The sequence below is a fragment of the Blastococcus carthaginiensis genome (assembly GCF_030731085.1).
Taxonomy (GTDB): Bacteria; Actinomycetota; Actinomycetes; order Mycobacteriales; family Geodermatophilaceae; genus Blastococcus; species Blastococcus carthaginiensis.
In genome coordinates this window covers 1-112,829 of record NZ_JASNFN010000012.1, presented here as the reverse complement: position 1 = coordinate 112,829, position 112,829 = coordinate 1, and the positions used below count along the sequence as shown (strand labels likewise).

108 protein-coding genes, 1 tRNA gene and 1 pseudogene (1 of these 110 running past the window's edge) are annotated in these 112,829 nt (G+C 74.0%); 44 read left to right on the top strand and 66 right to left on the bottom strand.

The genetic code is table 11. The features are described 5' to 3' along the window. The 5 genes from ftsR to QOZ88_RS11980 form a co-directional block, all read left to right on the top strand. Positions 1-15 carry the 3' portion of a transcriptional regulator FtsR gene (gene ftsR / locus QOZ88_RS12000; protein ID WP_305999993.1) on the top strand. Its footprint begins 720 nt before the window's first position, so only the last 15 of its 735 coding nucleotides appear in the window; its start codon lies beyond the left edge, outside the window; its stop codon occupies positions 13-15. Positions 16-131: 116 nt separating this feature from the next. Continuing rightward, positions 132-623, top strand: coding sequence for a bifunctional nuclease family protein (locus QOZ88_RS11995; protein WP_305999992.1), 492 nt, complete (start codon positions 132-134; stop codon positions 621-623). Positions 624-824: 201 nt separating this feature from the next. Next, on the top strand, positions 825-1,400 hold the full coding sequence (locus tag QOZ88_RS11990) for a MerR family transcriptional regulator (protein ID WP_091932649.1): 576 nt from the start codon (positions 825-827) through the stop codon (positions 1,398-1,400). Positions 1,401-1,587: 187 nt separating this feature from the next. After that, positions 1,588-4,620: an aminomethyl-transferring glycine dehydrogenase gene (gcvP, locus tag QOZ88_RS11985; RefSeq protein WP_305999991.1), complete on the top strand. Its 3,033-nt coding sequence runs from the start codon at positions 1,588-1,590 to the stop codon at positions 4,618-4,620. An 84-nt stretch (positions 4,621-4,704) separates the two neighbouring features. Continuing rightward, positions 4,705-5,286 (top strand): DinB family protein, encoded by a 582-nt coding sequence (locus QOZ88_RS11980; protein ID WP_305999990.1) that lies wholly within the window; start codon positions 4,705-4,707, stop codon positions 5,284-5,286. 4 nt (positions 5,287-5,290) lie between these two features. Here the strand turns inward: QOZ88_RS11980 and QOZ88_RS11975 are convergent, their stop codons facing one another. Next, positions 5,291-5,494 (bottom strand): DUF5999 family protein, encoded by a 204-nt coding sequence (locus tag QOZ88_RS11975; protein ID WP_305999989.1) that lies wholly within the window; start codon positions 5,492-5,494, stop codon positions 5,291-5,293. A gap of 210 nt (positions 5,495-5,704) precedes the next feature. Next, positions 5,705-6,667, bottom strand: coding sequence for a type I pantothenate kinase (coaA, locus tag QOZ88_RS11970; RefSeq protein WP_306000052.1), 963 nt, complete (start codon positions 6,665-6,667; stop codon positions 5,705-5,707). Between the two features lie 113 nt (positions 6,668-6,780). Here coaA and QOZ88_RS11965 point away from each other — a divergent pair, with 113 nt between their 5' ends. Continuing rightward, on the top strand, positions 6,781-7,593 hold the full coding sequence (locus QOZ88_RS11965) for a GNAT family N-acetyltransferase (RefSeq protein ID WP_305999988.1): 813 nt from the start codon (positions 6,781-6,783) through the stop codon (positions 7,591-7,593). Positions 7,594-7,607: 14 nt separating this feature from the next. Here the strand turns inward: QOZ88_RS11965 and QOZ88_RS11960 are convergent, their stop codons facing one another. After that, complete coding sequence (locus tag QOZ88_RS11960) at positions 7,608-8,483, bottom strand: serine hydrolase (protein ID WP_305999987.1); 876 nt, start codon at positions 8,481-8,483, stop codon at positions 7,608-7,610. Positions 8,484-8,639: 156 nt separating this feature from the next. Next, positions 8,640-9,185, bottom strand: a complete 546-nt coding sequence (locus QOZ88_RS11955) for a YbhB/YbcL family Raf kinase inhibitor-like protein (protein ID WP_305999986.1) — start codon at positions 9,183-9,185, stop codon at positions 8,640-8,642. 156 nt (positions 9,186-9,341) lie between these two features. Here QOZ88_RS11955 and QOZ88_RS11950 point away from each other — a divergent pair, with 156 nt between their 5' ends. Together QOZ88_RS11950 and QOZ88_RS11945 are read left to right on the top strand one after the other, a co-directional pair. Continuing rightward, a complete protein-coding gene (locus QOZ88_RS11950) occupies positions 9,342-10,085 on the top strand; it encodes an HAD family hydrolase (protein WP_305999985.1) in 744 nt (247 codons plus the stop codon). Further along, on the top strand, positions 10,082-12,442 hold the full coding sequence (locus tag QOZ88_RS11945; protein ID WP_305999984.1) for a glycoside hydrolase family 65 protein: 2,361 nt from the start codon (positions 10,082-10,084) through the stop codon (positions 12,440-12,442). Before QOZ88_RS11950 ends, QOZ88_RS11945 begins: the two co-directional genes overlap by 4 nt. 143 nt (positions 12,443-12,585) lie before the next feature. On the opposite strand, the gene QOZ88_RS11940 is transcribed toward QOZ88_RS11945, so the two are convergent. Beyond that, a complete protein-coding gene (locus QOZ88_RS11940; RefSeq protein WP_305999983.1) occupies positions 12,586-13,302 on the bottom strand; it encodes a M50 family metallopeptidase in 717 nt (238 codons plus the stop codon). A 258-nt stretch (positions 13,303-13,560) separates the two neighbouring features. On the opposite strand from QOZ88_RS11940, the pseudogene QOZ88_RS11935 reads away from it, so the two are divergent. After that, a pseudogene (locus QOZ88_RS11935) lies at positions 13,561-14,202 on the top strand (LysE family translocator). A 4-nt stretch (positions 14,203-14,206) separates the two neighbouring features. Here QOZ88_RS11935 and QOZ88_RS11930 read toward each other — a convergent pair. The 3 genes from QOZ88_RS11930 to QOZ88_RS11920 all read right to left on the bottom strand — a co-directional run bounded on the left by QOZ88_RS11930 (position 14,207) and on the right by QOZ88_RS11920 (position 15,276). Then, entirely contained in the window at positions 14,207-14,401 is a 195-nt protein-coding gene (locus QOZ88_RS11930) for a hypothetical protein (RefSeq protein WP_305999982.1), read from the bottom strand. A 73-nt stretch (positions 14,402-14,474) separates the two neighbouring features. After that, positions 14,475-14,639, bottom strand: a complete 165-nt coding sequence (locus QOZ88_RS11925) for a VOC family protein (protein ID WP_305999981.1) — start codon at positions 14,637-14,639, stop codon at positions 14,475-14,477. A gap of 46 nt (positions 14,640-14,685) precedes the next feature. Continuing rightward, positions 14,686-15,276: a hypothetical protein gene (locus QOZ88_RS11920; RefSeq protein WP_305999980.1), complete on the bottom strand. Its 591-nt coding sequence runs from the start codon at positions 15,274-15,276 to the stop codon at positions 14,686-14,688. 50 nt (positions 15,277-15,326) lie between these two features. On the opposite strand from QOZ88_RS11920, the gene QOZ88_RS11915 reads away from it, so the two are divergent. Further along, positions 15,327-16,415: a DNA glycosylase AlkZ-like family protein gene (locus tag QOZ88_RS11915; RefSeq protein WP_305999979.1), complete on the top strand. Its 1,089-nt coding sequence runs from the start codon at positions 15,327-15,329 to the stop codon at positions 16,413-16,415. 2 nt (positions 16,416-16,417) lie between these two features. Here QOZ88_RS11915 and QOZ88_RS11910 read toward each other — a convergent pair whose 3' ends face one another. Next, the gene (locus QOZ88_RS11910) at positions 16,418-16,720 is read right to left on the bottom strand and encodes a transcriptional regulator (protein WP_305999978.1); all 303 of its coding nucleotides are present in this window, start codon (positions 16,718-16,720) and stop codon (positions 16,418-16,420) included. Further along, positions 16,710-17,153: a hypothetical protein gene (locus tag QOZ88_RS11905; RefSeq protein WP_305999977.1), complete on the bottom strand. Its 444-nt coding sequence runs from the start codon at positions 17,151-17,153 to the stop codon at positions 16,710-16,712. Before QOZ88_RS11905 ends, QOZ88_RS11910 begins: the two co-directional genes overlap by 11 nt. A gap of 115 nt (positions 17,154-17,268) precedes the next feature. Between QOZ88_RS11905 and QOZ88_RS11900 the strand changes: the two genes are divergently transcribed. Both QOZ88_RS11900 and QOZ88_RS11895 read left to right on the top strand, forming a co-directional pair. After that, complete coding sequence (locus tag QOZ88_RS11900) at positions 17,269-17,517, top strand: type II toxin-antitoxin system Phd/YefM family antitoxin (RefSeq protein ID WP_305999976.1); 249 nt, start codon at positions 17,269-17,271, stop codon at positions 17,515-17,517. Between the two features lie 489 nt (positions 17,518-18,006). Then, positions 18,007-18,234, top strand: a complete 228-nt coding sequence (locus QOZ88_RS11895; protein ID WP_305999975.1) for a hypothetical protein — start codon at positions 18,007-18,009, stop codon at positions 18,232-18,234. A gap of 10 nt (positions 18,235-18,244) precedes the next feature. On the opposite strand, the gene QOZ88_RS11890 is transcribed toward QOZ88_RS11895, so the two are convergent. After that, on the bottom strand, positions 18,245-18,652 hold the full coding sequence (locus QOZ88_RS11890; RefSeq protein WP_305999974.1) for a hypothetical protein: 408 nt from the start codon (positions 18,650-18,652) through the stop codon (positions 18,245-18,247). Positions 18,653-19,147: 495 nt separating this feature from the next. Here QOZ88_RS11890 and QOZ88_RS11885 point away from each other — a divergent pair, with 495 nt between their 5' ends. From QOZ88_RS11885 to QOZ88_RS11870, 4 genes are all read left to right on the top strand, one after another. Beyond that, complete coding sequence (locus QOZ88_RS11885) at positions 19,148-19,927, top strand: glycerophosphodiester phosphodiesterase (RefSeq protein ID WP_305999973.1); 780 nt, start codon at positions 19,148-19,150, stop codon at positions 19,925-19,927. Positions 19,928-20,198: 271 nt separating this feature from the next. Then, positions 20,199-21,554 (top strand): MFS transporter, encoded by a 1,356-nt coding sequence (locus QOZ88_RS11880; RefSeq protein ID WP_305999972.1) that lies wholly within the window; start codon positions 20,199-20,201, stop codon positions 21,552-21,554. Next, a complete protein-coding gene (locus tag QOZ88_RS11875; RefSeq protein WP_305999971.1) occupies positions 21,551-22,288 on the top strand; it encodes a thymidine kinase in 738 nt (245 codons plus the stop codon). The genes QOZ88_RS11880 and QOZ88_RS11875 overlap by 4 nt, the downstream gene beginning before the upstream one ends. Positions 22,289-22,479: 191 nt before the next feature. Then, complete coding sequence (locus QOZ88_RS11870) at positions 22,480-22,824, top strand: RNA polymerase-binding protein RbpA (protein ID WP_305999970.1); 345 nt, start codon at positions 22,480-22,482, stop codon at positions 22,822-22,824. 140 nt (positions 22,825-22,964) lie between these two features. On the opposite strand, the gene QOZ88_RS11865 is transcribed toward QOZ88_RS11870, so the two are convergent. The 4 genes from QOZ88_RS11865 to QOZ88_RS11850 form a co-directional block, all read right to left on the bottom strand. Next, positions 22,965-23,471, bottom strand: coding sequence for an FxsA family protein (locus QOZ88_RS11865; RefSeq protein ID WP_091932536.1), 507 nt, complete (start codon positions 23,469-23,471; stop codon positions 22,965-22,967). Positions 23,472-23,534: 63 nt separating this feature from the next. Beyond that, positions 23,535-24,308, bottom strand: a complete 774-nt coding sequence (locus tag QOZ88_RS11860; protein WP_305999969.1) for a polyprenol monophosphomannose synthase — start codon at positions 24,306-24,308, stop codon at positions 23,535-23,537. Then, on the bottom strand, positions 24,305-25,942 hold the full coding sequence (gene lnt, locus QOZ88_RS11855; protein ID WP_305999968.1) for an apolipoprotein N-acyltransferase: 1,638 nt from the start codon (positions 25,940-25,942) through the stop codon (positions 24,305-24,307). The genes QOZ88_RS11860 and lnt overlap by 4 nt, the downstream gene beginning before the upstream one ends. 510 nt (positions 25,943-26,452) lie before the next feature. Further along, the gene (locus tag QOZ88_RS11850; RefSeq protein WP_305999967.1) at positions 26,453-27,964 is read right to left on the bottom strand and encodes an amidohydrolase; all 1,512 of its coding nucleotides are present in this window, start codon (positions 27,962-27,964) and stop codon (positions 26,453-26,455) included. A 119-nt stretch (positions 27,965-28,083) separates the two neighbouring features. On the opposite strand from QOZ88_RS11850, the gene QOZ88_RS11845 reads away from it, so the two are divergent. Beyond that, positions 28,084-28,611: a GNAT family N-acetyltransferase gene (locus tag QOZ88_RS11845; RefSeq protein WP_305999966.1), complete on the top strand. Its 528-nt coding sequence runs from the start codon at positions 28,084-28,086 to the stop codon at positions 28,609-28,611. 9 nt (positions 28,612-28,620) lie between these two features. Here QOZ88_RS11845 and QOZ88_RS11840 read toward each other — a convergent pair whose 3' ends face one another. Continuing rightward, positions 28,621-29,478 carry a lysophospholipid acyltransferase family protein gene (locus QOZ88_RS11840; protein WP_305999965.1) on the bottom strand — a complete coding sequence of 286 codons (858 nt, stop codon included), beginning with the start codon at positions 29,476-29,478 and terminating at the stop codon, positions 28,621-28,623. A gap of 9 nt (positions 29,479-29,487) precedes the next feature. After that, positions 29,488-30,657 (bottom strand): carboxylate-amine ligase, encoded by a 1,170-nt coding sequence (locus tag QOZ88_RS11835; protein WP_306000051.1) that lies wholly within the window; start codon positions 30,655-30,657, stop codon positions 29,488-29,490. 174 nt (positions 30,658-30,831) lie between these two features. Between QOZ88_RS11835 and QOZ88_RS11830 the strand changes: the two genes are divergently transcribed. After that, entirely contained in the window at positions 30,832-31,677 is an 846-nt protein-coding gene (locus QOZ88_RS11830) for a hypothetical protein (RefSeq protein WP_305999964.1), read from the top strand. A 10-nt stretch (positions 31,678-31,687) separates the two neighbouring features. Here the strand turns inward: QOZ88_RS11830 and QOZ88_RS11825 are convergent, their stop codons facing one another. From QOZ88_RS11825 to QOZ88_RS11815, 3 genes are read right to left on the bottom strand one after another with little or no spacing between them, the layout of a single operon-like run. Beyond that, on the bottom strand, positions 31,688-33,823 hold the full coding sequence (locus QOZ88_RS11825; RefSeq protein WP_305999963.1) for an intein-containing Rv2578c family radical SAM protein: 2,136 nt from the start codon (positions 33,821-33,823) through the stop codon (positions 31,688-31,690). A gap of 40 nt (positions 33,824-33,863) precedes the next feature. Next, a complete protein-coding gene (locus tag QOZ88_RS11820; protein ID WP_091932492.1) occupies positions 33,864-34,331 on the bottom strand; it encodes an Lrp/AsnC family transcriptional regulator in 468 nt (155 codons plus the stop codon). Next, complete coding sequence (locus QOZ88_RS11815) at positions 34,306-35,421, bottom strand: M24 family metallopeptidase (RefSeq protein WP_305999962.1); 1,116 nt, start codon at positions 35,419-35,421, stop codon at positions 34,306-34,308. The genes QOZ88_RS11820 and QOZ88_RS11815 overlap by 26 nt, the downstream gene beginning before the upstream one ends. A 172-nt stretch (positions 35,422-35,593) precedes the next feature. Here QOZ88_RS11815 and QOZ88_RS11810 point away from each other — a divergent pair, with 172 nt between their 5' ends. Continuing rightward, positions 35,594-36,511, top strand: coding sequence for a 5'-3' exonuclease (locus QOZ88_RS11810; RefSeq protein ID WP_306000050.1), 918 nt, complete (start codon positions 35,594-35,596; stop codon positions 36,509-36,511). A 7-nt stretch (positions 36,512-36,518) separates the two neighbouring features. Here the strand turns inward: QOZ88_RS11810 and QOZ88_RS11805 are convergent, their stop codons facing one another. From QOZ88_RS11805 to QOZ88_RS11770, 8 genes are all read right to left on the bottom strand, one after another. Then, positions 36,519-36,986, bottom strand: a complete 468-nt coding sequence (locus QOZ88_RS11805) for a DUF4333 domain-containing protein (RefSeq protein ID WP_305999961.1) — start codon at positions 36,984-36,986, stop codon at positions 36,519-36,521. A gap of 274 nt (positions 36,987-37,260) precedes the next feature. Continuing rightward, positions 37,261-40,098, bottom strand: a complete 2,838-nt coding sequence (locus QOZ88_RS11800) for a DEAD/DEAH box helicase (RefSeq protein ID WP_305999960.1) — start codon at positions 40,096-40,098, stop codon at positions 37,261-37,263. 107 nt (positions 40,099-40,205) lie between these two features. Then, complete coding sequence (locus QOZ88_RS11795; protein WP_305999959.1) at positions 40,206-41,108, bottom strand: diacylglycerol kinase family protein; 903 nt, start codon at positions 41,106-41,108, stop codon at positions 40,206-40,208. 5 nt (positions 41,109-41,113) lie between these two features. Then, the gene (tatC, locus tag QOZ88_RS11790) at positions 41,114-41,965 is read right to left on the bottom strand and encodes a twin-arginine translocase subunit TatC (RefSeq protein ID WP_305999958.1); all 852 of its coding nucleotides are present in this window, start codon (positions 41,963-41,965) and stop codon (positions 41,114-41,116) included. Between the two features lie 88 nt (positions 41,966-42,053). Next, positions 42,054-42,383: a Sec-independent protein translocase subunit TatA gene (gene tatA, locus QOZ88_RS11785; RefSeq protein ID WP_305999957.1), complete on the bottom strand. Its 330-nt coding sequence runs from the start codon at positions 42,381-42,383 to the stop codon at positions 42,054-42,056. Between the two features lie 111 nt (positions 42,384-42,494). Beyond that, on the bottom strand, positions 42,495-42,701 hold the full coding sequence (locus QOZ88_RS11780) for a hypothetical protein (protein ID WP_305999956.1): 207 nt from the start codon (positions 42,699-42,701) through the stop codon (positions 42,495-42,497). Between the two features lie 9 nt (positions 42,702-42,710). Further along, positions 42,711-43,694, bottom strand: coding sequence for a helix-turn-helix transcriptional regulator (locus tag QOZ88_RS11775; protein ID WP_305999955.1), 984 nt, complete (start codon positions 43,692-43,694; stop codon positions 42,711-42,713). Continuing rightward, positions 43,691-44,683 (bottom strand): helix-turn-helix transcriptional regulator, encoded by a 993-nt coding sequence (locus QOZ88_RS11770; RefSeq protein WP_305999954.1) that lies wholly within the window; start codon positions 44,681-44,683, stop codon positions 43,691-43,693. The genes QOZ88_RS11775 and QOZ88_RS11770 overlap by 4 nt, the downstream gene beginning before the upstream one ends. 76 nt (positions 44,684-44,759) lie before the next feature. Here QOZ88_RS11770 and QOZ88_RS11765 point away from each other — a divergent pair, with 76 nt between their 5' ends. After that, positions 44,760-45,917 (top strand): DUF3866 family protein, encoded by a 1,158-nt coding sequence (locus QOZ88_RS11765; protein ID WP_305999953.1) that lies wholly within the window; start codon positions 44,760-44,762, stop codon positions 45,915-45,917. A 104-nt stretch (positions 45,918-46,021) separates the two neighbouring features. Here the strand turns inward: QOZ88_RS11765 and pafA are convergent, their stop codons facing one another. The 7 genes from pafA to dop form a co-directional block, all read right to left on the bottom strand. Then, positions 46,022-47,380, bottom strand: coding sequence for a Pup--protein ligase (gene pafA, locus QOZ88_RS11760; RefSeq protein WP_305999952.1), 1,359 nt, complete (start codon positions 47,378-47,380; stop codon positions 46,022-46,024). A gap of 55 nt (positions 47,381-47,435) precedes the next feature. Beyond that, entirely contained in the window at positions 47,436-47,651 is a 216-nt protein-coding gene (locus QOZ88_RS11755) for a hypothetical protein (RefSeq protein WP_305999951.1), read from the bottom strand. A gap of 28 nt (positions 47,652-47,679) precedes the next feature. Beyond that, positions 47,680-48,543, bottom strand: a complete 864-nt coding sequence (gene prcA, locus QOZ88_RS11750; RefSeq protein WP_305999950.1) for a proteasome subunit alpha — start codon at positions 48,541-48,543, stop codon at positions 47,680-47,682. 3 nt (positions 48,544-48,546) lie between these two features. Beyond that, on the bottom strand, positions 48,547-49,404 hold the full coding sequence (prcB, locus tag QOZ88_RS11745) for a proteasome subunit beta (protein ID WP_305999949.1): 858 nt from the start codon (positions 49,402-49,404) through the stop codon (positions 48,547-48,549). A 99-nt stretch (positions 49,405-49,503) separates the two neighbouring features. Next, on the bottom strand, positions 49,504-50,163 hold the full coding sequence (locus QOZ88_RS11740) for an endonuclease VII domain-containing protein (RefSeq protein WP_305999948.1): 660 nt from the start codon (positions 50,161-50,163) through the stop codon (positions 49,504-49,506). Between the two features lie 23 nt (positions 50,164-50,186). Then, positions 50,187-50,396: a ubiquitin-like protein Pup gene (locus QOZ88_RS11735; RefSeq protein ID WP_305999947.1), complete on the bottom strand. Its 210-nt coding sequence runs from the start codon at positions 50,394-50,396 to the stop codon at positions 50,187-50,189. A 116-nt stretch (positions 50,397-50,512) separates the two neighbouring features. Next, on the bottom strand, positions 50,513-52,018 hold the full coding sequence (dop, locus tag QOZ88_RS11730) for a depupylase/deamidase Dop (RefSeq protein WP_305999946.1): 1,506 nt from the start codon (positions 52,016-52,018) through the stop codon (positions 50,513-50,515). Between the two features lie 359 nt (positions 52,019-52,377). On the opposite strand from dop, the gene QOZ88_RS11725 reads away from it, so the two are divergent. Further along, positions 52,378-52,983 carry a LysM peptidoglycan-binding domain-containing protein gene (locus QOZ88_RS11725; protein WP_305999945.1) on the top strand — a complete coding sequence of 202 codons (606 nt, stop codon included), beginning with the start codon at positions 52,378-52,380 and terminating at the stop codon, positions 52,981-52,983. Positions 52,984-53,168: 185 nt separating this feature from the next. Here QOZ88_RS11725 and arc read toward each other — a convergent pair whose 3' ends face one another. The 3 genes from arc to QOZ88_RS11710 form a co-directional block, all read right to left on the bottom strand. Continuing rightward, positions 53,169-54,944, bottom strand: a complete 1,776-nt coding sequence (gene arc / locus QOZ88_RS11720) for a proteasome ATPase (RefSeq protein WP_305999944.1) — start codon at positions 54,942-54,944, stop codon at positions 53,169-53,171. A 199-nt stretch (positions 54,945-55,143) separates the two neighbouring features. Further along, positions 55,144-57,471, bottom strand: a complete 2,328-nt coding sequence (locus tag QOZ88_RS11715) for a transketolase-like TK C-terminal-containing protein (RefSeq protein WP_305999943.1) — start codon at positions 57,469-57,471, stop codon at positions 55,144-55,146. 142 nt (positions 57,472-57,613) lie between these two features. Then, complete coding sequence (locus QOZ88_RS11710; protein WP_305999942.1) at positions 57,614-58,552, bottom strand: tRNA (adenine-N1)-methyltransferase; 939 nt, start codon at positions 58,550-58,552, stop codon at positions 57,614-57,616. Positions 58,553-58,647: 95 nt separating this feature from the next. On the opposite strand from QOZ88_RS11710, the gene QOZ88_RS11705 reads away from it, so the two are divergent. Continuing rightward, positions 58,648-59,595 (top strand): RecB family exonuclease, encoded by a 948-nt coding sequence (locus tag QOZ88_RS11705; protein WP_305999941.1) that lies wholly within the window; start codon positions 58,648-58,650, stop codon positions 59,593-59,595. Between the two features lie 58 nt (positions 59,596-59,653). Here the strand turns inward: QOZ88_RS11705 and QOZ88_RS11700 are convergent, their stop codons facing one another. Beyond that, complete coding sequence (locus tag QOZ88_RS11700; protein WP_305999940.1) at positions 59,654-60,358, bottom strand: HAD family hydrolase; 705 nt, start codon at positions 60,356-60,358, stop codon at positions 59,654-59,656. A 345-nt stretch (positions 60,359-60,703) separates the two neighbouring features. On the opposite strand from QOZ88_RS11700, the gene QOZ88_RS11695 reads away from it, so the two are divergent. Further along, positions 60,704-61,690, top strand: coding sequence for a GGDEF domain-containing protein (locus tag QOZ88_RS11695; protein WP_305999939.1), 987 nt, complete (start codon positions 60,704-60,706; stop codon positions 61,688-61,690). 31 nt (positions 61,691-61,721) lie between these two features. On the opposite strand, the gene QOZ88_RS11690 is transcribed toward QOZ88_RS11695, so the two are convergent. After that, positions 61,722-62,444, bottom strand: a complete 723-nt coding sequence (locus QOZ88_RS11690) for a class F sortase (RefSeq protein ID WP_305999938.1) — start codon at positions 62,442-62,444, stop codon at positions 61,722-61,724. Positions 62,445-62,523: 79 nt separating this feature from the next. After that, entirely contained in the window at positions 62,524-63,294 is a 771-nt protein-coding gene (locus QOZ88_RS11685; protein WP_091935559.1) for a hypothetical protein, read from the bottom strand. A gap of 283 nt (positions 63,295-63,577) precedes the next feature. Here QOZ88_RS11685 and QOZ88_RS11680 point away from each other — a divergent pair, with 283 nt between their 5' ends. Then, a complete protein-coding gene (locus tag QOZ88_RS11680) occupies positions 63,578-64,168 on the top strand; it encodes a copper resistance CopC family protein (protein WP_305999937.1) in 591 nt (196 codons plus the stop codon). Further along, positions 64,165-65,535, top strand: coding sequence for a copper resistance D family protein (locus tag QOZ88_RS11675; RefSeq protein ID WP_305999936.1), 1,371 nt, complete (start codon positions 64,165-64,167; stop codon positions 65,533-65,535). Before QOZ88_RS11680 ends, QOZ88_RS11675 begins: the two co-directional genes overlap by 4 nt. A 68-nt stretch (positions 65,536-65,603) precedes the next feature. On the opposite strand, the gene metH is transcribed toward QOZ88_RS11675, so the two are convergent. Further along, a complete protein-coding gene (gene metH / locus QOZ88_RS11670) occupies positions 65,604-69,404 on the bottom strand; it encodes a methionine synthase (protein ID WP_305999935.1) in 3,801 nt (1,266 codons plus the stop codon). 214 nt (positions 69,405-69,618) lie between these two features. On the opposite strand from metH, the gene QOZ88_RS11665 reads away from it, so the two are divergent. The 3 genes from QOZ88_RS11665 (at position 69,619) to QOZ88_RS11655 (ending at position 72,764) form a co-directional block, all read left to right on the top strand. Next, on the top strand, positions 69,619-70,488 hold the full coding sequence (locus tag QOZ88_RS11665; RefSeq protein WP_305999934.1) for a PAC2 family protein: 870 nt from the start codon (positions 69,619-69,621) through the stop codon (positions 70,486-70,488). A gap of 104 nt (positions 70,489-70,592) precedes the next feature. Further along, on the top strand, positions 70,593-70,814 hold the full coding sequence (locus QOZ88_RS11660) for a tautomerase family protein (protein ID WP_091935547.1): 222 nt from the start codon (positions 70,593-70,595) through the stop codon (positions 70,812-70,814). A gap of 111 nt (positions 70,815-70,925) precedes the next feature. Further along, positions 70,926-72,764: a BTAD domain-containing putative transcriptional regulator gene (locus tag QOZ88_RS11655; protein WP_305999933.1), complete on the top strand. Its 1,839-nt coding sequence runs from the start codon at positions 70,926-70,928 to the stop codon at positions 72,762-72,764. A 132-nt stretch (positions 72,765-72,896) separates the two neighbouring features. Here the strand turns inward: QOZ88_RS11655 and QOZ88_RS11650 are convergent, their stop codons facing one another. Then, positions 72,897-73,940 (bottom strand): HD domain-containing protein, encoded by a 1,044-nt coding sequence (locus QOZ88_RS11650; RefSeq protein WP_305999932.1) that lies wholly within the window; start codon positions 73,938-73,940, stop codon positions 72,897-72,899. Continuing rightward, positions 73,940-75,190, bottom strand: coding sequence for a cysteine--1-D-myo-inosityl 2-amino-2-deoxy-alpha-D-glucopyranoside ligase (gene mshC / locus QOZ88_RS11645; protein ID WP_305999931.1), 1,251 nt, complete (start codon positions 75,188-75,190; stop codon positions 73,940-73,942). The genes QOZ88_RS11650 and mshC overlap by 1 nt, the downstream gene beginning before the upstream one ends. A 106-nt stretch (positions 75,191-75,296) precedes the next feature. On the opposite strand from mshC, the gene QOZ88_RS11640 reads away from it, so the two are divergent. After that, on the top strand, positions 75,297-76,013 hold the full coding sequence (locus QOZ88_RS11640; protein WP_305999930.1) for a maleylpyruvate isomerase family mycothiol-dependent enzyme: 717 nt from the start codon (positions 75,297-75,299) through the stop codon (positions 76,011-76,013). A gap of 37 nt (positions 76,014-76,050) precedes the next feature. Here QOZ88_RS11640 and QOZ88_RS11635 read toward each other — a convergent pair whose 3' ends face one another. The 5 genes from QOZ88_RS11635 to QOZ88_RS11615 form a co-directional block, all read right to left on the bottom strand. Further along, positions 76,051-76,326 (bottom strand): hypothetical protein, encoded by a 276-nt coding sequence (locus tag QOZ88_RS11635; RefSeq protein ID WP_139206344.1) that lies wholly within the window; start codon positions 76,324-76,326, stop codon positions 76,051-76,053. A gap of 56 nt (positions 76,327-76,382) precedes the next feature. Next, complete coding sequence (locus tag QOZ88_RS11630) at positions 76,383-76,769, bottom strand: VOC family protein (RefSeq protein ID WP_305999929.1); 387 nt, start codon at positions 76,767-76,769, stop codon at positions 76,383-76,385. A gap of 241 nt (positions 76,770-77,010) precedes the next feature. Next, positions 77,011-77,790, bottom strand: a complete 780-nt coding sequence (locus QOZ88_RS11625; RefSeq protein WP_305999928.1) for an SCO1664 family protein — start codon at positions 77,788-77,790, stop codon at positions 77,011-77,013. Next, positions 77,760-78,311: a DUF3090 family protein gene (locus tag QOZ88_RS11620; protein WP_305999927.1), complete on the bottom strand. Its 552-nt coding sequence runs from the start codon at positions 78,309-78,311 to the stop codon at positions 77,760-77,762. Before QOZ88_RS11620 ends, QOZ88_RS11625 begins: the two co-directional genes overlap by 31 nt. Before the next feature lie 82 nt (positions 78,312-78,393). Beyond that, positions 78,394-79,089, bottom strand: a complete 696-nt coding sequence (locus tag QOZ88_RS11615) for a histidine phosphatase family protein (protein ID WP_305999926.1) — start codon at positions 79,087-79,089, stop codon at positions 78,394-78,396. Between the two features lie 183 nt (positions 79,090-79,272). Between QOZ88_RS11615 and QOZ88_RS11610 the strand changes: the two genes are divergently transcribed. Continuing rightward, positions 79,273-80,838, top strand: coding sequence for an AMIN-like domain-containing (lipo)protein (locus tag QOZ88_RS11610; protein WP_305999925.1), 1,566 nt, complete (start codon positions 79,273-79,275; stop codon positions 80,836-80,838). Positions 80,839-80,980: 142 nt separating this feature from the next. Here the strand turns inward: QOZ88_RS11610 and QOZ88_RS11605 are convergent, their stop codons facing one another. Then, complete coding sequence (locus QOZ88_RS11605) at positions 80,981-81,847, bottom strand: undecaprenyl-diphosphate phosphatase (RefSeq protein ID WP_305999924.1); 867 nt, start codon at positions 81,845-81,847, stop codon at positions 80,981-80,983. 161 nt (positions 81,848-82,008) lie between these two features. Here QOZ88_RS11605 and QOZ88_RS11600 point away from each other — a divergent pair, with 161 nt between their 5' ends. Next, positions 82,009-82,989 carry an aldo/keto reductase gene (locus tag QOZ88_RS11600; protein ID WP_091935516.1) on the top strand — a complete coding sequence of 327 codons (981 nt, stop codon included), beginning with the start codon at positions 82,009-82,011 and terminating at the stop codon, positions 82,987-82,989. Further along, positions 82,986-84,956, top strand: a complete 1,971-nt coding sequence (locus QOZ88_RS11595) for an AAA family ATPase (protein ID WP_305999923.1) — start codon at positions 82,986-82,988, stop codon at positions 84,954-84,956. Before QOZ88_RS11600 ends, QOZ88_RS11595 begins: the two co-directional genes overlap by 4 nt. Here QOZ88_RS11595 and QOZ88_RS11590 read toward each other — a convergent pair. From QOZ88_RS11590 to QOZ88_RS11580, 3 genes are all read right to left on the bottom strand, one after another. Then, a complete protein-coding gene (locus tag QOZ88_RS11590; RefSeq protein WP_305999922.1) occupies positions 84,953-85,750 on the bottom strand; it encodes a DUF2470 domain-containing protein in 798 nt (265 codons plus the stop codon). The two genes, QOZ88_RS11595 and QOZ88_RS11590, sit on opposite strands and share 4 nt — an antisense overlap. Positions 85,751-85,832: 82 nt before the next feature. Next, a complete protein-coding gene (locus tag QOZ88_RS11585; RefSeq protein ID WP_305999921.1) occupies positions 85,833-86,177 on the bottom strand; it encodes a hypothetical protein in 345 nt (114 codons plus the stop codon). Between the two features lie 414 nt (positions 86,178-86,591). Continuing rightward, positions 86,592-86,864, bottom strand: a complete 273-nt coding sequence (locus QOZ88_RS11580; protein ID WP_305999920.1) for a hypothetical protein — start codon at positions 86,862-86,864, stop codon at positions 86,592-86,594. Positions 86,865-86,997: 133 nt separating this feature from the next. Here QOZ88_RS11580 and QOZ88_RS11575 point away from each other — a divergent pair, with 133 nt between their 5' ends. Next, positions 86,998-87,201, top strand: coding sequence for a DUF5703 family protein (locus QOZ88_RS11575; RefSeq protein ID WP_091934805.1), 204 nt, complete (start codon positions 86,998-87,000; stop codon positions 87,199-87,201). 13 nt (positions 87,202-87,214) lie between these two features. Here QOZ88_RS11575 and QOZ88_RS11570 read toward each other — a convergent pair whose 3' ends face one another. After that, positions 87,215-88,036, bottom strand: a complete 822-nt coding sequence (locus tag QOZ88_RS11570) for a pentapeptide repeat-containing protein (protein WP_305999919.1) — start codon at positions 88,034-88,036, stop codon at positions 87,215-87,217. Between the two features lie 81 nt (positions 88,037-88,117). Next, entirely contained in the window at positions 88,118-89,029 is a 912-nt protein-coding gene (locus QOZ88_RS11565; RefSeq protein WP_305999918.1) for an NADPH:quinone oxidoreductase family protein, read from the bottom strand. 166 nt (positions 89,030-89,195) lie between these two features. Between QOZ88_RS11565 and QOZ88_RS11560 the strand changes: the two genes are divergently transcribed. Then, complete coding sequence (locus tag QOZ88_RS11560; protein ID WP_091934798.1) at positions 89,196-89,759, top strand: class I SAM-dependent methyltransferase; 564 nt, start codon at positions 89,196-89,198, stop codon at positions 89,757-89,759. A gap of 3 nt (positions 89,760-89,762) precedes the next feature. On the opposite strand, the gene QOZ88_RS11555 is transcribed toward QOZ88_RS11560, so the two are convergent. Next, entirely contained in the window at positions 89,763-90,572 is an 810-nt protein-coding gene (locus tag QOZ88_RS11555) for an SDR family oxidoreductase (RefSeq protein ID WP_305999917.1), read from the bottom strand. Positions 90,573-90,636: 64 nt separating this feature from the next. Further along, a complete protein-coding gene (locus tag QOZ88_RS11550) occupies positions 90,637-91,962 on the bottom strand; it encodes a M20/M25/M40 family metallo-hydrolase (RefSeq protein WP_305999916.1) in 1,326 nt (441 codons plus the stop codon). A gap of 90 nt (positions 91,963-92,052) precedes the next feature. On the opposite strand from QOZ88_RS11550, the gene QOZ88_RS11545 reads away from it, so the two are divergent. Then, positions 92,053-93,090, top strand: a complete 1,038-nt coding sequence (locus QOZ88_RS11545) for a GGDEF domain-containing protein (protein ID WP_305999915.1) — start codon at positions 92,053-92,055, stop codon at positions 93,088-93,090. Positions 93,091-93,158: 68 nt separating this feature from the next. Then, positions 93,159-93,246, top strand: a tRNA-Leu gene (locus QOZ88_RS11540). 275 nt (positions 93,247-93,521) lie between these two features. Here QOZ88_RS11540 and QOZ88_RS11535 read toward each other — a convergent pair. Continuing rightward, positions 93,522-94,631 carry an alpha/beta hydrolase fold domain-containing protein gene (locus tag QOZ88_RS11535; protein ID WP_305999914.1) on the bottom strand — a complete coding sequence of 370 codons (1,110 nt, stop codon included), beginning with the start codon at positions 94,629-94,631 and terminating at the stop codon, positions 93,522-93,524. A gap of 82 nt (positions 94,632-94,713) precedes the next feature. Here QOZ88_RS11535 and QOZ88_RS11530 point away from each other — a divergent pair, with 82 nt between their 5' ends. Beyond that, positions 94,714-95,322 (top strand): QsdR family transcriptional regulator, encoded by a 609-nt coding sequence (locus tag QOZ88_RS11530; protein ID WP_305999913.1) that lies wholly within the window; start codon positions 94,714-94,716, stop codon positions 95,320-95,322. Positions 95,323-95,670: 348 nt separating this feature from the next. Here the strand turns inward: QOZ88_RS11530 and QOZ88_RS11525 are convergent, their stop codons facing one another. Next, on the bottom strand, positions 95,671-96,078 hold the full coding sequence (locus QOZ88_RS11525) for a type II toxin-antitoxin system VapC family toxin (protein ID WP_305999912.1): 408 nt from the start codon (positions 96,076-96,078) through the stop codon (positions 95,671-95,673). Between the two features lie 4 nt (positions 96,079-96,082). Then, positions 96,083-96,316, bottom strand: a complete 234-nt coding sequence (locus QOZ88_RS11520; RefSeq protein ID WP_305999911.1) for an AbrB/MazE/SpoVT family DNA-binding domain-containing protein — start codon at positions 96,314-96,316, stop codon at positions 96,083-96,085. Positions 96,317-96,413: 97 nt separating this feature from the next. Here QOZ88_RS11520 and QOZ88_RS11515 point away from each other — a divergent pair, with 97 nt between their 5' ends. After that, the gene (locus QOZ88_RS11515; protein ID WP_305999910.1) at positions 96,414-99,179 is read left to right on the top strand and encodes an SEC-C domain-containing protein; all 2,766 of its coding nucleotides are present in this window, start codon (positions 96,414-96,416) and stop codon (positions 99,177-99,179) included. 444 nt (positions 99,180-99,623) lie between these two features. Here QOZ88_RS11515 and QOZ88_RS11510 read toward each other — a convergent pair whose 3' ends face one another. Beyond that, complete coding sequence (locus QOZ88_RS11510; RefSeq protein WP_305999909.1) at positions 99,624-102,500, bottom strand: BTAD domain-containing putative transcriptional regulator; 2,877 nt, start codon at positions 102,498-102,500, stop codon at positions 99,624-99,626. A gap of 88 nt (positions 102,501-102,588) precedes the next feature. Here QOZ88_RS11510 and QOZ88_RS11505 point away from each other — a divergent pair, with 88 nt between their 5' ends. Continuing rightward, positions 102,589-103,662, top strand: coding sequence for a class I SAM-dependent methyltransferase (locus QOZ88_RS11505; RefSeq protein ID WP_305999908.1), 1,074 nt, complete (start codon positions 102,589-102,591; stop codon positions 103,660-103,662). Between the two features lie 159 nt (positions 103,663-103,821). Here QOZ88_RS11505 and QOZ88_RS11500 read toward each other — a convergent pair whose 3' ends face one another. From QOZ88_RS11500 to QOZ88_RS11490, 3 genes are all read right to left on the bottom strand, one after another. Further along, positions 103,822-104,238 carry a PIN domain-containing protein gene (locus QOZ88_RS11500; protein WP_305999907.1) on the bottom strand — a complete coding sequence of 139 codons (417 nt, stop codon included), beginning with the start codon at positions 104,236-104,238 and terminating at the stop codon, positions 103,822-103,824. Beyond that, positions 104,235-104,441 carry a DUF2191 domain-containing protein gene (locus tag QOZ88_RS11495; protein WP_091929622.1) on the bottom strand — a complete coding sequence of 69 codons (207 nt, stop codon included), beginning with the start codon at positions 104,439-104,441 and terminating at the stop codon, positions 104,235-104,237. Before QOZ88_RS11495 ends, QOZ88_RS11500 begins: the two co-directional genes overlap by 4 nt. A 436-nt stretch (positions 104,442-104,877) precedes the next feature. After that, entirely contained in the window at positions 104,878-105,549 is a 672-nt protein-coding gene (locus QOZ88_RS11490; protein ID WP_305999906.1) for a hypothetical protein, read from the bottom strand. 151 nt (positions 105,550-105,700) lie between these two features. Here QOZ88_RS11490 and QOZ88_RS11485 point away from each other — a divergent pair, with 151 nt between their 5' ends. The 3 genes from QOZ88_RS11485 (at position 105,701) to QOZ88_RS11475 (ending at position 109,622) form a co-directional block, all read left to right on the top strand. Beyond that, positions 105,701-106,837, top strand: a complete 1,137-nt coding sequence (locus QOZ88_RS11485; RefSeq protein WP_305999905.1) for a sensor histidine kinase — start codon at positions 105,701-105,703, stop codon at positions 106,835-106,837. Then, positions 106,834-107,496: a response regulator transcription factor gene (locus tag QOZ88_RS11480; protein ID WP_305999904.1), complete on the top strand. Its 663-nt coding sequence runs from the start codon at positions 106,834-106,836 to the stop codon at positions 107,494-107,496. Before QOZ88_RS11485 ends, QOZ88_RS11480 begins: the two co-directional genes overlap by 4 nt. A gap of 830 nt (positions 107,497-108,326) precedes the next feature. Beyond that, complete coding sequence (locus QOZ88_RS11475; RefSeq protein ID WP_305999903.1) at positions 108,327-109,622, top strand: acyl-CoA dehydrogenase family protein; 1,296 nt, start codon at positions 108,327-108,329, stop codon at positions 109,620-109,622. Positions 109,623-110,047: 425 nt separating this feature from the next. Here QOZ88_RS11475 and QOZ88_RS11470 read toward each other — a convergent pair whose 3' ends face one another. Together QOZ88_RS11470 and QOZ88_RS11465 are read right to left on the bottom strand one after the other, a co-directional pair. Then, positions 110,048-110,308 (bottom strand): hypothetical protein, encoded by a 261-nt coding sequence (locus QOZ88_RS11470; RefSeq protein ID WP_305999902.1) that lies wholly within the window; start codon positions 110,306-110,308, stop codon positions 110,048-110,050. Next, the gene (locus QOZ88_RS11465; RefSeq protein ID WP_305999901.1) at positions 110,289-110,681 is read right to left on the bottom strand and encodes a hypothetical protein; all 393 of its coding nucleotides are present in this window, start codon (positions 110,679-110,681) and stop codon (positions 110,289-110,291) included. Before QOZ88_RS11465 ends, QOZ88_RS11470 begins: the two co-directional genes overlap by 20 nt. A 276-nt stretch (positions 110,682-110,957) precedes the next feature. Between QOZ88_RS11465 and QOZ88_RS11460 the strand changes: the two genes are divergently transcribed. Beyond that, positions 110,958-111,218, top strand: coding sequence for a hypothetical protein (locus QOZ88_RS11460; RefSeq protein ID WP_305999900.1), 261 nt, complete (start codon positions 110,958-110,960; stop codon positions 111,216-111,218). A 116-nt stretch (positions 111,219-111,334) separates the two neighbouring features. Further along, complete coding sequence (locus QOZ88_RS11455) at positions 111,335-112,828, top strand: RNA-guided endonuclease InsQ/TnpB family protein (RefSeq protein WP_305999899.1); 1,494 nt, start codon at positions 111,335-111,337, stop codon at positions 112,826-112,828. The last annotated feature ends 1 nt before the right edge of the window (position 112,829 follow it).

Here is a 112,829-nt window from a genome sequence, read left to right as displayed (position 1 = left end):
CTCCTCCGTCCCTGAGCGGGCGTACCGTGGACGCGTCGCCGTCCGGCCCCGCCCGGCGGGTCGACGAGTCACCGGCCGCCTGACCACACCGTCCCGCCCGAACCCCGGGCCGCAGCCGAGGGAGCCGCACCGTGCAGGAGCTTCGAGTCGTCGGCGTCCGCGTCGAACTGCCCGGCAACCAGCCGATCCTTCTGCTGAAGGAGACGCAGGGGGAGCGCTACCTGCCGATCTGGATCGGCGCCGTCGAGGCGGCCGCCATCGCGTTCGAGCAGCAGGGCGTGCGCCCGGCCCGCCCGATGACCCACGACCTGCTCCGCGAGGTGGTGCGCACCCTGGGCGCCGAGCTGGAGGCGGTCAACATCACCGAGATGCGCGACGGCATCTACATCGCCGAGCTCGTGTTCGGCGACGACCGCATCGTCAGCGCCCGGCCCTCGGACGCGGTGGCGCTGGCCGTGCGCACCGGGGCGCCGATCTTCGGCGCCGACGACCTGCTCGACGAGGTGGGCATCGAGATCCCCGACGAGCAGGAGGACGAGGTGGAGAAGTTCCGCGAGTTCCTCGACCAGATCTCGCCGGAGGACTTCGGGGCCGGTTCCGGCTCCGGGGGCGGCCCCGCCTGAGCCCCATCGGGTACCTATCGGCAGCCGCGTCGCATCCGTCACCCGAAATGGGGCTGGTGTGGCGACACGCCGCCCCGCTCAGTTGACCGGCCTCCGAGCCCGGCTTACCGTCGGCGAACGACAACGGTGTGACACCTGAGGCCACGGGTGCCGATCCGTCTACCTGCCGCAACCGAGGCGGGACTGAGGAGGACGCTGGACGTGAGCGACCAGGGCAACGGCTCGCAAGGTCAGCTGTTCAGCGACGCCGCCGTCGGGGCGCCGCAGTACGACGAGGTGGACACCGACCTCGTCGGCTACCGCGGCCCCACCGCCTGCGCCGCTGCCGGCATCACCTACCGCCAGCTGGACTACTGGGCGCGCACCGGCCTGGTCTCGCCGTCCGTGCGCAGCGCCACCGGTTCGGGCACCCAGCGGCTGTACTCCTTCCGCGACATCCTCGTGCTCAAGGTCGTCAAGCGGCTCCTGGACACCGGCGTCTCGCTGCAGAACATCCGCAAGGCCGTCGACCACCTCCGCCAGCGCGGCGTGAAGGAGCTGGCCAACGTCACGCTCTTCTCCGACGGCGCGACCGTGTACGAGTGCACCTCCGCCGAGGAGGTCGTCGACCTGCTCGCCGGTGGCCAGGGCGTCTTCGGCATCGCCGTCTCCGGCGCGCTGCGGGAGCTCTCCGGCGAGCTGGCGGAGCTGCCCGCGGAGCGGATCGACGGCGGGCAGGTCGTCCCGTCCGACGACGAGCTGTCGATGCGTCGCCGGCGCCGCGCGCAGACCGCCTGATCTGCAGTCCTCCGGACTGCACCGCGGCCAGGTGCCGTCCTCCTGACGCGTTGAGCCGCTGCGTCGGCCCTGCCCGGACCCCTCCGGGGCCCACTCGGGCCGACACTGCCACGGTGTGTCCCGTCCCTCCTCGGGGGGCACTCCGGGCCCCCGCTCGTCGGGGACCGTCGCTGGTACCGTCCGAGCAGTGACCGACCGCGCTGCCGCGTCCACCGGGAAGACCACCGCACCGTTCGCCGGGCCGTTGCCCTCGCTGAACGCCCTCGACCCCGCCGGCTCCTTCGCCGGCCGGCACATCGGTCCCCGGCCGGACGACACCGCGGCGATGCTCGCCGTCGTCGGGCACCCGTCGCTGGAGTCGCTCGTCGACGCCTGCGTCCCCGAGGGGGTGCGCGACCGGGCGCCGCTGGAGCTGCCGCCCGCGGAGAGCGAGGCCGCCGTCCTCGCGCTGCTGCGCGAGCGCGCCGCGGCCAACGAGGTGTTCACCTCGATGATCGGCCTGGGCTACTCCGGCACGGTGACCCCGCCGGTCATCCAGCGCACGGTCCTGGAGAACCCCGCCTGGTACACCGCCTACACGCCGTACCAGCCCGAGATCAGCCAGGGCCGGCTCGAGGCCCTGATCAACTTCCAGACGACGGTCGCCGACCTCACCGGCCTCCCGGTCGCCGGCGCCTCGATGCTGGACGAGGCGACCGCGGCCGCCGAGGCGATGACGCTGGTGCGGCGGGCCGGTCGCGCGAAGACGGACGCGGTGTTCGTCGTCGACGCCGACACGCTGCCGCAGACCCTGGACGTGCTGCAGACCCGCGCCGAGCCCCTGGGTATCCGGCTGCACGTCGCCGACCTGTCGGCCGGATGGCCCACCGACCTCCCGGAGGCCGGCGCGTTCGGCGTGCTGCTGTCCTACCCGGGCGCCAGCGGCGCGGTCCGCGACCACCGCGCGCTCGCCGCCGCCGCGCACGAGGCCGGGGCCGCCGTGGTCGTCGCGGCCGACCTGCTCGCGCTCACCCTGCTGGAGGCGCCGGGGGAGTGGGGCGCGGACGTCGCCTGCGGCACCACCCAGCGCTTCGGCGTCCCCATGGGCTACGGCGGCCCGCACGCCGGCTACCTCGCGGTGCGGGAGGGGCTGGCCCGTCAGCTCCCCGGCCGGCTGGTCGGGGTGTCGGTGGACGCCGACGGCGACGTCGCCTACCGGCTGGCGCTGCAGACCCGCGAGCAGCACATCCGCCGCGAGAAGGCGACCAGCAACATCTGCACCGCGCAGGTGCTGCTCGCCGTCATCGCCGGCGCCTACGCCGTCTACCACGGCCCGGAGGGGCTGACCGCCATCGCGGCCCGCGTGCACCGCGGTGCGACGGTGCTGGCCGGCTGGCTCCGCGCCGGCGGGCTGGAGATCGTGCACGAGCACTTCTTCGACACCCTCCACGTGTCGGTGCCCGGGCGGGCCGGCGAGGTCGTGGCCGCGGCGGCGCAGCGGCGGATCAACCTGCGCCTGGTCGACGCCGACACCGTCGGCGTCGCCTGCGACGAGACGACGACGCCGGCGGTCCTGCGGGCGGTCGCGGAGTCCTTCGAGGTGGCCGTCGACCACGCGGCCCTCGACGACGCCGGCGCGGACGCGCTCCCGGACGGGCTCCGCCGCCGGACGCCGTTCCTCGCCCACCCGGTCTTCTCCGCGCACCGCTCGGAGACGGCGATGCTGCGCTACCTGCGCTCGCTCAGCGACAAGGACCTGGCGCTGGACCGCACGATGATCCCGCTGGGCTCCTGCACGATGAAGCTCAACGCGGCCACCGAGATGGCGGCGATCACCTGGCCCGAGTTCGCGCACCTGCACCCCTTCGCCCCGGCCGAGCAGGCCCGGGGCTACCGGCGGCTGATCGACGAGCTGTGCGCGGGGCTGGCGGAGATCACCGGCTATGCGGCGGTGAGCGTGCAGCCCAACGCCGGGTCGCAGGGCGAGTTCGCCGGCCTGCTGGCGATCCGGGGCTATCACCGCTCCCGTGGGGACGAGCAGCGCGACGTGTGCCTGATCCCGAGTTCCGCCCACGGCACCAACGCGGCCAGTGCTGTCATGGCCGGCATGCGGGTGGTCGTGGTGGCCTGCGACGAGGCCGGGAACGTCGACGTCGCCGACCTGCACGCCAAGGTCGACCAGCACGCCGACCGGCTGGCCGCGATCATGCTCACCTACCCGTCGACGCACGGGGTCTTCGAGGTCGCCGTCGAGGAGATCTGCGCGGCCGTCCACGATGCCGGCGGCCAGGTGTACGTCGACGGCGCCAACCTCAACGCGCTGGTGGGGCTGGCCAAGCCGGGCCGGTTCGGCTCGGACGTCAGCCACCTGAACCTGCACAAGACCTTCTGCATCCCGCACGGCGGCGGCGGCCCGGGCGTGGGCCCGATCGGCGTCCGCGAGCACCTGGTGCCGTTCCTGCCCGGCCACCCGCTGGTCGAGACCGGGGGGCAGGGACCGGCCGTATCGGCGGCGCCCTTCGGCTCGGCTGGGATCCTCCCGATCAGCTGGGCGTACCTGCGGCTCATGGGTCCCGACGGCCTGCTCCGGGCGACCGAGCACGCCATCCTCGCGGCCAACTACGTGGCGGCCCGGCTGAAGGACCACTACCCGGTGCTCTACACCGGCGCGACCGGCCTGGTGGCCCACGAGTGCATCCTCGACGTCCGCCCGCTGACCAGGGCCACCGGCATCACCAACGACGACATCGCCAAGCGGCTCATCGACTTCGGCTTCCACGCCCCGACGATGAGTTTCCCGGTGGCGGGGACGCTCATGGTCGAGCCGACCGAGAGCGAGGACAAGGCCGAGCTGGACCGGTTCGTCGAGGCGATGGTGACCATCCGCGCCGAGATCGAGAAGGTCGCGACGGGGGAGTACGACCGCACCGACAACCCGCTGCGCAACGCACCGCACACCCTCGCCATGCTCGCGGGGGAGTGGGACCGGCCGTACCCGCGGACGGAGGCGGTCTACCCGGTGCGGGCCCTGCAGGGGCGCAGCTACCTCAGCCCGGTGCGGCGCATCGACCAGGCCTACGGCGACCGGAACCTCGTCTGCTCGTGCCCCTCGCCGGAGGCGTTCGAGGAGCACGACTTCAGCGCGCACCCGCCGGCGGAGGACGGGTCGGTGCCCGGCCGCGGCCAGGGCCACCCCGACGACCTCGGGACCACGGCCGACGTGGTCGGCGCCCGGGCGTAGCCGAGGCCCCCCTCCCGGGGCCCGCGGGCTCGCGGCGGGCCTCGGGACGGGCCCCTGTCGGCCCCCGGTGGCAGGGTGACGGCCGTGGATGCGAAGACCTCGCTGCGGCACGCCCTCCAGACCGGCCGCGAGGCGCTGCTCTGGAAGCTCGAGGGCCTGACCGGGTACGACGTCCGGCGGCCGATGACGCCGACCGGGACCAACCTGCTGGGGCTGGTGAAGCACCTGTCCTACGTCGAGATGGGTTACTTCGGCCCGACGTTCGGCCGCCCGGTCCCCGAGGTGGAGCCGTGGCTGGCCGACGACCTCGAGCCCAACGCCGACATGTGGGCCACGGCCGGGGAGTCCCGGGACGACGTGCTGGCGCTGTACCGCCGGGCGTGGGCGGTCACCGACGCGACGGTCGCGGAGCTCCCGCTCGACGCGCCGGGGGAGGTGTCCTGGTGGCACCCCGACCGGCGGGCGGTGACCCTGCACCAGGTCCTCGTGCACGTCGTCGCCGAGACGCACCGGCACGCGGGCCACGCCGACGTCGTGCGGGAGATGGTCGACGGGGCGGCCGGCCTCCGGTCGGGCGGCGGCAACCTGCCGGAGGTGGACGCGGCCTGGTGGTCGGGCTACCGGGACCGGCTCGAGCAGGTGGCCCGGGACGCCGCCGGCCGCTGAGCCGTCAGGCCTCGACGAGCTCGGGGGCCAGCCAGACGTGGTGGTCGGGGACGGCCTGGCCGTCGGGGAGCAGTTCGCCGTCGTCGTCGAAGAGGACGACGCCGTTGCAGAGGAGGCGCCAGCCCTGCTCGGGGTGGCTGCTGACGACGGCGGCGAGGTCACGCGCCTCGCTGGCGGCGTCGGGGCAGGGCGATACGTGGTGGCACATGGCGGTTCCTCTTCGTTCGTCATCCACGACGGCCGGTTCGAGTTACGTACCGTGCTCGTCTGACTACTGGATTCGGCAAGTGTGCGCGCCGGCTGAAGCGTCGAGGGGTGAGCTGGGTCACCAAGTCACCCGGAGGAGTCGGCAGGTCCTGCCATGCCGGCCGGGGGTGCCAGGCATCGGCGCAGGTCGGCCTCGGCGTGTCCGGCCCGGCTAGAGCTTGCGGAGCAGGACCCTTCGCACCGAGTGGTCGGCGGATTTCTGCAGCACCAGCCGGGCCCGCGACCGGGTGGGGGCGATGTTGTCCCGCAGGTTCGGGCCGTTCACCGCCGACCAGATGTCCAGCGCGGTCTCCCGGGCCTGGTCGTCGGTCAGCGCGGCGAAGCGGTGGAAGTACGCCGTGGTGTCCTGGAACGCCGTGCGGCGCAGCGCCAGGAACCGCTCGACGTACCAGCGCTGGATGTCGGCCTCCGCCGCGTCGACGTAGACCGAGAAGTCGAAGAAGTCCGACAGGAAGATGTCCGGGGCGGCGCCGTCGCTGCGCCGGCCCGCCTGCAGCACGTTGAGCCCCTCGAGCACGAGGATGTCCGGCCGGTCCACCGCCTGCACCCGGCCGGGCACGATGTCGTAGGACTGGTGGTCGTACACCGGCGCGAACACCTCCTCGCGACCGGACTTCACGTCCGCCAGGAAGCGCAGCAGCGCCCGCCGGTCGTAGCTCTCCGGGAAGCCCTTGCGGCCCAGCAGGCCGCGCTCCTCCAGCACGGCGTTGGGCAGCAGGAAGCCGTCGGTGGTCACCAGGTCGACGCGCGGGACCCCGGGGGTGGCCGCGAGCAGCGTCTGCAGCAGGCGTGCCGTGGTGCTCTTGCCGACGGCGACGCTGCCGGCGACGGCGATGACGAACGGCACCTTGGCGGTCGTGTCCCCGAGGAACTCGCTCTGCGCGGCCCACAGCCGGCGGCTGGCCGTCACGTGCAGGCTCAGCAGGCGGGCCAGCGGCAGGTAGACGGTGGCGACCTCGTCGAGGTCGATGCGGTCGCCGAGGGAGGCCAGCTCCTCCAGCTCCGCCGCGTCGAGGGGCAGGCTCGAGCCGGCCGCGAGCGCCCGCCACGAGTCGCGGTCGAACACCGCGTAGGGCGAGATGGAGCCACGTGTCCCAGCCGTCACGGGCCCCATGGTGCCGTCCACCTCGGGGGAGGGCTGCGCGCGGGTCACCCGGGCGGGTGTCCGGCGGGGATGCCGCGGGCGGGCGGCGGCCCGCCGGGGCGCAGCCGGTCTAGTGTTCTCCCGTGCCTTCCCGCCCGGGGCTGCTCGAGTGCATCGAGCGCTACTTCGCCGTCGCACCGCAGCCGGATGCGCGGATCCAGGTCGCCGGGGCGCTGGACGTCCCGATCGCCGATCCCGCCTGGCCCTACCCGGCCCGGCCCCGGCGCGGCGGCGAGCGGGTGACCGCCGACGACGTCCGCGCGGCGATCGCGCTGCAGAGGGCGGCCGGTCTGCCGGCGGCGCTGGAGTGGATCCCCGAGTGCTCGCCCGAGGTGGCGGTCGCCGTCCGCGCCGCCGGGCTGACGGTCGAGGAGCTGCCGCTGCTGGTGGCCGACGACGATCCCGTCGACGTCGTCCTCCCGGCCGGGGTCCGGCTCTTCCTCGTCGGCGCCGACGACCCGGAGCTGCCGCACTACCAGCACGTGGCCGCGCTGGCCTTCGCCCATCCCGGCGGGGCCGACGACGTGCTCGAGGTGCCGCCGGAGCAGTCGGCCGAGGCGCTGCGGCGCACGGCGGTCCTGCGGGAGCGGATCGCCGAGGGGCGCACGGTCATGATGGTCGCGATGGAGCACGGCAAGCCGGTGGCGGTCGGCTCGCACCAGCCCGTCGACGTCGAGGGCGCCGAGGTCAGCGAGGTCGTCGGGGTGGCGACGCTGCCGCGGCTGCGCGGTCGCGGGCTGGGAGCCGGCCTCGCCTCCGCGCTGACCGCGCACGCCCGGGAGAGCGCGGACCTGGTGTTCCTGGCCGCGGGCGACGACGACGTGGCCCGGGTGTACGAGCGCATCGGCTTCGCCTGGATCGCGACCACCGCCGTCGCCGAGCTGCCGGAGGGCTGAACCCGGCCGCCGCCTCACCTGTCGCGGGGGACCGTCGTCCCGGCGGCCACGGCGGCGCCCGCCGCCGTGAGGGCCGCGCGGGCCGCGTCGTAGCCCACCGACCGCGGGACCTCGCTGAGCAGCACGACCACCGAGGCGCCGGTCACCGCGACCGAGTGCAGGTGCCGCTGCCCGTCGACGCAGCACATCCACCCCTGCTTGACCGCGGCCTCCGCCGGCAGCGTGCCGAAGAGCCCGAACTGCTGGACGAAGCCGTCGGCGGCCACGGGGGTCGCTTCACGCATCCAGCCGAGCAGGGTCGCCGCGTCCTCCGGGTGGGCGACGACGGGTAGCCGGGCGAGGAACCGGGCCAGGTCGTGGGCCGTCGTGACAGCCTGACCCCACTGCCCGGGGATGCGCGCCGGCGGCGGTCCGGTGCCCGCCAGGTCGTAGCGCTCGGCCACGTCCCGCACCATCTGCCCCCCGCCGTACCGCACCCACAGCGTGGACGCGGCCGGGTCGTCGGAGCGGCGGATCATCTCGCGCAGCAGGTCGCGGTCGCCCTCCGTGAGGGCGATGGAGCCGGCGCGGGCCCGGGTGAGGATGTCCTCGGCCATGAACAGCTTGACCATGGACGCGGTCGGGAAGGGCCGGTCGGCCACCGGGCCGTTGTCGGAGCCGTACGCGAGCCTGCGCAGCAGACGCGCCTCGGCGGCGCGGACGCTGCCCTCGGTGATGCGGCTCTGCCGGCGGTCGACGACGACCGCCAGCGTGCCGGCCGACCCGTACGCCTGCACCGCGTCGGCCACGAGCGCGGCCGGCGGTGCACCGCCGGCCGCGGCACGCCCGGGGCGGAAGGCCTCCAGGGCGAGCAGCTGCACGACCGTGAGCACGGCCGTGATCAGCAACACCGCCAGAGCACCGGATCGGTGTCGGGCAACCGGATGGGACACGCCCCGACTCATTCCCCGTCCGGGCGAGGATTCACCGCGGCCGCTGCGTCCTCGCGGCACACCGGGGTGGCCGTACCGCTGCGCAACCGGACGGCCGCGCAGCGGTGGCGCCGGCTACTGCTGCTCGTAGGTGGCCACCAGCGTGGCCCGGGCGAGGGTGTGCGAGAACAGGTTGAAGCCCAGCACCGCGGGGGTGGTGGAGGCGTCGACGTCGAGCCGGTCGGTGTCGACGGCGTGCACCACCACGAAGTAGCGGTGCGGGCCGTGGCCCGGCGGGGGAGCGGCGCCGACGAACCCGGCGAAGCCGCCGTCGTTGCGCAGCTGCACCGCGCCCTCGGGCAGCTGCGGGGCGTCCTTGTCACCCGCACCGCCGGGCAGCTCGGTCACCGACGCCGGGATGTTCGCCACCGCCCAGTGCCAGAAGCCGCTGGCGGTCGGGGCGTCCGGGTCGTAGACGGTCACGGCGAAGCTGCGGGTGCCCTCGGGGAAGCCGGACCAGGACAGCTGCGGTGAGCGGTCCTCGCCGCCCGCGCCCATGACACCGCTCACGTGCGGCATCGGCATCGGCTGCCCGTCGGAGACGTCGCTGCTGGTCACGGTGAAGCCCGGCACCTGCGGCAGGAAGTCGTAGGGGTTGGGCGGGGTGGGCCGGTCGGCCATGGTGGTCCTCTCCCTCGATGGCGTGGCGTGGCTGGTCGGGGCCGCCGGAGCGTCCCCGTCGGACCCTAGGCAGCGCGGCGGCGCGGCGCCCGTCGGAACCCGGCGCCGGCGCACTCCCGAGGCGTGCGGGATGCCCGGCGCCGGTAGCGTCGCGGCGTGTCCACCTCCCGATCGGTCGGCCTCCCCGATGGCGTCCGGGCCTGCCTGTTCGACCTCGACGGCGTCCTCACGCGCACCGCCACGGTGCACATGGCGGCCTGGAAGCGGACCTTTGACGCGTTCCTGCGGGCACGCGATCCCGCGGCCCCGGAGTTCACGCAGGACGACTACAACCGGCACGTCGACGGCAAGCCGCGGGCCGACGGCGTGCGCGATTTCCTCGCCAGCCGGGGAATCGTGCTGCCCGAGGGCGAGCACGGCGACCCGGCGGACGCGGAGACCGTGCAGGGGGTGGCCACCCGCAAGAACGACCTGGTCCAGCGTGAGCTCGACGAGCACGGCGTCGAGGTGTACGAGGGCTCGGTGCGCTACCTGCGGGCGGTGAAGGAGGCGGGGTTCGCCACCGCGGTGGTGACCGCCTCGGCCAACGGCGAGCAGGTGGTGGCCGCAGGCGGGTTCGCCGACCTGATCGACACGCGGGTCGACGGCGTCGTCGCCCGGCAGCAGGGGCTGGCCGGCAAGCCGTCGCCCGACACCTTCCTCGCCGGGGCCCACGCCCTCGGGGTGACGCCGCAGGAGGCCGTGGTGTTCGAGGACGCCCTGGCCGGGGTGTCCGCCGGCCGGGCGGGCGGCTTCGCCTTCGTCGTCGGCGTGGACCGCGTCGGCCACGCCGACGGTCTGCGGGAGGCCGGGGCCGACGTGGTCGTCACCGACCTGGCCGAGCTGCTGGACCGGTCGTGACGGAGGGGCGGGCGGTCTTCCCGGTCGAGCCCTGGGCGCTCACCGAGGTCGGGCTGGACCACGACAGCCTCGGCGTGCACGAGTCGGTGTTCGCCCTCGCCAACGGGCACCTGGGCATGCGCGGCTCGCTGGAGGAGGGCGAACCGGTCGTCATCCCCGGCACGTACCTCAACGGCTTCTTCGAGGAGCGGCCGCTGCCCTACGCCGAGGCCGGCTACGGGTTCCCCGAGATGGGGCAGACCGTCGTCAACGTGACCGACGGCAAGCTGATCCGGCTCCTGGTGCGGGATTCGCCGCTGGACCTCAACTACGGCGAGATCATCGACCACCGGCGCTCCCTGGACCTGCGCGCCGGCGTCCTCCGCCGGTCGACCGAGTGGCGTTCGCCCAGCGGCCGGACCGTGCGGGTGACCAGCACGCGCCTGGTGTCGCTGGCGCGGCGGTCGATCGCCGCGATCGAGTACCAGGTGGAGGTCACCGACGACCTCGGCGACCTCTACGTCGCCCTCCAGTCCGACCTGCTGGCCAACGAGGACGGCGCTCCCGACGGCGACCGCGATCCGCGCGGCGCCGCCGCGCTGGCCCGTCCGCTGGAGTGCGAGCTCGCCGCCGGTCGCGGCCGGCGCGCGGTGCTGGTGCACCGCACGAAGCGCAGCCGGCTGCGCCTGGCGGCCGGCATGGACCACGTCATCGACATCCCCGACAGCTCCACCGAGGACATCGAAGCCGCGGGTGACCTGGCCCGGTACACCCTGGCAGCGCGCATCCCGCCCGGCGGGTCATTGAAGATCATCAAGTTCCTCGCCTACGGCTGGTCGTCGCGGCGCTCCAGCCCGGCGCTCCGCGACCAGGTGGAGGCGGCGCTGGCGACGGCCAAGCTCGCCGGCTTCGAGCGCCTGCTGCGGGAGCAGCGGGAGCTGCTGGCCCAGCACTGGGACGAGGCCGACGTCGAGATCCAGGGGGACGACGAGCTGCAGCAGGCCGTCCGGGTCGGCTTGTTCCACGTCCTGCAGGCCGGGCTCCGCGCCGAGCGGCAGGCCATCCCGGCCAAGGGGCTGACCGGCCCGGGCTACGACGGGCACACCTTCTGGGACACCGAGACCTACGTGCTGCCGGTGCTCACCTACACCGCGCCGCACGCCGCGCGGGACGCGCTCATCTGGCGGCACACCACGCTCGGACTGGCCCGGGAGCGGGCCCACGTGCTCGGCCTGCGCGGGGCCGCGTTCCCCTGGCGGACGATCCGGGGGGAGGAGACCTCGGGCTACTGGCCGGCGGGCACCGCGGCCTTCCACATCAACGCCGACATCGCCGACGCCGTCGTCCGCTACTTCGACGCCACCCTGGACGACGCATTCGACCGCGACTACGGGGCCGAGCTGCTGATCGAGACCGCCCGGTTGTGGGCGTCGCTGGGGCACTTCGACGCCGAGCACGGTTTCCGGATCGACGGCGTGACCGGGCCGGACGAGTACACGGCCGTGGTGGACAACAACGTGTACACGAACCTCATGGCGCAGCGGAACCTCCGCGAGGCCGCCGCCGCGGTGGCCCGGCAGCCCCTGGTGGCCGGGCGGCTCGCGGTGACCGACGAGGAGGTGGAGGAGTGGCTGCGGGCGGCGTCGCTGATGGCGGTGCCCTACGACACCCGGCACGGGGTGCACATGCAGTCCGACGGTTTCACCCACCACGAGGACTGGGACTTCGCGGCGACACCCGACGAGCGCTACCCGCTGCTGCTGCACTACCCCTACTTCGACCTGTACCGGAAGCAGGTGGTCAAGCAGGCGGACCTGGTGATGGCCCTGCACCTGCGGGGTGACGCGTTCACCCTCGAGGAGAAGATCGCCGACTTCGCCTACTACGAGCAGCGCACCACCCGCGACTCCTCGCTCTCGGCGATCCAGCAGGCGGTCGTCGCCGCCGAGACCGGTCACCTCGAGCTCGCCCACCAGTACTGGGCCGAGGCGGCGCTCACGGACATCCAGAACCTGCACCACAACTCCGGCCACGGCCTGCACATCGCCTCGCTGGCCGGTGGGTGGACCGTCGCAGTCGCCGGCTTCGGCGGGCTGCGCGACCACGGCGGTGAGCTCACCTTCGCGCCGCGCCTGCCCCGACGGATCAGCCGGCTGCGCTTCCGGGTGGTGTACCGCGGCCGCAAGCTCACCGTCACCGTGGAGCGGGACCGGGCCACCTACCGCCTGGTGGACGGCGATCCGCTGGACATCCGGCACCACGGCCGGCAGGTGCGCATCGACCACGATGACGTGGTGCTCGAGCTGCCGCCGCCCCCCGACGTCGCCCCGGTGCACCAGCCGCACGGGCGGAAGCCGCGGCGGCGCTCCCGCGGCTGAACGCCACGTCCACCCCCGGCGGGCGGTGGGCGAGCCCCGCGATCCCGACCCTGTGCGGTCGCGACCGTGCCCACGGGTCCGGCCGCATCGCGCCCGGCGCAGCAGCCGTTTCGTATAACCGTTATCCCCAACATCCAAGCGATTCAGTCGATGGTGGCGTCGAACAGGAACGTCGCCCCCAGAACCAGGGCACCGACGTCGACGACCAGGAAGGCGCCCACCCAGAACAGGGCGGGGAACGGGGTGAGCCGGGCCAGTTGGTCGGCGTCGGAGTCCCGGGCGCCCCGCCGCCGGCGGGCGCGCTGCAGCTCGAGCACGGCGCGCGGCGCAGCCAGGAGCAGGAACCAGGTGGCGACGGCGGCGAAGACAGCCTGGCCGATCGGCGGGAGCCACCAGGTCGCGGCGAAGACGACGGCGCCGGTGACGAGCACCGACCACAGCCCGTACCAGTTGCGGATCTGCACCAGCAGCAGCGCGAGGAGCAGCAGCAGCGCCCAGAGCAACCCGACGGCGTGCCCGGCGGCGAGCAGGGCGGCTGCGCCGAGCCCGAAGAGCGCGGGACCGGTGTAGCCCGCACCGCACGTGAGCACCATGCCGAGCCCCGTCGGGCGTCCGGCGGAGACGGTCAGGCCGGAGGTGTCCGAGTGCAGCCGGATGCCGGAGAGCCGCCGCCCGGCCGCCAGCGCCACGAGTCCGTGCGCGCCCTCGTGGGCGATCGTCACCACGTTGCGGGCCGGCCGCCACAGCGCGGGGGAGAGGACCACCAGCGCGGCGACGGCGGCGGTGCCGAGCAGCGCCGCCGTCGGGAGGTCCGGCACCGTCGCCGTCACGCGGGCCCAGAAGCGGCCGAGGACCTCCACGCCCGGCAGTCAACCGCATGGACCTGGTAGCAACGGGGAGCGGCCGGGGTGTCGGCCGAGGCAGGGCTCACACCGCCGCGGGGGACGCGCCGTCACCGCAGGATCCTGGAGGCATGACGACGCGCACCGCCCCGGTGGGAGCAGGCGGCAGTGGTGGCTGCAGGGCCGGCGCTGGCGGGACCGCTGACCCACCGCACCACCCGGGTGCCCGGCAGAATCACGTCGACGTCCTGACCGGCGCGCTGCCACCATCGCGGCGTGGACCTGCTGGTGTCGCTGCCTGCCTTCCTGCTCGCGGTGCTGCTGATCTCGGCCACGCCCGGCCCCGCCATGGCGCTCGTCTTCCGGCGAGCCGCTCTGCGCGGGTGGCGCGCCTCCGTGCCGACCGTCCTCGGGCTCGAGCTCGGGATCTACGTCTGGGCGCTGGCCGCAGGTGCCGGTCTGGCGGCGTTGGTGGCGGCGTCGGAGGCGGCCTACCTCGTCCTGCGCGTGGTGGGTGCTGCCGTCCTGCTGTACCTGGGTGGGCGGGCGCTCTGGGCGGCGTGGCGGGACAGGGGCGCGCTCCCACCCGAGGTGCCGGCGCGCGCGGCCGGCCGCCGGGGCTGGTAGACCGCCTTCGGCGAGGGCTTGCTCGTGCAGCTGGCGAACCCGAAGGCCGCCGTCTTCATGCTGGCGTTCTACCCGCAGTTCGTGCCCGCCGACGGCCCGGTGTTCGCGACGACGGCCTTGCTCGCGCTGCTGCAGGTCACGGTGGAGACCGGGCTCTACCTCGGCCTGGCCGCCGCGGTGGCCAGGGCGGGCACGTGGTTCCGCCGTCCCCGGGTCCGGCGGCGGTTGGAGGCGGCCAGCGGCACGGTGCTGGTGGTCCTGGGGCTGCGGGTCGCCGTCTCCAGCCGCTGAGCTGTCAGTTCCCCGGTTTGACCGCCTTGCCCCGCTCCTGCTCCGCGTCGTCGGCCTCGTAGGCGCCGGGGATCGCCTGCGCGGCGCCGCCGTCGTCCGTGCCCGGCGTGAGCGGCCGGTCGGTCAGGTTCGCGGGGCCGGGGGAGGGGGTGCCACCTGGTTCGCGCTGCTCGTCGGTGTCGGGACGGGCCTCGGTCACGGAGTCCTCCAGCGGCTCGGGTGCACGGTCCGCGGACGCCTACCCCGTGCCGGGCGCTGGGGAACCCGCTGCGTCACAGCTGCTGCGTCAGGTTCACGGCGTTGCCGTCGGGACCGGTGACGTGCACGACGCGCTGGCCCCACGGCATGTCGTTCGACCCGTGCGGGGCCGCACCGCCGAGCGTGGCGACGCGGGGGAGGACCACGTCGACGTCGGGCACCTCGATGCTCAGCAGCACCCGGCCCGGTGCAGGGTGGACGGCCCGCGCCCGGGGAACTGAGCGGTCACCCCTCGGGGGTGAACAGCCAGCGGGCGAACGCCGCCTCCTCGTGCAGCTCCGTGCGCCACAGCACCGACAGGCGGAAGGCCCCGGGGGCGACGACGAGCAGCGGGCTCGCGTCGGTGGCCGTGTCGTCCTCGAGGGCGGCGGAGTGCGGCGTCGGGCCGGGCGACTCGGGCAGCAGGAAGGCGCCGTCCTCCCCGGTGCCGTCGAGCGCCGCGCTGATGAACGCGAACCGGCCGCTGGGCACGGCGACGACGTCGCCGGTCTGGTCGTCGGTCGCGGGGAACGCGAGCGCGGTGTCGAGGGCGGTCCGGTAGTCGTCGGCGGCCGCCTGGACGACGGCGATGCCGCCGTCGTCGGCGCGGAAGACCTCCAGCCAGCCCTCGTCGCCGACCTCGGGGTCGGTGAGCACCAGCGCCGCGGTGCCACCGTCCAGCGGGATGCCGGTCAGCTGGTAGCCCAGCTGGGGGACCAGGGCCTCGTACGCCTGCTCGCTCATGCCCCGCCAGGCCGGGAGCAGATCGCCGTCCAGGGCGAGGAACGGTTCGCCGTTGGTCCAGCAGCGGCCGACGTGGGTCCAGGTGCGGTGCATGGTCCGATCATCGCCCCCGCGCGCATGCCGCCGCCGCTACGGTTCGGCAGATGTCGGCGCACAGGCTGGACCGGGACGAAGCGCGGGCGATCGCCGTGCGCGCCCAATGGCTGGGCCGCCACCGCCCGGAGAACCTGCTGGCGACCGTCCGGCACCTGATGCTCCTCCAGGTCGACCCCACAGCGGCCGTCGCACCCAGCGCCGACCTGGTGGCCTGGAGCCGGCTCGGGAGCAGCTACCACCCGGAGCAGCTGACCCGGGCACTCGAGGACCGCAGCCTGGTGGAGCACAACGCGCTGGTCCGGCCGATGGAGGACATCGCGCTGTTGCTGGCGGGCATGGCCCGCTGGCCCAGTCGGGAGGCGCCGCGTGAGTGGCTCCGGGCCAACGAGTCGTTCCGGCGCGACGTCGTCGAGCGACTGCGCTCGTCGGGGCCGCTGCTCTCCCGCGAGATCCCCGACACGAGCTCGGTGCCGTGGGCCTCCACGGGCTGGACCGACGACCGCAATGTCACTCAGATGCTCGAGTTCCTCATGATGCGCGGCGAGGTCGCGATCGCGGGGCGGCGCGGTCGGCAGCGCCTGTGGGACGTCGCAGACCGGGTCTACCCGCCCGGGATGCCGGTCGTCCCGGAGGACGAGGCCCGGCGCATCCGCGCCGAGCGGCGCCTGCGGGCACTGGGCATCGCGCGCGAGAAGGGCGCCTCGGTGCCGGGCGAGCCGGTGGACGTGGGGGACACGGGGGAGCCGGCGGTGGTCGAGGGGGTCCCGGGCACGTGGCGGGTCGACCCCAACGCCCTCGGCCGCCCGTTCCTGGGCAGAACCGCGTTGCTCTCCCCGTTCGACCGCCTCGTGCACGACCGCGTGCGCACACAGGAGATCTTCGGCTTCGAGTACGTGCTGGAGATGTACAAGCCGAAGGCCCGCCGACGCTGGGGCTACTTCGCACTCCCGGTGCTGCACCACGACAAGCTCGTCGGGAAACTGGACGCGGTCGCTGACCGGTCGGCCGGGCGGTTCGTGGTGAACGAGCTCCACGAGGACGTCCCGCTCACCGCTTCGGCCAGGGACGAGGTCCGTGCCGAGATCGAGGCCCTCGCCGGCTGGCTCGGGTTGGCCGTGACCGACCGTGCCTCCTGAGGTCAGGCACCGTCGGCGGCGACGATCTCCTGCAGCGCGCGCACGTGGCCACGGTAGGCATGCTTTCCCTCGGCGGTCAGGGCGAGCCAGAGCCGGCTGCGGGCATCGCGGACGCCCTTTTCCTGTGTGACGTAACCGGCGTCGACGAGCTGGGACAGCTGCTTGCTGAGCGCTGACTTCGAGAGGCCGAGCTTCTCCTGCAGTGCACCGAACTCGACCTTCTGGGCGGCGCTGAGCATCGCGCAGATGCGCAGCCGGTGAGGGGCGTGGATGACCTCGTCGAAGGCGGGGGCGTCAGCGGGCATGCCCGAACTCGCGAACGTAGCGCTCGCCGGTGACGAGCACGGTGGTCGCGGTGACCGCCGCGCACGGGAACCAGATCCACCAGGCGTCGGTGGTGGCCTCGACCAGCCAGCCGATCCCAAAGGTCCCCAGGATGACGGTCAGGTACGCGGCCATGTCGCCCACCTTCACCGAGGCGCCGGAGACGCCGTCGGCGTTGAACCAGTAGCGGTGGGCGAGCAGGGCCATGAGCACCACCAGCGGGAGCACCACGATGCCGGCGGTCCTCGGAGGCAGCAGTTGCGCGAGGGTGACCCCCGCGACGACGGCGGCTCCCACGAGGAAGAACCACCGCGGGATCGGCGGGTACCGGACGGCGTCCTCGTCCCTCGCGAGCTGGGCGAGAGCGTCCCGGGCCTCCTGGGGAGACGGCGTCCGATCGCTTGGCGTTTCCATGCTGGAAACAGTAGGACAGAGTTTCCTAGGAGGCAACGCTCGCGAGTGGGCCGGTGTGGCCGCGCGCCCGGGCGCCATCCTCGCCTTAGTCCGACTTGGCCAGGATGCTCAACTCGTGACGAGGACCGTGAACGTGCATGAAGCGAAGACGCACCTGTCCCGGCTGCTGGAAGCGGTCGAGGCGGGGGAGGACGTCGTCATCGCTCGCGCCGGCAAGCCGGTCGCCCGATTGGTGCCGGCCCTCAGGCGAACCGAGCGCCGGACCCCTGGGGCATGGCGGGGGCGCGGGTTCACCGCGCGAGAGCTCGTCCTCGTGTCGGCGGATCGACGCTTCGTCGACTACGGCATCCGGGTGCTCGGGTAGGAGGCGCTCGTCAGCCATTAGTTGACATAACGTCGATTATCGGCGCTACGGATGGGGTTCCCGGAAGGGGTTCGCAGCCGGTTCGCATCACCCCGGACCGCCCCGGTCAGCGCGCGTGCTGGTCGTGGCGTTGTCGCGGCCCCCTCCGTGTCCGGTGCCATCGTGCGGCGCCGGTCTTCGTCGCGGCGGTGTGCCGGACGGGCCGTGACAACGACGCCGGTAGCCGCCGGGCCGGTGCGGGTCCACGGGACGTCGATCGGTCTCGACCGGTCGCCGACTCCCGCATGAGTTGATCTTGATATCGAGCCTCGCCGGTCGCCCGTGACGGCTCGCGCCCCTCGTCGCGGCGTGCACCAGGCCCTGGGAGCCGTTCCGGTCGCCGCTCCCCCCATCCGCCCACACCACCGTCATTGCGTCACCGTGACGGAACGACGGTGGTGTGGGGTCGTTCGACGGGCGGCTGCCTGGGTGCCTTCGTAGGCTCGTCCCATGAGAACCCGACGACCGCTCGCCGCTCTGCTGACCTCGCTGGCGCTGTTCGGCGGAGGCGCCACGATGACCGGCTGCCAGGCGGCCGGGGACGATCAGAACGACGGCAGCACCGACGAGGTCGTCGACACGTTGAGCCCGGAGGAGGCCGACCGCGAGAACTTTCCGGACACCAGCGACCCGGAGGTCGACCAGAACACCGACGAGGACACGCAGGAGCCGGACTGAGCCGGATCCGTCAGCTGGAGCGTTCGTTGACCCAGAGCCGATCCAGCCGGCCCGTCGAGCGGACGAGGTCGGCCAGCGAACGCTCCAGCTCGGCCTTGGTCGGCCGTTCCTGCAGCAGCGTCTGCACGTCCTCGAGGGCGCAGCGCAACTGGTAGAGCCGGTCCTGCAGGCCGTCCAGCTCGGCCCGGGAGACGAGCACCACGTCGCCGGGCAGCCCGGCCTTCGCCGTCGCGGAGCGCTGCTCGTAGGCGCGCTGGCGGCAGGCCTGGCCGCAGTACAGCCGCGGCCGGCCGACCGAACCCTGCTGAGGGAGGACCCGGCGGCACCAGCCGCACCGCCGCTCCTCACCGCTCCCCCGGCTGGGGAGCGGCGCGACGGGGAGGGACGCCGTGCTGCCGGACGCGTGCTGCTGTGCCACGCCTGCGCACGGTAGACGTCCCCGCCGACAGTCTCAGGAGAAGACACGCCAGGACGCCACGCGGAAGCAGGCCGGCCGGATAGCCCAGTACGGCAACACCTGGGCGGTCCTGTGGGACATGACCACTGGGTCGAGACCCTGACGCACAGGCCCTCCTGACGATGTCGGTGAGATGGGTCTGCTGGTCAGTCGGCGCGAGCCCCCGTCACCGGCCGACGATGTGCGCTGACAGTCCGCTTCTGACCGCTCGGAAGTGGGCGTCATCGCACATCATCGGATGCTCGACCGTGCCGGGCGGCCCGCTCCGACCACACTCGTCTCGCGAGGGGGCGCGCAGGTCAGAAGGCTGGTTCGAGCGTCGACGCGGTGCGGAAGTCCCACATCTCTGCCCACGTGAGTTGCCGCACAGGGCGGGGCGTCGGGGGCACCCGGTCGGGCGCGGTTGCGCCGGCAGGGCCTCGCGGGGCGCCGGGAGGCTCCTACTAGCGTGGACGCGTGCCCGCCGCGCGCTTCGCCTTCCTGGATGCGCCGACACCGTTGGCCATGGCCCACCGCGGCGGGGCGATCGAGCACCTGGAGAACACCATGCCGGCCTTCGAGGCCTGCGTGGAGCTGGGGTACCGCTACCTGGAGACCGACGTGCAGGTGACGGCCGACGGCGTCCTCGTCGCCTTCCACGACCCCACCCTGGAACGGGTCACCGGCCAGAGCGGCCGGCTCGACGCCCTCGCGTGGGCGCAGGTCTCCGAGGCCCGGATCGGCGGCCGCGAGCCCATCGTCCGCCTGGAGGACCTGCTCGGGGCGTGGCCCGACGTCCGGTTCAACCTCGACATCAAGGCCGCCGGGGTGCTGGCCCCGCTCGTGCGGCTCGTGCGGCGCATGCAGGTCCTCGACCGCATCTGCCTGGGCTCGTTCTCCGACGCCCGCATCGCGGCCGCCCGGCGGCTGTTCGGCCCGGCGGTCTGCACCTCGCTGGGCCCCCGCGGTGTCGCGGCGCTGCGGTTGTCGTCCTACTCCCCCCGCGCCGCAGGCCTGGTGCGGATCTCGGCCGGCTGCGCGCAGGTGCCCCTGCAGCTCGGCGGGCGCGCGCTGGTCGACGAGCGCTTCCTCGCGGCGGCGCACGCGCGTGGGCTGCAGGTGCACGTGTGGACCGTCGACGACCCGGTCGAGGCCGAGGCGATGCTGGACCTCGGGGTGGACGGCATCATGACCGACCGGCCGGCGATGCTGCGCGGGCTGCTCGAGAAGCGCGGCCAGTGGGCGCCCCCGGCGTGAGCCGGCTCCGCGACCGGTGGTCCCGCAGGCCGCCGCTGCCGGCCGCCGATCTCTCCTCGACGGGTTCCCTTTCGAGGGCAGTCGCTCTCTGCCCCGGCCAGCGGGGCACGGAGCGACTGCGCGCCGACCAGGTGCCCGACCCCGCGGGCCGATGGCTCCGGCAGCAGAGCCGCAGCCGGCGCGTGCCCGGGAGGCGTCGTCCCGGCGGACACCCCGTGGCCGCTCGGGGCCGGTGCTGGACCGGGGCCAACCTGCCTGGGAGCCTGCCGCGGTGAGCACCGCCGTCCCCGCCGCCGACCCGTCGGTGCCGCCGGCCGACCGCGCGCTCTCGCGCGAGCGCTTCGGCTGGTACTCCTACGACTGGGCGATGTCGGTCTTCAACACCTCGGTGACGACCGTCTTCCTCGGCCCCTACCTGACCGCGATCGCACGCGACGCCGCCGGTCCGGACGAGCGGCTGTCGTTCCTCGGCCTGTCGATCGCGGCCGGGAGCTGGTTCTCCTACGTCCTGTCCGCGTCGGTCGTGCTGCAGGTGCTGGTGCTGCCGCTGACCGGTGCCGTCGCCGACCGCACCGGTCGCAAGCGGGAGATGCTCGCGGGCTTCGCGATCCTCGGCGCGCTCGCCACGACTGCCCTGTTCTTCGCCGGCGACGGCCGGTGGCTGATGGGCGCGCTCCTGTTCGTCCTGGCCAACATCAGCTTTGGGGCGGCCACCGTCGTCTACTACTCGTGGCTGCCCGACCTGGCCGGACCGGACGAGCGCGACAAGGTCTCCAGCCGGGGCTGGGCGTTCGGGTACGTCGGCGGGGCCCTGCTGCTCGCCGTCCACCTGGGGCTGGTCGTGGCGGCCGAGGACCTCGGGCTGACCACCGGCGAGGCGGTGCGCATCGCCCTGGCCACCGCCGGCCTGTGGTGGGGCGCCTTCACGCTGTTCTCGGTGTCCCGGTTGCGCAACCGGCCGGTGGCCGCCTCCGCGGTGCGGTCGGGCAGCAGCTTCCGGCAGCTGGTCACCACCTTCCGCGAGATGCGCGCCTTCCCGCTGACGCTGTGGTTCCTCGGCGCCTACCTGCTCTTCAACGACGGCGTGCAGACGGTGATCTCGCTGTCGGCCACGTACGCCACCGAGGAGCTCGAGCTGGCCCAGGACGTGCTCACCGGCGCGATCCTGATGGTGCAGGTCGTCGCGATCTTCGGCGCGCTGGGGCTCGGGCGGATGGCGGGCCGCTACGGGGCCAAGCGGGTCGTCCTGGGCGCGCTGGTGGCCTGGATCGGCGTCCTGCTGGCCGCCTTCTTCCTGCAGTCGGGCGCGGTCGCGCAGTTCTACGCGCTGGCCGCCGTCATCGGCCTGGTCCAGGGCGGCACCCAGGCGCTCTCCCGCTCGCTGTTCAGCCAGCTGATCCCGGCGGGCAAGGAGGCCGAGTACTACGGCTTCTACGAGATCAGCGACCGCGGCACCAGCTGGCTGGGCCCGCTCGCCTTCGGGCTCACCTACCAGCTCACCGGGTCCTACCGGCTCGCGATCGTCAGCCTGGTGGTCTTCTTCGTCGCCGGCTTCGTCGCGCTCGCGGCACTACCGATGCGCCGCGCCGTCCTCGCCGCCGGCAACACACCGCCGGAGGAGCTGTGACCTCATCCCTCGGGGGCGCCGCTCCCCCGCTGCCGAGCGCGGTCCCCGCCTCCGGCGACCGGCGCCGGCACCCGGCACCGGCGCACCTGCGGTTCTTCCACGGGCCCATGGACTGCGGGAAGTCCACCCTCGCGCTGCAGGTCGACCACAACCACAGCCGGCAGGGCCGGCACGGGCTGCTGGTCACCCAGGGCGACCGCTCCGCGTCGCCGCGGATCACCTCCCGGGTCGGGCTCTGCCGAGCGGCGATCCAGACCGACGCCGCCACCGACCTCCGGCTGCTGGTGCGCGACCGGTGGGCCGACGGCCACCGCGTCGACTACCTCATCGTGGACGAGGCGCAGTTCCTCTCCCGGGCGCAGGTGGACCAGCTGGCCGAGCTCGTCGACGAGTCGCACGTCGACGTCTACGCCTTCGGGTTGACGACCGACTTCCGCACCCGGCTGTTCCCCGGCACCCAGCGGCTGCTGGAGCTCGCCGACGACGTGCAGCGCATTCAGGTGGAGGTGCTCTGCTGGTGCGGCCTGCCCGGGCAGCTCAACGCGCGCGTCGTCGACGGGGTCATGGTCCGCTCCGGCGAGACCGTCGTCGTGGCCGACACCGCCCCCGCGGAGCTCCCCGGCGAGAGTGCCGGCGCCCCCGCCGTCCGGTACCAGGTGCTCTGCCGGCGGCACTACGTGCGCGGCGAACTGGGCCCCACCGCAGCCGGGCCGGGGCAGCTGGCCCTGCCCTGAGCGGCGTCCCTCACCCGTGCGAGGGGCGCCCGCGGCGCAGATCCCACCCCATGCGATGATGAGCAGCCGATTCGGCGGAATCTCTCCGCCTTTTCCGTCGTTCATCTCTCTGACTCCCCGGTTGCCTGGGTACTGCCCTGGCCACCGGACGTCGAGTCCCGACCGACACGAGCACGAGAGGACGGTGTGCCATGGGTGAGCGTTCCCTGCGCGGCAGCCGACTGGGCAGCGTCAGCTACGAGACCGAGCGGAACACCGCGCCCATCGAGCGGCAGTACGCCGAGTACCGGTGCCCCTCGGGCCACCTGTTCACGGTGCCCTTCGCCGACGATGCGGAGCTCCCCGACACCTGGGAGTGCAAGTTCGACGGCTCCGCGGCGAAGCTGGTCGGTGGCAGCGAGCCGGCGCCCAAGAAGGTGAAGCCCCCGCGCACGCACTGGGACATGCTGCTCGAGCGGCGCAGCGTCGAGGACCTCGAGGAGGTCCTCGCCGAGCGCCGCGAGGGGCGCCGGGTGCGGCGCACGCGCCCAAGCTGACGACGGACCCGCCTCCCGAGGCGGGCGGTACCACCGTCTTCCGGACGGCCCCGGTGGAGAGATCCACCGGGGCCGTCCGTCGTCGGTGGGTGCAGGGCCCGGCGCACCGGCCTGCGGTACTACCCGGGGCGGTGGTTCGCTCAGGGCCGCCGGTCGGGGTCCCGGAGCACCTCGCCCTCGATGACGAGCGGCTCGGCGGGCCGGTAGGCATCGGTCGCGTCCACCGGCGCGGTGCGGGTGCTGCCCACCCGCACCGGTCCGCGCAGGTGCTCGGGCAGCCGGGCGAGGACCACCCGCCGGAGCGCGCCGCGCACCAGGCCGCGCGTGCCCGGCAGCAGGCACAGCAGCCCGATGAGGTCGCCGAGGAACCCCGGCAGGACCATGAGCAGCCCGCCGACGGCGACGAGCCCGGCGTTCCCGAGCTCGCGGCCTGCGGCCTCGCGCGAGCGCGCCCGCTGCCGCAGGTCGGCCAGCGTGCGCCGCCCCTGGCTGGCCAGCAGCACCCAGCCCAGCACGCTGGTGACCAGGGTGGCGACGATCGTCCACCCGAGGCCGATCCAGGCGGCGACCAGGACGAAGACCACCAGCTCCGCCAGCGCGGTCAGCCCCACCACCGTGCGCAGTCTCCGACGCACCACGTCAGCCACGTCGCCTCCTCCCTCTCGGTCGTCGCCTCGCCGCTCCCCCGCCGGCCGGGGCCGGGCGGGGCGCTACCGTCCGGCCGGGTCGGCCGGGCGGGTCACCGGCGGGCGCGCACGGCCCGGCAGCCAGTCGGCCAGCCGGTCCTGCACGCCCCACACGGTCACGCGGGCCCACGCCTCTCCAACGATCGAGCCGCTCATCTTGCTCCGGCCGAAGGCGCGTTCGGTGAACGTGATGGGCACCTCGGTGACGCGGGCCCCCGCCCGGAGCGCCCGCCAGGCCCAGTCGACCTGGAAGCAGTACCCCTCGCTGGCCACCTCGTCGAAGGGCAGCCGGTCGATCAGCTCGGCCCGGGCGGCCCGGAAACCGCTGGTGGCGTCGCGCAGCGGCAGCCGCAGCACCCAGCGCGTGTAGCGGTTGCCCACGCGCGAGAGCAGCAGCCGGTGCGCCGGCCAGTCCTCGACCCGGCCGCCGTCGACGTAGCGCGAGCCCAGGACCAGGTCGGCGTCGGCCAGGGCGGCGAGCAGGTCGGGCAGCTGCTCGGGCGGGTGCGACCCGTCGGCGTCCATCTCGACCAGCACGTCGTAGCCGTGCTCGCGGGCCCAGCGGAAACCGGCCACGTAGGCGCGGCCGAGCCCGGCCTTCGCGCTGCGGTGCAGCACGTGGACGCGCGGGTCCGCGGCAGCCCGCTCGTCGGCGATCGCGCCGGTGCCGTCGGGCGAGGCGTCGTCGACCACCAGGGCGTGCGCCTCCGGGACGCTGGCGTGCAGGCGGTCCAGGACCCGGGCCAGGTTCTCGGCCTCGTTGTAGGTGGGGATGACCACCAGGACGCGCCCGGTCACGCCCGGGTCGCCCTGCGCCGCCGGAGGACCGCCTGCAGCACCGCACCCAGGCCGAGGGCGGTGAGCAGCGCCTCCGGCACCACGCCGAGGCGCTGGGCGATCGTGCGGTCGTCGCGCAGGGCGATCTCCTCCACGAACACCGCCGGCTCGAAGAGCTCGGAGGAGCGGACGACGGTGCCGTCCGGGGCCACCACGGCCGAGATGCCGCTGGTGGCGGCCACGGCGACGGTGCGCCCGAACTCGACCGCGCGCACCCGGCTCATCGCCAGCTGCTGGGCGCTCTCGTCGGTGTGGCCGAAGGTGGCGTTGTTGGTCTGGACGACGAGCATGCCGGCGCCGCCGTCGACCACGTCGCGCACGAGGCCGTCGTAGACCACCTCGAAGCAGATCAGGTCCCCGAGGCGGATCCCGGCCACGTCGAGCACCCCGGCCTCGTCGCCCGCGGCGAAGTCGCGGCGCACGAGGTCGACCTTCTCGCTGAAGAGCCGGAAGAAGTCGCGGGCGGGCACGTACTCGGCGAAGGGCACCGGGTGGCGCTTCACGTAGGTCTGCCCGGGCCCCTCCTCCGGGGACCAGACGATCGCGGTGTTGCTGATGAACTCGCCCGGTCCGTCGACGACCGCGCCGACGAGCACCGGCGCGCCGACGGCGTCGGCCGCCCGCTGGATCTGCGCCGCGGCGTCGGCGTTGCGGTAGGGGTCGATGTCCGAGCTGTTCTCCGGCCACAGGACGACGTCCGGGCGCGGCTGCCGGCCCGCCGCCACCTCGTCGGCGAGCCGCAGCGTCTGCTGGACGTGGTTGTCCAGCACCGCCCGGCGCTGGGCGTTGAAGTCGAGGCCGGCGCGAGGCACGTCGCCCTGGATGACGGCGACGGTGGTGGTGGGGCCGCGCGCGGTGAGGGACTCCCCCGGCAGCGGCACCCAGGCCAGCGCGCCGACGAGCGGGACGGCCAGCACCCCGGCCAGCGCGGCCGAGATCCTGCGCGACCTGCGGGCGCGGGTGCGTGCGGTGACGGCGGCCAGCAACGCGGCGGCCAGCAGGGTGCCGGTGAGGGCGACGGCGAACCCGACCAGGGGGACGCCGCCGTACGCGGCGAACGCCAGGAAGGGACCCTCGGTCTGGGAGAAGCCGAGCCGCCCCCAGGGGAAGCCCCCGAAGGGGAACCGGCCCCGCACGGCCTCGACGGCCACCCACAGGGCGGCCGCCCACAGCGGCCAGGCGGGGAGCCGGGAGGTGAGCGCGGTGAGCCCGCCGAGGGCGGCCAGGTACAGCGCCTGGCTGACGGCGAGCGCCAGCCACGGGAAGGCCCCGACGTAGACGCCGGTCCATGACAGCAGCGGCACGAAGAACGTGAGGCCGGTGACGAGGCCGAGCCAGAGGCCCGCGCGCATGCGGCAGCCGTGGACGGCGACGGCCAGGGCGGCCGGGCCCAGCACGGCCAGCGCGATCAGGTCGTACCCCGGGAAGGCGAGGAACATGGCCAGCCCGCCGGCGGCGGCCAGGAGGGTGCGCCACGGTGCACGGGACCAGCGGGGGCCGCGTCCGGTCGACGGCGGCGCGGCCGGACCGGCACCACCGTGGCCGGCCGTCCGCGGGAGCGTCCCGGTCCCCGGCCCGCCAACGCCTGCGGGCACCCAGCGCCTCCCCGGTGCAGCCGCCCTGCGCGGGCGGGACCTCCCCGCACCGTTCGGGCGGGGTCCGGACCGCGGTGTCCACGCGGTCCCGACCCAGCATCCCATCCCGGCGGCGCAGGCGAGCGCGGCTGTCGCCGCACCACCCCTCCGAGCCGCCGGACCCCTTTCCCGGACGCGCCGGCGGTCGCCCCCCGCGGACGGCGCACCTTCGGGCCGGGCGGCCGGTCGCTGGGTGCGAGCGGCGCGACCGTTGTCTGATGGCGCGGGTCCACGCGGGCTCCGCCGGGGTACCCGCCCGCGGTCTCCGGCCGGCCCGCCCGCCCTCGGCGGCCCGGGTGCGCTCCGGGAGGGAGCGACGGCCGTGAGGACGGACGCGCCTGCCGGGGGACGTGCGTGCGGTGCTCCCGGTCAGGAACTGCAGGGACTGTAAGAAGTGCGGGGCCGCGTTTCGAGACCCTGAGCACCTCCGGGTCGCAGTGTGATCGGATCGTTACTGATCGTCGCGTGTCCTCATGGCGCCTCCACGACCTGCCCGTCGACGACCAGCTCCGCGCACCCCGGTCGGGCGCGCGCCGCCAGCACGTCGGACAGCCCCTGGTCGGTGGCCCACAGGGCGAGGTCCGCCGGCGCCCCCACGGCCAGCGGCCCGGCCGGGTGCTCGGCCCGGACGGCGACCCAGCCGCCGTGCGTGGCGGCGTCGAAGGCATCGAAGGGCCGCAGCCCGGACTCCCGGTTCCGGTGGTCGACGGCGGCGTGCACCGCACCCCAGGGGTCCAGCGGGGTGACCGGCGCATCGCTCCCCAGGGCCAGGACGACCTCGGCGTCGGCGAGATCGGCCAGCGGGTTGGTGGCCAGCGCCCGCTCGACGCCGAGCCGTTCGGCGTACATCCCCGAGTCCCCGCCCCACGCCGCGTCGAAGGCCGGCTGCACGCTGGCGACCATCCGCCACGCCCGCATCCGCCCGATGACCGCCGCGGTGGGCATCTCCAGGTGCTCGAGCCGGTGGCGGCAGGCCCGGACGGCGGCGAACCCCAGCTCCGCGACGACCACGCCCACGGCGTCCAGGACCTGCTCGACGGCGGCGTCACCGATGACGTGGAAGCCGGCCTGGATCCCGGCCGCGGTGCAGGCGCGCACGTGCTCGACGAGCGCGGCCGAGTCGAACCGCAGCGCGCCGGAGGTGTGGGGCCGGTCGCTGTAGGGAGCGCTCAGCGCGGCGGTGTGCGAGCCGAGGGCGCCGTCGCAGAACAGGTCGCCCCCGGCACCCGCGAGCCCGAGCTCGCGCACGAGGTCCAGCCCCCCGCGCTCGGAGAGCTCACCCCAGTACCCCACGACGCGGGGCCCCGGGACCTCGGCGGCCAGGGCCAGCAGCTGCCGGAGGTCATCGGCCGAGGAGACCTCCGGGCCGGCCATCTCGTGCAGGCTCCCGATCCCCAGGGCGGCGGCGGTCCGGCGCGTGGCGTGCTGGGCGGCAGCCCGTTGCACGGCCCCGACCGCCCCGTACGCGGCCTGGCGGGCGGCGTGGTGGGCGTCCAGGCGCAGCCGCCCGTCGGGCGAGAAGCCGGGCAGCGCGGCGATGCCGGGCACGAGGTCGAGCAGCGCGGTGGAGACCGTGGCCGAGTGGACGTCGACGCGGGCCAGGTAGACGGGCCGGCCGGCGACCACGGCGTCGACGTCGGCTCGCGTGGGCCCCCGCCCCTCGGGCCAGCCGGTCTCGTCCCACCCGGTGCCCAGGACGATGCCGGCGGGAGCCGCCGCGACGTGGTCGCCCAGGGAGGCCATCGCCTCAGCAAGGCTCAGGCTCGAGTGGAGGTCGAGACCGGTCAGGGCAAGGCCGGTCGCCGTCGCGTGCACGTGCGCGTCCACGAACGCGGGGGTGAGGAGCGCCCCCTCCCCCGCGACCACCCGGTCCGCCCGGGGCGCGTCCGCCGCGGCGCCGGTCCAGGCGATCCGGCCGCCCACCACGTGCAGCGCACGGCCGGGCCGGTCACCCACCCGCACATCGGTGAGCAGCAGGCTCACGTCGGTTCCTCTCTCCTCGCCGTCGCCTGCCGGGACGGCTGGCCGACGAGTAGGAGACCACGACCGTGTCCGGCGGGATCCGGGTGGCCGGGTGCGCCGGCCGGCGGTAGGCAGGGGCGATGGGTGGCGACGGGGCGGAGCTGCGGACCGGACGGTTGCGCCTCCGCCCGTGGACCACGGGCCCGGCGGACCTCGCCCGGCTGTGCGACCTCTACGGCCGCGAGGAGGTGACCCGCTGGCTGGGCGGGACACCGTCGGTCCCGCCGGCGGAGCTCGTCGAGCGCTGGGCGGAGGTGCACCGGCGGGACGGGCGGTTCCTGTGCTGGGCGATCGAGCGGCCCGACGGCGTCCCGGCGGGCACGGTGCTGCTCAAGCCGCTGCCCGACGGCGTGGGCGAGGTGGAGGTGGGCTGGCACCTGCACCCCGACTCGTGGGGGCACGGCTACGCCACCGAGGCGGCGCGGGCAGTCATCGAGCGCGCCTTCACGCTCGGCCTCCCCGAGGTGTACGCCGTCGTCCGGCCCGGCAACGAGCCGTCGATCGCGGTGTGCCGGCGCCTGGGCATGACGCCGCTGGGGCGGCTGCGCCGCTGGTACGACGTCGAGCTGGAGGCGTTCCGCCTCATGGCGCCGGTGGTGGTGGAGTGAGCCGGCCGGTCAGCGGCGGAGCAGCCCGGTGAGCCGGGCGATCGGCGACTTCTTCCTCTGCTTGACCTCACGGCCGGCGGCGCGGACCGTGTCGGCGGCGGCCGCCTCCGACGGCGTCGGCGCAGCGCCCCCGAGGTGGGCAGGGAGCCACCAGCGGTCGTCGTTCCCGGTGGGCCGGTCGGGGTAGCTGCGCTGCGCCTCGTCGAGCAGCGCCTCCATGGCGGCGCGGGTGCGGCCCAGCACCGCGGCGATCTGCTCGCCGGGCTCGGCCAGGATCGGCTCGCCGAGGACCACCGTCACCGGGATCCCGCGGCGCAGCTCCACCTTGTGGTTCTTCGTGGCCACGCGGTGCCCGCCCCAGACGGCGGCCGGGATGATCGGCACCCCGGAGTCGATGGCCATGCGGGCGGCCCCGGCCTTGAGGTCCTTCACCGTGAAGCTGGTGCTGATGGTCGCCTCGGGGAAGACGCCGACGACCTCACCGTCCTTGAGAGCACGGACGGCGGCCTCGAACGCCGCCGAGCCCGCCTTCCGGTCGACCGGGATGTGCTTCATGGCCCGCATGAAGCGGCCGGCGAACCAGTGCTCGAACACCGGTGACTTCGCCATGAACCGCACCAGCCGGTGCTGCGGGAGCGCCGCGAGGCCGAGGAACGTGAAGTCGAAGAAGCTCACGTGGTTGCTGCAGATGATCGCGCCGCCAGTGGTCGGCACGTGCTCCGCACCGCGGACGTCGAACCGGAAGCGGAGCAGGCGGAAGACCACCAGCGCCAGCCGGATGATGGTGCGGTAGGGCCTGTCCCGGGGGTCGGGCGAGGGCCCGAACAGCCCGGGACGGCCGACGTCGCGCCAGTTCGCGGTGTACATGGCGGGAATCTAACGGCTGGCCACGGCGGCCGCCCGGGGGGTCGCCTCCCCCGTGGTGGCCTCGACCGCCGCCCGGACGACGGCGGCGAGGTCCCCGGTCTCCCGGTGCACCTGCCGCTGCAGGTCCGCCCCGGTGCCTCGGGCCAGGAGGGCGGCCACCCCGTCGCCCACCAGCCGTTCGTCCCCCGCCTCGGCCAGTGCGGGGCGGACGTGGTCAAGCAGGTCGGCGAGGACGTCGGCCGCCGGAGCCGGCCGACCGGTGCGCGGGTGCACCAGCTCGCCGGCGAGCCCGGAGCGGGAGGCGCGCCAGCCGGCGAGGCGGAGCACCTCGGCCGGCATCTCGGGGACCGCTCCCCCGGCCCGGGCGTCCCGGGCGGCGGTCTCGACCAGGCCGCGCACCAGCCCGGTGAGCGTGACGACGTCCTCGACGCGCAGCAGCACGTCGGCGGTGCGGACCTCGACGGTGGGCCAGTTCGCGGACAGGCGGGCGTCGAAGTACACCATCCCGTCGTCCAGGACGGTCCGCGTCGCCAGCACCGCCGCGACGAGCCGGTGGTACTCCCCCGCGTCGCGGAACGGTCCGGCGGGGCCCGCGGAGGGCCACCGGTGCCAGACCTGCGACCGGAAGCTCGCGTAGGAGGTGTCCAGGCCCTGCCAGAACGGCGAGTTGGCGCTGAGCGCCGTCAGCACGGGCAACCAGACACGGATGCGGTTCAGCACCGCGACGCCTTCCTCGTCGTCGGTCACCGACACGTGCACGTGGCAGCCGCAGGTGAGGACCTCCTCGGCGGTCCGCCCGAACGCCTCGTGCAGCCGCCCGTACCGCTCCCCCTCCGTGGGGACCGGCGCCACGTCGACCGGTGAGGTGGCGAGCGCGGCGACGCGGGAACCCACGGCGGAGGCCGCCGCGTCGGCCCGGGACCGCCAGTGCCGCAGCTGGGCGCCGACCTCGGCCAGCGTGGTGCACACCGGCGTCCCGAGCTCGAGCTGCTGTGCCTTCAGCTCGGGCACCAGGTGGGCGGTCTCCGGGACGTCGACGTCGCTGCCCTGCTCCTCGAGATCGTGCTGGTGGACGTCCTCCCCCTCGCCTCGCCGCGCCGCGATCAGCAGGGTCTCCGGCGCCCGGGCGACGGGGATGCCGTCCGCATCGACCACCAGCAGTTCCTCTTCGACACCCATCGTCCGCACGGCTCCATGATCCGGAGGGTGGTCGCCCGTCGCAGGGTCGACGACCGACCTCACTTTCCCGTGGTCGTTGTTGCTATGGCGCCCGGAGGGCGTCGCAGGTTTGGTTCGGCAGGTGACCACGAAGTATTTGTGTATATTTGTTGGGGATAACGGTAGTGTTCGACCATGCCTCGTGCGTGGCAGCAGCCGCTGCCCGACATGCCCGCCCCGCCACCGGCGCGCGCCTGGGCGCGGCTGCGACCACCGCCGGGGTACGAGGACCAGTGGCGCCGTCTGGCCGACGCCGCGCTGGAACTGGACCGGGGCCCCGACGAGCTGGCGGCCGAGGGGCTCGACGAGCTGGCCGCCGCACGGGGCTGGAAGCCGGCCACCGTCGCGCTGTACAGCAAGGTCGCCCGGTACGGCGGGCTGGCGCTGCCGCTGCCCGTCACGCCCGAGCCGGATCCGCCGCAGCTCGACCTCCGCCCACTCACCCGCATCCGGGCCGAGGACCCCGAGCACCTGCGGTCGGTGGCCTGGTGCTCGCTCGCCCTGGGCTGGCCTGCCCCGGTGGGGACGTTCCGCTCCCTGCGGCGGGACCAGGTGCGGGCGACCGCACGCCGCCTGCTGATCACGACCGACGACGGCGAGTGGGCCGTGGCCGGCGCGGTCACGGCGTGGCACGCCTGGGAAGCGACGCGGGCGGCGTTCCCGGCGCTGGCCGCGAGCCCGTGGGTGCTGCCGGCGCTGCGCCGCGGCCCCGGCCTGGACTCGCGCGTCGGGGGACGGCTGTCCAACCAGGCGCTGCAGGCCACCTTCACCAAGCACGTGCGCTCGACCGTGGGCTACCTCCGGGCGACGGTCACGCCGTCCCGGAGGGAAGCGGTGGAGGAGCTCGCCGCCGCCTACCGGCTGCTCTCGTACGACAGCTACCGCCGGCTGGCGCTGGCGGCCGGCGCCCCGCCGGTCGGGGCCCGGGGCGTCGTCCGTGCCGCCCGGGTCGCCGCCCGGTCGGCGCGGGCCGGCGGCTGACGGCGCCGGCTCACAGGAGGGTCAGCTGCTCGGCCGGGGCGGTCGTCGCACCCGTGGCCGGCGTGCCCGGCGTGCGCGACGGCAGGCTGCCGGTGGGGAAGCCCACCTCCTCGTCGCCCGGCACACCGGTGACCTCCACTTGGCGCGCCGCGCCGCCGGACCGCCGGTCCAACCCGTGCCGGGCCAGCAGGGGTGCCACCTGCCGGGCAAGCCAGGTGCGGTACTCCGCCGGCACGTAGGCGCGGCGGGCGTAGAGCCGCTCGTACCGCGCCACCAGCTCCGGGTGGGCGCGGCCCAGCCAGGCCATGAACCACTCCCGGGCCCCCGGCCGCAGGTGCAGCGGGATGACGGTCACCCCCGTCGCGCCCGCCGCCGCGATCGCCCCCAGGGCGGCGTCCAGGTGCTTCGGGGAGTCGGTGAGGCCGGGCAGGACGGGCGCGAGAAAGACGCCGCAGGAAAGCCCGGCGTCGGCGAGGGCGCGGACCAGCTCCAGCCGCGCCCGCGGGGTGGGGACGCCGGGCTCGAGGGCCGCGTGCAGGTCGTCGTCCCAGATGGCGATCGAGACGCCCAGCCCCACCGGGACGTCGCGGGCCGCCGCCGCGAGCAGCGGCACGTCGCGCCGCAGCAGCGTGCCTTTCGTCAGGATCGAGAACGGCGTACCCGACCCGGCGAGAGCGTCGATGACGCCGGGCATGAGCCGGTAGCGGCCCTCCGCGCGCTGGTACGGGTCGGTGTTCGTGCCGAGGGCCACGTGCTCCCGCTGCCACGACGGCCGGGCCAGCTCGCGCCGCAGCACCTCGACCAGGTTGGTCTTCACCACGACCTGCGTGTCGAAGTCCCGGCCGGAGTCCAGCTCCAGCCACTCGTGCGTCCGGCGGGCGAAGCAGTTGTGGCTCACCACGCCGTTGGCGATGAAGTCACCGGTGCCCGTGGTGATGTCGTACATCGGCACCTCGAGGCCGATGTCCTCCACGCTGACCACCCGCAGATCGACCTTGCTCTTGATCGCGGTGCCCTGCAGTCGGCACTTCCTGCGGATGGCGGGATCGACCAGGTGGATGAACCGCAGGTGCTCCTTCAGCCCGCCGCGCAGACGGACGGTGCGCACCCGGTTGGGTCGTCCTGGGTCCTCCAGGATGCTGTCGAAGTCGTGTGCGGCGAATGCCGCGCTGGTCCGGGTGAGCATCTCGTCGTCCGCATTGCTCACGCGCACGATGTGCTGGCTCCGACTCCCCTCCGCATCGAAGATGCCGGCGAGGAAGCCGCGGCTCCACTCGGCCGACGGATCGGTGGGCCAGCGCACCAGAGCCCGAATGTCAGCAACGGCTTGACCTCGCGAAGCGCGTACTCCGTGCATGGCCCGGCGTCTCTCCGACGCCGGCGTGAAGGCGAAGAATGCAGTAGCGATGCCCTCCTGCTCCAGGTACCCCTGGGTGCGGAGGAGCGCGTCGAGGTCGATCAGCGCCAGCCGGAACCGGTGGGCGAGGCCTGGTCGTCCGTTCGCCCGCCGATACGCGTACGTCCCGAGCATCGCATCCCCGCGGATCATCCCCGTGAGGTATCCGCGCCGGTACTCAGCGGTCTCCTTGGGCGTCGCGGCGGTGAGGCCGAAGCCGAGCATCTCATCGTTGGGGGTGAGGTGCGGACGCTGGCCGATTCCCGAGCCCGTGCCGGTGACATGTTTCCAACTGCGTCCGGTGAGGAACCGGTGGTCACCGCTCGCCACCAAGGTGGTGCCGTCGGCGAGGGTGACACGGTAGGCCGGTTTGACCGTCGACCAGTGCGCGAGCACCTCGGTCTCCACGTAGAAGCGGTACCGGCCACGCTTCTCCGTCCCGACGATCCGCTCGCCGACCGTGAGATCCGCGATCCGCACCTGGCGACCGTCCGCCATCAGGACGAGTGTGTCTCCCCCCAGGCAGTACACGCACGAATGGGAGCAGCCCCGGTAGGGGTTGATGCTCCACGGGAAGGGCATCGCCGACTCCCCCGGCACGCGGTTCAGCGCGCTCTTCGACCGCACCTCGTGGAAGGTCAGCCCCGGGTACTCCGGCACCTGCACGCTGCGCAGCAGGCCCCGGATGCTGGGCATGCCGGGCAGCGCCCCGGGCTCGTCGAGGTCCAGCCGCTGTGCGTCCCACCGCATGCCCCCATCCGAACACACGTTCGAACGGGTGTCCACCCGGTCAGATCGGCGGCCGCGCCTCGTAGGACGTCGAGAGCACGACCGTCGTGCGCGTGGTGACGTTCGCGGCGGACCGGATCTCCTTGAGCAGGTTCTCCAGCGCGTCCGGCGAGGCCACCCGCACCTTGAGGATGTAGCTCTCGACCCCCGCCACGGCGTGGCACTCCTCGATGGCGTCGAGGTGCGCCAGCAGCGTGGGCGCGTCGTCGGTCTGCGCGTCGGTCGGGGTGATCGACACGAACGCCGTCAGCGGCAGCCCGATCTGGGTGGCGTCCAGCGTCGCCCGGTAGCCGGTGATCAGGCCGCGCTGCTCGAGCCGGCGCACCCGCTGGTGCACGGCCGAGACCGACAGCCCCACCCGCTCGGCGAGATCGGTGAAGCTCGCCCGCCCGTCCCGCGCCAGCGCCGCCATGAGCGCCCGGTCGACGTCGACGGCGCCGGGCTCAGCCGGGGAGTTCGACGAGCCCACGGGGACCGTTGTTCAGGACGCGGACGCCGTCGTCGGTGCAGACGACGATGTCCTCGATGCGGGCGCCGTGGCGGCCGGGCAGGTAGATGCCGGGCTCCACGGAGAAGGCCATGCCGGGCTCGAGCGGGAGCCGGTTGCCGGCCACGATGTAGGGCGCCTCGTGGGTGTCCAGCCCGATGCCGTGCCCGGTGCGGTGGATGAAGTACCCGCCCCAGCCGGCGTCGGCGATGACCGTGCGGGCGGTGGCGTCGATCTCCTCGGCGGGGACCCCCGGGCGCACCGCTGCGGTCGCCGCCTGCTGCGCGGCGTGCAGCACGGCGTACCACTCGGCCACCTCGGCGTCCGGGCTGCCGCCGACGACGTAGGTGCGGGTGCAGTCGGAGCGGTAGCCCGTGGCGGTCTCGCCACCGATGTCGACGACGACGAGGTCACCGGCCTCGACGACGCGGTCGGAGAGCTCGTGGTGCGGGCTGGCCCCGTTCGGGCCGGACCCCACGATGGTGAAGTCGACGGCGACGTGCCCCTCGGCCAGGATCGCCGCGGCGACGTCGGCGCCCACCTCGGCCTCGGTGCGGCCGACGGTGAGCCACTCCCCCATGCGCGCGTGCACCCGGTCGATCGCCGCGCCCGCCAGGGCCAGCTCCTCGACCTCGGCCGGCGTCTTCACCATTCGCAGCTGGTCGACGACCGGCGACGCCAGCTCCAGCACCGCGCCGGGCAGGGCGCGCTGGACACCGAGGGCGTGCTCGGCCCAGGTGCGGGAGCCGACGGCGACGCGGCCGGGCGCGGCGCCCAGGCGGCCGACGGCGGCACCGGCCAGGACGGCGAACGCGTCGTCGGTCTCGTCCCACGCGAGGACCTCGAGCCCGAGCGCGCCCGCGGGGGCGGCGTCGACCATCGGCGCCTCCAGCCGCGGCACCACCAGGAACGGCTCGCCGCGTCGCGGCACCGCGAGGGCGGTCAGCCGTTCCATCGCGTGGGCGGCGTACCCGCACAGGTAGCGCAGGTCGGCGCCCGGGGTGAGCACGAGCAGGTCGACCCCCAGCTCGCCGGCGACCGCGCGTGCGGCGTGCAGCCGGTCGAGTGTCACGAGCGGGCCGGATCCGGGTTCTGGCGCGTTTCCCACCGCCGCAGAGTAGCCAGGCGGGACGGGGGTGCTCCCGAATCGTTGCCGGACCGCTACCGTCCGCGGACGTGGGCGAGCGCACGAGGGACGAGCGGACGACGGCACCCGGCGCCGGGGGTGCGCGGGCGTGACCACGATGCTGCTGGACGCCGCGTCGCTGTACTTCCGGGCCTTCTACGGCGTGCCCACGAGCGTCACCACGCCGGACGGCCGGCCGATCAACGCCGTCCGCGGGTTCCTCGACATGACGGCGCGACTGGTGACCGCCCACGGCCCCGACCGGTTGGTCGCCTGCTGGGACGACGACTGGCGGCCGGCCTTCCGCGTCGAGGCGCTGCCCTCCTACAAGGCGCACCGCCTGGCGCCCGACGGCGGCGAGGAGACCCCCGACGAGCTGGGCCCGCAGGTGCCGGTGCTGGTCGAGGTGCTGGCCGCCGCGGGGATCGCCCGCGTGGGCGCCCCGGGCTACGAGGCCGACGACGTGATCGGCACGCTCGCCACCCGGGCTCGGGGACCCGTCGACGTCGTCACCGGCGACCGCGACCTCTTCCAGCTCGTCGACGACGCCCGCGGGGTGCGCATCCTCTACACCGCCCGCGGCATCTCCGATCTGGAGTACCTCGACGAGGCCGCCGTGGCCGCGAAGTACGGCATCCCCGGCCGGGCCTACGCCGACTTCGCGGTGCTGCGCGGGGACCCGAGCGACGGGCTGCCGGGCGTCGCCGGGGTGGGCGCGAAGACCGCGGCGGCGCTGATCAACGAGTACGGCGACCTGGCCGGCATCCGGGCCGCCGTGGCGCGGACCGTCGTCCCGGCGCCGCCGCTGACCGCCGCGGTGCTGAAGAAGATGCACGCGGCCGCGGACTACCTCGACGCCGCGCCGGTGGTCGTCGCCGTGGCGCGCGACGTCGACCTGCCCGCCGTGGAGGGGACGCTCCCCCGCTCCCCCGCCGATCCGGAGGCGCTGGCCGCGCTCGCCGAGCGGCACGGCCTGCAGTCCTCGGTCGGGCGCCTGGGCGCGGCGCTGGGCTGGCCGGCCGACGTGCTGGGCTGAGGCCGGCTCAGGGCTCGCTCCACGTGTAGCGGGCGTCGTCGGCGTCGGTGATCTCGATCCGCAGGGTGACCTGCTCGTCGTCGGCCGTGACGCCGCTGCACTCGTAGCTGGCGCCCGGCTCCACGCGCATCTCCTGGTCGCAGTCCAGGTCGACGGCGACGCCCTCGCGCTGCTCGAACTGCTCGGCGACGTCGCGCTCGACGGCCGACCGGGAGAGGACGGTCGGACCGGTCGTCGTCGCGAGGACCGCCACCCCGGCGACCGCCGCGAGGACGAGGGCGGCGAGCAGCAGGACCAGACCGGTGCGACGCACCCCTCCCGACGGCTGCCGGGGCGGTGGCCCGTACCCCTGGGGCCCGTAGCCGGACGGACCGTACCCGTGGGTCCCGGTGCCGGGGGCGCCGTAGCCGGGCACGCCGTGGCCCCGCACGCCGTGGCCCGGCACGCCGTGCGGCGCGGGCGCGGGGTAGGGCACGGGACGCGTCTCCTGCGGCGCGGGGCCGCCGTGGGGCGCCTGCCGGCCCGGCTGCGGCGGATGCCCGTACGGGGGCTGAGCGGAGGGCGGAGGCCACCCCGGCTGCCCGTACGGGGGCTGAGCGGAGGACCCGGGCCCCTCCTGCGGCCGGTCGCCGTGCGGCGGGTGGGTCATCGTCGCTCCCGGGTCGGTGGGGTGCCCCGTCGGGGCCGATCGAATTCTGCCGCACCCGCCGGCGCACCGGACGGCGGCGCGACCGTCGTCGACCCGCCGGTCAGCCGCCGACGGCGACGGCGACGACCCCGCGCCGCACGTGGTCCACCGCGGCCCGCGCGGTGCGCGCCACCGGGTCGTCGGCGACCTTGCCGAGCTGGTCGAGGAGGTCCAGCAGCTGCCGCGCCCAGCGGACGAAGTCGCCGCCGGAGAGCTCCGTGCCGGCCTGCTCGGCCCCGGCCAGCACCCGGTCCAGGCTCTGGCCGTCGGCCCAGCGGTAGGCGGCCCAGGCGAACCCCAGGTCCAGGTCGCGGCCCGCGGGCACGCCGTGGTCGAGCTCGACGTCCTGCAGACGGGAGCGGATGCCGCGCATGGCGCCGATGGCGGCGCCCACCTTGCCCGCCGGCACCGCGGGCAGCCCCGGGGTGTCGCGCCGCGCCTCGAAGACCAGCGTGGAGGCCGCGGCCGCCAGCTCGGCCGGGTCCAGGCCGCGCCACACGCCGGCGCGCAGGCACTCGGCGACGAGCAGGTCGGCCTCCGACCAGATGCGCGCCAGCCGCCGTCCGTCGTCGGTCACCACCGCCACGTCGTCGACGGCACCCACGACCTCGGTGTCGGCCGGCACCAGCGGCGCCGCCTCGGGCACCAGGTAGCCCAGCTCCTCGAGCACGTCGCAGGTCCGGTCGAACTGGCGGCTGAGCGAGCCGGTGCGCTCGGCCATCGTGCGCTGCAGCGACTCCGCCTCGTGCACCGCGCGCAGCCAGCGCTCGGCCACCCGCACCCGCTCCTCGCGGTCGGGCAGCTGGTGGACCGGGTGGTGGCGCAGCGCCTGCCGCAGATCGGCCAGCACCGGGTCGTCCGCCGCCGCGGAGCGCCCCTTCTTCACCCGGCGCGCACCGAGGTCGTGCTCCATCCGGGCGTTGCGCAGGGTCGAGGCGAGGTCGCGGCGCGCGTGCGGGCTGCGGTGGTTGAAGTTCTTGGGCACCCGCACCCGCGCCAGCGCCTGCACCGGCATCGGGAAGTCCACCGAGCCCAGCCGGCCCGCCCACTTGTCCTCGGTCAGCACCAGCGGCCGCGGCTCGGCCAGGTCGGTGATGCCGGGGTCGAGGACGACGGCCAGCCCCTGCCGCCGGCCCGTCGGCACGCGGATCACGTCGCCGGGACGCAGCGCGGCGAGCGCATCCGCGGCTTCCATCCGGCGCTTGGCCTGCGAGTCCCGGGAGAGCTCCTTCTCCCGCTCGGAGATCTCCCGCCGCAGCTGCGCGTAGGCGCCGACGTCGCCCCGGTCGGAGTGCATCTGCGCGGCGAACTGTTCGGCGTCCCGCTCGTGACGAGCGGCCGCCCGGGCCAGCCCGACGACCGAGCGATCGGCCTGGAACTGCGCGAACGAGCTGGCCAGAAGCTCGCGGGCCCGGGCGCGGCCGAACGAGCCGACCAGGTTGACCGCCATGTTGTAGCTCGGCCGGAACGACGAGCGCAGCGGGTAGGTGCGGGTGCTGGCCAGCCCGGCGACGACGCTCGGGTCCATGCCGGGTGCCCAGACGACGACGGCGTGCCCCTCGACGTCGATGCCGCGCCGCCCGGCCCGGCCGGTGAGCTGCGTGTACTCCCCCGGCGTGACGTCGACGTGCGCCTCGCCGTTCCACTTCACCAGCCGCTCCAGGACGACGGTGCGGGCCGGCATGTTGATGCCCAGGGCGAGGGTCTCGGTGGCGAAGACGGCCTTGACCAGGCCGCGCACGAAGCACTCCTCGACGGTCTCCTTGAAGGCGGGGACCAGCCCCGCGTGGTGGGCGGCCAACCCGGCGAGCAGCCCCTCGCGCCACTCCCAGAAGCCGAGGACCTGCAGGTCCTCCTCGGGCAGCGAGCCGGTGCACTCGTCGATGACGGCCGCGATCTCGGCGCGCTCGGCCTCGTCGGTGAGCCGGAGCCCGCTCAGCAGGCACTGGTGGACGGCGGCGTCGCAGCCGTTGCGGCTGAACACGAAGGTGATCGCCGGAAGCAGCCCCGCCCGGTCGAGGCGCTCGACGACGTCGGACCGCGCCGGGGGCCGGTGCCGGGGCCGGTGGTGGCCCTCCCGGCGGCCGGAGCCGCCCCACGTGTCGAGCCGGCGCTCGTGCTCCCGCACGAAGCGGACCAGCTCGGGGTCGACGACGGAGGCCCCGCGCTCCCGCGTGGACAGCTGTCGCGGCCCCTCACCCTGCTCCCCCGCGTGCGCGGCGGGGCGCAGGGAGAACAGGTCGAACACCCGGTTGCCGACCAGCATGTGCTGCCAGAGCGGGATCGGGCGGACCTCGCTGACCACCACCTTCGTGTCCCCGCGCACGGTCACCAGCCAGTCGCCGAACTCCTCGGCGTTGCTCACCGTCGCCGAGAGCGAGACGAGGGTGACCGACTGCGGCAGGTGGATGATCACCTCCTCCCACACGGCGCCGCGGAACCGGTCGGCGAGGTAGTGCACCTCGTCCATCACCACGTAGCCGAGGCCGTGGATCGCCGACGACTCCGCGTACAGCATGTTGCGCAGCACCTCCGTGGTCATCACGACCACCGGGGCGTCGCCGTTCACGGCGTTGTCGCCGGTCAGCAGGCCGACCCGGTCGGCGCCGTAGCGCTCGACCAGGTCGTTGTACTTCTGGTTCGACAGCGCCTTGATCGGCGTCGTGTAGAAGGCCTTGCGCCCCTCGGCGAGAGCCTTGTGCACGGCGAACTCGCCCACCACGGTCTTGCCGGCGCCGGTCGGCGCGCAGACCAGGACGCCGGAGCCGTCCTCCAGCGCCTCGCACGCCTCCACCTGGAACGGGTCCAGGGAGAAACCCAGCTCGGCGGCGAAGTCGGCCAGCGTCGGGTGGGAGGTCCGCCGCCGGGCAGCGGCGTACCGCTCAGCGGGGCTGGACATGCCTCCACGTTAGGCGCGCACCCTGGCGACGGCTCGCCACCACGGTCGTCGTCCCTCACCGCCGCGCGTCCTCCCGCACGTCCGGCGGTGAGGGGGACACCGCACGATCAGATCAGCTGATCGTCGCGGGGCCCCGCGCCGGCCACCCGGACGGCGGCGGGCACGCAGTCGACGACGACGGGTAGCGGCGCGAGGAGCTCGCCGTCGGCATAGGTGCTGAGCCCGGCGCAGGACAGCTCCACGCGGGACGCCCGGTGCACGGTCACGGCGGGGTGCTCCACGTGGGTGCCGTCGGCCAGCCGGGGGCGGGTGCGCACCAGCTCGCGGCGCGACACCGGCCCCACCACGGTGACGTCGAAGAGACCGTCCGCGCAGTCGGCGCCCGGGCACATCCGCAGGCCGCCGCCGTACCAGGCGGTGTTGCCGACGGCGACCATGGTGGCGGGCAGCGTCCGGGCCACGCCGTCCAGCGACAGCGTCACCTCGTAGGGGCGCAGCCGGGCCAGCTCGGCCAGCACGGCGACGTCGTAGCGCCGGCGGCCGCGGGGCCAGCGCAGCCGGTTGGCGCGGTCGGTGACGGCGGAGTCGAACCCGCAGCACAGGACGGTGGCCCACCAGCGGCCGGCGGTGCGGCCCGCGTCGAGCGCCCGTACGCGGCCGGCCAGCAGATCGCCGGCTGCGGCGCGGGCAGCCGCCACGGGGTCGGCCGGCACGTCCAGCGCCAGGGCGAGGTCGTTGCCGGTGCCGGCCGGGATCACGGCGAGCGGCACCGCCGTCCCCGCGACCGCCTGCAGCCCGGCGTGCGCGGCGCCGTCGCCGCCGACCACCACCACTGCCCCGGCACCGTCCGCGATCGCCTCCGCAGCCTGGCGCTCGGCGTCGGGCCGGGTGGTCGCGTCCAGCACCCGGGTGGCCACCCCCTTCTCGCGGAGCGTGTCGAGGACCGCCCGGGACACGGTGCGGGCCCGGCCCCGCCCGGCGGCCGGGCTGACCAGGACCGCGGCCTCCACCGCCGTCAGCCGCGGGCCGACGGCGCGCGCTCGGCCGGTTCGTCCAGTTCCGACGGGCGGGCGTCCAGCGGCGAGGCGACGTCGTCGTCCAGGTCGTGGAAGTGCTCCGCGGCGGCGCGGCGGGCCCGGCGCCGGTCGACGACGCGGGCGAGCTGGATGGCCAGCTCGAACAGCACGATCATCGGCCCGGCCATCAACAGCATGGTGAACGGATCCTGCGTGGGCGTGACGAAGGCGGCGAAGACGATGGTGAGGAAGAAGATCCACCGGCGGCTCTTCGACAGCACCTCGTAGCTGAGCACCCCCGCCAGGTTCAACGCGACGGCGATGAGCGGCACCTCGAAGCTGACGCCGAACGCGACCAGCAGCGACAGCACGAAGCCGATGTAGTCCTGCGCGGTGAGCGCCACGACGACGCCGTCGCCCGCGAGGCTCAGCAGCAGCTCCAGGCCCGCCGACAGCGACACGTAGGCGAGCACGGCGCCCAGGGCGAACAGGATCGACGAGACGGCGACGAAGCCGACGCCGTAGCGCTTCTCCTTGCGCTTGAGACCGGGCGTGATGAACGCCCAGAGCTGGTACAGCCAGAACGGCGCCGAGAGCACCACCCCGGCCAGGAACGCGACCTTGAGGCGGATGAAGACACCGCCGAACACGTTCGTGATCAGCAACCCGCAGCCACCGGCGTCGTCCCCGCCGTACCGGAGCTCCTCGGGCAGCCCGCAGTACGGGGCGCGGATGAACTCGCCCAGGCCGTGGCCGTACCACCAGAAGGAGATGGCGGTGGCCACCAGGATGGCCAGCCCCGCCTTGAGGATGCGGTTGCGCAACTCGGTCAGGTGCGCGATCAGGCTCATCGTGGCCTGCGCGTCGCGGGGTGTCCGCCGACGCCGTCGCGCGCCACGGGTCGCCTCGCTCACCGCCGTCCCCCCGGGTGCGGTGCGGTCAGCGGGTGCGGTCGGCGGCGCCGGCCTGGTCGGCCTGCGCCCGCAGCTCCGCGGCCCTGAGCTCGGCCTGCCGCGCCTCCTCCTGCAGCTGCGCGCCGTGGTCGTCCGGGGCGGGCGACGCGGGGGCGACGATCTCCCCGCGCACCGGCGTGGTGCGCGCGGCGTCCTTGGTGCGGACGTCGTCCTCCTTCATGCCCTTCATCTCGCCCTTGAAGATGCGCAGCGAGCGGCCGAGCGACCGGGAGGCGTCGGGCAGCTTCTTGTAACCGAAGAGCAGCAGGATGGCCAGGATGATCAGGCCGATCTCCAGCGGGCCGAGTCCGGCCATGGCGCGTCCTCCAGAGGTGTGGTTGCTGGGGCGATGCTACGCCGCGGACCGCCGATTCTCAGAGGGCTGCGCACGGGACGTCGGCCGCCCGCAGCCTTGTTCGCCGGCCGTTCAGCCCGCCGACGCCCGGGCGTCGCGCAGCCGCGCGGCCCGGTCGGCGGAGTCCTGGAGCCCGGCACGCACCGGCGCCACGTCGGCCTCGGCCGCGGTCAGCTCGCGCGCCAGCCGCCCGACGGCGCCGAGCACCCCGTGCACGAGCACCCCCAGGACGGCGAACGCCAGGACGACGACGACACCGAGGACGATCCAGAACAGCACGACGGCACCCTAGCCCGCGTCGCCGGGCACGACCCGGTAGCGGGCCAGGGCGGCCCGGGCCTCGGCGGCGACCTGCGCCCCGATCTCGGCCGGCTCCTCCACCACCGCGTTGCCACCCAGAAGGGCGACCAGCCGCCGCGCCCAGGCCAGGTCCGCGGTGCGGACCGTGACGGCCAGCCCGCCGGGCGGGTCGTCGACCGGGGTGACGTCCTCGGTCGGGTAGTAGTCGGCGACCCACCGCGCGGCGCGGGCCAGCCGCAGCCGCACCGCGGGGGTGTCGGGCCCGGGCTGGTAGAGGCCGTCGTCGATGCTCCGGCTCGTCGCCTGGGGCGGTGCGGCGGCCGGCTCGTCCAGCACCGTGGCCTCGTCCACCCGGTCCAGCCGGAACAGCCGGACGCCCTCGGCCCGGCGGCACCAGGCCTCCAGGTACCAGCGGCCGTCGACGTAGAGCAGCTGCATCGGGTCGACGGTGCGCTCGGTGCGCTCGTCGCGGGCCGGCACGTAGTAGTGCAGGTGCACCGCCCGCCCCTCCTGCAGGGCGCGGCGGGCGAGCGCCAGGGTCTCCTCCCGGGCGTCGACGCTCACGGCCAGCGGCGCCGTCCTCGCCGCGGCGTCCCCGGTGGCCGCCGACACCTTGGCCAGCGCCCGGCTCACCGCCTCCCGCTCGGCCAGGCCCGGCAGCTCCAGCAGCGTGCGCAGCGCCACGACGAGCGCGACGGCCTCGTCGGTGGTCAGCCGCAGCGGCCGCACCATCCCGGCGCTGAACGTGACCCGGACCCGGTCGCCCTCGAAGGCGACGTCGATCAGGTCGCCCGGGCCGTAGCCGGGCAACCCGCACATCCACAGCAGCTCCAGGTCGCGCTGCAGCTGCCGCTCCGGCACGCCGAAGTCGCGCGCGGCCTCGGCCAGCGCCACCCCCTCGGGGCGCGCGGTCAGGTACGGGACGAGGGCCAGCAGCCGGGTCATCCGGTCGGTGGTGCCGCTCGCGGTCACGCCGGCACCTCCAGCGCGGCCAGGCGGGTCAGCCGGGCCACCACGGCGTCCCGCATCGACGTCGGTGCCTCCACGACGACGTCGGCGCCGTGCGCGGCGATCTGGTCGGCCAGCGCCCACGGCTCGGTGGTGCGCAGCTGCAGGCGGTCCTCCACCTGGCCGCTGCCGTCGTCGGCCGGCCCGAGCGAGGTGGCGTGCCGGCGCAGCCCCACGGCGGTGCCGGGACGGGCCCGCACCACCACCAGGTGCTCCTCCCCCTGCCCCTGCTGCCGGGCGACGACCTGGGTCAGGTCGAGGTCGGCCGGCGGCTCGAACGCCCCGGCCGGGCCGACGGCCTTCGGCATGCCGACGACGCGGGAGAGCCGGAACACCCGTGGCGCCTGGCGGTCCAGGTCGTGGCCGACCAGGTACCAGCGCCCGTGCCAGGCGACGACGCCCCACGGCTGCACGTCGCGGCGGACGGCGGTGTCCTCGTCGGGGCGCTGGTAGTCGAACTGCAGCCGGCGCCGGTCGCGCGCCGCGGCGTAGCAGGGCTCGAAGGCGGCCTCGCCGCGGTCCAGCCGGGGCTTGATCGGCAGCGAGCGGGCGGAGTCGACGTCGACCCCGGCGGCGCGGAGCTTCACCAGGGCGCTCTGCGCGGCGCCGGCCAGCTGCGCGGACTCCCACAGGCGCAGGGCCAGGCCCACGGCGGCCGCCTCCTCGCCGGTCAGGTGGATCTCGGGCAGCTCGTAGTCGGCCCGGGCGATGCGGTAGCCGTCCTCGGTGTCGAAGACGCTGGTGCGACCGGTCTCCAGCGGGACGCCCATCTCGCGCAGCTCGGCCTTGTCGCGCTCGAACATGCGCTTGAACGCCTCGTCGGCCCGATCGGTGCCGTCGTCGGCCTCGTAGCCCGGCACGGTGGCGCGGATGCGCGCCGCCGTCACGTACTGCCGGGTGCTCAGCAGCGCGATGACCAGGTTGACCAGTCGTTCCGCCCGCTTGGCCGCCATGGTCCTCAGGCTAGTCAGCCCGCCGCCGGCCCGTCGTCGCCCGGCCGCGAACCGGCCCGCTGGATAGCCTGCCGGTATGACCAGTGCTGCTCCTCCCGCGCCCGCGTCCCGGATCCGCTGGCGGCGCGGGCGGGTCACCGCGACCGGCCGTTCCTGGCGCGACGCGCTGGAGCTGACCGCCGAGGTGGCCGGCGAGGGCGAGCTGCGCGCGCTGGCCTACCCCTCGCTGGTGGGCGTGCCCGAGGTGGGCGACGACGTGCTGCTCAACACGACCGCGCTGGCGCAGGGGCTGGGCACCGGTGGGTACGCGCTCGTGGTCGCCGTCCCCGACCGGCTGCCGCCGGACCCGGAGGGCCCCGGGCACCTGGTGAAGGCGCGGTACACGCCGCTGCAGGTGATGGTGCAGGGCGTCGACGAGCAGGAGACCGAACACCACGCGACGATCGCCGACGCCGAGGACCTCGGCGGGATGCCGGTCGTCGTGGCCGACCTCCACTCGGCGCTGCCGGCGGTCCTGATCGGGATGCTCGCCACCGATCCCGACCTGAAGGTCGCCTACGTGATGACCGACGGCGGCGCGCTGCCCGCGGCGTTCTCCCGCACGGTGGGTGCGCTCAAGAGCTCGCTGGCCGGCGTGGTGACCGTGGGCCAGGCCTACGGGGGTGACCTGGAGGCGGTCACCCTGCACACCGGCCTGCTGGCGGCGCGGCACGTGCTGGGCGCGGACCTGGCGATCGTCACCCAGGGGCCCGGCAACCTCGGCACGGGCACGCCGTGGGGCTTCTCGGGCGTGGCCGCGGGTGAGGCGTGCAACGCCGTGAGCGTGCTGGGCGGGGTGCCCGTCGGTGCGCTGCGCATCTCCGACGCCGATCCCCGCCCGCGGCACCGCGGGGTCTCCCATCACTCGCTCACCGCGTTCGGGCGGGTGGCGCTGGGCGGGGTGACGCTGGTGGCGCCGCGCGGGCTCTCCTCCGAGCTCGGTGGGCAGGTCGACGAGGATCTGGCGAGCCAGCCCGAGCGCAACACCATCGTGTGGGTGGACACCGACGGGCTGGACACGGCGCTGGGGCTCTCGCCCGTGCCGCTGAGCACGATGGGCCGCGGCTACCCGGAGGAGCGCGCCTACTTCCTCGCGGCCGCCGCGGCCGGCCGCTACGCCGCCCTCCAGGTGCCGGTGGACCCCGAGACGGTGCTTGCGGCCGCGAAGACGGAAGGGACCGCCCCCGGCGAGTGAGGTCGCGCCGAGTGGGGCCCGGAGGGTCCCGCGCAGGCGCGAAGCAGCGGCTCAGATCAGGCCGGCACGGCACGTGGCCGCGGTGCGGTCCGGAGGACCGCAGATCACATAGACGCGATGAGCTTCTCGACCCGCTCGTCGACGGACTTGAACGGGTCCTTGCACAGCACGGTGCGCTGGGCCTGGTCGTTGAGCTTGAGGTGCACCCAGTCGACGGTGAAGTCGCGCCGCTTCTCCTGGGCCTTGCGGATGAACTCGCCGCGGAGACGGGCGCGGGTGGTCTGCGGGGGCACGTTCTTGGCCTCGAAGATGCGCGGCTCGTGGGCCACCCGGTCGACCTGCCCGTTGCGCTCGAGCAGGTAGTACAGCCCGCGGGTGCGGCTGATGTCGTGGTACGCGAGGTCCATCTGGGCGATGCGCGGGGAGGACAGCGGGAGGTCGCGCTTGGCGCGGTAGCGCTCGAGCAGGCTGTACTTGATCGCCCAGTCGATCTCGCGGTCGATCAGGCTCAGGTCCTCGCTGTCGACGGCCTTGAGCACCCGCCCCCACAGCTCGAGCATCTGCCGGTGGACCGGGGTGCAGCCCTCGCGGTCGACGAACTCCATGGCCCGGCTGTGGTACTCCGACTGGATCTCCAGCGCCGACATCTCGCGGCCGCCGGCCAGCCGCACCTTCCGGCGTCCGGTCATGTCGTGGCTGATCTCGCGGATGGCCCGGATCGGGTTCTCCAGGGTCATGTCGCGGATGGGTGTGCCCGCCTCGATCATGCGCAGCACCAGGTCGGTCATGGTGACCTTAAGCAGCGTCGTCGTCTCGCTCATGTTCGAGTCGCCGACGATCACGTGCAGGCGGCGGTAGCGCTCGGCGTCGGCGTGCGGCTCGTCGCGGGTGTTGATGATCGGCCGGGACCGGGTGGTGGCGCTGGAGACGCCCTCCCAGATGTGCTCGGCGCGCTGGCTGACGCAGTAGAGGGCGCCGCGCGGGGTCTGCAGCACCTTGCCGGCGCCGACGACGATCTGCCGGCTCACCAGGAACGGGATCAGGACGTCGGCGAGGCGGCCGAACTCCCCGTGCCGGCCGACGAGGTAGTTCTCGTGGCAGCCGTAGCTGTTGCCCGCGGAGTCGGTGTTGTTCTTGAACAGGTAGATGTCGCCGGTGACGCCCTCCTCGGCCAGGCGCTGCTCGGCGTCGACCAGCAGCCCTTCGAGGATCCGCTCCCCCGCCTTGTCGTGGACGACGAGCTCGCCGAGGTCGTCGCACTCGGCGGTGGCGTACTCGGGGTGGCTGCCGACGTCGAGGTAGAGCCGGGAGCCGTTGCGCAGGAACACGTTGGAGCTGCGGCCCCACGACACGACGCGCCGGAACAGGTACCGGGCGACCTCGTCCGGCGAGAGCCGCCGCTGCCCCTTGAAGGTGCACGTGACGCCGTACTCGGTCTCGATCCCGAAGATCCGTCGTTCCACGCTTCGAGACTAGGCGCCGGGGGCGACAGGGGCCCGCCGCCGGACCGCGGGGCCGCTACCGCTTCGCGTCGAGCCGTTGCAGCAGGTCGTCGAAGGCGCTCTCGATCTCGTCGTGTCCGTTCTGCTGAGCCCGCTGCCTGCCGTGGATCAGTGCCGCGCGGTTGACCTCGGAGAAGTCGCCGTACGGGAAGTGGTAGCGCTCGTCGACGTCACCGTCGTCGGTCATCTTCTTCGCCTGGGCGAGGGCGTCGTCGGGGTCGTGGTCCGGCATGTCCGCTCCCCTGCCCCGCGGGCGACGTTCACCCGTCGGACTGCGGGTGCCCCTCGCCGGTGTCGGTGGTGCCGCCGGCGGTGTCGGGCGCGGCCGGGTCGCCGAGCCCGGCGGGCGTGCCTGGCGCGGGGTGGCTGGGCACGTGGCCCGAAGGAGGCGTCTCCGTCTCCCCGGTCTGGCCGTCGCCGAGCAGGGTGTGCAGCGCGGCTCCCACGACCCGGCGGAAGGCCCGCTTGGGCCGCCGGCGGTCGAGGACGGCGACCTCCATCTGCTGGGCGGTCAGCCGCGTGGGACCGCCGTCCCCGGCTCCGGCGGTGGCCGGGCTGACCGCCGAGAGCGCGTCGACACCGACCCGGAGCGCGTCGGCCAGGCCCATGCCGGGGTGGAAGTTCTCGCGCAGGTGGGCGGTGACGGCGTCGGCCTGCCCGCCCATCACGACGAAGTCGGGCTCGTCGACGACGGAGCCGTCGAAGGTGAGCCGGTACAGCTGGTCGCGCTCGGGGGTCTCCCCCACCTCGGCGACGCAGAGCTCGACCTCGTAGGGCTTCATCTGCTCGGTGAAGATCGCGCCGAGGGTCTGCGCGTAGGCGTTGGCGATGACCCGGCCGGTGACGTCCCGCCGGTTGTAGGAGTAACCGCGCACGTCGGCGAGGCGGACACCGGCGACCCGCAGGCTCTCGAACTCGCTGTAGCGGCCCACGGCGGCGAAGCCGATCCGGTCGTAGATCTCGCCGACCTTGTGCAGCGTGGAGCTGGGGTTCTCGGCGATGAAGAGGACGCCATCGGCGTAGGTGACGACGGCGACGCTGCGACCGCGGGAGATGCCCTTGCGGGCGTACTCCGACCGGTCGCGCATGACCTGCTCGGCGGAGGCGTAGTACGGCATCGTCATGGCTCAGGCCTCCCGCGTCGTGTTCTGACGCTCGGCGGCCGCGCGCTCGGAGACGATGGCATCGGCGACGGCGGCGATCTCGGTGTCGGTCAGCCGGATCGCGCCCTCGGCGTCCACCCGGTAGACGATCGGGTACAGCCGCCGCACCGGGTCCGGGCCGCCGGTGGCCGAGTCGTCGTCGGCGGCGTCGTAGAGTGCCTCGACCACGGTGCGGGTGGCCGCTGCGGCGTCCAGGCCCTGGCGCCACGTCTTCTTGAGGCTGTTGCGGGCGAACAGCGAGCCGGAGCCGACTGCCGAGTAGCCGCGCTCCTCGTAGTTCCCGCCGGTGACGTCGTAGCTGAAGATGCGGCCCGGGAGCTCGCCGGGCGCGGCGTCGAGGTCGAAGCCGGCGAACAGCGGGACGACGGCCAGGCCCTGCAGCGCCGCGCCGAGGTTGCCGCGGATCATCTGGGCCAGCCGGTTGGCCTTGCCGTCGAGGCTCATCGTGAGCCCCTCGATCTTCTCGTAGTGCTCGAGTTCGACCTGGTAGAGCTTCACCATCTCGATGGCGATGCCCGCGGCGCCGGCGATGCCGATGACGCTGTAGGAGTCGGCCGGGTAGACCTTCTCGATGTCGCGGCTGGAGATCAGGTTGCCCATGGTGGCCCGGCGGTCGCCGCCCATGAGAACGCCGCCGTCGTAGCTGGCCGCGACGATCGTGGTGCCGTGCGGGGCGATGTCACCCACGGGCAGCTGCGGGACCGGCCGGCGCCCCGGCAGCAGGTCGGGCGCGGACGCGGCCAGGAAGTCGGTGAACGAGGAACCCACCCGGTCCAGGTAGGCGGGCGGGAACCCGCTCCGGCCAGCTGACGACTCGTTCACCCATCCGCCTCTCCCGCCTGCCTGTGCCGGCGTGCACCGCTGCTCTGCCGGGCACCGCGCCGTGCTGATCGGACGCGGTTCCGGACGTCGTCAGCGACCCTACCGGCGGCCACTGACGTCGGCTTGGCCGTCCGGGTCGTCGGCGCCGGCAGCCTGGAGCACGGCGATCGCCTGCTGCTGCATGTGGTGCTCCACGTAGAAGGCGGCCATGCGCAGCAGCCACGGATCGTCGCGGAACTGGCCCAGGCCGCCGTTGCAGTTGAAGCACAGCAGCGCCCGCACGGCACCGGTCGCGTGGTCGTGGTCCACGTGCTGGGCCGGCGCCGTCCGGCAGATGGCGCACACGCCGTTCTGCTCCTCGAGCATGGCATCCGCTTCTGCGGCGGTGATGCCGTAACGCCGCTTGAGGTGATAGGTCCGCGAACCGCCCAGCTTCTCCATCGAGCGTTTGCCTCGCGCGTTGTGGCAGGGCTTGCAGTATGGCGCCCGCCCGGACGGCTGGCCGGCATTGCGGACGAAGTCGTCGACTGGCTTGACCACCTCGCAGTCCGGGCACCATTTGGCCCCCTCCGGCACGTCGACCTCACGGCGGTGGCGGCGCTTCGGCGGCCCTTGACGGGCGTCCTTGGACGCCAGGAGTCGGCGCCTCGCGTGCACCTTGCAGTAGAAACTGAGGCCGTCCGCCCTCCGGCGGTCACGCGAAAACTCGGCGACCGGCCTCAGTTCACCGCAATCCCGGCAGAACTTTTCGTCGACCATTCGGCATTCCTAGAAGGAATGGCCTATTGGCCCCCTTTTTGTACATAAGAGCGAACAAATTCTTCGGAATTCTCTTCCAATACGTCGTCGATCTCGTCGAGGAGCGAGTCGACGTCCTCGGACATCTCCTTGTGGCGCTCGGCCACCTCAGAGTCGACCGAGGCCTCGATCTCCTCGTTCTCCTCGCGCGACCGCGTCGCCTTCTGCTGCCCGCCGGTGTCCCTGGTGGCCATGCTGCCCTCCGGTCCGTCAAGTGGCTGGTGCTGGTCAGGAAACTACCCGCAGCCACCGACATCCGGCGTCCGCCGACCGGGTGCGGTGGATGCGCCCCGCCCCTGTGGACGACCGGTCAGGGGCCGGTGATCGTGTCGACGAGCTCCTGGGCCGTCGCCGAGGCCTCGAACAGCGCGCCCACGTGCTCCCGCGTGCCGCGCAGCGGCTCCATCGTCGGGATGCGCACCAGGTTCTCCCGGCCCAGGTCGAAGACCACCGAGTCCCAGGAGGCTGCGGCGATCTGGGCAGGGAACCGGCGCAGGCACTCGCCGCGGAAGAACGCGCGGGTGTCCGAGGGCGGCGCCAGCATCGCGCGGACCACCTCCTCGTCGGTGAGCAGGCGCTTCATGGCGCCGCGCGCGACCAGCCGGTTGTACAGCCCCTTGTCCGGCCGCACGTCGGAGTACTGCAGGTCCACCAGCTGGAGCCGCGAATCGCTCCACTGCAGGCCGTCGCGCGAGCGGTAGCCCTCCAGCAGGCGAAGCTTCGCCGGCCAGTCCAGCCGGTCGGCCAGGCGCATCGGGTCGGCCTCGAGGTCGTCGAGCACCGCGGCCCACTGTCGCAGGACGTCGTCGGTCTGCTCGTCGCGCTCCCCGCGGGTCTCGACGAAGCGCTCGGCCCGCTCCAGGTACAGCCGCTGCACCTGGATCGCGGTCAGCCGCCGGCCGTCGCGCAGCCGCACCCGGTGGGTCAGCGAGGGATCGTGGCTCACCGCCTGCAGCTCGGCCACCGGCTCCTCGATGGCCAGGTCCGGCGGCAGCGCCCGCGCCTCGATCATGGCCAGCACGAGCGACGTCGTCCCGACCTTGAGGTAGGTCGACAGCTCGGCGAGGTTCGCGTCCCCGATGATCACGTGCAGGCGGCGGTACTCGTCGGGGTTGGCGTGCGGCTCGTCGCGGGTGTTGATGATCGGCCGCTTCAGCGTCGTCTCCAGGCCCACCTCGACCTCGAAGAAGTCGGCGCGCTGCGAGAGCTGGAAGCCCGGCGTCCGGCTCTCCACCCCGATCCCGACCTTGCCCGCCCCCGCGAACACCTGGCGGGTGACGAAGAACGGCACGAGCCCGCGGATGATGTCGATGAACGGCGTCCGCCGGTCCATCAGGTAGTTCTCGTGGGCGCCGTAGGACGCGCCCTTGCCGTCGGTGTTGTTCTTGTACAGCTGGATGGGGTGCGTGCCGGGGATCTGCGCGGCCCGCCGGGCGGCCTCGGCCATGACCCGCTCCCCCGCCTTGTCCCACAGGACGATGTCGCGCGGGGTGGTGACCTCCGGCGTCGAGTACTCCGGGTGCGCGTGGTCGACGTAGAGCCGGGCGCCGTTGGTCAGGATGACGTTGGCCATCCCGGAGTCCTCGTCCAGGTCGTTGTGGTCCAGGGCCTGCGCCGGAGTCAGGTCGAACCCGCGGGCGTCGCGCAGCGGCGACTCCTCCTCGAAGTCCCACCGGGGACGGCGGGGCGTCGGCGCCTCGGCCACCGCCCAGGCGTTCACCACCAGGCTGGACAGCGTCGTCGGGTTGGCCCCCGGCTGCCGCGGCACCGAGATGCCGTACTCGACCTCGGTGCCCATGACCCGCCGCACGCTCATGGCCCAACCCTAGGCGGCGGCCGTCGCCGGGACCGGCGCAGGCATCGAGCCGCCGTCGGCACCCGAGCGGCGCCGGCATCGAGCCGCCGTCGGCACCCGACCGGCGCAGGCATCGAGCCGGCGCCCTGGCACATGCCGGAACCGTTCCGTAGCCTCGGTCGTGCCCCGGCCGCACCGAGTGGTCATCGGGGACGTGCGCGGATCCCGGCCGTCGAGCCGGTCCGCCGCAGATTCAGGACGCGCCGCGCGCCCTCCTCCGCCCAGCGGCCGCGCCTCCTCCGTCGATCCGGCTCCGTGGGTGGAGCGCGCCGTCCCTCCGCGGGTCCGGCCGTCCGGGCGCCCGCCGTTCTGAGAGGACCATGACGAACCGCAGCACCCCCCGCCCGTCCACCCGCTCCTTCCGCCGCGGCGCCGCAGGCCTCGCCGTGGCCGGCGCCGCGCTGGTCGCCCCGTTCCTCGGCACCGGCACCGCCGCGGCCGCCGACGGCGCGACCTGGGACCGCCTCGCGCAGTGCGAGAGCAGCGGCAACTGGGCGATCAACACCGGCAACGGCTACTACGGCGGCCTGCAGTTCTACCAGCCCACCTGGGAGGCGTTCGGCGGCCTGGAGTACGCCGCGCGAGCCGACCTGGCGACGCGCGAGCAGCAGATCGCGGTCGCCGAGAAGACCCTCGCGGCGCAGGGCTGGGGCGCCTGGCCGGCGTGCTCGGCGAAGCTGGGGCTCACCGAGGCCGACAAGGCGGGCAGCGCCGCGGCTCCGGCGCCTGCTGCGGCCCCGGCACCCACTCCCGCGCCCGCCCCTGCCGACGCCGGGCAGCAGTACACCGTGCAGGCGGGCGACACGCTGTCGCGGATCGCGGCGTCCGCCGGGCTGGACTGGCGCGCCGTGTACGACGCCAACCGCGGGGTCATCGGCGCCGACCCGGGCCTGATCTACCCCGGCCAGGTGATCCGCCTGGGCTGACCGCCGGCCGAGCGGCGCCCGGGTTTCGGCCCGCCACCGCCGTCCTGGCTCAGCGCACGGGGTCCTGGCTCACCGCCGGTCGTGAGCCAGGACCCTTGATGACCAGGTGACCTGATCACCAGGGAGCCCCGGACAGACGGACGGCCCGGCCACCGCGCAGGTGGCCGGGCCGTCCGTCTGCGCGGCTACAGGTACTGGCCGGTGTTGGTCGCCGTGTCGATGGCGCGACCGGCCTCGTTGCCCTTCCCGCTGATGAGGGTGCGGATGTAGACGATCCGCTCGCCCTTCTTGCCCGAGATCCGCGCCCAGTCGTCGGGGTTGGTCGTGTTGGGCAGGTCCTCGTTCTCCTTGAACTCGTCGAGGCACGCCTGCATGAGGTGGCCGACGCGGAGCCCGCCGGTGCCGGTCTCCAGCCGCTCCTTGATCGCCATCTTCTTCGCGCGGTCGACGATGTTCTGCAGCATGGCGCCGGAGTTGAAGTCCTTGAAGTAGAGGACCTCCTTGTCACCGTTGGCGTAGGTGACCTCGAGGAAGCGGTTCTCCTCGCTCTCGGTGTACATCCGCTCGACGGTGCGCTGGATCATCCCGGCGATCGTCGACTCCCGGTTGCCGCCGTGCTCGGCGAGGTCGTCGGCGTGCAGGGGCAGTTCGGGCACCAGGTACTTGCTGAAGATGTCGCGGGCGGCCTCGGCGTCGGGCCGCTCGATCTTGATCTTCACGTCGAGCCGACCGGGGCGCAGGATCGCCGGGTCGATCATGTCCTCCCGGTTGGAGGCGCCGATGACGATGACGTTCTCCAGCCCCTCGACGCCGTCGATCTCGCTGAGCAGCTGCGGCACGATCGTCGACTCGACGTCGGAGGACACCCCCGACCCACGGGTGCGGAAGATCGAGTCCATCTCGTCGAAGAACACGATGACCGGCGTGCCCTCGCTGGCCTTCTCGCGGGCCCGCTGGAACACCAGGCGGATGTGCCGCTCGGTCTCCCCGACGTACTTGTTGAGGAGCTCGGGGCCCTTGATGTTCAGGAAGTAGGACTTCGCCTGGTTGACGCCCTCGCCCTTCACCGCGGCGACCTTCTTGGCCAGCGAGTTGGCCACCGCCTTGGCGATGAGCGTCTTGCCGCAGCCGGGTGGGCCGTAGAGCAGGATCCCCTTCGGCGGGCGGAGCTGGAACTCGCGGAACAGCTCGGCGTGCAGGAATGGCAGCTCGACGGCGTCGCGGATCTGCTCGATCTGCCGGGAGAGGCCACCGATGTCCGCGTAGTCGATGTCGGGGACCTCCTCGAGGACGAGCTCCTCGACCTCGCTCTTGGGGATCCGCTCGTAGACGTAACCCGACCGGCTCTCCAGCAGCAGCGAGTCGCCCGCGCGCAGCGGCTGGCCGGCCAGCGAGTCGGCGAGGTAGACGACGCGCTCCTCGTCGGTGTGCCCGATGACCAGCGCGCGCGGCGTGACGCCGTCGACCGGCTCGAGCAGCTCCTTGAGCATGACGACGTCGCCCTGGCGCTCGAAGTCGCGCGCCTCGACGACGTTCATCGCCTCGTTGAGCATGACCTCCTGGCCGGTGCGCAGGCCCTCGACCTCGACGTTCGGCGAGACGGAGACCCGCAGCTTGCGGCCGCCGGTGAAGACGTCGACCGTGCCGTCCTCGTAGGAGGTGAGGAAGACGCCGTAGCCCGACGGGGGCTGACCGAGCCGGTCGACCTCCTCCTTGAGCGTGACCAGCTGCTCGCGGGCGTCCCGCAGGGTGCCGGCCAGCTTGTCGTTGCGCTCGGACAGGAAGGCGGCACGGCCCTCTGCCTCCGCAATCCGCTCCTCCAGCGCGCGCACCTGGCGCGGGCTGTCGGCCACCTTGCGGCGGAGCAGGCCGATCTCTTCCTCGAGGTAGGAGATCTGGCTGAGCAGCGAGGCCACGTCACGCTCACGCCGCGCCTTCAGCTCGTCAGGACCCAGGCCCATCACGCACCTCCGCACTGTCGGGGGAGCCAGGACGCAAATCTATACACGCGGACGGACAGTTCGCCGTGGGCTCGCGGAGGTCGCGACGGGCTGCTAGAGGCACCGGCGGAGCACCGCCTGCGACTCCTCCGCAGCGGATCGCGGGACCCGCGGCGGTCGCTCCCGGCCCACCACGCAGGACGTCGGCGGGCACGGCCACCTAGTCGACGAGGTCGAGCGCGGCGCCGACCAGCGAGCCGACGTCGAGTCCGTGGTACCGGTACACGCTGTCCAGGTCACCGCTCTGCCCGAACCGGGTGACCCCCAGGTGCGCGGCCGGCGCACCGCGGACCCCGGCGAGGAACGCCAGCGTGTGCGGGTGACCGTCCAGGACGGTGACCAGCGGGGTGGCCCGGTCGGCCGGGAACACGCTGTCGAGCACCCACGGCGAGGCGTCGTCCAGACCCCGTCGCGCCTGGACGGCGCGGAAGAGCAGGCCCGGGCTGGTCACCACGACGACGTCGGCGGGGAAGCCCAGCCCGTCGAGCCGCTCGGCGGCGGCCAGCGCCTCGGGCACGAGCGCGCCCATCGCGGCCAGCGTGACCGCCGGGCGGGGCACCCGCCGCAGCGGGTACGCCCCCGCCACCACCTGGCGACGGCGCCGCTCGCGCGCGGCCGGGTCGGCCGGCACGGCGGCGAGGGCCTGGTCGACCGGGCGGGTGGACAGCCGCACGTAGGCCGACTGCCCACCCGGACGGCCCATCTGGCCGAGCGCCGCGAGCAGGCACCACTCCGCGTCGAGGGCGAACGCGGGTTCGTACGACAGGCAGCCGGGCTGCTCCAGGCCGATCGACGGCGTGGTGATCGACTGGTGCGCGCCGCCCTCGGGCGCCAGCGTCACCCCCGACGGCGTCCCGACCAGCAGCGACTGGCCGCCGGCGTAGATGGTGAACGACCACGGCTCCAGCGCCCGCTCGACGAACGGGTCGTAGAGGACGCCGATGGGCAGCAGCGGCTGCCCCCAGCGCGACCAGGTCGCGCCGAGCTCGCCGATCGCGCCGACCAGGTTCGTCTCGGCGATGCCGAGCTCCACGTGCTGGCCCGAGGGCTGCTCCCGCCAGTGGAGGATCGTCTCGGCGTCGTCGGCGAACCAGTCACGGCGGTCCTCGTGCGACCAGACGCCGACCTTGTTGACCCAGCCGCCGAGGTTGGTCGAGCTCGACACGTCGGGGCTGACGGTGACCACCCGCCGGCCGACCTCCGGCGCGGCGCGGTTGAGGTCGAGCAGCGTGCGCCCCAGCGCGGCCTGCGTCGTCGCCGTCCCGGAGGGCGTGCGGCCGAGGTCCGCGGGCACGTCCGGCGTGCCGGCGTCGTCGACCGGGGTGCGGGCCAGGCGGGCGGCAGCGTCGGCGAGCAGGCCGGCCGGGGCGCTGCCGGGCGGGAACCCGGCCCACGGCTCGGCCGGGTCGACGCCGACGCGGGCGGCCAGCTCGGCGAGCTGGGCCTCGGTCAGCAGCGCCGAGTGGTTCTGCGGGTGCCCCTCGGTGGCCAGACCGTAGCCCTTGAGCGTGTAGGCGATGACGACGGTGGGGCGGCTGTCGTCGATCTGCGCGAACGCCTGGCGCAGCGCGGCGAGGTCGTGCCCACCGAGGTTGCGGACGGCGGCGACGAGGTCGTCGTCCGGCACGTCGGCGACGAGCGCGGCGACCGCGCCGGCGCCCGGCCCCTCCCCCGGCAGCTCGCGGCGCACGTCCGCCGCCGGACGGCGCAGCAGGCGCTGGTACTCGGCGTTGCTCATGCCGTCGACGCGGTCGCGCAGCTCCGGGCCGCCGGGGCGGGCGAACAGCTCCTCGAGCAGCCGCCCGTACTTGACGGTGAGCACCTGCCATCCGGCCGCGGTGAACATGCCCTGCAGGCGGGTGGCACCCATGGTGGGGACGACGCGGTCCAGGGACTGCCGGTTCAGGTCGACGACCCAGTTCACCTCGCCGAACTCGGCGACCATCGGGTCGAGCACGGCCTCCCAGACAGCGCCCTCGTCCAGCTCGGCGTCGCCCACCAGCGACCACTGGCGCCCGGTGCCGCCCGCGCCGAACTGCGTGTTGACGTAGCGGCGGGCCAGCGCACCCCAGATGGGCGCGGTCGCGCCGATGCCGACCGACCCGGTCGAGTAGTCGGCCGGGACGGGGTCCTTCAGCCGCGAGGGGTAGGACTGCAGCCCGCCGAAACCGCGCAGCGTGGTCAGCCAGGAGGCGTCGAGCTGGCCGAGCAGGAACTCCAGGGCGTGCAGCACCGGGCTGGCGTGCGGCTTGACCGACACGCGGTCCTCGGCGGTCAGCTGCTCGAGCCACAGCGCCGTCATGATGGTGACCATCGAGGCGCTGGACGCCTGGTGACCGCCGACCTTGAGGCCCGACGGGTTCGGCCGCACCCGGTTGGCGTGGTCGACGATCGCCGTCGCCAGCCACAGCACCCGCTGCTCGATCTCCCGCAGCGCGGCGTCGTCCGGAGCGTCGGCGTGGGCCGTCCTGGGCGCGAGGTCGGTCACGTCTGGTCTCCTCCGGCTGTGCTGGGGCGAGGACCAGGCGCACCTGCCGCGCCACGGTCCCGTCGATCATCCGCCCGCCTGCCCACGTCGCGCGCGGCACCGGCCGCGTCGGCGGCGGGGCGGTCCTCCCTCCGGGCCGCGTTCAGTGCTTCTGGGCGCGGCGCTGGCGGATCGGGGCGACGGCGCCCTCGGCGAGGCGGCGGGCGGTGACGAGGAACGCGGTGTGGGCCACCATGCGGTGCTCGGGGCGGACGGCGAGGCCGACGGCGTGCCACGGCCGCAGCAGGCTCTCCCAGGCGTAGGGCTCGGTCCAGACCCCCTGCGCGCGCAGCGCCTCGACGTAGGTGGACAGCTGGGTCACCGTGGCCACGTAGCCGACCAGCACGCCGCCCGGGCGCAGCGCGGCGGCGACCGTGGGCAGCACCGCCCAGGGCTCGAGCATGTCCAGGACGACGCGGTCGACGACCTCGTCGGCCGGGTGGTCGGCGAGGTCGCCCAGGCGCAAGCTCCAGTTGCCCGGCACCTCGCCGAAGAAGGCGCCGACGTTGGCCCGCGCCACGTCGAGGAAGTCCTCGCGCCGCTCGTAGCTGGTGAGCGAGCCCTCGGAGCCGACCGCGCGCAGCAGCGAGCAGCTCAGCGCACCCGACCCGGCGCCGGCCTCCAGCACCCGCATGCCCGGGCCGACGTCGCCGAAGCCGACGATCTGGGCGGCGTCCTTCGGGTAGATGACCTGCGCGCCGCGCGGCATGGAGAGCACGTAGTCGGCCAGCAGCGGCCGCAGCGCCAGGTACCCGGTGTTGGCGGTGGAGTGCACCACCGAGCCCTCCGGCGCGCCGATGAGGTCGTCGTGCTCGATCGCGCCGCGGTGGGTGTGGAACTGCTTGCCCGGGGTCAGGACGACGGTGTGCATCCGGCCCTTGGGGTCGGTCAGCTGCACCCGGTCGCCGGCCACGAACGCGCCCTCGACCGGCTCGGCCCGCTGCACGGGCACCTGCTCCCCCACCTGCTCCGCCGCCTCCTCGGCCGGCGCGGGCTGCGCCTCCTCGACGACGTCGGTCCCGGGCTCCTGCTCACTGGTCACGGGCGACCAGCGTACGGACGGTGCCGGTGTGACCCGGGACGCCGATGCGGCGCGGGCGCTCGGAACTGTCGGAGGAGCCACCTAGCCTCGGGTGCATGACGGCGATGGTGCAGACCGACCCGGCAACCGGCACGCCCGCGGAAGGCGCCGCGGTGCCCGGTGACGCGACGGCACCCCGCCGCCCGTCCCTCTCCCCCAGCCGGGCGGCCGACTTCAAGACCTGCCCGCTGCTCTACCGCTTCCGCACCATCGACCGGCTGCCAGAGCGCAAGAGCCTCGCGGCCGTCCGCGGCACGCTGGTCCACACCGTGCTGGAGCGCCTCTACGACCTCCCCCCGGCGCAGCGCACCCCGGAGAGCGCCCTGCAGCTGGTCGAGCCTGCCTGGGCCGAGCTGCGCGACGAGCCGGGCATCGCCGAGCTGTTCGAGACCGGGCAGGACGACGGCGCCGAGAGCGACGCGAACGCCCCCGAGTCGGTGACGGCGTGGCTGGCCTCGGCGGGGAAGCTGGTGGAGAAGTACTTCTCGCTCGAGGACCCGCGCCGCATCCAGCCGGCCGGCCGCGAGGAGCTCGTGGAGGTCACGCTTCCCGACGGGCTGCTGCTGCGCGGCTACGTCGACCGGCTGGACGTAGCACCGAACGGTGCGCTGCGGGTGGTCGACTACAAGACCGGCTCGATGCCCCGCGAGGCGTTCGAGTCCAAGGCGCTGTTCCAGATGAAGTTCTACGCGCTGGTGCTCTGGCGCACCCGCGGGGTCGTCGCCGCCCAGCTGAAGCTGCTCTACCTCGGCGACGGCGACGCGCTCACCTACGCGCCGGAGGAAGCGGAGCTGGTCCGCTTCGAGCGCACGCTCCTGGCCATCTGGTCGGCGATCGAGCGGGCGGTGGCCACCGGCGAGTTCCGGCCGAACAAGAGCCGGCTGTGCGGCTGGTGCGACCACCAGGCGCGCTGCCCGGCCTTCGGGGGCACTCCCCCGCCGTTCCCCACCGACGCCGCCGCGGCCGCGGGCTGGCGGACGACGCTGCCGGTCACCCCGGTCTGAGCCCTGCCGATCACACCGGTCCAGCGCAGGCCGCCGGACATCCAGCGGCCAGGGGCGCTCAGCGGCCGGCGAGCGGCGCCGAACGCCCCCCGGCGAGGACCTCGACGAGCCCGCCCACCTCGATCCCGACCAAGGTGTCGCGCAGGGTGAGCCCCGGCGCCGGCGGCACCGGCTGCATCGCCGGCACCCCGAGCACCGCCATGCCGGCGGCCAGCCCGGAGGTGACACCCACCAGCGAGTCCTCGACCACGACGCAGGCGGACGGCTCCACGCCCAGCGCGACGGCCGCCTGCAGGTAGGGCGCCGGGTCGGGTTTGCGGGCGGGCACCTCGTCCCCGCACACGGTGACGTGGAACGGGATGCCCCCCAGGTCCGCCGCGATGCTGCCCAGCACGATGTCGGCGAGCCGGCGCGGCGTCGTCGTCACCAGGGCCGTGCGCAGCCCCGCAGCGCGGACGGCCGAGAGCAGCTCGCGGGCGCCGGGCCGCCACGGGATCCCCGTGCCCATGAGCTCGGCGACCCGGTCCTCGACCCACCGGGCGTCGGCCTGCAGCTGCTCCTCGGTGCGGACGATCCCCAGATCGGCCTGCAGCACCTGCATCGAGTGGCGCATGCTCGTCCCGACGGTGCGGGCCCGCGCCTCGGGCGACATGCGGCCGCCCAGGGAGGCGGCGAGCTCGAACATCGCCTCGCCCCAGTACTCCTCGGTCTGCACCAGCGTGCCGTCCATGTCGAACAGGACGGCGGCGAGCTCGTTCGGCATCAGGGCTGCGACGTTCCTTCGCGACGGGGCTCCCGGGCGCACGAGGCGCGCAACGGGGACGGGTGGACGAGGCTCGACCCCTCCCGGCCCGGCAGCCGTCCACGCGGTGGGTGTTCCGCGGGTCCGAGTCTCCCAGCCCGCGCGGCGCCACCGGGACAGCGCCCCTCGGAGCGGCGTCCGCACCGGGGTGGTGCCACCGGATCCGCGGTGCACGCGGTAGTCGTCACGTATGAACAGCTTCGGCCGCAGCAGGGGCGCAGGCGGGCGGCACCCCCGTCCGGGGCAGACCGACCGCGGCGGCTCCAGGACCCGCCATCGCGGGCCGATGACCGCCAGGTGAGGGCAGTGAGAGCCGAGCCGGTCTCCCGGGACGTCGCCTCCCCGCGGGCGATGGCCCAGACCCTGGCGCTCTTCTACGTCGCCGGGGGGAGCACCGCCGTCCTGGCCGCCGGCGGCGGGACCGACCAGGCCGTGCGCCGCTGGCTGGTCGCCGGGATCGGCCTGCTGGCCGTGGCGGTGGGCGCCGCGCTGTTCCGGTGGGACGTCGCCCCGCCGCGCGTCGTCCAGGGCGGGCTGGTCACCGCAGGCAGTTGCCTGATCGGTGCCGTCGTGCTGATCGCGCCCGATGCCACCACCGCTGTGGTCCTCGCGTCGGTCAGCGCGTTCGTCGGCGTGATGGCCTGCTTCTTCGCCGACCGCCGGGTGGCCGTGGCCCACGTCGTGACCGTCGTCGGCGCCACCACGGCGGCCCTGCTGCTGCGCGGTGACGCGTCGGCCGCCAGCGCCGCGGCCCTCGCGGTCGTCGTGAGCACCCTGGCCTCCGTCACCCGCACCCTGGTCGTGCGTGCCTCCGACGCGGGCAGCGACGCCCTCACGGGGCTGGCCAACCGGCGTGGGTTCGACGAGGCGCTCGGCGAGCACATCCGGCGAGCCGACGTCCCGCTGTCGGCGGCGCTGCTGGACCTCGACCACTTCAAGCTGATCAACGACACCGACGGGCACGAGGCCGGCGACCGCCTCCTGCGCCGGGTCGCCGGCAGCTGGCGGCAGGCGCTGCCGGGCGGTGTGCTGCTGGCCCGGCACGGCGGCGACGAGTTCGCGCTCCTGCTGCCCGGCCTGGACGGGACCGAGGCGCTGGCGCTGGTCCGGCACCTCTGCTCGCTGGTGCCCGGCGTCGGCGTGTCGGCCGGCGTCGCCCAGCGCTGCCCGCAGGACACCGCCGCCCAGCTGATGCGCCGCGCCGACCTGGCGCTCTACCGGGTCAAGGCCGACGGCCGCGGGGCGGCGGCGCTGCACGCCGACGACCCACCCGAGGCCGCCGCGTCCCGCTGACGGCCGGGTGGCCCCACCGCTGCAGGGCGGATCAGGCCGGCCGGGTGCCGACCAGGGTGGCGAACGCGATCACGTTGTCCTCGTAGCTGCGTGCGGAGGAGTCGAAGTCCCCGCCGCAGGTGATCAGCCGCAGCTGCGCGTCCTCGGTGTTGCCGTAGACCTCGAGCGTCGGGAAGTCGTCCTTCGGGTGCCGCTCGACCCGGTCGACGGCGAAGACCGCGACCGTGCCGTCCGCGCGGGTCACCTCCACCTCGTCGCCGGGCTGGAGAGCACCGAGGTCGAAGAAGATGCCCGGCCCGTGCTCGGCGGAATCCACGTGCCCCAGCAGCACCGCCGGTCCGACCGCCCCGGGAGCCGGGCCGCGCTCGTACCAGCCCGCCTGGTCGTCGGGGCCCAGCGGCGGCACCTCGACGGTGCCGTCGTCGTTCAGCCCCAGCCGCAGCAGGTCGCTGGTCACGCCGATGGCGGGGACGCGCACCGAAACCGGCTCGGCCACGGCCTCCGCCGCCGGCTCAGCGGCCGGCGTCTCCGGGGCGGCCGGCCCGGCCGGGGTGGACGGCGTGCCGGACGTGGACGGTGTCGCGGGCGTGGCCGGCGTCGCGGAGGTGGACCGCTCGGTCGCGGCCGCGGGCTGGGGGGCCTGCCGCTGCCCGGTCACGGCCACGACCACGGCGAGCACGGCCACGAGGGCCAGGCCCGCGGCCAGCGCGATCCACCTGCGGGTGTTCGGTCGACGGCCGTCCTGCTCGCTCACGCGGGGTCCTTCCGGGAGTGGTGGAGGGGGTGCGGGCCGCGCGGGAGGCGTGCTGCCCCCCGCGCGGCCCGGAGCCGGATCAGGCCTGGTCGGCCTGACGACGGCGGTAGGCGACGGTGCCCGCGGCGACCGCACCGGCCGCGGCCAGGGCCCCGATCCCGATGGCGGCCTGGTTCTCGGTGCCGGCCGTGCTGCCGGCGCCGGTCTCGGCACCGCCGGCGGGAGCGGCGCCCATCTGGGCGGTCTCGAGCACGCCGCAGGCGGCCGGGGCGGTGGCCTCCATGGGCAGCGACGGGTCGAGGTCGCTCATGACGTCGCCGTCGTAGGCGCCGCTGCCGTTCTTGTCGACGCCGTGGAGCACCAGGACGGCGGTGCCGTCCTCGAACGCCGCGTGCACGTCGTCGCTGACCTCGAAGGTGCGCTCGTAGCTGATCGAGCCGCCCTCGGCGGTCGGGAACCGGTCGATCGCCAGCCCGCTGTCCGGGCTGGTGTCACCGGTCGTGGTCAGCGAGGACCCGATCGCGCCGTAGTACGGCGCGCCCTCGGTGACGCTGACGAAGCCGTCACCGTTCTCGTCGTCGGCGTCGGTCGGGCACTGCCCCTGCGCACCGATGTGGAAGTGCTGGGCGTGCGGCGAGCCGGCCAGGAGGCCCGAGGCCTCGATCATGACGGTGGCCGTGTTGCCGTCGAGGGTCACCATGCCGGTGCCCTGGACGCCGGACTGGTTGAGCGCGCCGAGGTCGGCCTGGTAGCTGTGCGCGCCCTCGTGCGCCGAGGCGGTGGACACCGCCAGCAGCGGGAAGGCCGCGGCGGCCAGGGCGACGGTCGGGAGTGCGAGTGCCTTGCGCATGGTCTGCTCCTCTGGTCGGAAGGGGCGGCGGTCGAGGACCGTCCACCCGTCGTGCCGGCCGGCGCGCTCTGCACCGACCGTGGTTCCGGTCCGGGGACCGAGCAGCGCGCCGATCCCCCGGCGCCGTGCTGCACGACCTGCATTCGGGAGCCGGTGCCGGATCGGTTCACCCGGTTCTGGGGGGCCCGTGACCACACGGGTGGTGGTCGACCGGGACGATGCCGTCCCGGAGGCTGGCCGCGCCCCGGGCAACCGGAAACCCGGCTGGGAACGAAGGACGGGCATGACTGCTTCGCGACAGGTCCGCCGTCGGAGGGGAACCGCGCTGCTGCTCGCCCTGCTGGGCGGCGCGTTCCTCCTGGGTGCGGCGCCCGCCGCGTTCGCGCACGACGGCCTCGTGGGCACGACCCCGGCGGCCGGCACCACCGTGCCCACGCCGCCGGCCACGGTCGAGCTCGCGTTCACCGGCGAACCGCTGCCCCTCGGCACCCTCGTCCTGGTGACCGATGCGAACGGCGCCGTCCTCTCCGAGGGCGACGCGGAGATCCGGGGCACCTCCGTCGTCCAGCGGCTCGTCGCCGATCGGCCCGCCGGGGCCTACCAGGTCGTCTGGCGCAGCACGTCCTCGGACGGGCACGCGCTGACGGGCACGTTCGACTTCACGGTCGCGGCGGGGAGCACCCCCGCCGCGCAGTCGCCGGAGTCGGCGGCGCCCACGCCGGAGCCGGCCGCGCCGTCGCCCGCCGCGGTGGCCGAGGACCTGGACCCGGCGTCCGCCGGCAGCCCGGTCGCCGGGGTGTGGGTCGCCGTCGGCGCGATCGTCCTCGTCGGCCTGGGCAGCCTCGTCGTGAGCCGGCAGCGCAGGCGCGGATGACCGGCACCGTGTCCGTCGCGCCGGCCCCTGCGACGGGTGCCATCGGCCGGCCGCCGCGCATCGGACTCGCGCTCGTGCTCACCGGTGCGGGCCTGGCCGCGCTCCTCGTCGGCGCCCTGGTGGTCGGCGGTGGGGCCCCCGAGGCGGATCCGGCGGAGCTCAGCGGCGGAGGCGCGCTGGTCGGGTGGGGGCTCCCCCTGGTCACCCTGGTCGGACGGATCGCGGCGGTCGGGACGGTCGGCACGCTGCTGCTCGCCGCCGTCCTGCTACCCGGCCGGGCCGGCCTGCCGGTGGAGTTCCGCCGGGCGCTGCGTGCGGCGTCGGCGTGGGCGCTGGTCTGGGCCGGGGCGACGGCCCTGGGTGCGCTGCTCACGGTGAGCCGGCTGGTGGGCACCTCCCCCACGTCGCTGACGTGGTCCCCGCTGCGGGTCTTCCTCGAGGACACCGGTGCCGGCCGGGCCGCGCTGCTGGTGGTGGCGCTCACCGCGCTGGTCGGGGTCGCCGCCCGCCGGAGCACCGGCGTCCCGGCCGCGGCGTCGCTGCTCCTCGTGGCGGGGGCCGCGCTCGTGGTCCCGGCCGTGCTCAGCGGCCACTCCGCGACGGCGGAGGACCACCTGCTCGCCGTCACGGCCCTCGGCGTCCACGTCGTCGCCGCGACCGCCTGGGTCGGCGGTCTGCTGGCCCTGCTCGTCCACGCCCACCACGGCGCGGCCACGAGCGAGGCGGCGCGGCGGTTCAGCCGCCTGGCGCTGGTCTGCTTCCTCGCCACGGCCGCCTCCGGCCTGCTCGCCGCGGGTCTGCTGCTGGGCGGGACCGCAGGGGCGCTGGCGGCGCTGGGCACCGGCTACGGCGCCCTGCTGCTGGCCAAGACCGCCGGCCTGACCGTCCTGGGCGTGCTCGGGGCGCTCCACCGCCGGCACACCCTCCCCCGGCTGCGCGCCGGCGACGGCCGGGACTTCCGCCGGTTCGCCGCCGGCGAGGTCGTGCTCATGCTGGCGACGGTCGCGCTGGCCGTCGCGCTCGCGGCCTCGCCGCCCCCGGCGGGCGCCGAGCGCACGGCCGCGCCCACCACCGCGCCGGCAGCGGGCGCCGACCCGATGGCCGGGCACGACCACGGCGAGCTGTCGGTGGCCGTGCTCGTCGACGACGAGCGCTTCCACGTCGCCGGCCCGGTCGCGCCGGGGTCGCGGGTGACCGTCTTCAACTCGTCCGCCGCGGAGGTCACGCTCACCGCGGCCGACGGGTCGTTCGACGTCGTCGTCCCGAGCGGGACGCTGACCACCTTCCTGGCCCCCGCGGAACCGGGCCCGCACCCCTTCGCCAGCCGCCACTCCCCCGGCTACGCCGACGTGCTCGTCGTCGAGTGAGTTGATGGAGCGGCCCGGGGCAGGGTCCCGCCGCGAGCCTGCGAGCGGTGGGAGGCACCCGGGTTCTCCTACTCGTCCTCGGTGCGGTACCCGAGGTTGGGCGAGAGCCACCGCTCCGCCTCGGCGATCGTCCACCCCTTGCGGGCGGCGTAGTCCTCGACCTGGTCGCGCCCCACCCGGCCCAGCACGAAGTACTGCGCCTGCGGGTGGGCGAGGTAGAGACCGCTCACCGCGGCACCGGGCCACATGGCCAGGCTCTCGGTGAGCTGGATCCCCGTGGCCGCCTCGACGTCGAGCAGGTCCCAGATGGTCAGCTTCTCGGTGTGCTCGGGGCAGGCCGGGTAGCCCGGAGCGGGGCGGATGCCGCGGTACTTCTCGGCGATCAGCGCCTGGCTGTCCAGCGACTCGTCGGCGGCGTAGCCCCAGAACTCCCGGCGCACCCGCTCGTGCAGCCGCTCGGCGAACGCCTCGGCCAGCCGGTCGGCCAGCGCCTCGAGCATGATCGCGCTGTAGTCGTCGTTCTCCCCCTTGAACGCCGCCACCCGCTCGGCCGAGCCGAGGCCGGCGGTGACCGCGAAGGCGCCGACGTAGTCGCGCAGCCCCGTCTCCTCGGGCGCCACGAAGTCGGCCAGGGACTTGCGCGGGGATCCGTCGCGGCCCTCGGTCTGCTGGCGCAGCTGGTGCAGGGTCGCCCGGACGGCGGTGCGGGACTCGTCGGTGTAGACCGCGATGTCCTCGCCGCCGACCCGGTTGGCCGGGAACAGCCCGAGGACGCCGCTGGCCCGCAGCCAGCGCTCCGCCACGATCCGGTCGAGCATCGCCTGGGCGTCCTCGTACAGCCGCCGGGCGGCCTCCCCCGTCGCCGGGTTGTGCAGGATGTCGGGGAACCGGCCGCGCATCTCCCAGGCGTTGAAGAACGGCTGCCAGTCGATGTAGCCGCGCAGCTCCTCGAGCGGGTAGTCGGGGAAGGTCTTCACGAACTGCGTGGCGTCGTCGTGCAGGTGGTCGCAGCCGGGACCCGTGCAGACGTCCTTCGCCTGCTGGAGGAGCATGCGGGGCCGTGGCGGGGTGTAGCCGCTCCAGTCCACCGGGGTCGCGTTCGCCCGCGCCTGCTCCAGCGGCAGCAGCTTCCGGCTGTCCTGGCGGGCGGCGTGCCGTTCGCGCAGCGCCGCGTAGTCGGCGTCGGTCTCGGCCAGCAGCTGCGGGCGCTGCTCGTCCGACAGCAGCGCGGCGACCACCGGCACCGACCGCGAGGCGTCCTTCACCCAGATCACCGGCCCGTGGTATTTCTGCGCGATCTTGACCGCCGTGTGCGCGCGGGACGTCGTCGCGCCGCCGATGAGCAGCGGGACCTCGAAGCCCTGCCGCTCCATCTCCGAGGCGAGGGTGACCATCTCGTCCAGCGACGGCGTGATCAGCCCGGAGAGGCCGATGATGTCGGCACCCTCGGCCTTGGCGGCGTCCAGGATCTTCTGCGGCGGCACCATGACGCCCAGATCCACGACGTCGTAGTTGTTGCACTGCAGGACGACGCCGACGATGTTCTTGCCGATGTCGTGCACGTCGCCCTTCGCCGTCGCCATGACGACCAAGCCGTTCGTCCGCTCGGCGTCGCCGGGCTGCTTCTCCGCCTCGATGAAGGGGATGAGGTGGGCGACGGCCTTCTTCATCACGCGGGCGGACTTCACCACCTGCGGCAGGAACATCTTGCCGGCGCCGAAGAGGTCGCCCACGACGTTCATGCCGTCCATCAGCGGGCCCTCGATGACCTCGATCGGCCGGCCGCCGCGGGCGGCGATCTCCTGGCGCAGCTCCTCGGTGTCGCTCTCCGCGAACTCGTCGATCCCCTTCACCAGGGCGTGGGTGATCCGCTCGCCCACCGGCAGCGACCGCCACTCCTCGGTGGCCACCTCCTTGACCGAGCCGTCGCCCGCGAAGTCCCCCGCGATCTCCAGCAGCCGTTCGGTGCTGTCCGGACGGCGGTTGAGGACCACGTCCTCGATGCGCTCGCGCAGCACCTCGGGGACCTCGCTGTAGACCTCGAGCTGGCCGGCGTTGACGATCGCCATGTCCAGGCCCGCCGCGATCGCGTGGTAGAGGAAGACCGAGTGGATCGCCTCGCGCACCCGGTTGTTGCCGCGGAAGGAGAACGACACGTTCGAGACGCCGCCGGAGACCAGCGCGCCGGGCAGGTTCTGCTTGATCCAGCGCGTGGACTCGATGAAGTCCAGACCGTAGCTCGCGTGCTCCTCGATGCCCGTGGCGACGGCGAAGACGTTGGGGTCGAAGATGATGTCCTCGGCCGGGAAGCCGACCTGCTCGACGAGGATGTCGTGGGCGCGGCGGCAGATCTGCGTGCGGCGCTCGAGGGTGTCGCCCTGGCCGTCCTCGTCGAAGGCCATGACGACGACGGCCGCGCCGTGCTTACGGCACAGGCGCGCGTGGTGGACGAACTCCTCCTCGCCGTTCTTCAGGGAGATCGAGTTGACGATCGCCTTGCCCTGGATGTTCTTGAGGCCGGCCTCCATGACCTCCCACTTGGAGGAGTCGACCATGACGGGCACGCGGGAGATGTCGGGCTCGGCGGCGATCAGCTTGGTGAAGCGGTCCATCGCCTCGACGCCGTCGATCATCCCCTCGTCCATGTTGACGTCGATGACCTGGGCGCCGGCCTCGACCTGCTGCCGGGCCACGGTGAGCGCGGCCGGGTAGTCACCGGCCTTGATGAGGTTCCGGAAGCGGGCCGAGCCGGTGATGTTGGTGCGCTCGCCGACGTTGACGAACAGGGACTCCTCGGTGACCGACAGCGGCTCCAGCCCGGACAGCCGCAGCGCCGGACGGACCTGGACCGGGACGCGCGGCGCCTGCCCCTCCACGGCCCGGGCGATCGCGGCGATGTGCGCGGGCGTGGTGCCGCAGCAGCCGCCCACCAGGTTCACGAAGCCGCTCCCGGCGAACTCGCCGATGATCGCGGCGGTCTCCTCCGGGGCCTCGTCGTACTCCCCGAAGGCGTTGGGCAGCCCGGCGTTGGGGTAGCAGGACACGAACGTGTCGGCCACGCGCGCGATGTCCGCGATGTAGGGCCGCATCTCCTTCGCGCCGAGCGCGCAGTTGAGGCCGACCAGCAGCGGCTTCACGTGCCGGATCGAGTGCCAGAACGCCTCGGTCACCTGCCCGGAGAGCGTGCGGCCGGAGGCGTCGGTGATCGTGCCCGAGATGAGCACCGGCCAGCGGCGCCCCCACTCCTCGAACAGCGTCTCCAGGGCGAAGACGGCCGCCTTGGCGTTGAGGGTGTCGAAGATCGTCTCGACCAGCAGTGCGTCCGAACCGCCGTCGACCAGCCCGTTCGCCTGCTCGAGGTAAGCGGCGACCAGTTCGTCGAAGGTGATGTTGCGCGCGCCGGGGTCGTTGACGTCGGGCGAGATGGACGCCGTCCGGCTGGTCGGTCCGATGGCGCCGACGACGAAGCGCGGCTTGCCCGGCGTGCGGGCGGCCATCGCGTCGGCCTCGGCGCGCGCCAGTCGTGCGGAGGCGACGTTCAGCTCGTAGGCCAGCTCCTGCATGCCGTAGTCGGCCAGGGAGATCGTGGTGGCGTTGAAGGTGTTGGTCTCGATGAGGTCCGCGCCGGCCTCGAGGTACTCGCGGTGGATCGCGGCGATGATCTGCGGCTGGGTGATGCTCAGCAGGTCGTTGTTGCCCTGCACGTCGCTGGGCCAGTCGGCGAACCGCTCCCCGCGGTAGCCGGCCTCGTCGGGCCGGTCGCGCTGGATCGCCGTCCCCATGGCGCCGTCGAGGACGAGGATGCGCTCCTGGAGCAGCGCGGTGAGCTCGGCCGTGACGTCCGGACGGACGGTGGGTGACTCGGACACAGGGTTCCCCAGTGGGTCTCTCGATGGGCGTGCGGGCCGCGGGCAGCGTCACCCCGGCGGGCTGGCCCAGGCCTGGGCGTTCCCGATGTCGGCGCCCATTGTCGCACCCGGGGCACCTGCGGTGCAGCGGGCGTCGTGGACCGGGCAACCCGCCGGTGGGTGAACCGCGGGCGTGCGCCGGGCGGGACGGCGGGATCGACGTAGGCTGGCAGAGGTGATCGATCCGACGCCCGATGCAGATGACCTGCCGCAGCTCACCGACCCGGTGGTCGTGGTGGCGTTCGAGGGCTGGAACGACGCCGGGGACGCCGCCACGGGGGCCGTGGAGCACCTCGAGCTGATCTGGGACGCCAAGCCCCTGGCCGCGCTGGACCCCGAGGACTACTACGACTTCCAGGTCAACCGCCCCACCGTCTCCCTCGTCGGCGGGGTGAGCCGGCGCGTCGAGTGGCCCACCACCCGCATCTCGGTGGCACGGCCCGAGGGGCTGGACCGCGACGTGGTGCTGATCCGCGGGATCGAGCCGAACATGCGCTGGCGGGGCTTCTGCGAGGAGCTGCTGGAGATCCTCGACGAGCTCGACGCCTCGATCGTCGTCGCCCTCGGCGCCCTCCTGGCCGACACCCCGCACACCCGGCCCACGCCCGTCACCGGTTCGGCTTACGACGGCGAGTCGGCCCGGGCCTACGGGCTGGAGACCTCCCGCTACGAGGGCCCCACCGGCATCCTCGGCGTCTTCCAGGACGCGTGCGTGCAGGCGGGGCTGCCGGCGATCAGCTTCTGGGCCGCCGTGCCGCACTACGTCTCCCAGCCGCCGTCGCCGCGCGCCACCGTCGCGCTGCTGCAGCGGGTGGAGGAGGTCCTGGAGATCACCGTGCCGCTCGGCGCGCTGCCGCAGCAGGCCGACGACTGGGTGAAGACGGTCGACGAGATGGCCAGCGAGGACGCCGAGGTCGTCGAGTACGTGCGCTCCCTGGAGGAGCGGGCCACCGAGGTCGACCTCTCGCAGGCCAACGGCGATCAGATCGCCCGCGAGTTCGAGAGGTATCTGCGCCGCCGCGGCGGCTCCGCCGGCGGCGCCTGACACCGGGCTTCCCGCTCCCCCGACGTCCGTCACACGGGGCGTCACACGCCCGCGGTCGATCCTCCTTCTGCCGGCACGTCGGCCGGCCCGACAGAGGAGGAACCATGCCGTTCGTCAACGTGAAGGTCATCGAGGGCGTGTTCACGTCCGAGCAGAAGCACGCCATCGTCGAGAGGCTCACCGACGCGATGGTCGCCATCGAGGGCGAGGCCATGCGGGGGGTCACCTGGGTGGTCGTGGAAGAGGTCGCCAGCGGTGACTGGGGCATCGGCGGCACGTGCCTCACGACCGGCGACGTGCGGTCCCTCGCCGCCGCCGGAGCGTGACGCCACGGCGGCGGTGACGGGTCCACCGCTGCCGCCGCCCCGGCCCGCTCGCCGGCACCCGCTCGTCGGCGCCGTCGCCGCTACCGTTCCGGTGTCGGAGGAGGCGAGGCCATGACCGTGGTCGCGGTGACCCTCCTGGGACGGCCGAAGGTCCTTCTGGACGGCGTCCCGGTCGACCCGCCGCGGGGCAACAAGGCCTGGGCCCTGCTGGCCCACCTCGCCCTGAGCGACCGCCCGGTCCCGCGCCGCACCCTGGTGGACCTCCTTTTCGCCGAAGCCCAGGACCCTCCGGGCGCCCTGCGCTGGAACATCAGCGAGCTCCGGCGGGTCCTGCGTGCAGCCGCGTCGCTCGACGGCGATCCGCTCTGCCTGCAGCTGACGCCCGGCAGCAGCGTCGACGTCCGGCAACTCACCGACGGCGGCTGCGCGCAGGCGGTGGAGCTGGCGGGGTTCGGCCGGGAGCTCCTGGAGGGGCTGAGCCTGCCGACCGCCCCCGGGTTCGACGCGTGGCTCTCGGCGGAACGGTGCAGGATCCGCAGCTGTGCGGAGGCCGTCCTGGTGGAATGCGCCCTCGACCAGCTCGCCCGGGGCTCGGCGGGGACGGCAGCACAGCTGGCGGCACGAGCCGTGGCGATGGACCCGCTCGATCCCGGGCACCACGCCATCCTGGTGCGGAGCCTCGGTGCGGCCGGAGATCACGTAGGCGCCCGCCGCCAGGCCGTCCGGTGCGTCCGGCTGTTCCGCCGCGAGCTCGGCTGCGCCCCGCCGGCCGAGATCCTCGCGGCCACCAGGCCGCCGTGCTCGGGGCAGCTCCCAGTGGCCGGCGTCGCGGCCGTGCGCTCCTACCTCGACGCCGGCCAGGCATCGATGAGAGCCGGCGCCGTGGACCGTGGTCTCGACCAGCTCCAGCGGGCCGCCGACGTGGCGGTCGGGGTCGGTGCGCCCGCGCTACGGGCCGGTGCCTTCCTGGCTCTCGCGAGTGCTCGGGTCCACGGCGCGGGCGAACGGGGCACCGAGGTGCGCTCGCTCCTGCATGCAGCCGCGGCCCTCGCGCGCACGGCGCAGGCCGAAGGGCTCGTCGCCGCGGCCTGCCGGGAGCTGGGCTTCCTGGGCGTGCAGCGGGGGCAGCACGACCGCGCCCTGGTGTGGTTGGACGAGGCGCAGCGTGCCACCGACGAGAACGGCGAGACCGCCCGGACGCTCGGGGTGCGCGGCATGTGCCTCACTGACGGCGGGGAGTACGACGGCGCCCTCCGGTGCCTGGACGAATCCGTGGGACGCGCCGTCCGGGCGGGCGACACCCGCCAGCAGGCGTGGTCGCTGGCGATGGTGGGGCGGATCCACACGCTGCGCGCCGAGCACGCCCTCGCCGTGCCCGTCCTGGACACCGCTCTGCAGCTCGTATCCCAGGACGCGTGGACGGCGTTCCAACCGTGGCCGGAGGCGTTCCGGGCGGAGGCGGCGATCGGGCTAGGGGACCGTGGGACGGCGCACGACCTGCTCGATCACGCCTGGGTCCTGGCGACGGAGAGCGATGACCACTGCTGGATGGCGACGGTCGCCCACGGTGAGGCCCGGCTCGCTCTGGTCGAGGGCGACCGGCCTCGGGCCCAGCGCTGGTGCGACCGGGGGCTGGCCCCTGCGCCGTGGTACCTCTGGCCCTACGCCCGGCTCCTGGAGGCCGCCTGCGCCGCCGCCCCTGACGCCGGGCGGGCGGCCTTGGCGAGGATCGACCGGCTGACCGCGATCGCCGCGCGCGGCAGCATGCGTCCCCTGCTAGCCCGGGCGCACCTGCATCGGGCGGAGGCGGGCGCGCGCAACGGGGTGGCGGCGGCCCGGGCGGTGGCCTCCCAACTCGACGATCCCGCGCTCCACGCCCTGATCACCCGGCACGAGGCCACGGCAGCGGCCCGGCATCGCGCACGTCCGGCTGTCCCTGTCGCGCCGTGAGGTCGGCGCGGTCGTCCGTGCGGGACCCAGCATCCCGGCCGGCACGACATCGACCGTCGGCCGGGGGCTCTCTCGGCGGCGGTGAGACGACCACCGGCCGACCCTTGCCGCGGGGACCTGGTCGGCCGGCCGTCAGCGTTCGGTGAGCAGCGGGCGCATCTGCGCGGACGCGTCGGCGTCGAACAGTCGGTCGTGGGTGGCCAGGGCGAACCGGTCGGTCATCCCCGAGACGTAGTCCACGACCTGGGTGAGCGGCTCGGCCTCGGTGTCGCGGTAGCTGGCCGGGATCAGCTCGGGGTGGGCCAGGTGGTGGTCGACCAGCCGGCGGATGACGTCGATCGCGAGGTGCTTCTGCCCCGCGGCGACGTCGGAGGCGTACACGCGCGCGAACATGAAGCCGCGCAGCTCGTGCATCGCCGCCAGCGGCTCCGGCGCCATGACGACACGGCCGCCGTCGGCCAGCGACCCCTCCACGACCGCGTCGATCATCGACCCGACCATCTCGCTGCCGGGCTGCCCGAAGACGGCCAGCGCCCGGGAGGGCAGGTCCGCGACCCGGATCACCCCGGCCCGGACGGCGTCCAGGGCGTCGTGGGACAGGTAGCCGATCCGGTCGGCGTACCGCACGCACTCCGCCTCGCGGGTGTCCGGCGGCGGGTCGATCTTCCAGCTGTGCGCCCGGATTCCGTCGCGCACCTCCCACGTCAGGTTGAGGTCCTCCAGCACCTCGACGATCCGCACCCCCTGCGCGGCGTGGTGCCACCCGCCGGGCACGTAGGGGTCGAACGCCTCCTCGCCGATGTGCCCGAACGGCGAGTGCCCGACGTCGTGCCCCAGGGCGATCGCCTCGGCGAGCGTCTCGTTGAGCCCCAGCGCCCGGGCCAGCGAGCGGGCCACCTGCGTCACCTGCAGCGTGTGCGTGAGCCGGGTGACGAAGTGGTCGCCGTCGGGGTGGAGGAAGACCTGCGTCTTGTGCTTGAGCCGGCGGAACGCCTTGGCGTGCAGGATCCGGTCGCGGTCGCGCTCGAACGCGGTGCGCAGCCCGTCCTCCGGCTCCGGGCGGGCCCGCCCCCGGGTGCCGGCCGCCCGCGTCGCGGCGGGCGCGAGCTGCTCCTCGGCCCGCTCGCGGGCCGCCCGGTCGGTCAGCCGGAAGGAGCCGGCGGGGGCGCTGGTCATCAGCCGACCTGCAGGTCCACGCCCAGGAGCGCGTCCACGGCGTCGCAGACCACCTGCGGCGCGTGCTCCTCGAGGTCCTCACCGCCGGCCAGGGTGCGCTCGGCCCAGGCGTCGACCAGCGCGATCGCGCCGGAGCTGTCGAGGTCGTCGGCGAGGCGCTCGCGCAGCCCGTGCAGCACCGGGCCGGCGGGGGCACCGACCTCGCGCGCGACGGCCTGGCGCCAGGTGGCCAGGCGCTCCTGGGCCTCGGTGAGCAGGTCGCCGGTCCACGTCCGGTCGGTGCGGTAGTGCCCGGAGAGCAGGGCCAGCCGGATCGCCATCGGGTCGACGCCCTCGCCCCGCAGCTTGGAGACGAAGACCAGGTTGCCCCGGCTCTTGCTCATCTTCTCGCCGTCCAGGCCGATCATCGCCGCGTGCACGTAGGCCCGGGCGAACGGCTTGGTGGCCGTGAGGGCCTCGGCGTGCACCACGGAGTACTCGTGGTGCGGGAAGACCAGGTCGCTGCCGCCGCCCTGGACGTCGAAGCCCATGCCGATGGTGTCCAGCGCGATGGTGGCGCACTCGACGTGCCAGCCCGGCCGGCCCCGCGTGCCCCGCGGGCCGGGCCAGGCCGGTTCCCCGGGGCGCTCACCGCGCCAGAGCATCGGGTCGAGGCGGTTGCGCTTGCCCTGACGGTCGGGGTCGCCGCCGCGTTCGGCGAAGAACGCCAGCATCGTTCGCTCGTCGTAGCCGGACTCCGAGCCGAACCCGGGCGCCTGCGCGACGTCGTGGTAGACGTCGCCGGTGCCGTCGTCGAGCACGTAGGCCAGCCCGTCGTCGAGCAGCCGCTCGACGTGCGCCACGATGCGCGGGATCGCCTCGACCGCACCCACGTAGTCCTCGGGCGGCAGGACGCGCAGCGCCGTCATGTCCTCCCGGAACAGGGCCGTCTCGCGCATCGCCAGGACGATCCAGTCTTCGCCGTCGCGCTCGGCGCGCTCGAGCAGCGGGTCGTCGATGTCGGTGACGTTCTGCACGTAGTGGACCGCGTGGCCGGCGTCGCGCCACACCCGGTTGACCAGGTCGAACGCCAGGTAGGTGGCGGCGTGACCGAGGTGCGTCGCGTCGTACGGGGTGATGCCGCAGACGTACATCCGCGCCGTCCGGTCCGGCGTCGTCGCGACGATCTCGCCGCGGGCGGTGTCGTAGACCTTGAGGACGGGGCCGGTGCCGGGCAGGGTCGGCAGCAGCGGGGCGGGCCAGGAGAGCACGGCACGAGCCTAGAGGCGTGGTCCGACGGCACCTGCCCGCACGTCCGTGCGGGTCATCACGGCGGAGGGGCACGGGGCGCTCGCACCCGGCCCACGAGGAGGAGCGATGCAGCTTTCCGAGTACCTGCCGGCGCTGCGGTGCGTCGACGCCCGGTTCGCCGACGCCGCCGCGGAGGCCGTGCTCGCGCACGGCTGGCGCGCTCGCGTGCCCGGCTGCCCGGACTGGACGCTCGCCGACCTGGTGTGGCACCTGGCCGAGGTGCAGCACTTCTGGGCCTGGGTGGTGCGCACCCGTGCCCAGGACCCGTCCGCCTACGTCGAGCCGGAGCGGCACGCCGACGACGAGCTGCTGGGCTACGTGATCGCGCAGAGCGCGGAGCTGGAGACGGCGCTGGTCGGGGCCGACCCGGCGGAGCGGGTGTGGACCTGGGCGCCGCGGAAGGACGTGGCCTTCGTCCTGCGCCGGCAGCTCCAGGAGGCCACCGTGCACACCGTCGACGTCGAGCAGGTGCTCGGCGACGTGCGCCCCGTCCCGACCGCGGTGGCGCTGGACGGCCTGGACGAGTGGCTGGAGGTCATGGTGCCCGGCACCCTCCCCGACGGCCCGCCCGAGCACGCGCACCCGGTGGTCCTGCACGCGGTGGACGCCGACGCCGAGCGCACCCTCTTCCCCGGCACGAAGCCCTTCCCGATCGCCGCGCTCACCGGGACCGCCGGGGACCTGCTCCTGGCCGCCTGGCGCCGGGTGCCGCTCGAGGTGCTCACCGTCGACGGCGACGGCCTCCAGGCGGCCGCGATGATCGACCTCGTCCGCCTGGAGTGAGGGGCCGGCCCACGACGGCGCACGGGCGGGTGCGGTGTCACTCCTCCTCGTACGGCTCGATCCGCCAGGGGAAGCCGGGCCCGTAGCGCTCGGCGAGGTGGCCGACCGGCAGCCCGGCGAGCGGCCGGAGGTCGTCAGGGAACTCGTCGAACAGGTGGTGGGCGTGCGTGGTCAGGAGGTGGTCGACGTCGACCGGAGTGCCGCACAGGAACTGCCAGCTGCCGTCGTCGTTGCGGACCACCAGACGTAGCGGCTCAGAACCGTCGAGGATGCGCGTGGAGACGATCGACAGCGGGTCTGTCGGTCGGCACACGTGGCCACGGGGCGCGGGTCGGCGGGCACCCGGGCGGCGGCTGCGCTTCTTCGGGCTCACGGCCAGGTCACCGCATGGCGCGCGAACTCCTCGCCGGTCTGGACACCGACGACGCAGAACACCAGGCCGGCCGGGTCGAGCAGCTGCCAGAACGAGCCCATGTCGCGGTGGCGGGTGGCGCCGAGCGCTTCCAGCCGCGCCACCTCGGCCGGGATGTCGTCGGCCTCGACGTCGACGTGCCAGCGCGGCGGCGTCCCCTCCCCGGTCCGCTGGACCTCCACGTGCCACCCGTCGGCGAACGACCCCAGCGACGCCCAGCCGGCGTCGTCGGCATCGGGTTGGGCGGGGCGGCCGGTGGCGCCGGCCCAGAAGGCGGTGCCGGCGGCGTGGTGCTCCGGCGGGAGGTCGAGCAACAGGATGGACAAGCGGCTGCGGTGCGGCATGCCCGGGATGCTGGCGCACGGCACCGACAGGACGCCGGTGCCTGCGGCGCGAGTGCGACGACGTCGTGGTGATCAGCGCCCGATGGCCACGAGTTCGTCGGTCTCGCGGGAGGCCGGCGGCGAGCCGCCCCGCGAGGCCGGCGTCGTGAGCGGGGGCCGGAGGCCTCCCGAGCGATGCCGGGCAACGGCTCAGCGCAGCGGGGACGGCACGTGGCCGCGGTCGGAGCCCGGAGGGCGACAGTCAGAAGGGCGGCCAGGGCAGCGCCGGCCACTCCCCGCTGGGCTCGGGGTGCCGGCCGGTGCGCAGCAGCTCGGCCACCCGCCGCTGGGTGCAGCGCACCTCGGCGCGGGTCAGGTGCTCGTGCAGCTGCTCCCCGAGGTCGCCGCGCAGCTCGTCGCCGAGCCGGTCCAGCACCTCGACCGCCTCGACGGTCAGCGGCTTGCCCGCCCAGCGCCACAGCAGGGTGCGCAGCTTGGGGTCCACGGAGAAGCAGATGCCGTGGTCGACGCCGTGCACGTGGCCGCCGGGCATCTGGATGATGTGCCCGCCCTTGCGGTCGGCGTTGTTCACGACCGCGTCGAACACGGCCATGCGGCGCAGCGCCGGGTCGTCGCGGCGCACGAAGGCGGCCAGATCGACGTCCTCGTCGCCGTCCACCCACAGCTGCACCATCCCGGGGCCGAACGGACCCTCCCGCAGCACGGTGGGCGGGACGACCCGCCAGCCGGTCGCCTCGGACACCAGGTAGGCCGAGATCTCCCGGCCGGCGAGGGTGCCGTCGGGGAAGTCCCACAGCGGCCGCTCCCCGGCGACCGGCTTGTAGACGCACTCGGCGACCAGGTCGCCGCACCGGATGGTGCCGACCAGGGTCACGTTCGAGGCGTCGAGCATCCGGCCCTCGAGGTCGATCTCGCCCTCGTCGAGGAGCCGCCGCGCCTCCTCGTCACCGGCGGGCGGCCGGAGGACGACGTCCTCCGCGGGGTCGCCGCTCAGCGGCGGTACCCGTTCTGCCGCGGGCACACGTGGCCCACCGGGTCCAGCGGGAGCGAGCACAGCGGGCAGGACGGGCGCCCGGCGGCCACCACGCGCCGGGCTCGGGCGACGAACGCCCGCGCGGCCATCGGCGTGATGGTCACCCGCAGGGCGTCGGGCCCCTCCTCGCTGTCGGAGAGGATCACGTCCTCCTCGATCGGCTCCTCGCCGGCGGCCACCGCCTCGACGACGACGGCCTCCTCGGTGCCGTCCCAGGCCAGGCCCATGGCGGCGACCCGGAACTCCTCGTCCACCGGTGCGGTGAGCGGCTCCAGGTCGTCCACGTCGGCCTCCGGTGGGATGACCGTGCCGGCCCGGCCGCTGATCTCGTCGAGCAGGTCGTTCATCCGGTCGGCCAGCACCTGCACCTGGTTCTTCTCCAGCGCGACGCTGACGGTGCGCCCGGTGTCGTCGGTGGCCTGGAGGTAGAAGGTGCGGTCCCCCGGCTGCCCCACCGTCCCTGCGACGAACCGGCTGGGGCGATCGAAGAGATGGACCTGGCGGGGCACGCGCCCAGGTTACGCGGTGGAGGGACCTCTCCCCCTCACGCCTCGGACGCTCGGCGCGAGCTCCTGGACGGGCCCGGCGTGCTCAGGCGGTCGCGCCCGCCCCGCCGCCCACGACGGCGTCGGAGTCGGTCCCGCGCCGGCCCTCGCCCGGGTGCGGGAGGAGCGCGGCGACGTCGCCCCCGGTGTCGTTGATCCGCGCCACGAACGGGCGGGTCTCGGTGTAGCTGACCACCGAGATGGAGGCGGGGTCGACGACGATCCGCTGGAACTGGTCGAGGTGCAGCCCGAGCGCGTCGGCGAGCACGGCCTTGATGACGTCGCCGTGGCTGCAGGCCAGCCACACCGCGTCGGGCCCGAGCCGGGCGTTCCACTCGCGGACGGCGGCCACGGCCCGGGCCTGGGTGTGGGCGAGCCCCTCCCCTTCCGGCCCCGGGAAGACGGCGGCCGAGGGGTGCTGCTGGACCACCTTCCACAGCGGCTCCTTGGCCAGCTCCTCGAGCGGCCGGCCGGTCCAGTCGCCGTAGCGGGCCTCGCCCAGCCGGTCGTCGGTCGCCGGCTCCAGGTCGCGCCCGGCGAGCACCGCGGCGGCGGTCTGCCGGCACCGCTCCAGCGGGCTGCTGACGACGGCGGCCAGCGGCACCTTCGCCAGCCGCTCCCCCATCGCCCGGGCCTGCGCCTGCCCGGTCTCGTCGAGCTCGACGCCGGGGGTCCAGCCGGCGAGCACCCCGCCGGTGTTCGCGGTGCTCCGGCCGTGCCGCAGCAGGATGACGGTGGTCACCGGGCGAGCGTAGGCGCTGCCCGTCCGGCACCCGTTCCCGCGGCCCACCTGGGCGCGGACCCCTCCCGGCCGCCGTGGTCCACGTGACGATCCGGTGACGGGACGCCGAGCCGGGTTCGGGAGCGCAACCCGCGGGCAGGCCTTCGAGGGACCGGAGACCCGAGACCGGAAGGCGAGATCGCGATGATGCGACTGCTCCTCGCCGGACTGGGCGCCAGCACTCTGCTGGTGACCGCCGGCGCCCCGACCGCCCCACCACCGACCGTCGTCCCGACCGAGCCGGGTCCGCCCGGCACCCTGCAGTCGGCCGACCAGCCGCTGCCCCCGGTCGGCAACCCCGGCACCGGGACCGTGGAGGCCGGGGACTTCCCCGCCGGTGGCTCCGCGGCCTACCTGACCGACGTGCGCGCCGCCGGGCACCAGGACTTCGACCGGTTCGTCCTCGAGTTCGAGGGCGACGAGGTCCCCAGCTACCGGGTCGGTTACGTCGAGCCGCCGATCACCGAGGACGGCTCCGGTCGGCAGGTCGGCGTCGCCGGCTCCGCGTTCCTGCAGGTCCGGGTCAGCCCCGCAAGCGGCGTCGACCTGTCCGGCGAGCAGCCGCGCGAGACCTACACCGGGCGCGAGCAGCTCACCGCCCCCGGCGGGCAGGTGATCACCGAGGCGGTCCAGACGGGCGACTTCGAGTCGATGCTCGCTTGGACGATCGGGCTGGAGGAGCGGGTGCCCTTCGGCGTCACCACGTTCTCCGACCCCTCCCGGCTGGTCGTCGACGTCCTGCACCAGCCCGGTGAGGACGGCGGCTCCGGCACCCTCGAGCCGGTCGGCCAGGGCGGCACCGCCGACGTCGACGCGGAGGCGACCGGGTCGCCGGTCACGCTGACCGACGTCCGGCTGGGGGCCCACGACGGCTTCGACCGGATCGTCTTCGAGCTCGCCGGGGACGGCGAGGCCGGCTACGAGGTCGGCTACACCGAGGACCCGCGCAGCCAGGGCTCCGGCGAGCCGGTGCAGGTTCCCGGCGACACCACGCTGGGGATCACGCTGACCAACCTGCTCCTCCCGGCCGATGCCCCCGAGGGTGTCCCGCCCTGGGAGGGCCAGGAGCAGCTGGAGATCGCCGGGACGAGCACGCTGCAGGCCCTGGTCGCCGACGGCCTCTTCGAGGGCCGGTACTCGTTCTTCGCCGGGCTGGACCAGCGCCGCCCGTTCGCCGTCGCCCGGTTGTCCGATCCGCAGCGCATCGTGATCGACGTGCTGGACCGGGAGCCCGGCGACGGCGTCACCCTCGGCGAGACGTGCACGAGCCCCGCCGGGTACACCGTCGACCACCCCTCGGACTGGGCAGTCAACGCCGGTGAGACCGTGCCGTCCTGCAGCCGGTTCTCCCCGCAGGACTTCGACGTGCCCGACGCCACCGACGTGCGCGTGGCCGCGATCGCCTTCTCGGTCGAGTCGGTGGCCTTCGACCGGGTGACCCAGGAACGGCCCGGCGAGCAGGCGCGCCGCGAGCTGACCGTGGACGGCCGGGAGTCGGTGCGGATCGAGCGGACCGCCACCGGTGAGGGCCTCTGGCCCGTGGGCACGCCCTCGACCCGTTACGCCGTCCGGCTGCCGGACGGCGAGAACGGCCCACGCACGCTGGTCGCCGACACCATCGGCCTGCCGATGTTCGACTACCGACGCAACGTCGAGGTGCTCGACGCGATGATCGAGACGCTCGACCTCGACGCCGGCACGGAGGGCTGAGCTCCCCAGCACCCCCTCGGGGCGCCGGGGCGGGGCGGGGGCGGGGGGGGGGGGTGGGGGGAGCGCCGGGCCGGGCGGGCTGCCCCCCCCCCCCCCCCCGCGCCCCCCGGCGGGGGTCCGGCTCCGGGTCGCGAGGGTGCGGTCAGCGCGGGATCGGCGTCGGCGTGACGTCGACGGGCGTGGCCGGATCCAGCACGCCGGTGAACACCAGGCCGAGGATGAGCAGCCCGAGCACGATGCGGTAGACGACGAACGGCACGTAGCTGCCCCGGTCGAGGTAGCGCAGCAGCCAGGCGATGACGACCAGGCCCACGGCGAACGCCAGGACGGTGGCCAGGATGGTCGGCCCCCAGGCGATCGGCGGGCCGGCGACGTCCCCGGTGAGCACCTCGTACACCTGGAAGAAGCCCGCGCCCAGCACGGCCGGGACGGCGAGCAGGAAGGAGTACCGCGCCGCCGCGGAGCGGGTGTACCCGAGGAAGAGGCCGGCGGTGATCGTCCCGCCGGAGCGGGAGACGCCGGGGATCAGCGCCATCGCCTGCGCGAAACCGAAGGCGATGCCGTGGCCCACCGTCAACCGGTCGAGCTCCCGGCGCTTGGCGCCGACCCGGTCGGCCCAGAACAGCACCAGGGAGAACAGGATGAGCGCCGTCGCCGTGATCCGCAGGTCGCGGAACGTCGTCTCGATGGAGTCCTGGAACAGCAGCCCCAGCACGACGATCGGCAGCGTGCCGACGATGATCAGCCAGCCCATGCGGGCGTCGGGGTCACCCTTCCGGCGCCCGCCCAGCGAGGCGACCCAGGCGGTGATGATCCGCCAGATGTCGTGCCGGAAGTACAGCAGCACGGCGGCCTCGGTGCCGATCTGGGTGATCGCGGTGAACGCCGCGCCGGGATCGTCCCACCCGAAGGCCTCCCCGACCACGCGCAGGTGCGCGCTGGAGGAGATGGGCAGGAACTCGGTGAGCCCCTGCACCAGGCCGAGGACCACGGCTTCGATCCAGCCCACCTCAGCACCCCCCGGTCAGGACACGGGCAGCCGGGCGGGAGCAGGAGCGTTCGGGCACGGGTGCTCACCCTAGGCGTCGGCCCCGGGACGCCCGGCGCGCCGCCCCGAAGGTCCCGGTGCTCCCGGGTGACCGTCGGTCGGCGGCGGTAGGTTGGCCGGTCGTGGAGCAACGGGCGTTGGGGCGCAGCGGTCTGATCGTGTCCCGGCTCGCGCTGGGGACGATGACTTGGGGCGGCGACACCGACGAGGACGAGGCCGCCATGCAGCTCACGGCCTTCGTCGACGCCGGCGGCACGCTGGTCGACACCGCCGACGTCTACTGCGAAGGCGAGAGCGAGCGCACCCTGGGCCACCTGCTCGCCGACGTCGTCCCCCGGTCACAGGTGCTGGTCGCCACGAAGGCCGTCGGGCGCACCGGGCCCGGTCCGATGGGCCGGGGCGCCTCGCGGGGCCACCTGATCTCGGCGCTGGACGCGTCGCTGGAGCGCCTCGGCCTGGACTACGTCGACCTCTGGCAGCTGCACGCCTGGGACGAGTCGACGCCGCTGGAGGAGACGCTGGCCGCCTGCGACCTGGCCGTCTCCTCGGGCCGGGCGCGCTACGTCGGCGTGAGCAACTTCACCGGCTGGCAGACCGCCCAGGCCGCGACCTGGCAGAAGGCCTGGCCGGGGCGCACCCCGCTGGTCAGCACCCAGGTCGAGTACTCCCTGCTGCAGCGCGGCGTCGAGCGCGAGGTCGTGCCGGCGGCCGAGGCGCTGGGCCTGGGCGTGCTCGCCTGGTCGCCGCTGGGTCGGGGCCTGCTCACCGGCAAGTACCGGCACAGCACGCCCTCGGAGTCCCGCGGTGCCTCCGCGCAGTGGCAGGGCTTCATCGACGGCCTCCGCTCGGCCACCGCCGACCGCATCGTCGAGGCGGTGATCACCGCCGCCCAGGGCCTGGGCACCACGCCGCTGGCGGTGGCGCTGGCCTGGGTGCGCGACCGGCCCGGCGTCGTCGCGCCGGTGGTGGGTGCCCGCACCGCCCAGCAGCTGCAGGCGTCCCTCGACGCCGACGGCGTCCGCCTGCCCGCGGCGATCCGCACGGCGCTGGAGGACGTCTCCGCCCCGCACTTCAGCTACCCCGATCGCCGGTCGGACCGGTGAGCGCCGACCCGACGACCCCCGGCCCGGACCTGGTCTTCGCCGCGTTCTGCACCGCGGGGCTGTGGCCGGGGCTCGGCAAGCGCGCCGCGGCCGAGCTGCCCGCCGCCGGCGTCACCACCCCCGACGACGTCACCGCCGACCGGCTGCTGAAGCTGCCGCGGGTGGGCCGGCAGCGCGCCGAGCGGCTGTTCTCCAGCTTCCTGGCCGCCGCCCCCACCTACGAGGTGGTCGAGCTCCTGGTGGGCGCGGGCCTGCCTGCCAAGCTGGCCGCCGGCGTCGCCGACGCGCTCGGCCCCGACGCCGCCCGCCGGCTGCGCGACGACCCCTGGGCGCTGCTGGGGCTCTCCGGGGTCACGCTCACCGACGCCGACCGGCTGGCGATCGCCGTGCTCAAGGGCGCCGACCGGCAGGACGCCCGGCGCGGGCGGGCGATCGTGGGGCTCACCCTGCGCACCGCGACCCGGGACGGGCACACCGTGCTGCCCGTCGAGCTGGTCGTGGCGGCGCTGCAGGCCGAGGGCGTCGCCGACCCCGCCGCCGCGGTCGTGGCCGCCGTCGACTCCGGTGACGTGCTCGAGCACGAGCCGCCGGAGCCGGAGTCCGACGAGGACAGGGCGGGTGGGGACGACGGCGCAGAGCAAGCCGAACCGGATCCCGCGCTGCGGACGCTGTCGCTGGCCCGGTACGGCATGGCCGAGGAGGCGGTGGCCGAGAACATCGCCCGGCTCGCCGCCGCCGCGGGGCGGATCGCCGATCCCGCCTCGGTGCGCTCGGTGGCCAAGGGGCTGGACGAGGCGCAGAAGAAGGCCGTGGCCCAGGTGCTCTCGGCCGGGGTCAGCCTGCTCACCGGGGGCCCGGGCACGGGCAAGAGCCGCACGGTCGCCGCGATCGTGCAGCTGCTGCGCACCAAGGGCACCGACGTGGCGCTGGCCGCGCCCACCGGCCGGGCGGCCAAGCGGCTGGAGGAGCTCACCGACCACCCGGCGGTCACCGTGCACCGGCTGCTCGGCGCGCAGGGTGCCTCCGGCGGGTTCTCCCGCAACGAGGAGTGGCCGCTGGACGCCGACGTCGTGGTGGTCGACGAGGCCTCCATGCTCGACGTCGAGCTCACCGCCGCGCTGCTGGAGGCCTGCCCCGACGGGACCCACCTGCTCCTGGTCGGCGACCCCGCGCAGCTGCCCTCGATCGGCCCCGGGCACGTGCTGGGCGACCTCATCGACTCGCGAGCCGTCCCGGTGACCGAGCTGACCACCCTCTACCGGCAGGCCGAGGGCGGGGCGATCGCCCGGCTGGCGTCGGCCGTCCGCGGCGGCGAGCTGCCCCCGGTGGACTCCCCCGACCGCGAGGTCGTCGTCGTGCCGGCCACCGGCAGCGCCGAGGCGGCCCGCCGGGTGGTGCAGCTGGTCACCGACTCGATCCCGCGCGCACTCGGCATCGACCCGGGTGCGGTGCAGGTCGTCACCCCGGTGCACCGCGGGCCGGCCGGCACGATCGAGCTGAACAAGGCGCTCAAGGCGCAGCTGAACCCTGGCGAGGGCGCGGTGTTCGGCTTCGACCCGGGCGATCGCGTGGTGGCCACCGCCAACCACATGGACCTCGAGCCCGTGGGGTTCGCCAACGGCGAGGTCGGCGTGGTCACCGGCACCGGCGACGGCTCGCTGACCGTCGACTTCAGCTCCGGCCCGGTGACGGTGAACGGGCAGGCGCTGTTCGACCTGCGCCACGGGTGGGCGATCACCGTGCACCGCGCGCAGGGTTCGGAGTGGCCCGGCGTCGTCGTCGTGCTCCCGCCGGAGGCGGGCGGCATGCTGTCCCGCCCGCTGGTCTACACCGCCCTCACGAGGGCGCAGCAGCACCTGTCGATCGTGCACGCCAGCGGGGCGGCCCTGGCCCGGGCGGTGCGCGACGTCGACGTCCGGCCGCGGCGGACACGGCTGGCCGAGCTGCTGCGCGAGGTGTCCGGCTAGCTGCGCCGCGCGGCCCGGGCAGTGCAGAGCAGCCGGCCGACGGCGGCCCCGAGCTGCCCGGCGCAGGTCAGCGGCCGCGCGAACGGGACGCGCACGTCGGTGTGACCGAACGGCCGCTCGACGCGCAGGCGGAAGCCGAACCGGTCCAGCCCGAGCGGGCGGACGACGCCGGCCGGGCCCACCACCTCGGCCGGGACCCGGGCGGTCAGCAGCTCGACGACGTCGGCGTGCGCGCCGGCCAGGTGGCGCAGGTGGTCGGCCTCGACGGCGGCCAGCAGGTCGGGGCGCGCCGCGGCGAACTCCTGCGGGCTCACGTCGACACCCTTCCCGCCCTCGCCCAGCACCACCTCGGCGAGGTCGAGCCGCAGCAGCCGCGCGGTCCGGCCGACGTCCAGCAGCACCTCCGTGGGCCGGGTCTCGGCGAAGGCGAGGAGTGCGGCGCGCTGGTCCTCGGGCCGGACGGGGGTGGCCCAGCCGCTCAGCCACAGCTGCGCCCGGACCGGCCGGCGCAGCGGCACCGGCGCGTGGTCGCTGACCATCAGCAGCGCGGAGAGGTCCTGGTCGGGGGCCTTGTCGACGGCTGAGGCGATGTCCCCGTCCGCCGGGACGACCAGCAGCACCTGCCCCGCGCGGGTGACGGTGTGCGCCAGCAACCGGCCGCCCTCGACGCCGGGCGCGCAGACGGTCGCGGCGGCCCGGGTGGCGACGGTGCGGGCGCGCTCGGCCGGCTCCGGACGCAGGGCGGAGGCGTCGGGACGGCGCTCGGGCGCGGGGTGGGTCGGGCTGCTCGGCATGGCGCCTCCTGGTGGTTAGGGCAGGCTAACCAAAGAGACGTGGATCCGGCCAGTCGCGGCTGCGTGCAGGGGTGTGGGGCGTTCAGAGCCGCCGCGGCACCGTACTGGACACCGGACGGCGCCGGTCCTGCGCGACCCGGCCCACGAGCAGGCCGACGACCAGCGCGATCAGGCCCCAGAGCGCGGCGGTGAGGCCCTGCGCGGCCGACAGCACCAGCACGGCGCCGACCGCCGCCCCGAGCAGCAGCCCGCGCACGAGGCGGGCGGTCGTCGACGGGGTCGCCGGTGCCGGCTCGTCCAGCACGGAGGTGGGCAGCCCGGCGGCCCGGGCCCACCGCTCGGCGGCGGCGCGCACCTCGGCACCGGGCACCTTGGCACCGCACACCTCGGTCTCGGGCGCCGTCCGCCCGTCGCCGTCCGTCGTCATGGGTGCTCCTCCCCGTGCTCCGCCGTCCACTCTGGTGGTCGGCGAGCGGCGTGGCAGCCCGGGGCGCCGGATTCACCCGGCCGACGGACCGACCCGCTGCTCTCGCCCCGGAAGGGGTGCGGTGACGACCGGCTCGGCCAGGAGGGGCCGCGTGGCTGCCGGGCGGCAGTGGACCCACGACCCGCCGGCCGAACCCACCGGGTGCGGGGCCGCGGGCAGTAGCGCTCTGCCCCGCCTGAGTGGGCAGAGAACTACTCGTCTCCGGGCTACTCGACCGCGGCCTCGCGCGATCCCCACCGGGTGCTGTGGCCGGTGGCGCCCCACGGCGTGGGGAACCCAGACGATCACCTGGCTGGCGGACCCCGACCGGCCGTCCGGGACCAGCGCCGCGACGGTCGAGGCGGAGGCGCTCGCTCAGCCGGGCTGGTCCTCGTCGTCCAGCGGTACGTCGGCGTCCTGCTCCAGCACGTCGGCGTCGTCGGCCTCGCGGGTGCCGAGGGGACCGCGCGGGGCGCCGGCCTCCCCCGGGCGGGCGGCGAGCTGCTGCTCCAGCGCGTCGGCCTCCGGTACGTCGCCGGAGGGCGAGTTCGCCTCCGCGGCGCGGGCGGGCGCGGGCGGCTCGAGGTACGCCTCCTGCTCCGCGCGGTCGGCGTCGGGCACGTCGCTCGAGAAACCGGGCTCGGTCACGTCGTCCTCCCTGAGAAGCGGGTGCGGTCTGGGCTCCATCGTGCCGTCCAGCCGCTGTCCCGGCAGGCCGGGACGGTGTGAGGGAGACGACGAACACGTGCCCGGAGCACGAACGGCAGGCACAATCGGGCCGATGGACACCGCCGGGGACTACGAGTTCGCGCCGCTGCGCATCCCGCCGGGCACCTCCCGGTCCGCGGCCGCCACGATGCTCAGCCTGCAGTCCGACGTCGGCGGCTGGGAGCTCGCCCGCCTCCAGCTGCACGCCGACGGCACCCGCAAGGTCATCCTGCGCCGCCGGGCGCGGCTCTCCTACCTGCCCAAGCCGCTGGTCTGAGCCGCGCGCGCCGCTACCAGTGCGCCGGGCGCCGCACCGCCGCGGGCAGCCGCGTGGCACCGTCGCCCCGGGCCGCCGACACCTGCGGCTGGGTGAGGAACAAGCACCGGCTCAGGTCCGCCCCGCGCACGTCGGCGCCGCGCAGATCGGCGCCCAGCAGGTCCGCCGTCCCCAGGTCGACGCCGCGGAGGTCCGCGCCGATCAGGTAGGCACCGCGCAGCCCCGCCCCGCGCAGGTCGGTGCGGCGCAGGTCGCGGCCCACCAGGTCGGTCCCGCGGCGGTCCCGTGCGCGGCTGCCGGCGCGCACCAGCGCGCTGCACCGGCCGAGCAGCTCCCCCACCTGCCCGCGCAGAGCACCGAGGTCGAGGCCGGTGAGCTCGTCGACGCTGCCGGCCGCGGTCTGCTCGACGTCGGCGCGCAGCCGCACCGCCTCGTCGGCGAGCGCGGCGGCGGCCGGCAGCTCCGCGGCCTCGGTGAGGTGCCAGAGCATCTCGTGCAGCTGCCGCACCACCGGCAGGAGGGCGAACTGCCCGCGGACGAGCTCGGCATCTTCGCGCCAGCTACGGCCGCTGAAGGTCTCCTGGGTGATCCGCTGCCCGGCGCCGAAGCAGTCGAAGACGGTGCAGCCGGGGAAGCCGTGCTCGCGCAGGCGGTCGTGGATGCCGCAGCGGAAGTCGTCCGCCAGGTGGACGCACGGCGTGCCGGCCGGCTTGTCGATGGCGAAGTCGGCGGAGGCGGCGAAGGCCGGGGCGACGCAGCAGAGGCCGGCGCAGCGTGCGCAGTCGGCCCGCAGGTGCGCGCGGTCGTCGGCGAGCGGGAGCGACGGACCGGGCATGACGCCCCCGAGCGTAGAGCGTGTGCGCCCACGCCCGGTTCTGCGCCGGAACCGGGCGTGGTCGCACACGCGGAGAGTGGCCTACGGAACGAGCACGACCTTGCCGACGGTGTCGCGGGAGGCGAGCTTCAGCAGCGCCTGCGGGGCCTGGTCCAGGGGAAGCACCTCGCCGACCAGCGGGTCGACCTTGCCCTCCTGGACGAGCCGGACCAGCTGCTCGTGGGTCTCGGTGAACACCGATGCGTCGTGCTTGCGGTACAGCCCCCAGTGCAGCCCGACCACGCTGTAGTTCTTGACCAGCAGGTGGTTGGCCGGGGCCTCGGGGATGCGCCCGCTCGTGAACCCGACGACGACCAGACGCCCCTCGAAGGCGATGCACTTGCGCGACTTGTCGAACACGTCGCCACCGACCGGGTCGTACACGACGTCGGCGCCGCGGCCGCCGGTCACCTCCTTGACGATCGGGACGAAGTCCTCGGCCGTGTAGTCGATGACGTGGTCGGCGCCGAGCTGCGTGCAGACCTCGGTCTTGCGCGCCCCGCCCGCCGTGGCGATGACGGTGGCCCCGGCGGCCTTGCCCAGCTGGATCGCGGCCGTGCCCACGCCCCCGGCGCCGGCGTGGACCAGCAGCGTCTCCCCCGCCTGCAGGTGCGCGCGGCGGTGCAGGCCGACGTAGCCGGTCTGGTAGGTCAGGTAGAGCGAGGCCGCCTTCTCGTCGGTCATGCCGTCGGGCACCGGGAAGGCGGCCGCGGCGTCCATGAGCGCGTACTCGGCGAAGGCGCCCGGGCCCCCGGCCGGCGAGCCGATGACCCGCTGGCCGGTCTCGACGATCTCGCCGCACAGCTCGACGCCGGGCGTGTAGGGCAGCGGCGGCTTCTCCTGGTACATGCCCATGGCCATGAGCACGTCGGGGAAGTTCAGGGCCGCCGCCCGCACCTTGACCAGCACCTGGCCCTCGCCCGGTGTGGGCCGGTCCACCTCGTCGAGGCTCATGACCTTCGAGGGATCACCGAGTTCGTGTACCCGCCATGCACGCATGGCCCGACCTTGCCAGACGCCCCGTGACGGCCGTCACCGGGGCCGCTTGGCCGCGGGGGGCCCGCCGTGCCAGGGTGCGCAGCGGTGGTCACCCTCCTGGTGGCCCCGGGGAGGGGAACCCATGATCGAGCACGTGACCGACCGGCTGCGCTTCCTGGGCGCGTTCCTGGCCCACCCGCGACAGGTCGGCGCGGTGCTGCCGACCTCGCGCGCCGCGGTCCGCGACATGCTGGACATGGCCGACGTGCCCGCCGCCGACCTGGTCGTCGAGCTGGGGGCGGGCACCGGGGCGCAGACGCAGGAGATCCTGGCCCGCCTGCGCCCCGGGGCGCGGCTGATCACGCTGGAGATCGACCCCCGGCTGGCGAAGCTCCTCGACGAGCGGTTCGACGACCCGCGGGTCCAGGTGGTCTGCGACTCCGCGGAGAACCTCGGCGCCCACCTGGGCGACGCGCGCGCCGACGTCGTCGTCTCCGCGCTGCCCTACACCTCGCTGGAGCCGGGGCTCCGGCGCCGGATCCTGGACGTGCTGCCCGGGGCGGTGGCCCCCGGTGGCACCACCGTCGTCATCCAGTACTCACCGCTGCTGCTGCCCGAGCTGCGGAAGCGGTTCACCTCGGTGCGCTGGCGGGTCACCCCGTGGAACGTCCCGCCGGCCTTCCTGTTCGCCTGCCGGCAGGACTGAGCCTCAGCGCATCGACGGCGGGCGCAGCGCCTCCGGGACGACGGCGGTCTCGCCGGTCGCCGTCTTCGCGCTGGGGACGCCCTTGAACTTGTAGGGCACCGTGCCGACCCCGGGCTGGACGACGTAGGCCGCGCCCGGCTCGGCCTGCCCCCACGCCATGATCATCGCGTCGGCGACCTCCTCGGCGGTGAGCACGGGGAATCCCGCGGCGGTGAACTGGTCGCGGATGCGGTCGATGATCGCGGTGTCGGCGAAGCCGGGGCAGATCGCGGAGATCGTCGTCCCCTCGGCGGCCAGGCGCGGGGCCATGGAGCGGACGAAGGCGATCGCCCCGCCCTTGGCGACGCTGTACCCGGGGTCGGTGGCCATCGGCGAGAGCCCGGCCAGCGACGCGGTGACGACGATCGCCCCTCCCCCGGCGCGCTTGATCGCCGGGCGGGCCGCGGCGACCCCGTAGACGACGCCGAACAGGTCGATGTCGACCACGCGCATGAATTCGTCGAGGTCGAGGACGTCGTCGCTCTTGGCCGCGGAGATGCCGGCGTTGAGGTAGGCGGCGTCGAGGCGGCCGTGGTCGCCCTCGATGCGGGCGACCAGCGCCTCGTTCGCCGCGCGGTCGGTGACGTCGAGGACGGCGAACTCGCAGCCCAGGTCAGCCGCGACCTGCCGGTTGCGCTCGCTGTCGAGGTCGGCGAGGACGACGGTGACCTCGCGCTCGCGGAGCTTGGTGGCGAGGGCGCGGCCGAAGCCGCCGGTCCCTCCGGTGATCAGGGCGACGGAACCGGGGCGGGGTGCGGGAGTGGTGGAGGTCACGCGCCCATCCTCGCTGGCGGTCGTCCGGCGCGTACCCCCGGGTGCTCCGCCGTCGCGCGTCACATCACGCGTTGCGGAGGAACCGGTCGAGTACCCGGACGCCGAAGCGCAGCGACTCCACCGGCACCCGCTCGTCGATGCCGTGGAACAGCGAGGCGAAGTCGAGGTCCGGCGGCAGCCGCAGCGGTGAGAACCCGAAGCAGCGCATGCCCAGACGCTGGAAGCTCTTCGCGTCGGTGCCGCCGCTCATGGTGAACGGCACCGGCCGGGCGCCGTCGTCCTCGGCCTTGAGGGCGGCGACCATCTGGTCGACCAGCGGGCCGTCGAACGTCGTCTCCACCGCCTGGTCGTGCACCAGCCACTCGCGCTGCACGCCCTCGCCGACCAGGGCGGCGAGCTGGCGCTCGAACTCCTCCTCCTGGCCGTAGAGGAAGCGCCCGTCGACGGTGGCGCTCGCGGTGCCGGGGATGACGTTGGCCTTGTAGCCGGCGTCGAGCATCGTGGGGTTGGCGGTGTTGCGCAGCGCCGCGCCGATCATCCGGCTGATGCTGCCCAGCCGGGCCAGGGCCAGCTCGGGCTCGGCGGGATCGATCTCGATGCCGTAGGCGTCCTCGACCGCCTCGATGAACTCGCGCATCGGCGGGGTGAGGGTCAGCGGGAAGCGGTGGGCCCCGATGCGGGCGACGGCCTCGCAGAGCCGGGTGACGGCGTTGTCCTCGTGCAGCATCGAGCCGTGGCCGGGCTTGCCCGCCGCGGTGAGCCGCATCCAGGCCAGGCCCTTCTCGGCGGTCTGCACCAGGTACAGGCGCAGGTCGTCGCGGACGGTGATGCTGAAGCCGCCGACCTCGCTGATCGCCTCGGTGCACCCTTCGAGGAGGTCGGGGTGCTCGTCGACCAGGAAGTGCGCGCCGAGCTTGCCGCCGGCCTCCTCGTCGGCGACGAAGGCCAGCACGATGTCCCGCGGCGGCTGCACGCCGGTGCGGGCCCAGTCGCGCACCAGTGCCAGCACCATCGCGTCCATGTCCTTCATGTCCACCGCACCCCGGCCCCAGATGTAGCCGTCGCGCTCCTCTCCCGAGAACGGGTGCACGCTCCACTCGGCCGGATCGGCGGGGACGACGTCGAGGTGGCCGTGCACCAGCAGCGCGGGCCGGCTGCGGTCGGCGCCCGGGATGCGGGCGACCAGGCTGGCCCGGCCCCGCTCGGACTCGTGGATGACCGACTCGATGCCGACCTCGTCGAGCTTGCCGGCGACCCACTCGGCGGCCACCCGCTCCCCCGCGCTGGTGGCAGTGCTCCCGGTGTTGGTCGTGTCGATGCGGATGAGCTCGGAGAGCAGCTCGGCCACCTCGGACTGGGCACCCTCGAGCGGGGCGGGAGTCTCGGCCATGCGCCCGATCGTGCCGCACCGGCGGCTCGTCTGCCCCCGACGGGTGAACCGTTCCTATACCGTCCGGTTTCACCGGTCGATCACCTGTGCGTGAGGTCGTTGCGCGCCTTCGGCGCCCGAGAGCCCCGTGCCGCCGCCCGGCACGCCGCAGCCCTGCTGGCCGTCAGTACGGTGATCTTGCTGGTGCTGCCGGCCTTCTACGAGTCCGACGGCGGCACCCCGGCGCTGGTCGTGCACTGGATCGGCGTGGCCACGCTCGTCAGCGCTGCGGCGACGTGCGGGCTGCTGGACCCCGCGGTGCTCGACCGGTGGCACATGGGCCTGGTGCTCGGTCTGGGCAGCGTGGTGCTCATCGGCGCGCTGAACCTCCTCACCTCCGACGTCTCCGCCGGTTCCCAGGCGTTCTACGCGTTCCCGGTGCTGTGGAGCGCCGTCCACCTGCGGAGGCCGGCGGTGGTGCTGGTGACGGCGAGCGCGCTGGCCGCGGACCTGATGACCCTGCTGGTGCTGCTGCCCACGCCGGCGGCGCTGGCCGACTTCGTCTTCTTCGGCGCTCTGCTGGTCGTGATCGCCGCGCTGCTGGTGCGCGCCAACCGCACCCAGGAGCGGCTGGTGGCGGCGCTGCAGCGGCAGCTCACCGTCGACTCGCTCACCGGCCTGGCCACGCGGCGCGCGTTCGACGAGGCGCTGGAGCTCGCGCTCGACCGGCCCGTCCCCGGCGGCACGGCCCTGGTGCTCATCGATGTCGACTCGTTCAAGGCGATCAACGACACGCACGGCCACCCGGTCGGCGATGACGTGCTCGTGCACCTGGCCCGGGTGCTGCGCGGTCGCATCCGCAGCGACGACGCCGTGCTCTCCCGGCTGGGTGGGGACGAGCTCGCCGTGCTGCTGCCCGGGTGCGCCCGCGAGGTGGCCGCACGCCGTGCCGAGGAACTGCTCGAGGCGGTGCGCGCCGAGCCCCTCGCGCTGCCGGACGGCTCACTGGTGGCGCTGTCGATCAGCCTGGGGGTGGCCCACCTGCCGCGCCATTCCCGCGACCGGCGCGGGCTGTACACGTCGGCCGACTCGGCCCTCTACGAGGCCAAGAGGGGTGGCCGCGGGCGGGTGGCGCTGGCCGCCGTCTGACCCGCCACGACGCCGCCGGGGGGTGCGTGATCGGCACCCGGCGGTCAGGTAGTCTTCTCCACGCACTCGTCCGGGTGGCGGAATGGCAGACGCGCTAGCTTGAGGTGCTAGTGCCCTTTATCGGGCGTGGGGGTTCAAGTCCCCCCTCGGACACCAATGCGATGTCGCGGGACACCGTTCACAGGTGTCTCGCGACATCGTTCACGTCCGGGCCCGTGGCTGGTAGTCCCGGCTCGGGTCGAGAGTCAGGTCTCGGAGTAGTCGTCCGCTGGTGCTGAGCACGCGGATGTGTGCAGGGTCGTGAACCAGGACGAGCACCGCAGGGCGACGCCGTCCAGTGCGGACGCGGTGCCTCCCCGCCGGACGACGGCGCATACCTGTGCTGAGCGCTCGGCGAGCGCCCGGCACCCCGCGGCGTCCACCCACTCCCGTCAGAGGTCGGCGACGAAGCCGTGGATGTCGCGGACGCTCGCCCGATAGACCTCCCGTACCGCCGCCCGCCAGGACATCTCCGCCGCGTGGGTGATGCCGAGGTTCACCCGCCCGACGACGGGCACGCCGGCGCGCTGCAGCAGTCGGAAATAGGCGATGCCCTCGTCGCGCAGCGGGTCGAGCTCGTTGACGGAGATGACGTGCGGCGGGAACCCCTCGACGTCAGCCTCGGTGGCGAAGTAGGGCCAAGCCAGCGGGTTCTCGGCGTGCTCACCGGTCGGGTCGTACACCGCGACGAGCATGTCCATCATCTGGCAGTTGAGGTAGTGCCCGTCGTTCTCGACCAGCGACGGCAGCTCGCGCAGCTTCCGCTCATCGCTCCAGCCGTACCCGCCGCTGATGTAGGGCACCATCGCGTAGACGCCGTCGATGCGGTCGAGCCGGTCTTCGCGTCGGGCCTTGAGCACCGTCGCCAGCACGAGGTTGGCCCCGCCGGACTCACCCTGCAGGACGATCTTCGTGACGCCCAGCTGCTCACGGCGCTCGTGGATCCAGTCGAGTGCACTGCTGCAGTCGTTCAGGCCGGCCGGGAACGGGTTGGCGCCTTCGGCGGTCCAGGCGTTGCGGAACCCGACTGTGATCACCACCATGCCGGTCGCGGCGAGGTCCTCGCTCCACCGGTTGTGCACCCGGTTGGTCGCCTCGAGGATCGTCATGCCGCCGCCGTGGATGTAGACCAGGCCCGGCAGCGGCCCCTCGGCGCCGGCCGGTCGGAACACGTGCAGCTGGATCTCGTTGCCGTCGACCCCTGTGAGCGTCTCTACCCGCTGCTCGACGTCAGCACGCACCTCGCCGTCCCACTCATTGGGGACGACCTCGTACAGGCCCTCGAAGGCGGCGTGCGACTGGCCCACGAACTCCGCGACCGCCGCAGGGTCGGCGGCGGTGCGGTCGAACGGTGGCGGCGGGGCGTGCCCGTCCATGCCGAAGGCGGCGAGACCGGCCCGCAGCCCCGGGTGCAGGCGGAGATCGGAACGGAGCTCGACGTCCGGGTCCGCCAGCCGGCCCTCGCGCCGGGCTTGGACCTGCTCCTGCGTCATCTGGTTCATGTGTCCTCCGAAGGCGACAAGTTGGCGATATGCTGCTCGAACTGTTGCCTGGGTCACAACGGGTGTCAAGGAAGGGACGAGTGTGGACGCGACCGCCAGTACGCCGCTGCGAGAGCTACTGGAGGGCAGCACCGGACGGCCGACCGCGCTCGAGGCGTTCCGACTGGCCCGCCGGACCTTCCTCGCCGGCGGGCGCGTCGACATGGGGGCGCTCGCGCGCGAGTTGGGCGTCAACCGCGCCACTCTCTACCGCTGGGTGGGCTCACGGGAGCAGCTGCTGGTCGAGGTGCTCTGGTCGCTGGCCCGTCGCACGTTCGAGCGGCTGATCGCCGACCCCGACACGGCGGTGCCCGGCCGCAGCCGGGTCGCCACCGTGCTCGACGCGTGGGTGCACGGCGTCATCGCCAACCGCGGCATGCAGGTGTTCGTCGAGAACGAGGGCGAACTGGCGCTCCGCCTGCTCACCACGCGGGCCACCGACTACCAGTCGCGGTTGCTCGCCCAGGTGCGTCGGCTGCTGGCGGAGGACGTCGAGGCCGGCCGGGTGCGCTCGGAGATGCCGCTCGAAGATCTCACCTACGTCGTGGTCCGCATCCTCGAGTCCTATGTCTACCTGACCCTCATCACTGGCGAGCAACCCGACCCTGACCGCGCGGGGCGGGTGCTCCACGCCCTCCTTCGACCGCCGTGACCCAGCTCGGACACCGAAGCGGCGAAGCATCTCGAACCCGTCCGCCGCGATCGTCGATGACTGTCCGGGACACGACTGCTTGTAGGAGACGCACCTGGAGCCGCTGGGCCGAGCCGCAAGCCCAGCGGCGGTCACGGCCGTAGCCGTGTGCGTATGTAGCGTGTCGCCCCTCGGACACAGCAAAGAGCCCCCGCGGTCACGACCGTGGGGGTTCTCCTGCTTCTCACGTCGGCACGTTCGCTCGATGCCTCCAGTGCCACATCGGCCGGCCGGCTGGCCTTACTTCTCCGACGCCCGTTGGTCGTCGCCTCATGGGCAAGGGGCCAGCTGAGCCGATATCGATCCGGCTCAATCGATCATTTCGACCGACACGTTCAGTGCGCGGTAGGTGTCGAGTGCACGGCGGTCGCGGCTGATCAGCGTGAGCCCGTGTTCGGCGGCCGTGGCCCCGACCAGCGCGTCGTAGACCGAACCGCCGGCGATGCGGTGGTCGGCCACAATCGCGAGCAAGGCGGCGGTCCGCTCGCTGCTCAAGAAGCGACTGTGCGTGAAGTTGGTCGCCAACAGCCGGTGCGCGGCCCCTGGGACGAGTCGGGAAGCCGACGGCAGGCGGGTCAGGACCGAGAAGGTCTCGAACGCCGCGTGGCCGGCCAAGCCGAGTTCCCGATCGGCCAGCGCAGTGAAGGTCGCCTCGTGATGCTCGTGGTCCTGGACGAGGAAGGCGACCGCGGCACTGGTGTCGAGGAGGTCGGGCACGGAGCTACCGCTGGTCGACATCGCGCAGGGACTGGACCCGATCGTCGTCGAGCGCATCACCGCTCGGCGGCACCGTCAGTCGCCCGTTGCGCTCGGTCAGCCGATCGCTGGCCAGAGGTTCCACCCGCAACGTCGCCCCCTCGACGCGGACGTCGACCTCCCCCGGACCCAGGCCGACGCGTTCGCGCAGTTCCTTGGGGATGACCAGACGTCCTGCCTTGTCGATGGTCGTCCGCATGCCACGACGCTACCATTCTTGTGGTCCCCACACCGCGACGTGGCGTCCATGCGAGAGTTCTGCTGGCCACCTGCGCCAGCCGCCTAACATTCCTGCGATGGACGACGCCCGAGCAGGTTTCCTGGCGGCCGCAGACGACGCCGGATCACACGGACCTGCTGCGCCAGAAGCGGTCCGCGCGTTGATCGGCGAGATGCTCGCGCGCCAGATCACCGATGACGACCCCGCCGAGGTGTGGCGGACCGCCCGCCGGCTGCTCGACGCTGGCCTGGACCAGGCGACCGTCCACCGGCAGCTCCGCCTGGCGCTGACCGCGTTCCTGGGGTCGAGCGCCGACGCCGAGATCGGCCTCGATCGGGAGGGCTATCTCGCGGCGCTCGCCCGACTGCCGGTTCCTACCGGCGAGGAGATCGAGCAGCACGTCGTCGACGTCGTCCGGGAGCGGCAGCCGGTCGATGCGGACGACGTCGACCGGCTGGTGATCGAGCAACTCGGCGCAACCCTCCACGACCCGCTGGTCGAACAGCTTCTCGACCGGGTCACCGACGGGCTGTTGCGGGACGACGAGAGCCCGGTTGCCATCGTCGCGCCGGACCTGCTGGTGCACGTGCCTTCACTCCTCGACGGTGTCGTCCTCACCCATCGGCTCACCGACGACGAGAGGGAGTCGGGTGTGCTGCTCGCCGTCGACCTGCCCGGCTTCGCACGTACGGGACTGCAGCACCGCGGCGAGGCCATCCACGACTACATGGGGGACGACGGGTTGCCACGGTGGCTCGGCCCCCGCGACTGGCTCGCCCCGTTTCCGGCCGGCTCGCTGCTCACCGTCCGAGCGCAGGCGGACGGCGAGCTCGAACTCGCGGCTCTCGGTTCCGAGCCACCTGCCGCCGACGAGCTGGTCAGCACGGTGCGCGCCGCCTACGACACCGAGGTCGGGGAGCCCTGGCTGCCGGTCACCGCTGAGGACCTGCTGCTCGCCACGCTGGTCCGCGACCGGGGTGCGTTCGCTCAGCCCGCGCCCCCGCTCACCGAGCTCGCCGTCGCGGCGGGCCTGGAGCTGCGCGGGGCCAGCTTCGCCCACGAGGAGTCCGTGTGGCACCAGGCGGCCATCGCCGACCGGCACTACCGCATCATCCACTGGCTCGGCGCCGGACCGGAGGTGGCCGCCGCGGGGCGGGCGCTCGAGCTGCTCGACGAAGGCATCCCCGATCGGACGGCGGCGCACGAGGTGCTGCGGGACCTGTACTCGCTGCCCGTCCTCGAGGTCGTCGTCGACGAGCTCCTCGGAACGTCCGACGATCCGGACCGGGCGGCTCGACTCGCTGCACACGCCGACCGCCTGCTCGCGCTGACCTCGCGACCCGCGGAGCAGGCGGTCGCGCACTGGTTGGCCGCCGCGGCGGCAGAGCGGCTGGGTGCCGCTCAGGACGCGGAGACGCAGCTCCGGTCCGCCGTCCGTGCCGATCCCGGCTGGCCGGCCGCCGAGAATCGGCTTGCGTGGTACGAGTCCGACCGCGGGAACGCCGTCGCTGCGGTCGCACGACTGCGCCGGCTGGGATTCTCCCGGCAGGACAGCCCGGACCTGGCCGTTCTGGAGCGGTTCGCGGAAGCGCCGGTGGAGCGGTCACTCGGTCGCAACGAGCCGTGCTGGTGCGGATCGGGACGCAAGTACAAGGTGTGTCATCTGAACCGCCCGGAGCAGCCTTCGCTGCCCGACCGGGTCGGCTGGCTGTCCCGGAAGGCGGTGGCCTATCTGGAGCGGCGCGGGGGCGACGTGCGGTCGGTCGTGTTCCAGCATGCGCTCGCCCTCGTCTCCGCCGACGACGACGCGATCGACGACGCGATCGACGACGCGATCGACGACGCGCTGGACGACCCGCTGGTGTCCGACACCGTGCTGCACGAGGGCGGCTGGTGGCAGCGATTCCTCGCCGATCGAGGGCCGCTGCTGCCGGACGACGAGGCGCTGCTGGCCGCCTCGTGGGCCCTGGTCGAGCGGACGGTCTGCGAGGTGCTCGACGTCGTCCCCGGCCGTGGTCTCACCGTTCGGGACCTCCGGACCGGTGACCGTCTCGACGTCCGGGAGCGGACCTTCAGCCGCACCGCCCGCAGCGGGACGCTGGTGTGCGCCCGCATCGTTCCCGACGGCGAGACGCACCAGTTCGTCGGCGGCCTCTTCCCGGTGGCGCCCGGCACCGAGGCGGCGCTGCTCGAACTACTGGACCAGCACGACGGGCCTGCGCTGCTCGAGTACGTCGCCGACCTGCGCCGACCGCCGCGGCTCGTCACCACCGACGGCGAGCCCCTACTGGACTGTCGCGCGGAGTTACGCGTCTCCGACCCGTCTTCCGCACGCAGCGTGCTCGACCACCGCTACGAGCGGGACGACGACGGCTGGCTGTCGTTCGCGGCGCCGGAGAAGGGTGCGGCCACAGCCGCTTCGCGCACCGTCCTGGCCTGGCTTCGCCTGCAGGACGACACGCTCACCGTGCGGACGATGTCCGCCGCCCGGCTCGACGCCTGCCTGGCCGACATCCGCTCCGACCTCCCTGCCGCTCGGCTGGTCCTCGACGAGCGTGGCCCGATCGAGTCGGCAGCGATCGCGCGCCCCGCCTCCGAGTCGCCCACGGTGCCCAACGAGATCCTGCTCGAGTGGCTGGACGAGCAGGAGCGCGCGTGGTGCAGGGAGCCCGTACCGGCGCTCGGCGGCCGCACCCCGCAGGAGGCGGCTGCCGACCCCACCCGCCGCGACGAGCTGTCCCGGCTGATCGCCAGCTTTCCGCACGTCGATCCGGCCAGCGGCGCGGTCGGACTGCGGCCGCATCGGCTGCTCGAACTGCTTCAACTTCCGGCGATGCCCTGAGACCCGAGGGCAGGCTCGCCGTAGCAGGCTGTCCGCAGCCGTCGGTCTCACAGGTCGGGTGCCGGGATGAAGGTCGTCAGGGAAGCTCCTGGCCCTGTGGAACGAGGCGTGTGCGTGTGTGGCGTGTCGCCCCTCGGGCACAGCAATAGGCACACCGCCCGCCGTGACTCCGTGCGGCGGTCAGAGGCGGTCGCCCCCTGCACTTCGCACGGCGCGGAGCAGCACAGGAGCCTCGACCCCGTCGTCGAAACGATCCTCATCGACGCCGACAGAGCCGACGCGTACTACGTCGCGTTTCTCACCGTCTTCCATAAAGAGTGCCCACGTCCAGTCGACGCGTTCCCGCCGGAGACGCGCTTGAACGCCCCGCCGGAGACGCCGACCGACTCCGCCGACTCGCAGCCAACGGCGACGTAGCCTGACGACCAACCCAACGGCATCTCCCTATCTGCCCTGGAGCTCGGACAGGGCCCGTTCGGCCCGAGTCAGAACCCGTGCCCGCGGCGTCGCCGTAGCCATTATCCGGATCTGTTCCAGCACGTGGGCGCCCAGGCGTTCGGACAGAGTGGCCTCGAGCACGAGGTACCGCTCGACGTCCTGGCCGATGGGCGACGGCGCAGCGACCGCGCCCTGCGCCGCCCCGAGGCAGAACGCCGCGTCGGCCCACCGCCCCCTCTCGGTCAGCAGCTCCGCGAGAATCCGTAGCAGGGTCCACACCTGGGTCCAAGCGCCCAACCGGCGCAGATGCGCGAAGAGGTCCACTCCCAGGACGATCGCGTCGTCGTGCCGACCGCCGCGCACCAGCAGGGCGAACAGCGCGATGCGAGACACCCGGCCGACCTGCTCCGCGTCCACGCGGTCAGCCTCCGCCGACGCCTCCCCCAGCAGTGCTGCGCCGCGTGAGGGGTCGGTCCGGGCCTCGACCTCGCCGGCGGCATACCGGGCGAAGGCACACGACGCGTCGCTGCCCGAGGGGCCGGCGGCGAGCGCGATCTCGGCGTGCTCCCGTGCGGCGACCAATTCGTCCGAGTAGCACGCGATCAACGCCAGCGAGGCGTTCGCCTCCCCGGTCAGCGCGGGAATGGCTGCCAGGCTTCGGAACCACCGACCGGAGTCGGCGAGGTCCCCGGCATACATCGCGGCCACGGCGAGGGCCAATTGCGCCGTGGCCGCGGAATCGGCGTCCTGGGACACCGCCAGCGCGGTGGTTCCGAGCGCCCGCGCGCGCGCGGGATCGCCCCGCTCGCCGATCGAGAACGCAGCGGTCGCAATCCCGGCGGCCACGTCCGGGGTGGGGTCTGCTGCCCCCCGCTCCCCCACCTCGATCATCAGGTCCCGCAGCTCCAGGCTGGGCGTCCAGTGCAGACAGCGGGCCACGGCGTGCGCGATCTCCGAGGCAAGCACGAGTTCCCCCGCATCCAGGGCTCGCCGCAGGGCGCTCTCGACCTCGGTGCTGCAGGCGGTCAACCGAGCCGCCACCACGGCACCGTCGACTCGAGACCAGTCGTGCCGGATCTGGGCGACCACGTCGCGCACCCACGCGCCGTGCGCCGACCCGGCCTCTGACCGACGACCCGACTCCTCGAGACGGCGCGCGGCGAAGGCCCGGACCATCTCCAACAGCCGATAGCGCGACCCGCTGCTGGTCTCGTGGTGGATGACCAGTGAGGACTCGATCAACTCGGCGAGGACCGGGTCCACGTCGCCGGACCACCCGGGCACGTGCGCCATCAGGCCCACGACCGCGTCCGCCGAGAAGTCGCCGGCGAAGACGGACAGATGGTCGAGCAGTGCCTGTTGACCGGGCTGGAGCAGCTGGTAGGACCAGGCCACCACCGCCGACAGCCCACCGGACTTCTTGACGACGTCGGTCGGGAGCCGCGCGAGCACGCCGCTGACACCGGAGGTCGCGGTGCGGGACGCCGCGAGCTCGAGGGCCAGCGGGAGCCCGTCGCAGCGCCGGCACAACTCCGCGACCTCCACGATGTTGTCGGCGGTCACGGCGAAGGTCGGGCGCAGCCGGCGGACCCGGTCGCCGAACAGCCGGACGGAGGCTGCAGAGCCCTGGCTGCCGACGGCGGTGTCCGGGTCGGGCACCCGCAGCGGACCGAGCGGCAGGACCAGCTCCGAGGCGAGCCCGAGCCGCCGCCGACTCGTGACCAGCACCCGCACGTCTCGGCACCGCTGGGCGATGACGGAGACCAGCGGCACGACCTCGCCGTTCACGTGCTCGCAATTGTCGAGCACCAGCAGGTGCGGCACGGCGCTGAGGTACTCCACGAGGTCGTCGAGAACCGAGTGCGTCCCGGAGTCGGTTCCCGGCCGCAGCCCGAGCACGTCGGCCACCGTCGTCGTGACCCGCCCAGGGACGACCGGCGCCAGCTCGATCACCGCAACCGTGAGACCCAGCCGGTCGTGCAGGCCGGCGAGCGCCTCGGCCGCGAGCCGGGACTTGCCGACTCCGCCGGGGCCTGTGACCACGGTGACCCGGTTCCCTGCGACGGCGGTGACCAGATCGGCCAGCTCGTCCTCCCGGCCCACGAACGCGGTCGAGGTGTCCAGCCACGCCGGCACCCCGGAGGTGTCCCACCGGACCGGCTCCAAGGCATGCCCGAGGATTCGGCCCTCCAGGGCGACCAGGTCCGGCGAGGGGTCCAGTCCCAGCTCCGCACCGAGCAGGGCCCGATAGGACCGCAGCCGTTCCAGTGCCGCAGCCTGCCGGCCCCCGTGGTACAGCGCCGTCACCAGCAGCTCCACCGCATGCTCCCGGAACGGCTGCTCGGCCAGCATCTCCTCCAGCACCACCGCGGCCGCACCCGGCTCTCCGGCCCGGATGAGCGCTGCCGCGCGCGTCTCGACAGCGTCCCTGCGCATCTGCTCCAGACGATGAGCGGCGGCGGTGGCGAAGGGCGCGTCGGCGTACTCCCCGTACGCCGGCCCCCGCCACAGTGCCAGGGCGCGGCCGAGCACCTCGCCGGCCAGTTGCGGCTCGGCCGTCTTGGCTCGCTGGACCAGCTCCTCGAACTCCGCTGCGTCGACCGCCGCGCCGGTGAGCCGGTACCCGGCCGGCCCCCGCCCGATCGCGTCGCGGCCCAGCACCGTGCGGAGCCGGGAAAGGATGGTGCGGAGCGCTTTCGGCGGGACCTGCGGCAGGTCGTCGCGCCAGACCGCTTCGATGAGCGCGTCCGCCGAGACCGGTTGTCCGGCGTGTACCAGCAGGCACGTCAGCGCGGCCCGTCGACGGCCCGGAGGGATGTTCCGCGGTTGCCCGTCGACCAGGACCTCGAGCGCTCCGAGGACGCCGAACAGCAGCTCAGGCATTTCCTCCAGTGTGCCCGACTCCTGCGTGAAACCCCCGTGAATCCTGCGGGGACCACGCTGGCCCGCATCGATCCGAAGAGGAGGAGCCATGACTACCGCTGCACCGGACATGGAGAAGGTCGGGGCGTTCGCCCAGCAGGTCGGCGCCGTGCTGGCCGGCGGGGCGACGACCGCGATGATGGTGGTCGGCGACCGGGCCGGCCTGTATGCCGCGATGGCGGCGGGCGGGCCGCTCACCCCCGCGCAGCTCGCCAGAGAGGCCGGAGCGGCCGAGCCCTACGTACGCGAGTGGTTGTCGCAGCAGGCGGCGGTCGGCTTCGTGACGTTCGACCCGATCGACGGGACCTTCACCCTGCCGCCCGAGCATGCCGCCGTGCTGGCCTCGGACGACTCGCCGGCCGCGATGATCGGTGCTGCCCCCCTGATCAGCGGCATGCACCGCCGGACCGACCAGCTGGTGGAGGTGTTCCGCAGCGGTGCCGGCATCCCGTGGGCCGACCAGGATCCGGCCACCTTCGAGTCGACGGAGCGATTCTTCCGCGTCGGCTACCGCAACAGCCTGGTGAGCGAGTGGATCCCGGCGCTGGACGGCGTCCACGAGAAGCTCGAGGCGGGCGCCACGGTGGTCGATGTCGGCTGTGGGCACGGCGCTCCGCTCCTGCTGATGGCCGAGGCGTACCCGAACTCGCAGTTCGTCGGGTACGACGTGCACCGACCCTCGGTCGAGACCGCCACCAAGCGGGCCGCCGAGGCCGGGGTCTCGAACCGGGTGCGCTTCGAGGTCAACTCCTGCCAGGGTTACCCGGACACCGGGGTGGACGTCGTCACGTTCTTCGACGCCTTCCACGACCTCGGTGACCCGGTGGGGGCGGCCTCGCACGCGCGCCGTTCCCTCGCCCCCGACGGCACCCTGGTGCTGGTGGAGCCGTTGGCCGCCGACGACCTCGCTACGACGCTGGCCACGGCGCCCATGGCAGCGCTCGGCTTCGCGGCGTCGACCTTCCTCTGCACGCCGAACTCCCTGTCCCAGCCGGTCGGCCTGGCGCTGGGTGCACAGGCCGGCGAGGCGCGGCTCCGAGACGCGTTGACCGAAGCCGGCTACAGCTCCGTTCGCCGGGCTGCCGAGAACGACTTCAACATGGTGGTCGAGGCGAAGCCGTAGGTCCTGAACAGCTCCTCGCCGGCGCAGGTTCGAGGGCTTCTGACACGCTGTCAGTCGGTGGAGGCCCGCTGTCCCTCACCGTCTCGGCGACGGAAGCCGTGTGCGTTTGTACCGTGTCGCCCCTCGGACACCAGCTGATGCACACCGATGGGAAGCCCCTTACACGGCTCCTCGCGGCAGGACCCATCGGTGCTCGAACTCGAGTACCTCGGCAGCCATCTCGAAGTCGGCGTCGTAGTGCACGATCGTCATCCCGTGCTCAGCCGCGAGTACCGCCGTCAACAGATCGATGATGCCCACCGCTCGATGCCGCCCCGTGCGAGCCAGGAAGCGCTGCGCGTCGAATGCCCGTTGCCAGTGGCCATCGTCGGTGGGCAGGTACTCGTACGCCTCACGGCGGTCGGCCCGCACCTGCTCGTACTCCGCCGGGCTCCGTGTGCTGTAGAGCGCCTCGGCATCCAGGCCGGCGCAGGTAGCCACCAGCCCCCCGGTGATGAGGGGCTCCAGTCGGTCGGACACAGCAGCCAGCCGCATCCTGGCCGCCGCACTGGTGTCGATGAGGAACCGGGCGATCACCGCCACACGTCAGACCGCTGGCGCGGATCTGCCATCGACTCGAGCCCACCCTCCTGAAGCCAGGCCACCTGCCGGGCGCGCGCGGCCGCGTTCGCCGCTTGCCGCAAGGCGGCGCGGACCGTGTCCGACACCCCGGTGGTATTCAGCTCGCGTTGCGCCTGCGCCAGCAGCTCGTCATCCAGGTCGATCAGGCGCTTCGTCATCCGGGAGTACCTCTCAGCGAATATATACTGATAAGATTCAGCGTATATCGGTGCACTCATTCCGCACAACCTCTCGGGTACGCCGATCGCCACGTTCGAATCCGTGTGCGGATGTGGCGTGTCGCCCCTCGGCCATCGAGTTCAACCCCACGGTCCTCAGGCCGGCGAGTCATGCTCGGTGTCCGTGGTTCCTCGTCCCCGTCGACGACCATCGCCGGATCGAACTGGGTGAAACCGGATAGCGGTCTGGATCCGGGAGCACCGAACGGATGGGCGCGTGGTCGACTTGGTACTCGAACCACCGGCCGCCGGACAGCGACAGCCCATCGGTCACCGTGCCGGAGCAGTGGCCCACGTCCCCGGCTCCCCCGCGGCGATGACCGGGGTGGTGCCACCGCGCGGCGCGGTTCCGAACCGGCACCGCGCCGCCGCGGGATCAGTGTCGTGGGCCGGCATCCACGGGAGCCGGCACGGTCCGCTCAGCGTCGAGGGATCGGCTGGCCAGCGCCCAGGCCCACACCATGGGCAGCAGGGCCGCCCCCAGGGCCATGACGGTGCTGATGGCGACGACCGCCGGCAGCCAGAGGGCGAGCAGCCACCCGGTCGCCCGCGGCCGGAAGCCGCGGCGCAGCAGCGCGACTCCCAGCAGCGTGCTGCCGGCCAGGCTGGCCAGCAGTCCGGGGACGCCGAGGAAGACGAAGGACTCGTCGAGCCACGGTGTCCAGTACTGACCCAGCAGCGCCGCCGTCGCCAGCGCATATCCGGTGAGCGCGATCGGCCAGGCCCAGCGCTCCAGGCCGTCCGGCGCCCGCCGGCGCCGGACCAGCACGGCACAGATCGTGACCACCACCAGCACGGGCAGCCAGAGCTTGCCGTAGGAGAGGTAAACGGTGTCCGGGTCGGACCACGTGAGCAGCGGCGCCACCAGGTCGGTGGCCGGTTCGGCCCAGGCTCGCACCAGCGGGCCCTCGAGGTCCTCGGCTCCGTCGGCGGTGGCGTAGCGGCTGAGGGCGTGCAGGGGGGCCAGCACGGTGCCGGCCACGGCCGCCGCGAAGGTGGCGCGTCCCACGGCACGGGCGGTGTCCGACGGTGGCACGTTCGTCTGCATGGCAGGACCTCCCCGGAGCGTGGAGCCCGGATGGCTCCGACGCCGCCGACGCTAGGAAGCCACCGCTCCCTCCGTCGTCGTCGTCCGGACGGGTTCGCTGTCCACCCTGGGATGGAGGCGCCATGCGCGGCGACGGCGCTACGGTCCGGGTGTGCCTCGCCTGTCCCCACCGAGCCTGCGGGACCTCGCGCTGCCCCTGGGACTGGGCGCGCTGGCCACGGTCGAGGCGCTGTCGGTGCGGCCGGAGGGGATGGGGCCGGCGATCGCGGTGGCGTGGGGCGCCTCCCTGGGCCTGATCTTCCGGAGGCGGTGGACGCTCGTCGTCGGCACGCTCGCCGGAGCGGTGCTGCTGCTGCCCTACGTCGGGCCGGAGCTGAGCGACCTCACGTCACCGGCGCTGATCGTGTGGCTGGCCGGCTTCAGCCTGGGCCGCCATCTCCCTGACCTGCGTGGACTGCCGGTCATGGTGCTCTTCCTGGTCGCGGTCTTCGGCCCGCCCGCGGTCGACGCCGGCGAGCTGCCCGGCATCGACGACCTGCTGTGGGTGGGCACGCTGCTCCTCTCCCCCTATGCGGTGGGCGTCGCCGTCCGCAGCTTCGACGACCGCCACGACCGGCTGACCGAGCGGGCCGAGCAGCTGGTCGCCGCGCAGGAGGACGTCCGCCAGCAGGCCGTAGCGGCGGAGCGCGCGCGCATCGCCCGGGAACTGCACGACGTCCTGGCGCACTCGGTCAGCGCGATGGTGGTGCAGGCCTCGGCGGCCGAGGACCTCGTCCGTACCGATCCGGACCGGGCCGCGCAGGTGCTGCGGGAGGTCTCTTCGGTGGGGCGCAACGCGCTGGCCGAGACCGGCCGGCTGCTGCACCTGATCCGGGACAGCGACGACGAGCTCGGTCTTGCGCCGGGGGCCGGCCTGGCGCGCCTGCCTGAGCTGGTCGACGGCTTCCGGCGCAGCGGGCTCCAGGTGGACCTTGCGCCGCACATCCCACTCGGCCTGCCCCCCGGCCTCGATCTGTCGGCGTACCGGATCGTGCAGGAGGCACTGACCAACGCCCTGCGGCACGGCGCGGACGGGACGGTGCAGGTCCGGGTCGCCGACGGCCCCGCCGCGCTGGACATCTGCGTGGAGAACCCCACCGGGCCCGGCGGCACCGCCGGCAGCGGGCTGGGTCTCGTGGGAGTCACGGAGCGGGTCGCCGTCTTCGGCGGGCAGCTGGAGCACGGACCCACTGGTGACGGCCGCTACCTGCTGCACGCGACGCTGCCACTTCCCGAGGCCCGCCGGTGACCACCGTCGTCGTCGCCGATGACCAGGATCTGGTCCGCTCCGGCTTGCGGCTGGTCCTGGAGGCGCGCGGGATGGACGTGGTGGGTGAGGCCGCCGACGGCCGGCAGGCGGTCGACGTGGTCCGACGAACCCGTGCGGACGTCGTCCTGATGGACATCCGCATGCCGGGGCTCGACGGTATCGCCGCCACCCGCGAGCTGACCCGGCTGGACGGGCCGACCCGGGTGCTGATGCTCACCACCTACGACCTGGACGAGTACGTCTACGGGGCACTGTGCGCCGGGGCGGCGGGGTTCCTGCTGAAGGCGACCCCGCCGGACCGCCTCGTCGAGGGCATCCGGACGGTCGCCGCCGGTGAGGCGCTGCTCGCCCCCGCGCTGACCCGGCGGCTCATCGAGGAGCACGTCCGCCGGCCACCACCGACCAGCGGGGTGCCCGCCGCCGTCCGGGAGCTGACCGAACGCGAGCGGCAGGTGCTCGAGCTGGTGGCCCGGGGCCTGACCAACGAGGACATCGCGCGGACGCTGTTCATCGCCGAGGTCACGGTGAAGACCCACGTCAACCGGATCCTGGCCAAGCTCGGTCTTCGGGGCCGGGTGCAGGCCGTCGTCCTGGCCTACGAGACCGGCCTGATCATCCCCGGTGAGGCTCGCCGCTGATGTCGGAGCGCAGGCACGGCATGCAATGTTCGCCGCGGCGCCGAGCCGTCCGATGACGGCGGCGTCGACCCTGGCCCGAGCTGCCACGACCCACGCCAGCGCCCTCCGATTCCGTCGTAGCGGTACCCGTCCAGCAGCAGGTGCAGGCGTGTCGACTGGTCCCCCGGGACACCGGCAGAACCCATGGCCTCCGGCCCTGGCAGCCGTTCCACCGACGACCTCCCGGCCGAGGGCGGGCAGGTTCTTGCCCCGGCATCAGCCGGCAGAGCGCCCCAGCCGTGTGCGTACGTACCGTGTCGCCCCTCGGACACGAAGCGAAAGCCCCACGGCGGCCCCGTGGGGCTTCGTCGTTGCGGGGAACGGCGTCGCTCCCGTCGTCGCTTCCGTCGTCGCGACAGCAGAGCCGTCTCGACGGAGTGCACGTCGGTGCCAGCGTCCGCGCCGACGGGTGCCACGCCCATGCTGGTGCAGCCGAGCCAGCGCATCGACTCGGCGACGGCCCGTTCAGCCTCCGGCGAGGTGAGAGAGCCTGGGCCTGCCGCGCAGCCGCTACGGCTGCACAGCCCCGACAGCCTCCGAGGCAGTCAGAGAGGCGACGGTCTCGGCAGACCGCTGCAGGGGCAGCGGCCCCGGCCAATCGGGCGGCATGCGGTTCCCGGAGCATCGGAACCTGTCCCGCTCGAGGAGTTCGACCGGTTGGAGCGGTTGACCACCCGCTGTGCCACGCTCGGGGTCCCGTCCTACCGGGTGCATGTCGTCGCTGCGCTTCTCGCGGCGCTCCCGGTGAGGATTCCCCGGCCGCCGCAGGTCCCAGCTGAGAGAGGCACTTGATGCAGACCGCTGAACCGACGGAGCTGTTCGACCTGCGCATGAGCGAGGAGGCCCGGCCGCTCTTCGACCGCGTCGTCCGGTTCCTCGAGGACGTTGTCGCGCCGATGCAGGAGGAGTACTTCCGGCTCGGCGAGGGGCGCGCCGACCCTTGGACGTACGCACCGGGTCAGCTCGAGGCGCTCGACGCGGCCAAGGCCAAGGCCAAGGAGGCCGGCCTGTGGAACTTCTTCCTCCCCGACTCCGAGGTCGGCGGCCTGACCAACCTCGACTACGCCTACATCGCCGTCGAGCTCGGCAAGTATCCGCTCGGCTCCGAGACGCTCAACTGCTCGGCCCCGGACACCGGCAACATGGAGGTGCTCGAGCGCGTCGGGACCCCTGAGCAGAAGGCCCAGTGGCTCGAGCCCCTGCTCAACGGCGAGATTCGTTCCGCCTACGCCATGACCGAGCCCGACGTCGCCAGCTCCGACGCCAAGAACGTCCGGCTCCAGGCGGTGCGCGACGGCGACGAGTACGTCCTCAACGGCGAGAAGTACTACATCTCCGGCGCCGGGGACCCCCGCTGCAAGATCATGATCGTCATGTGCCAGACCAACCCGGACGCGCCCGCGCACGCGCAGCAGTCCCAGATCCTCGTGCCGATGGACACACCCGGCGTCGACGTCCTCGGCCCGATGCGCGTGTTCGGCCGCGACGACGCACCCCACGGCCACATGCACATCCGGTTCACCGACGTGCGCGTGCCCGCCTCCAACATGCTCCTCGGTGAGGGCCGTGGCTTCGAGATCAGCCAGGTGCGTCTCGGACCCGGGCGCATCCACCACTGCATGCGTTCCATCGGCCAGGGCGAGAAGGCCCTCGAGCTGATGATCCGCCGGGGCAAGTTCCGGGAGGCGTTCGGCAAGCCCATCCTCGACCTCGGCAAGAACATGGAGACGGTGTCGCGGGCGCGCATCGAGCTCGATGCCTGCCGACTCATGGTGCTGAAGGCCGCCAAGGCGATGGACGTGCTCGGCAACTCCGAAGCCCGGGTCTACGTCTCGGCGGTGAAGGCGATGGTGCCGGAGAAGGTGTGCCAGATCATCGACCAGGCCATCCAGATCCACGGCGCCACCGGTGTGTCGCAGTGGACGCCGCTGGCCGACATGTACACCAGCCAGCGCACGCTACGCCTGGCCGACGGGCCGGACGAGGTGCACCACTTCGTCGTTGCCCGCCACGAGGCCGGTCGCTACGCCGAACCTGCCCCGGGTCGATCCGAAGCCCTCGGCGAGGGCGTCTTCGCGGGCCCCTGAGCGCTTCAGCCGACCGCTCGCCACGGCTGGCCGGTGGACGGCTGTCGAATCCGTCGTCCCCCGACCCCCCCCGGTCGCAGCATCGCAGCCGGACCGGTCGGCACACGCATCCGATGAGCGCCCTCGAACTCACCACGGCGGGCCCGGTCGCCGAGGTGACCGGGCCCGGCCGTCGTGCTGGTGGAGGACGACTGCGCCGGCCTGCCGTGGAGGCTGCCCGACCTCCACGACGGGTCGGGCCCACCCTTGCGGGCGTGGTGGCGGGCATCGAGGCGACCCTGGAGTGCTGCAGACGGTGATCGGCGAGGGGCGATGGCCGTCAGGGCTGACGGTGGCCCGGAGGGAGGCGCGTGCGCAAGTAGCATGTCGCCCCTCGGACACCATGTGATGCACACCGGCGTCTTCCCTAGTGGCCGGGGGGCTCGTCAGGACGCGCGGCGCTCCTTGTCGAGTCGGTCCAGGAGCCACGCTCGGGCCATCGGCAGGTGCTGGCTCTCGGCGATCTCTTGGATTGGAGCGAACTGTTCCTCCGAGAGGCGGACATCGAACATCCGACTCGCCTGGTTGGGGCGGCTGATGGCCGTGCCGTCTGGGTACGGTTCCCCGATGTCGGCCTGCGCTTCCAGTCGCCGGGCGTCCTCGCGCGCGGCGCTAGCCTCGTGAGGATCAAGGTTTTTCGCCATCATCAGCCTCCTTCAGGTAGGTCGCGAGATCCCGGCCGCTGGCCGGCCAGGCGTTCACGCCGTGGAGATCGCGATAGGCGATGACAACGAGGACCTTGCCGGCGGACGGCGAATATCCGATGAAGCCGGTGGCGCCAACCCGAGACGTCGGGTACGGCGAGAGTTCGATGAGCCGTGCATCGGCCATCACCTCCACCGTCCAGGCCGGCTCGATGTCGAGCGCACCCGCGTACCGACTCGAGCGGGACCGGATGTGGTTCACGAGACTGGTCGGCGTGATCTGGGCCCGTGTCGAGATGGCACGCAGGTCGGCCTGCTCATCGACGGACAGCGGCCGGTCGATGGCCGCGAACTCGTAGTACTGGTATTCGCTCATCACGGCTGGTCCTCCGGGCTACCGGGCTGACAGATTGACCATCGGGTCCAGGGCCACCGCCGACAACCCTTGTGCCTCTGGCCGCAAGGCCGGGGGCCGGTAGGTCCGGGCAGGAAACGCTGCGCGATCACCGCTGCAACCGTGTGCGCAAATAGCGTGTCGCCCCTGCCGCGGGTCGACGACTGTGGTGACATGCCGGGGAGGTTCCCGGCAGGAACCAACATCAGTTCCGATCTGTGCGGCAGCCCCGTCGGGTTCGTCACTACGGTGCGCCTGGTGTCCACATCGGTCGTGCTGAGCGTGATGCCCAGTGAGCCCATCGATCCCGATCGCTACATGGGAGACGTCCCGGACGACATCGCGGCGGCCCTGACGGCCGCTGGCCAGCCTCGGTCGCCGGGGTTGTGGGTTCCGCGCAGCGGCCCGGTGCGGCTGCTGTTCCAGCTCAGCGGCCCAGACCGCGTGGTCGCAGGCCAGCGACTGGTGGAGCAGGTGCGGCTCATGGGATACGAGGCGGACCTCTCGCTCGCGCCATAGCGGCTAGTGCTGCGGCCTCGAAGGTTTGCCCTGTTGGGTGGTCGCCTGTTTCTGTCGGTGGGGTCGGGCAGGGTGTGGATGTGCCTCGTCATCGGGATCGGTCCGCGGCGCCGGTGGTGCACCGCACCGCCCGGGTGGAGCTGCGGGTGACCGGCGGCCAGCGGCAGCGGCTGTTCGGTCTGCTGCGCTCGGGCGGGGATGTGTGGGCGGCGGTGTTGGAGCTCAACGGCTGGCGTCGCCGGCGCGGTGACCGGCCGTTGGCCGGTTATCAGGAGCTGTGCCGGGAGCTGGCCGCGGCCGGTGAGGGAACGTTCGGCGAGCTGTCCAGCGTGGGGGCGCGGTCGGTGCTGCGCGGCTACTCCGATGCGTGGATCAGCGCCGCCCGTCGCCGCCGGGCCGGTGAGGCGTCGGTTCGGTTTCCGCGGCGGCGGCGCGGGCTGGTGCCGGTGCGCTTCTACGCCGGCACCTTCACCATCGAAACCGATAGCGGGCGACCGCGGGTGCGGCTACCGGTGGCCCGCGGTCGCCCGCCGTTGTGGGTGCGGCTGGCCCGCCCGCTTCCTTACCCGGCCGAACGGGTGCGCTCGGTGCGGCTGGTACACCAAGGTCGGTGGTTGTTCCTCGACGTCACCGTTGAGGTACCCGTCGCGACCTATCCGCCCGGCGCCGGCCCCGATCCCGCCCGGATCGCCGGAGTGGACCTGGGCATCATCCATCCCTTCGCCGTCCTGGCCTCACGCGGCGCCGACGGGAAGCGGGATGCCGGGCTGCTGGTGTCGGGGCGGGCGCTGCGCGCCGAGCACCGACTGCATCTGGCCGAAGGCAAGGCCCGCGCCCGCGCCACCGCCGCCCGCGCCCCCCGACCGGGCCAGCGCGGCTCCCGGCGGTGGCGCCGCTACCGGGCCCGCGGCCGCCGGCTGGAGGGCCGGCACCGGCGCCGGCTGACCCAGGCCCGCCACGAGGCCGCGACCGAGGTCGTGCGCTGGGCTGTGGCGCGGCGGATCGGCACCCTGGCCGTCGGCGACCCGCGCGGCCTGCTGGCCCGCGATGCCGGGCGGCGCCAGAACAAGGCCGTCCGCGACTGGGCCGTCGGCGACCTGCTGCACAAACTGGCCGACAAGGCCGAGGCCGCCGGGATCGCCGTGCACCCGGTCGACGAGCGCGGCACCTCCTCCACCTGCCCCGTCTGCACCCGCCGCGTCGCCAAGCCGCGCGGCCGGGTCTTCCGTTGTCCGCACCCCGGGTGCGGCTTCACCGGGCACCGCGACCTGGTCGGTGCCGCCAACATCGCCGCCCGCGCCCCGGCTCCGGTCGGGACCGCGAGCGGTGGCTCCCTCGTCACCGGATCGCCGCCGGTGACCACGCACCGTCGAGCCGGCCGGCACCTGCCCGGTGCCGGCCGGTCCCGGCGTGATCCCCGCCGCGGACTCCTCAGCCGGCCCCCGGGCCGGTCGACCTCCACCCATCCGGTGGCCCGTGGCGGCGGATCCACCTGGCCCGCCGTGGCCCGCCCCGAGAACCAGCCCGGTTCCGGGAAGTCGCTCGCCGGCACCCGCCGCGAGGATCAGGCACCGCCCCACCGGGGCAAACCCTGCCTGACACGGCACTAGG

Excerpts from the sequence above, each read along its gene's own strand:
- QOZ88_RS11590 (WP_305999922.1), bottom strand. The coding sequence starts at position 85,750 with ATGCCGAGCAGCCCGACCCACCCCGCGCCCGAGCGCCGTCCCGACGCC.
- QOZ88_RS11610 (WP_305999925.1), top strand. The coding sequence starts at position 79,273 with ATGATGCGACTGCTCCTCGCCGGACTGGGCGCCAGCACTCTGCTGGTG.
- QOZ88_RS11510 (WP_305999909.1), bottom strand. The coding sequence starts at position 102,500 with ATGCCTGAGCTGCTGTTCGGCGTCCTCGGAGCGCTCGAGGTCCTGGTC.
- QOZ88_RS11910 (WP_305999978.1), bottom strand. The coding sequence starts at position 16,720 with ATGCCCGCTGACGCCCCCGCCTTCGACGAGGTCATCCACGCCCCTCAC.
- QOZ88_RS11870 (WP_305999970.1), top strand. The coding sequence starts at position 22,480 with ATGGGTGAGCGTTCCCTGCGCGGCAGCCGACTGGGCAGCGTCAGCTAC.
- QOZ88_RS11840 (WP_305999965.1), bottom strand. The coding sequence starts at position 29,478 with ATGTACACCGCGAACTGGCGCGACGTCGGCCGTCCCGGGCTGTTCGGG.
- arc (WP_305999944.1), bottom strand. The coding sequence starts at position 54,944 with ATGGGCCTGGGTCCTGACGAGCTGAAGGCGCGGCGTGAGCGTGACGTG.
- QOZ88_RS11570 (WP_305999919.1), bottom strand. The coding sequence starts at position 88,036 with ATGCCCGGTCCGTCGCTCCCGCTCGCCGACGACCGCGCGCACCTGCGG.
- QOZ88_RS11845 (WP_305999966.1), top strand. The coding sequence starts at position 28,084 with ATGGGTGGCGACGGGGCGGAGCTGCGGACCGGACGGTTGCGCCTCCGC.
- dop (WP_305999946.1), bottom strand. The coding sequence starts at position 52,018 with ATGAGCGTGCGGCGGGTCATGGGCACCGAGGTCGAGTACGGCATCTCG.
- QOZ88_RS11585 (WP_305999921.1), bottom strand. The coding sequence starts at position 86,177 with ATGACGACGGACGGCGACGGGCGGACGGCGCCCGAGACCGAGGTGTGC.
- prcA (WP_305999950.1), bottom strand. The coding sequence starts at position 48,543 with ATGACGATGCCGTACTACGCCTCCGCCGAGCAGGTCATGCGCGACCGG.
- QOZ88_RS11915 (WP_305999979.1), top strand. The coding sequence starts at position 15,327 with ATGTCGGCGCACAGGCTGGACCGGGACGAAGCGCGGGCGATCGCCGTG.
- QOZ88_RS11825 (WP_305999963.1), bottom strand. The coding sequence starts at position 33,823 with ATGCGGTGGGACGCACAGCGGCTGGACCTCGACGAGCCCGGGGCGCTG.
- tatA (WP_305999957.1), bottom strand. The coding sequence starts at position 42,383 with ATGGCCGGACTCGGCCCGCTGGAGATCGGCCTGATCATCCTGGCCATC.
- QOZ88_RS11650 (WP_305999932.1), bottom strand. The coding sequence starts at position 73,940 with ATGACCAGCGCCCCCGCCGGCTCCTTCCGGCTGACCGACCGGGCGGCC.
- QOZ88_RS11550 (WP_305999916.1), bottom strand. The coding sequence starts at position 91,962 with ATGGCCGAGACTCCCGCCCCGCTCGAGGGTGCCCAGTCCGAGGTGGCC.
- QOZ88_RS11535 (WP_305999914.1), bottom strand. The coding sequence starts at position 94,631 with ATGAACCAGATGACGCAGGAGCAGGTCCAAGCCCGGCGCGAGGGCCGG.
- QOZ88_RS11810 (WP_306000050.1), top strand. The coding sequence starts at position 35,594 with ATGCTGCTGGACGCCGCGTCGCTGTACTTCCGGGCCTTCTACGGCGTG.
- QOZ88_RS11640 (WP_305999930.1), top strand. The coding sequence starts at position 75,297 with ATGCAGCTTTCCGAGTACCTGCCGGCGCTGCGGTGCGTCGACGCCCGG.
- QOZ88_RS11495 (WP_091929622.1), bottom strand. The coding sequence starts at position 104,441 with ATGACGAAGCGCCTGATCGACCTGGATGACGAGCTGCTGGCGCAGGCG.
- QOZ88_RS11660 (WP_091935547.1), top strand. The coding sequence starts at position 70,593 with ATGCCGTTCGTCAACGTGAAGGTCATCGAGGGCGTGTTCACGTCCGAG.
- QOZ88_RS11740 (WP_305999948.1), bottom strand. The coding sequence starts at position 50,163 with ATGGTCGACGAAAAGTTCTGCCGGGATTGCGGTGAACTGAGGCCGGTC.
- QOZ88_RS11705 (WP_305999941.1), top strand. The coding sequence starts at position 58,648 with ATGACGGCGATGGTGCAGACCGACCCGGCAACCGGCACGCCCGCGGAA.
- QOZ88_RS11725 (WP_305999945.1), top strand. The coding sequence starts at position 52,378 with ATGACGAACCGCAGCACCCCCCGCCCGTCCACCCGCTCCTTCCGCCGC.
- QOZ88_RS11505 (WP_305999908.1), top strand. The coding sequence starts at position 102,589 with ATGACTACCGCTGCACCGGACATGGAGAAGGTCGGGGCGTTCGCCCAG.
- QOZ88_RS11830 (WP_305999964.1), top strand. The coding sequence starts at position 30,832 with ATGCCTCGTGCGTGGCAGCAGCCGCTGCCCGACATGCCCGCCCCGCCA.
- QOZ88_RS11800 (WP_305999960.1), bottom strand. The coding sequence starts at position 40,098 with ATGTCCAGCCCCGCTGAGCGGTACGCCGCTGCCCGGCGGCGGACCTCC.
- QOZ88_RS11470 (WP_305999902.1), bottom strand. The coding sequence starts at position 110,308 with ATGATGGCGAAAAACCTTGATCCTCACGAGGCTAGCGCCGCGCGCGAG.
- QOZ88_RS11565 (WP_305999918.1), bottom strand. The coding sequence starts at position 89,029 with ATGAGCCTCGACGAGGTGGACCGGCCCACACCGGGCGAGGGCCAGGTG.
- QOZ88_RS11630 (WP_305999929.1), bottom strand. The coding sequence starts at position 76,769 with ATGCCGCACCGCAGCCGCTTGTCCATCCTGTTGCTCGACCTCCCGCCG.
- QOZ88_RS11490 (WP_305999906.1), bottom strand. The coding sequence starts at position 105,549 with ATGCAGACGAACGTGCCACCGTCGGACACCGCCCGTGCCGTGGGACGC.
- QOZ88_RS11675 (WP_305999936.1), top strand. The coding sequence starts at position 64,165 with ATGACCGGCACCGTGTCCGTCGCGCCGGCCCCTGCGACGGGTGCCATC.
- coaA (WP_306000052.1), bottom strand. The coding sequence starts at position 6,667 with ATGGGGCCCGTGACGGCTGGGACACGTGGCTCCATCTCGCCCTACGCG.
- QOZ88_RS11575 (WP_091934805.1), top strand. The coding sequence starts at position 86,998 with ATGGACACCGCCGGGGACTACGAGTTCGCGCCGCTGCGCATCCCGCCG.
- QOZ88_RS11920 (WP_305999980.1), bottom strand. The coding sequence starts at position 15,276 with ATGCACCGCACCTGGACCCACGTCGGCCGCTGCTGGACCAACGGCGAA.
- tatC (WP_305999958.1), bottom strand. The coding sequence starts at position 41,965 with ATGAGCCTGATCGCGCACCTGACCGAGTTGCGCAACCGCATCCTCAAG.
- QOZ88_RS11955 (WP_305999986.1), bottom strand. The coding sequence starts at position 9,185 with ATGGCCGACCGGCCCACCCCGCCCAACCCCTACGACTTCCTGCCGCAG.
- QOZ88_RS11770 (WP_305999954.1), bottom strand. The coding sequence starts at position 44,683 with ATGGCGGCCAAGCGGGCGGAACGACTGGTCAACCTGGTCATCGCGCTG.
- QOZ88_RS11755 (WP_305999951.1), bottom strand. The coding sequence starts at position 47,651 with ATGCCGGACCACGACCCCGACGACGCCCTCGCCCAGGCGAAGAAGATG.
- QOZ88_RS11515 (WP_305999910.1), top strand. The coding sequence starts at position 96,414 with ATGGACGACGCCCGAGCAGGTTTCCTGGCGGCCGCAGACGACGCCGGA.
- QOZ88_RS11465 (WP_305999901.1), bottom strand. The coding sequence starts at position 110,681 with ATGAGCGAATACCAGTACTACGAGTTCGCGGCCATCGACCGGCCGCTG.
- QOZ88_RS11895 (WP_305999975.1), top strand. The coding sequence starts at position 18,007 with ATGAGAACCCGACGACCGCTCGCCGCTCTGCTGACCTCGCTGGCGCTG.
- QOZ88_RS11975 (WP_305999989.1), bottom strand. The coding sequence starts at position 5,494 with ATGTGCCACCACGTATCGCCCTGCCCCGACGCCGCCAGCGAGGCGCGT.
- QOZ88_RS11685 (WP_091935559.1), bottom strand. The coding sequence starts at position 63,294 with ATGCGCAAGGCACTCGCACTCCCGACCGTCGCCCTGGCCGCCGCGGCC.
- QOZ88_RS11680 (WP_305999937.1), top strand. The coding sequence starts at position 63,578 with ATGACTGCTTCGCGACAGGTCCGCCGTCGGAGGGGAACCGCGCTGCTG.
- QOZ88_RS11655 (WP_305999933.1), top strand. The coding sequence starts at position 70,926 with ATGACCGTGGTCGCGGTGACCCTCCTGGGACGGCCGAAGGTCCTTCTG.
- QOZ88_RS11520 (WP_305999911.1), bottom strand. The coding sequence starts at position 96,316 with ATGCGGACGACCATCGACAAGGCAGGACGTCTGGTCATCCCCAAGGAA.
- QOZ88_RS11735 (WP_305999947.1), bottom strand. The coding sequence starts at position 50,396 with ATGGCCACCAGGGACACCGGCGGGCAGCAGAAGGCGACGCGGTCGCGC.
- QOZ88_RS11905 (WP_305999977.1), bottom strand. The coding sequence starts at position 17,153 with ATGGAAACGCCAAGCGATCGGACGCCGTCTCCCCAGGAGGCCCGGGAC.
- QOZ88_RS11560 (WP_091934798.1), top strand. The coding sequence starts at position 89,196 with ATGATCGAGCACGTGACCGACCGGCTGCGCTTCCTGGGCGCGTTCCTG.
- QOZ88_RS11475 (WP_305999903.1), top strand. The coding sequence starts at position 108,327 with ATGCAGACCGCTGAACCGACGGAGCTGTTCGACCTGCGCATGAGCGAG.
- QOZ88_RS11700 (WP_305999940.1), bottom strand. The coding sequence starts at position 60,358 with ATGCCGAACGAGCTCGCCGCCGTCCTGTTCGACATGGACGGCACGCTG.
- QOZ88_RS11835 (WP_306000051.1), bottom strand. The coding sequence starts at position 30,657 with ATGGGTGTCGAAGAGGAACTGCTGGTGGTCGATGCGGACGGCATCCCC.
- QOZ88_RS11765 (WP_305999953.1), top strand. The coding sequence starts at position 44,760 with ATGACCAGTGCTGCTCCTCCCGCGCCCGCGTCCCGGATCCGCTGGCGG.